The organism is Streptomyces sp. NBC_01198, from assembly GCF_036010485.1.
Classification (GTDB): domain Bacteria; phylum Actinomycetota; class Actinomycetes; order Streptomycetales; family Streptomycetaceae; genus Actinacidiphila.
This window is the reverse complement of record NZ_CP108568.1, coordinates 4,038,531-4,153,873: the sequence shown is the minus strand read 5'-3', so window position 1 is coordinate 4,153,873 and position 115,343 is coordinate 4,038,531. Positions and strand designations below refer to the sequence as shown.

Here is a 115,343-nt window from a genome sequence, read left to right as displayed (position 1 = left end):
TGACCGCGGAGGGAGCGGCCGTGCCGGTGGTCGGTGCGCGTGAGCCCTGCCCGTGCGGCTCGGGCCGCCGCTACAAGGCCTGCCACGGCCGCGAGGCCGCGCACGCGGTCACCGAGCTGATCCGGCGCCCCTTCGAGGGCCTGCCGGGCGAGTGCGACTGGGTGGCGCTGCGCGAGCTGGTACCGGCCGCGACCGTGCCGCTCACCCTCAAGGAGCAGCTGCCCGAGGGCGTGCCGTCGGTCACCCTCGGCACCGTGCTGCCGATGGCGTGGCCCGGGCTGCGCCGCGACACCGGCGCGGTACTGCTCGGCCTGCAGAGCGACACCGCCTCCGGCGACATCAGCCGCGACCTCGCCGACACCCTGGCCCGGGCGCTCACCGCCGAGCCCGGCAACCCGGTGGAGGGCCGCAGGCCCGCGCCCGACGGGCCTCGGCTGCAGGACCTGCTCGACCTGGACGCGGCATTCGTGCCCGAGGTCCACAGCGGCTTCGAATACTGGCTGGAGGACGCCGAGACCGCGTCCGGCGAGGTGGCGGCGTCGCTGGAGCGCGCCAACCAGGCGGCCATCCCGACCGTGCGGCTGACCGGCGTCGACGCGGCCTACTGGTGCGAGACGCCGGAGAAGAACCATCTGCGCTGGGTCATGCCGCACCCCGAGGAGGCGCTGCTCGACGCGATGGCGCGGCTGCACGCGGCGGGTGCGTCCTCGCTCGGCGAGGGGACCCGACTGGTCGGCTCCTTCCGGGCGCACGGGCTGACGGTGCCGGTCTGGGACCTGCCGGTGGGGATGAGCGCGGACGAGGTCGAGAAGCCGGCGGCGGCCTTCGGCGAGCGGCTGGCCGAGACGCTCGGCCGTTCCGGGCCGCTGACCGCGGAGGAGCGGCGGGCCAGGAGCGGCTTCACGAACCGGCAGATCACCCTCAGCTGAGGCCACCCGGGCCGGGCCGCCCCGCCCGGCCGGGGGAATCCGACTGAGCGGTCGGTCAGTGATTCCGGTCACAACTCCCTTGGATTCGCGGCGATTCGGCGCTCACGCCCCACACGGGGAATTTGCGTTCGGACGAAGTCTTGTTACCGTTTATTCAGCCCGGTCGCTGATGCATCCCCCGTCGTCAGCGACCGGGTTTTCGCCTGTCCGGGCACCTACCGGCCGTGGCGTCGGGCGCGGCTCGGTGACCCGACCGCGGCTGGAGCAGCCGCCGCCAGCCCTCGGTTCGGTCACCGTTCAGCCGCCGCCGATCACCGCTTCAGTCACCGTCCGCCGAGCCCGTCGGGCCGGCGTCGGGCGTGCGGTGCGGGGCGCTGTGGCCCGCGTTGCCGCGATGAGTGTCGTCGTGCGGCCCTCCGGTCGCCGCGGCCAGCGGAAGGACCACGGCGAGCGCCGCGACACTGGCGGCGGCGATCAGGCGCAACCTGTCACCCGTTTCCTGCGCCGGCTGGTGTGATGCCATGTGCCGCTCCCCTCCCTGCTCGATGGAATGCCGTGAACCGAACATAGCGGGCCGGACCATGACATCTGATTCAGGACCATGACGTCCGGTCGGCCCGTCGCCGTCACGGCGGCCCCCGAGGGCCACCCGTGGACGACGGCTACCCGAACGAGTGAGTGTGCGAAGCACACCCGTCCGTTCGAGCAGTCCAACGACGGTACGCCGCCCCGTGTGCGTACCCCGTAAACGCGCCCGGACGCGGGCAGGCGGGGTGTCGGCACCCGGATGCCCGCAATGGGCGGCAGGGTCGTACGACGTGGCAATGTCCACGTCGTACGACCCTGCCGTAGCTCAGGCCTTCACCGGGCCGGTCAGAAAGTCAGCCGATCGCCGTCCGGCGCCGTACGCCCCGCCCGGACCAGCGCGTCCACCAGGGTGGCGATGGGCGGCAGATAGGGCGCGGGGCCACCGGTCCGCCCGTCCGGCAGCGGCGGGCGCACCCAGCGCGACTGGCCGGCGCCGCCGCTCGACGGGGGCAGGCCCACGTAGCCGCCGTCCCCGTGATAGCGCAAGGACGTGGGGACCCAGTCGTGGCTGTCGAGCAGTTCGCCCAGGTCGGCGAGCGAATAGGGCGCGACCAGCAGGAGATAGCGGGTGGGGGTGGCGACAACGGGGCCGAGCCGGACGCCGAGCCGCTCCATCGCCTCCACCGCCCGCGCGCCGGCGACCGCGGGCAGGCTCGCCGCGGACACCCGGTCACCGGTGGCCAGCACCACCGGCGCGTCGGGCCTGCGGGTCCACCAGGAGCGCACCATCCGCGGGTCGCGGGTCGCGGCCAGCAGTCCGGGGTCGAGCGGGTGAGCCCCGGGCACCGGGCAGTTGGGGCGCGCGCAGGCGCAGGGCGGCGCGCCGGCCGTCCGCCACCCGCTGCGGTGGTCGAACCCGACGCCAGGTACGACTCGCCATTGCCACTGCTCTGCGTAGGTGAGCGCCGCGTTGAGCAACGCGGTCCGCTCCTTTCGCTGTAGTGAGAGCTTGCGTCGCCTTCCGAGGATCTCGCGCATCAGCGCTCGTTCCTTTCCGTTAACGCCCAGGGATCTGCCCATTACAGAACGTAACTTGTCGAGCACACCGCTTACGAGGCAGCGCATCACGCCGCCAGCCGAGCGTGGAACGTGACGGAGGGTAGCGCGCATATGGCGCTTGTCCGTTCGTGGTGCCCTGATCGTGACCCACTGATCGTGGTGCACGTCGGGCCCAGCACCCCCCGCCACCCGGGGTTGGGTCGGCCGTCAACTGATTACGTACATATGACGCTTGAGCCAGACTTCGGGTTCCTACCCATCGCCCGCAATATGACGCGCTGTTGGCTGGGATCAGTCGACAGCGCGCATAGGACGGGGGTGGCTGTTTTCGGCCAACGTATTGCGTGGAGGGCACCGACCGCAAGCGGTCCGACACCACTCCTTGTACCAGGACAATCCTGGACATGCCCACGATGAGGCGTGTAGAAGTGGGTTCCTTGATAGCGGCGCAGCACACATGGGGGTTTGCGATGCTAATCATGCAGGTGCTCCGCACACTGCGAACGAAAAGCGCTGATTGCCCCACCTGCTGGCCACCGGCCGGAAGTTCCCGGCCATGAACCCGGCCCGTGTCAGAAAAGTGGCCGGAAGCGAGCCACTCAGGCCCGCTGCGGCGCATACTCCCCCTGCGCCTGTCGCCACCACATCCTCCGTAGCGGCCACTCCCTCCCCGGCCGTCCCTGCTGCCCCGCCCGTACCGGCGGCCGAATCGGCCCCCGCGCGGCCGGGGCGCGACTCACCCGAACACGCGACCGCCATACAGGACCGGCTCGCGTCCTGGGTCTGCGACCTGTCCCTGCTGCACGAACTCACCGAACGGCTCGCCCGTACGAGGCTGCTGGACGACACCCTGCGTGAGGTCGTGCAGGCCGGAGCCTCGCTGGTCGGCGCCCGGCGCGGCCTGATCGCGCTCGCGCCCGCCGACGGCCTCGGCCCCGACACCACCGTGGGTTTCGGCCTCGGACACGCCGACCTGGGGGCGCTGGAAACGACGGAATTCGGCCGCGGCCCGGTGGACGCGCACGAGGCCGTGCACGCCGACCTGCGGCACGGCCCGCACCTGGACGCCCGGCAGCGCGACGTCGCCGCGCACCTGGGTCTCGGCGCCGCCTACGGCCTGGCGCTCATCGTGAACGGCACCGGATTCCCACCCCGTACGAGCAGCGCCTCCACAAGCGGCGCGGCTGCCTCCGCAACCACCGGCGACCCCGGCGCGGACCTGAACGGCCGTTCCGCCGACCTGAACGATCTCTCCACAGGCCTGGACGATCTCTCCACAGGATTCGCCGACTCCTCCACGACCGGCGGCGGTTCCTCCGCCACGGGCGCGGGGACGGCCGGCGCGGGTCTGAGCCGGCTCGGCAGCGTCGTCTGGTTCTACGACGAAGCCGCCGAGGCCGGCGACCGGCAGCGCCGGCTGACCGGCCTCTACCTCCGCTTCGCCAGCGAGCACATCGCCCGCGGCCTGGAGCTGGCCCGGGTGCGCCGGGCGAGCGCCGAGCTGGCCGCGGAGACGCTGCCCGCCCGGCTGCCGCGCGTCCCCGGCGTGCGGATGGCCGTACGCCACCGCACCGGGCCACGCGGCGGCGGCGACTGGTACGACGCGTTGCCGCTGCCGGAGGGCGCGCTCGGCCTGGCCGTGGGCGGCGTGACCGGTGCGGGGCCGGGAGCGGTCGCCGCGATGGGCCGGCTGCGGGCATCGCTGCGGGCGTACGCGGTGATAGAGGGCGAGGATCCGGTCGCGGTGCTGTCCGATCTCGAACTGCTGCTCAGGCTGACCGAGCCGGCCCGCTCCGCGACCGCGCTGTTCGGCCATGCCGGCGCGCCGCTGCCAGCCGGCGGACGCAAGGTGACGCTGGCGGGCGCGGGGCACTGCCCGCCGCTGCTGGTCGGCGACCACCGCTGCGAATTCGTCGAGACGTCGCTGTCCGCGCCGCTGAACATGCTCAGTTGCTGGGAGGCGCCCAGCGTCGAGCTGCACGTGCGGTCGGGCGAGAGCCTGGTGCTCTTCACCGACGGGCTGCTGCACCGTACCGGCGAGTCGGCCGACCGGGCCTTCGCGCTGATGCACGCGGCCGCGCAGAGGGCGCCGGGGCCCGTACGCGAGGAGCCGGGGCTGCTGGCCGACCACCTGGTGCACACGGTGCTGCCCGACGGCCTGGACACCACCGGAGGCGAGGAGGACCTGGTGCTGCTGGTGGCCCGTTTCGACTGACACCCCTCCCGCCTACGATGGGCGGACGGGGCCATCAGGAGGAGGCAGGGAAGTGGCGGAGGCCGACCAGCAGCAGGGCGTGACCGGGGACGGGCAGGCGCAGGGCAGTACGGCGCGGGACGCGCAGGGCGCCACCCAGGACAAGCCGATCAAGCAGCGCAAGAACGGCCTCTACCCGGCGGTGTCCGACGAGCTGGCCGCCGCCATGAAGACGGGCTGGGCGGACACCGAGCTGCACGGCCTGGCGCCCATCGCGCAGGCCGGCCACACCGCGGCCCGCCGGGCCGCGGTCTCGGCGCGCTTCCCCGGCGAGCGGATCGTCGTGCCCGCGGGCAAACTGCGGACCCGTTCCAACGACACGGAGTATCCGTTCCGGGCCGCCACCGAATACGTCCACCTCACCGGTGACCAGACGCAGGACGCGGTCCTGGTGCTCGAGCCGCTGGCGGACGGCGGCCACGAGGCGACGGCGTATCTCCTGCCGCGCTCGGACCGGGAGAACGGCGAGTTCTGGCTGGACGGCCAGGGCGAGCTGTGGGTCGGCCGCAGGCACAGCCTGGCCGAGGCCGAGCAGCTGCTCGGCCTGCCGTGCCGCGACGTGCGCAAGGCCGCCGCGGATCTGCGCGGGGCCACCGGTCCTGTGCGGGTGGTCCGCGGCCACGACGCGGGGATCGAGGCGGCGCTCACCGACAAGGTGACGGCCGAGCGGGACGCGGAGCTGACCGTCTTCCTGTCCGAGCTGCGCGCGGTCAAGGACGACTTCGAGATCGCCGAGCTCGAAGCGGCCTGCACCTCGACCGCGCGTGGCTTCGAGGACGTCGTCAAGGTGCTGGACAAGGCGGAGGCCACCTCCGAGCGCTACATCGAGGGCACGTTCTTCCTGCGTGCCCGGGTCGAGGGCAACGACGTCGGTTACGGCTCGATCTGCGCGTCGGGGCCACACGCCACCACCCTGCACTGGGTGCGCAACGACGGCCAGGTGAAGTCCGGCGACCTGCTGCTGCTCGACGCCGGCGTGGAGACCCGCACCCTCTACACCGCGGACGTCACCCGTACGCTGCCGGTCAGCGGGCGCTTCACGCCGATCCAGCGGCAGATCTACGACGCCGTCCACGACGCTCAGCAGGCGGGCATCGACGTGGTCAAGCCGGGAGCCGCCTACCGCGACTTCCACGAGGCCGCGCAGCGTGTGCTGGCCGAACGGCTGGTCGAGTGGGGCCTGCTCGAAGGGCCCGTCCAGCGGGTGCTCGAACTGGGCCTGCAGCGGCGCTGGACGCTGCACGGCACCGGTCACATGCTCGGCCTCGACGTGCACGACTGCGCGCACGCGCGGACCGAGGCGTATGTGGACTGCACCCTGGAGCCCGGCATGGTGCTCACCGTCGAGCCCGGCCTGTACTTCCAGCCCGACGATCTCACGGTGCCGGAGCAGTACCGCGGCATCGGGGTGCGGATCGAGGACGACATCCTGGTGACGCCCAGCGGCAACCGGAACCTGTCGGCGGCCCTCCCGCGCGGCGCGGACGAGGTCGAGTCGTGGATGGCGGAGCTGCGGGGGTAGGCCGCGCCCGGTCGTGACAGCAGGCGTCAGGGCGCCCGGTCGTACGGCCGGGCATCAGGGCGCCCGGCTGTGCTCCAAGGCGTCAGGACGCCTTCAGCAGCGCGTCGTCACGCCACTTCAGCACCTTGTCGAAGGACACGACCGTGCCGTGCCCTGGCCGGTCGTGGAAGCGCACATGGTCCACCAGCGCTTCGATCAGGAACAGTCCCCGCCCGTGCTCGGCGTACTGGCCCCGGTGGGTCAGCGGCCGGGCCGGGTGCAGGACCCAGTCGGGTTTGCGGTCGAGTTCGGGCGTGCGGTCGAACTCGGACGTGCGGTCGCGGGTTGAACCCGGCCCGGAGTCGGCGACCTCGATCCGGCAGCAGTCACCGTCGATCAGGGCGGTGACGCAGTAGCCGGTCGCCGATCCGGCGTGTTCCACGGCGTTGGCGCACGCCTCGGACAATGCCACCGAGAGGTCGAAGGAGATGTCGGGGTCGACCCCGGCGGTCTCCATGGTCCCCAGCAGAAGTCTCCGGGCGAGCGGCACGCTCGCAGCCTCGCGCCGCAAATGGAGGGACCACCAGATGCTCATGCTCCAGCCTCCTGGCTGCGGCTCGACATACGGTTACGTATTGCCGCGAAGAGCACTCCGTAAGCGTGGGGTTGACGTGATCCCGCTCATTCGGCGGATGCGTGCGCCCGGCGTACGGGTGTAGGGAATCAGCCGGACACACCACCGCGAGCCGGGCACCCCCCTGTTCCGCGCCGGGTGCGTGCGGTGAGAGGATGACCGCCGTCATGGCCTCCCCCGCCACCGCCGCGCGCGCAGGCGCCGGCATGCGACTGCTCCGGGCCGCGGTGTTCACCGCGGTCTGCGTCGCGCTGGCCGCAGCCGGGCACACGCTGGCCTCCGGCGCCCCGGTGCCGGCCTGGTCACTGGTGCTGGGGTGGCTGACGGTCTTCGCGGTCGTGGCCCCGCTGGCGGGCCGGGAGCGGACGCTGCCGGGCATCGCGGCGCTCCTCGCCGCCGGGCAGCTCGCCCTGCACACGGTCTTCGGCGCGGGCCAGATGTGCGCCACACAGTCACTCACTCCTTCGAGTGACAGCGACGGCGGACTGTTGTCGCTTGCCGCCCGGCTGGTGTGCGACGACCGGGGGCTGCGGCTCAGCCCGCAGTCGGCCCGGCAGATCGTGCTGAACGCGGGCATCGATCCGAACGGCGCGCACGGTATGCCGGACATGCCCGGTATGGCGTCGCGTCCCGGTGGCAGTCACCTGGTGATGACGGCCCTTCCGATGTGCTCGCTGCCGATGCTGCTCGGCCACCTGCTGGCCGCCGTGGTCGCGGGCTGGCTGCTGCGGCGCGGCGAGGCCGCGCTGTGGCGGCTGGTCAGGCTGTCGGTGCGCGGCGCCGCGGGGCTGGCCGTGCTGAGCCCCGCGGTGCTGCGCCGCGCCCATGCGCTGCTGTCCGCGCTCGCCGCCGGGGTGCCCGCTGCCCGGCAGCACACGCTGCGCCGTACGAGTGAGATCCGCGGCGCCGGCTACCGCACGGTGCTGCTGCGGCACTCCGTGGCCAGGCGCGGCCCACCGGTGTCCCTGGCGGCCTGACGCGGCGTCCGCTCCCCCGTGCACCAAGGGCGAGTCGGCGACGGCGCACGGGTCCGCCCCGGCCGCGGCCGGCACACGAGTGCACCTGTGGCACACCCGTACCCGTACGGAATCCCGTCGCACATCGCTGCGGACGGCGATCACCGCATACGTACGCGTGTGCCGCGACCGCACCCTTGCGCAGGCGGCGCGGCCCGCACCATGCCACCGTCCGCACCTCTCACCGTGGAGAACCCCTGCCATGAGCACTTCCCGCATGTCACGCCTGCGCGGCCGCGCCGCCGCCGTCACCGCGCTCGCCGGTGCCACCGTCCTGCTGGCCGCGGTCCCGGCCTTCGCCCACGTCACCGTGCAGCCGAACACCGCGACCAAGGGCAGCTACAGCACGATCGCCTTCAAGGTGCCCAACGAGCGGGACGGCGCGTCCACCATCAAGATCGAGGTCAACCTGCCGACCGATCACCCGATCGCGTCGGTGTCGCTGCAGCCGGTCCCGGGCTGGACCGGGCAGGTGACGACGTCGAAGCTGGCCACCCCGATCAAGACCGACGACGGCACCGTCGACCAGGCCGTCACGAAGATCACCTGGAGCGGCGGGAAGATCGCGCCCGGGCAGTTCCAGCAGTTCCCGGTGTCCTTCGGGCCGCTGCCCTCGGACGCCGCCGCCCTGTCGTTCAAGACACTGCAGACCTACAGCAACGGCGAAGTCGTGCGCTGGATCGAGATCCCGCAGGCGGGCCAGGCGGAGCCGCAGAATCCCGCGCCGACCCTGACGCTGACCGCACCGGCCGACGAGGGCGCGGCCACCGCCACCGCCACGGGCACGCCCGCTCCCGCCCCCGCCTCGGACAGCAAGGGCACCACGCAGGCCTCCTCCGGCGGCAGCGACAGCGACGGCACCGCGCGCGCCCTGGGCGTCGTGGGCATCGTCATCGGCGCGGCAGGCGTCGGCTTCGGGGTCTTCGCCGGGCGCCGCCGCACCGCCTCGCAGGACGGCCCCGGCGGCGGCAGCGCCGCCTGAGGCACCGGCTCTCCGCCGGGCGGCCGCGGGTCCGCAGGCCCGCGGCCGCCCGGCCCCATCGTCATCGCACTTCTGAGGACCACCTTCATGCGTACCACCGTCAAGACCGGCGCCGTCGCACTGGCTGCCGCCTGCGCTCTCCTGCTCACCGGCTGCGGGGGCTCCTCCGGCAGCTCCGACGCCTCCTCCGGCGCCGGCTCCCTGGCGCAGGTGCAGGGCGGCAGCGACCAGCCGGGCACGCTGCTCGACACGCCCTTCACCAAGCCGCAGTTGCAGCTCACCGACAACCACGGCAAGCCGTTCGACCTCGTCAAGCAGACCGCCGGCCACCCCACCCTGCTCTTCTTCGGCTACACCCACTGCCCGGACGTCTGCCCGACCACCATGAGCGACCTGGCGCTGGCCAAAGCCAAGCTGCCCAGGGCCGACCAGGACAAGCTGCGGGTCGTCTTCGTCAGCTCCGACCCGCAACGCGACACCCCCGCCCGGCTGACCGAGTGGCTCGGCGCGATGGACAAGAGCTTCATCGGCCTGACCGGTGACTTCACCGCCATCCAGAGCGCGGCGCGTTCGGTGGGCGTCGGCATCGAGGCACCGGTCAAGGAGAGCGACGGCAGCATCTCCGTCACCCATGGCGCCGAGGTGCTGGCGTTCTGGCCCAAGGACAACAAGGGGCACGTGCTCTACATGTCCGGGACCACGGCCGAGCAGTTCGCGCACGACCTGCCCAAGATCATCAGGAGTGAGGCGCCGTGAGAAGGCGGCGCGCGCTGCTGGGCGCGCTGGGCGGGGTCGTGGCGGTGGCCGCGGCGAGCGGCGCCGCGGCCGGTCTGGCCGGGCACGGCTCGGGTCCCGGCAGCGGGAGCCCGGCCAGGCTGACGGTGAGCGAGGGATACATACCGCGGCCTTTGCTGACCGACGAAGCCGCCGCCTATGTGACGGTGTCCAACAGCGGAGGCACGGACGCACAATTGACGTCGGTGAGCACCTCGCTCGCCGCGCACGTCACGCTGCACACCACGACCGGCACCACCATGCGCCAGGTGACCGCGCTGACCGTGCCGGCCGGCGGCCGGCTCACCCTCGGCACCGGCGGCGACCACCTGATGCTGGAAACTCTCACCCACATGCCCTCGGTGGGCGAGCGGATCACCCTACGGCTCCACTTCACCCACGCCACGCCCGCGACGGTCACGGTCACCGTGCCCGTGCGGCCGACCACGTATCACCCGAGGGGCTGAGCAAAGGATGAACAGACGGTTGTACGTGCCGGTGAGCGAGCCGGCGTCCGCGGCCGTATCCGCGCCTTCGGTGCGGGGCGGCGCATCACGCGGTGCTGTACGCGGCGCGGGGGGCGGTCCTGTCGGGCGTACGGGCGGCGGTCCTGTCCGGCGTACAGGACGTGGCCCTGGCCGCAGGCTGGCGGCCCTCGTCGCCGCGTGCTGCGCGCTCTTCGCGGTGCTGCTGGCCACGGCCGCGCCCGTGTCCGCGCACGCCGCGCTGATCCGTACCGTCCCGGCGGACGGCTCCGTGGTGCAGACCGCGCCGCAGCAGGTGGTGCTCACCTTCTCCGAGGGTGTGCTGCTGTCCGCCGACTCGCTGCGGGTGCTCGACCCGGCCGGGGCGAACGTGGCCACGGGCGCGCCCGGCCATGCCGCGGGCAAGGGCTCCGGGTCCACCGCCACGGTCGCGCTGCGCAGCGGGCTCGGCAACGGCACGTACACCGTCGCCTGGAAGGCCGTCTCGCAGGACAGCCATCCGGTCGCGGGCGCGTTCACCTTCTCGGTGGGCGCGGCCTCGAAGACCATCGTCGACCTGTCGGACCAGGCCGCACTCGGCGGCGGCGCCGCGGGCACCCTCTACGGCGTCGCCCGCTACTTCGCCTACGGCGGCTTCGCGCTGCTGGTCGGCGGCTGCGTCTTCCTGTCCGTGTGCTGGCCCCGCGGCGCGCTCCTGCGCCCGCTGCAGCGGCTCGTCGCCGGCGGCTGGGCCACCCTGGTCGCGGCCACCATCGCGCTGATCATGCTGCGCGGCCCCTACGTCAACGGCAGCGGGCTGGGCGACGCCTTCGACCTGGGCATCATCCGCGCCCAGTTGGAGACCAGGCCCGGCGCCGCGCTGATCTCCCGGCTGCTGCTGCTCGCCGCCGCCGCGGTCTTCCTCGCCGTGCTCTTCGGGAGCTACGCCAAACGGGAGGACCCGGAGGAACGCGCCGACCTGGCCTGGGGCCTGGGCATCGGCGGCAGCGTCGTCGCCGTCGGCATCGCCGCCACCTGGGCGATGGCCGAGCACGCCTCGGTCGGAATCCAGCGCAAGGTGGCGATGCCGGTCGACGTGGTCCATCTGCTGTCCATGGCGGTCTGGCTCGGCGGACTGATCACCCTGCTGACGGCGCTCAGCGCGCCCTCCACCGCAGGTACGGTCGAACGCGCCGCGGTACGCCGCTTCTCCACCATCGCGCTGACCGCGGTCACCGCGCTGGTGTGCACCGGCACCTACCAGGCGTGGCGGCAGATCGGCACCTGGCGCGCCTTCACCGACACCTCGTACGGGCGGCTGCTGCTGATCAAGATCGGGCTGGTCGGCGCGCTGGTGTGCGTCGCCTGGTTCTCGCGCCGCTGGACGCGTTCGATCGGCGAGCCCGCGGCCATGGCGACGGCGACGGCCGGGAAGGTCGGCCGGCAGACGGCCCGGCAGACCGTGAAGGCGGCCGCCGGCGGGTCGGAGGCCGCCGAGGCGACCGGCGCCCGGGAGCAGGTCAAGGACAAGGCAGGCGACCCCGACGCCGGGGGCCCGGAGCCGGACGCGGGTTCCGCGAGCGGTACGGACGCGGGCAAGGACCGGGCGGCGGGGGATCCGCGGCGTACGGCGCAGCTGCGCAGGCAGCAGGACGCCCGCACGGCCGCCCGGGAGAAGAAGGCCCGCGACGCCGACCCCGCCAGGGTCGCGCTGCGCCGCTCGGTGCTGGCCGAGGTCGGGATCGCCGTGGTCCTGCTGACCGTCACCACGATGCTGACCGGCAGCCAGCCGGGCCGCGCCGCGGAGGAGCAGAAGGCGCTGGCACCCGCGCCCGCCGGCCCCGGCGTGACCGCCCCGGTGACCCGCGTGCCGCAGGACGTCGACCTGCGCATCCCGTTCGACACCGGCGGCCCCCACGGCAAGGGCACCGCGGATCTGGAGCTGTCGCCCGCCAAGGCAGGCGCCGACGCCGTGGTCCACCTGGAGCTGAGCGACGCGGCCGGTCTGCCGGTGACGGCACCGGAGGTGCGGCTGGCCTTCACCCTGCCCGCGCAGAATCTCGGCCCGCTCTCGGCCAAGGTGACCTCCTTCGGGGCCGGCCACTGGATCGCGTCGAACGTGCGGCTGCCGCTGGCCGGCAGCTGGCAGGTCACGCTGACCGTCCGCACCTCCGACATCGACGAGGTGACGGTGACAAGGAACGTGCAGGTCGCGTCGTGAGCGAGCGGGCATGAGCAAGACAGCAAGGACCGGGGCGCGCCGCGGTGACGCCGCGACGCGCGCCCCGGGAACGGAGGCCGCGGCAATGGACTCCGGCGCCGCCAAGGCGGATGACGAGGCCGCGGTACAGGACGAAACCGCGGTACAGGGCGACGCCTTGACGCAGCGGCGGTCCGCGCCGATCAGCCGGAGGCGCCTGCTCGGCACCGCGGGCGCGGCCGGTGCGGCCGGGCTGGTCGCCGGCGGCGCGGCCGGCGCGGGCGTGGCGGTGGCGGTGGACACCGAGCCGACCGCGCTGGCCACGGTCGGCTCGGCGCACATCCCCTTCGAGGGGATCCGGCAGGCCGGCATCGTGCAGCCCGGGCAGGCGTGCGGCCACCTGGTGGCCTTCGACCTTGTGCGGGGCGCCGACCGCCGGGCCGCCGCCGCGCTGATGCGGCGCTGGTCGGACGCGGTGCGCACGATGACGGCGGCGGACCGCCCGTCGGCTCCGGCGGCGTACGACGACCAGGTCGCCTACGACGCCGGTCCCTCCTCGCTGACCGTCACCTTCGGTTTCGGCCGCAGCTTCTTCGGGCGTACCGGTCTCGACGCCGCCCTACCCGAGGCGCTGGCGCCACTGCCGGACTTCGCGGGCGACCGGCTGGACGCCGCCCGCAGCAACGGCGACCTGTGGGTGCAGATCGGCGCGGACGACGCGCTGGTCGCCTTCCACGCGCTGCGGGCGCTGCAGAAGGCGGCCCGCGGCACCGCGGCGGTGCGCTGGCAGATGAACGGCTTCAACCGCACCCCGGGGGCCACCCCGCACCCGATGACCGGCCGCAATCTGATGGGGCAGATCGACGGCACGAACAATCCCAAGCCTTCCGACCCGGACTTCGAACGGCGCGTCTTCGTACCGGCGGCGGGGTCGCCGCGGTGGATGGCGGGCGGCTCCTACGTGGTGGTGCGGCGGATCCGGATGCTGCTCGACGACTGGGACCACCTGAGCGTGGCACGCCAGGAGAAGGTGATCGGGCGGCGCAAGTCGGACGGGGCGCCGCTGTCGGGCGGCACCGAGTTCACCCCGGTCGACCTGGGCAGGATCAACGCCGACGGGGCGTTCGCCGTCGCGGGTGACGCCCACATCCGGGTTGCCGCCGCCGCGTCCAACGGCGGCGCGGCCATGCTGCGGCGGGCGTTCTCCTATCACGACGGCATCGGGACGGACGGCACTCCGGACGCCGGGCTGCTCTTCGTGGCGTGGCAGGCCGACCCGCTGAAGGGCTTCGTCCCCGTGCAGCGCAAACTCGACGGCGGCGACGGCCTGTCGCGCTTCCTGCGCCACGAGTCGAGCGGCCTGTTCGCGGTGCCGGGCGGACCGGGTCGGGGCGAGTACGTGGGGCAGCACCTCCTGGAGGGCTGACGCCCGAGCCCCCGCGGCGGGCGGCCGTGCTGACCCGGACGGCGCAGTCGTACGGCCGTTAGGCTGATGGCATGTCGTCAGCGAGCCGCTATACGTATCTGGGCCCCGAAGGCACCTTCACCGAGGCCGCGTTGCGCTCGCTGCCGGAGGCCGCGACCCGCGAGCTGGTGCCGATGGTCTCGGTGCCCGCCGCGCTGGACGCGGTGCGCGGCGGCGAGGCGGGCGGGGCGCTGGTGCCGATCGAGAACTCGGTGGAGGGCGGCATCACCGCCACCCTGGACGAGCTGGCCTTCGGCGAGCCGCTGATGATCTACCGCGAGGTGCTGCTGCCCATCGCGTTCGCGCTGCTCGTACGCCCCGGCACGGACCTGACCGGGGTGAAGACGGTCACCGGGCATCCGGCCGCGCAGATCCAGGTGCGGCAGTGGCTGGCCGAGCACCTGCCCGACGCGGTGTGGGAGTCGGCGGCGTCCAACGCGGACGGCGCCCGGCTGGTGCAGGAAGGCCGTTTCGACGGCGCCTTCGCGGGGGAGTTCGCCGCGCCGACCTACGGCCTCGAAGCGCTGGCCACCGAGATCCATGACGCGCAGAACGCGACGACGCGCTTCGTGCTGGCCGGCCGCCCGGCCCGGCTGGCGGCGCCGACCGGCGCCGACAAGACCTCCGCGGTCTTCTGGCTGCGCGACGACCATCCCGGTGCGCTGCTTGAAATGCTGCAGGAGTTCGCGATCCGCGGGGTCAACCTGATGCGGATCGAGTCCCGGCCGACCGGCGAGGGCCTGGGGCAGTACTGCTTCTCGGTGGACGCCGAGGGCCACCTGACCGACCGGCGGGTCGGCGAGGCGCTGATGGGGCTGCGGCGGCGCTGCCTGAACGTACGTTTCCTCGGCTCGTACCCGCGCGCCGACAAGGTGTCCGGAACGGTGGCGCGCGGCACCGGGGACGCGGAGTTCACCGACGCCGCGGACTGGCTGAACCGGGCCCTCGACGGGCGCGGCTGAACTGTTCTGCAAGTTCTGCACAGCTACTGATGAGTTATCCACAGGCAGGCACCGCGGCCTGTGGGTAACTGGGGACAAGTCGACACAGGAAGCCGACCTAGTCGACAAATGGGTACACAGACACCAGGACGCCACAGAGTGAGGCAGGACACAACGCGTCATCGCAATTCGGCCAACCCACTCGTCCGAGGGAGTATTTCTCACTCGAAAGTGCGTGTGGACCAGGTTTTGACGGGGAATCCATAGCCGAACATCGGCCCCCCGGAATGATCTCGATCCTCCTCCACAGATCTTCCCCACAACCTGTGGACAAGTCGTGGAGATCCTGGGGGCCCCTGTGGATAACTTGCCTCCGACGCGGTGATCAACTCCAGTTCTCCACAAGCCGGATGCCCCGGCGGAGGGATATCCACATTACGGTTGACAGGTCATTTTTCTGCCCGCTATCGGGATTTCTCCCGCTTATGGTGCGAAGCGCTCATATCGGGCATAAAGCCCCTAACTTGTCGCGTGCGGCGGCCTCGCCCCGGTAGCCTGTAGCCGTGATCGACCTTCGCCTGCTTCGTGAGGACCCCGACCGTGTGCGCGCTTCGCAGCGCGCCCGTGGAGAGGACGTCGCGCTTGTCGACTCCCTGCTCTCCGCCGACGAACGGCGCAGGGCGTCCGGGACCCGCTTCGACGAACTGCGCTCCGAGCAGAAGCGGCTGGGCAAGCTGATCCCCAAGGCGCAGGGCGACGAGAAGGCCGAACTGCTGCGGCGGACCGGCGAGCTGTCGGCCGCGGTCAAGGCCGCCGACGCCGAGCAGCACGAAGCGGCCGAGGAGGCCCAGCGGCTGCTGCTCGAACTGGGCAACCTCGTCCACCCCGACGCCCCGATCGGCGGCGAGGAGGACTTCGTCGTCCTGGAGCAGCACGGGGCCCCGCGCGACTTCGCCGCCGAGGGCTTCACCCCCCGCGACCACCTGGAGCTGGGCGAGATGCTCGGCGCCATCGACACCGAACGCGGCGCCAAGGTGTCGGGCTCGCGCTTCTACTACCTCACCGGCGTCGGCGCCCTGCTGGAACTGGCCCTGGTCAACGCGGCGATCGCGCAGGCCACCACGGCCGGCTTCACCCCGATGCTGACGCCGAACCTGGTCAAGCCCGCGGCCATGGCGGGCACCGGCTACCTCGGCCAGGTCGAGGACGACGTCTACCACCTCGACAAGGACGACCTCTATCTGGTCGGCACCTCCGAGGTCCCGCTGGCCGCCTACCACATGGACGAGATCATCGACGCGTCCCGGCTGCCGCTGCGCTACGCCGGCTTCTCGTCGTGCTATCGGCGCGAGGCCGGCTCGTACGGCAAGGACACCCGCGGCATCTTCCGGGTGCACCAGTTCGACAAGGTCGAGATGTTCGTCTTCACCACTCCCGAGGAGGCCGAGGCCGAGCACCAGCGGCTGCTGGCCTGGGAGAAGCAGTGGCTGACCTCGCTCGAACTGCCCTTCCAGGTCATCGAGCTGGCCTCCGGCGACCTGGGCGCGTCGGCGTCGCGGAAGTTCGACTGCGAGGCGTGGATCCCGACCCAGGGCAAGTACCGCGAGCTGACGTCCACCTCGAACACCCTGGAGTTCCAGGCCAGGCGCCTCGGGGTGCGCATGCGGGACACCGACGGCACCCGGCCGCTGGCCACGCTCAACGGCACGCTGTGCGCGGTCACCCGGACGATCGTGGCGATCCTGGAGAATCACCAGCTGCCGGACGGCTCGGTACGCGTCCCCGAAGTGCTGCGGCCCTATCTGGGCGGACGGGACACCCTGGAACCGGTCGCCTCCGCCACCGCCGCCTTCTCCGCCACCGCCAGGTGAGCGGCTCAGGCGACGGGGCCGAGGCCGTGGCGGGCGCGTTTTCGCACGACGTCCGCGAGCCGCACGGGCTGCCCTACCGGCTGATCGCCACCGACCTGGACGGGACGCTGCTGCGGAGCGACGCCACCGTCTCGCAGGGCTCCCGTGACGTGCTCGCGGCGGTCGCCGCGAAGGGCGCCGCGCACATCGTCGTCACCGGCCGCTCGGTGCCGTGGACCCGGCACGTGCTGGACGACCTGGGCTACGCGGGCCTCGCCGTCTGCGGGCAGGGCGCGCAGGTCTACGACGCTGCGGCGGGCCGGCTGCTGACCTCGGTCACCCTGGACCGGCAGCTCGCCGCGCTGTCGCTGGCCAAGATCGAGGCCGAGGTCGGCCCGCTGGCGGTGGCCGCGAGCCGGGACGGTCTCGGCGGCGAGGTGCTCATCGGCCCGGGCTACGTCCACAACCCCGAGCTGCCGGTCATCCACATCGGCGGCACCGAAGAGCTGTGGGCCGAGCCGATCAACAAGGTCTACATACAGCACCCGGAACTGTCCGACGACGAGCTCACCCGGGTGGCCCAGCACGTTGCCGGTGACCTGGTCAGCGCGACCCTGGCCGGGGCGGGCATCGTCGAGCTGCTGCCGCTCGGGCTCACCAAGGCCACCGGCCTGTCGCTGGCCGCACGACGGCTCGGGGTGACGGCCGCCGAGACCATCGCCTTCGGCGACATGCCCAACGACGTGCCGATGCTCGCCTGGTCCGGCTACGGCGTGGCGATGGCCAACGCGCATCCGGAGCTGAAGCTGGTCGCCGACGAGGTCACCGCCTCGAACGACGAGGACGGCATCGTGCCGGTCCTGACCCGGCTGTTCGGCCCGTTCTGAATCACCGGGCTCCGACCCGCCTGGGATCTGCCCCCCGACTCCTGGCTCGGGCCCTTCCTGGGCCTGGCCGGCCCCTCAGGCTTCGTCGCGCGACCCGTCGTCGCCGCGCGGGGCGGGGGGCGTGACCGGTGTGACGACGTAGCAGCCCAGCCCGATCAGGGCCGCGCTCAGATGCCCCAGGTCGGTGTACGTGGCGTGCCGAAGCACCGGATAACCGAAGAAGCCGAGCACCGCCGCCAGATACGCCCACCGCCAGGGCCGGGGAACGCGATAGGCGAGCACCCCGACGATCCCGGCCAGGCCGTAGCTCACCCCGATGTCCACGGTGTGCGCGAGGGAGTGCGGCAGCTTGTCGTCCTGTATCCCGAAGAAGACAGCCTTCTGGCTGATCAGTGTCGCGCCGACATGAGCGGTGGCCGCGGTGAACAGCCAGCGCCAGGTGCCCAGCCAGCGCTCGGCGGGCGCGTGCACAACCTCGAACAGCACCGCGTAGAAGGCGAAGCCGGACGGCGTCTCGATCCAGAAGGCACTGCCGATCAGTACGCGGATCGGGTGACGGTGCAGCTCGACCAGGTTGGTGCTGAAGCGGTGCAGCAGGTGCGAGCGGACGTCGGGGGGCACGACGGCCATCACCACGCTGGTGACCGCCAGGATCGCCAGCCATATGTGGGTGCCCGGCGACGACCGCACCCAGTGCGCGACGGAACGCCACGCGTCGCGCGGGGTGACGCGGCGGAGCCGGTGCGCCGCGACACGGATCCGGGTGGGTACGGTCCGCGCCGCCTGCGTGGTCTGCTGGGCCATTGCCCTCAGTCTTCACCGGCACGCTGTGCGCTGCCCGCCGACGCCTCGGCCGCTGCCACCCGTCACCGCGCGCGGCTCATCGCCGCCGCATGTCACTCCTCCCCGGCGAGCTTCAGGCTGCGCAGCCTGCTCCCCGCGAACCAGGTGGCCGCCACGGTGACCACGGCCAGCAGCACGATGCCGGTGGTCAGGCCGACGTCGGAGCTGATCACGTCGCCGTGGCCCAGCTTCTGCGCCACCGCCAGCGCCCACTGCTGGACGCTCAGCGTGCGCGCCCCCGGCACCACGTTGCCGATCACGCTCTCCCACACCAGCGCGTAGACCAGGCCGACCACCACGGCATGCCGGGTGAGCACGCCGAGCAGCAGGAAGATCGCAGCGTAGGCGACGGAGGCGATGGCGGCGCCGACGGCGAAGGCCACCGCCAGATTCTGCCCGTTGCCGTTCAGTATGTAGCCGGCCAGCAGTGTCGGGATCGCGGAGAAGGCCATGGTGACGCCTATCGCGACCAGCAGTTTCGTGGTGATGATCGTGCTGCGTCTGATCGGCTTGGCCAGCAGGTAGACGATCGCCCCGTCGTCGATCTCCGGTCCGATCGCACCGGTGCCGGCGATGACACCGACCAGCGGCACCATCGCGCTGAGCGCGAAGCCCTGCAGCACGTCGTTGGTGGTGGAGTCGTCGGCGCCCGCCAGTCCCCGGACCGCGGCGACGATGATCAGCAGGAGCAGCGGGAGGAGGAAGAGCAGCAGGGCGCGGCGGCGGCCGAGCAGTGCGCGGTAGGTGAGCCGGGCCACGGTGGGGTGGTACAGCCTGGGGCCGGTGATCGGCGGCTGCAGGGCGCCGCGGCCGGCCGGGGCGGTGGTGACGGACATGTCGCTCGGCTCCTTACGCCGTGACCAGGTAGGAGAAGACGCTCTCCAGGGACTCGTCGGACGGCGAGACCGTGAAGAGCCGGATGCCGTGGTCGCGGGCGATCCGGGGCAGGAATTCGGTGAAGCCGGCGAAGTCGACCGCCTGGATGCGCAGGGCGTCGTCGCGCACGTCCAGTTCGATCGCGGCGGTGGACGCGTGCGCGATCAGCGCGGACGCCAGCTGCCGGTCGTCGCTCGACCGTACGAGGTAGCGGTGCGGACGGTCGGTCATCAGGCGGCGGATCTTGCGGAAGTCGCCGGACGCGGCGTGCCGGCCGGCCACCACGACCTCGATGTGGTGGGCGAGCTGCTCGACCTCCTCCAGGATGTGCGAGGAGAACAGCACGGTGCGGCCGTCGGCGCCCATCCTGCGCAGCAGAGCCATCAGCTGCAGCCGCTGGCGGGGGTCCATACCGTTGAAGGGCTCGTCGAGGAGCAGCACCGACGGCTCGTGGACCAACGCGGACGCCATCTTCGCGCGCTGCCGCATGCCCTTGCTGTACGTCTCGATCCGCCGGTCCTGCGCGTACTCCATCTCGACGGTGGCCAGCGCCCGCTGGGCGGCGGCCGCCGGGTCGGGCAGGCCGTGCAGCTCGGCGTTGGCGACGACGAACTCCCGGGCGGTCAGGAAGTCGTACATCGACTCGCGCTCGGGCACGATGCCGATCTCGCGGTAGGCCTGCTCGTTGCGCCAGATGACGGCGCCGTCGAGGGTGACGCTGCCGTTGGACGGCGCGAGGAAGCCGGCCATCATGTTGATGAGGGTGGACTTGCCCGCGCCGTTGGGGCCGAGCAGGCCGGTCACGCCGGGGCCGATGGTCATCGTGACGTCGTTGACCGCCACCACGTTGCCGAACCAGCGCGAGACGTTGTCGATGCTGACCGTGGTCACGACAGGCCCACCTTCCGATAGCGGTTCATCAGCAGGCCGAAGGTGCCCGTGACGACCGCCACGAGCACCAGCAGGTAGAGGATGCCGATCCCGGCGTTCGCCGGGCCCGACCCGTGCGGGAAGGCGGAGCTCGCACCGAGGAACCAGGTCTGGAAGCCGTCGACCAGGGTGATCGGCGAGAAGAGCCCGAGCCAGCCGATGACGTCGTACTTCTCCTGCGTCGCGGCGACTCCCTGGACGGCGGAGACGGCCGCGTAGCTGATGACGAACACCGCGATGACCGCTGCCACACCGAATCCGCGGCGCGGCGTGACGGCGGCGATGACCAGGCCGATGCCGGCGAAGAGCAGGGAGAGCAGGAGGACGGACACCAGGCCCTTTCCGAACCCGGCGGTCTGGTGGGCGAAGCTCAGCTTCGCCAGCAGCGCGCCGACGTAGAGGATGACCAGCGGCAGGGCGGTCAGCAGGAAGATCGCCACGGTGAGAGCGGCGAATTTGGCCGCCACGTAGTCGACCCGCTCGATGGGGCGGGAGAAATACAGCGGCGTGGTCTTGAAGCGCAGGTCCCGGCTCACCGCCTGCGGGGCCTGGGCGGCCACGAAAAGGGTGATGACGGCCTGCAGCACGACGGCGTAGCGGGTGTAGGCGACCGGCAGGTCGTTGCGGTCGGCGAAGATCGCCACCGCGACCATGATCAGCGCGGGCGCGCACATCGTGGCGAGCAGGATCATCGGCAGCACCTTGGACTTGGCGCTGCGGCCGAGGCCGTAGGCGCCGCGCAGGCTCTGCGTGAACAGGGCAAGCCGGGCGTACCCGCGGCCGAGCCGGGGGCCGGTGTACTTGCGGTAGCCGATGTTGTGGATGACATCGGGGGGTGAACCGGCGCGGGTGCCCGCGGCGGGGCCCGTGGGGCCGCCGGGGGCGGCGACGTCAGGCTGCGTCACGGCCGTCTCCTTCCTTGCTCGGTGCGTCGTCCCGGGTCGGGGCGGGCTCGTCGTCGATGAACAGCTCGGCTATCCGGTGCCTGCGCTGCTCCATCCGCACCAGGCCGACCCCGAGGCCGGCGACGGCGTCCCGCACGGTGTCGTAGGTCTCGTCGTCGGCGATGTCGACCAGCAGCAGGTGGCCGCTGGCCTGGGCGGTCAGGCCGGCGCCGGTCAGCAGACCGAGCAGCTCGCTCTCCCGGTCGGTGACCTCGACCGCCAGGGACGCGGTGGCCTGGGTGAAGTCACTGGTGGAGGAGGCCCGCAGCAGCTTGCCGCCGTCGATGACGACGACGTGGTCGCTGGTGCGCTCCAGCTCGCCGAGCAGATGGGAGGTGACCAGGACGGAAATGCCGAAGTCGGTGTGCACCCGGCGGATCAGGCCCAGCATCTCGTCCCGCCCTGCGGGGTCCAGACCGTTGGTCGGCTCGTCGAGCAGCACCAGCTTCGGGTCGTGGACCAGCGCCTGGGCGAGCTTGACCCGCTGTTTCATACCGGTCGAGTAGCCGCCCATCGGGCGGTACCGCTCTTCGTAGAGGCCGACGTGCCGCAGGGTGTCCGCGGTCCGCTCGCGCGCGGCCGTGGGAGGCAGTCCGGACATCCTGGCCATGTGCACGACGAACTCGGTCGCCGACACGTCGGGCGGCAGGCAGTCGTGCTCGGGCATGTAGCCGACCAGGCTGCGGATCTGCGGACCCTCGGTGGCCACGTCGAGTCCGAGCACGGCGGCACGACCCTCGGTGGCCGGGGAGAGCCCCAGCAAGATCTTGATCAGGGTCGACTTCCCGGCCCCGTTGGCCCCCACCAGCCCGGTCACACCGGGGATGACGTCCACGGACAGCCGGTCGAGAGCGGTCACCCTCGGGTACCGCTTGCTCAGGCTTTCGGTAGCGATCACAGTCACATGCTGACCGTAGTGGTCCGCACCACGGCCTGACGTCAGTCCGGAGTGCCGGATCCGGGTAGTCCTGGGGGCTGACCACCCGTAGGGGTTCTACGACCACGGACTGCTGTCGAGTGCGGACGGAGAGTTTTCCACAGGGCGTGACCGGGTCTTGACCGTGTCAGCGAGCGATGTCACAGTGATCGATGTCAGCTTCGAGTGGTGGTGCCGGAGTGCGGCGAGTGACGGGGAGGGGCGGGTGAGCGGGATGGACGGGACGAGCGGCGCGGACGAGCGGTCCGTGGCCGGTCCGGACGGGACGGACCAGTGGTCTGCGGCCGGCCCGGACGGGTCGGGCGAGCGGTTCGTGACCGGCGCGGACGGGGTCCGGCTGTGCGTGGCCGAGTCAGGTGACACAGCCCTGCCGACGGTCGTGCTGCTGCACGGCTATCCGGACAGCAAGGAGGTGTGGTCGGACGTCGCCGCGCTGCTCGCCGACCGCTTCCACGTGGTCCGCTACGACGTGCGCGGGCACGGGCGCTCCGGCGTCCCCGATCCGCTCAGGGGCGGCTTCACGCTGGAGAAGCTGACCGAGGACTTCCTCGCCGTCGCCGGCGCGGTCAGTCCGGATCGCCCCGTGCACCTGGTCGGCCACGACTGGGGCTCGGTGCAGGGCTGGGAGTTCGCCACCGTGCCGGGTACCACGGGCCGCCTCGCGTCGTTCACCTCGATCTCCGGGCCGTGCCTGGACCACTTCGGCCACTGGATCAAGCGCCGGGTCCGCCGTCCCACCCCCCGCCGGGCCGCGCAGGTGCTCGGGCAGGTCGTCAAGTCCTGGTATGTGTACGCCCTGCACACCCCGGTGCTCCCCGAGCTGGCCTGGCGCGGTGCGCTCGGCAAGCAGTGGCCCCATCTGCTGGCCCGGGTGGAGAAGCTGCCTTCCGACCGGTATCCGACCGCCTCACTTCGCGAGGACGCCGCGAACGGGACCTGGCTCTACCGGGACAACGTGCGGCAGCGGCTCGGCCGGCCGCGCGCCGACCCCTACGCCCACGTGCCCGTGCAGCTGATCACCCCGACCGCGGACGCCTTCCTGTCCGAGCGCCTCTACGACGACCTGGACCACTGGGTGCCCCGGCTGACCCGGCACTCGCTGCCCGCCAAGCACTGGGTGCCGCGCTCGCGGCCGCAGCAACTGGCCCGCCGGATCGCCGACTTCGTCACCAGGGTGGAGGACACCGGCGCGGCGGTCGCCGGGCTGACGCCGGGGGTGGCGGCCGGGGCGGCGGCCGGCGCGTCCGGACCGGCCGCGGGGGCCGGGGCCGGCCCGGGGGCGGCCCTCGTACGGACAGGGAACGCGGGGAAGCTGCCGCCGTCCGTCCTGGGCAGAGCGCTTCCCGAGGCCAGGGAGCGGTTCGGCGGACAGCTGGTGCTGGTCACCGGGGCGGCCAGCGGGATCGGTAAGGCCACGGCACTGGCGTTCGCCGAGGCGGGCGCCCGGGTGGTGGCCGTGGACCGGGACGCCGGAGGCGTGGCGGAGACCGCCGAGCTGGCCCGGCGGATCGGTGCGCCCGAGGCCTGGCCCGAGACCGTCGACGTGTCCGACGCCGCGGCGATGGAGGAGCTCGCCGCCCGCACCTTCGACGGCTACGGCGTGCCCGACGTGGTGGTCAACAACGCGGGCGTCGGACTGGCCGGCTCCTTCCTCGACACCACACCCGAGGACTGGAAGCACGTGCTGGACGTCAACCTGTGGGGCGTCATCCACGGTTGCCGGCTCTACGGGCGGCAGCTGGTCGAGCGCGGCGAGGGCGGCCATATCGTCAACACCGCCTCGGCGGCGGCCTTCATGCCGTCCCGGGCACTGCCCGCGTACAGCACGTCGAAAGCCGCCGTGCTGATGCTCAGCGAGTGCCTGCGGGCCGAACTGGCGCCGCACGGCATCGGGGTGAGCGCCATATGCCCCGGCCTGGTGAACACCCCGATCACCGCCAGCGCCCGGCACGCCGGGGTCAGCGACACGGAGCAGGCACGCCGCCGCGACCGGAGCGCCCGGCTCTACCGGTTGCGCAACTACCCGCCGGAGAAGGTCGCCAGGGCGGTCGTCAAGGCGGTGCTGCGGGACACCGCCGTCGTCCCGGTCACCCCGGAGGCCCGCGGCGCCCGGCTGCTGTCCAGGCTGTCACCGGGCGCGCTGCGGGCGTTCGCCCGTGTCGACCCGCCGCTGTAGCGGCCCTCGGACACCTTCGCCCTTCAGCCACCGGGAAGGAGGCCACACCCGTGAGTCACCCGATCAAGCCGCGCCGGGTCACGTTCGACTGGAAGCAGACCCCTCTGCACTGGATTCCGGACGAGCCGACCGCGACGCACGTCATCAACGTGCTGCATCTGCTGCTGCCGGCCGGCGAGCGGTGGTTCGTGAAGGTGTTCAAGGAGGCGCTGCCCCTGGTCACCGACGAGCGATTGCTCCAGGACGTCAAGGGCTTCATGGGCCAGGAGGCCACCCACAGCGTGCAGCACGCGTATGTGCTTGAGCACCTGGCCGAGCAGCGTCTGGACACCACCGCCTACACCCGCCAGGTGGAATGGATGTTCGACGTGCTGCTCGGCGAGAAGCCGCCGTGGGGGATGCCGATACCGCGGCGCGAGTGGCTGCGGTTCCGGCTGTCGCTGATCGCGGCGATCGAGCATTTCACCGCGGTGCTCGGCGACTGGATCCTGGACGCGGAGGCGCTGGACGGCGCGGGGACCGACGAGGTCATGCTGGATCTGCTGCGCTGGCACGGCGCGGAGGAGGTCGAGCACCGGGCGGTGGCGTTCGACATGTACCAGCACGCGGGTGGCGGCGGTGCGGCGCGCTATCTGCGGCGGGTGGAGGGGATGGCACTGGCCTGGCCGACACTGTTCTACCTGTGGACGGCGGGCGCCCGGTATCTGCTGCGGCACGACCCGCAACTGGCCGGCGGGAGGTATCGGTTCAGGGACCACCGCAGCGCCGCCCGCCGCGGGCTGCTGCCGTCCTGGGCGTCGCTGCACGCCGCCATGCCACGCTATCTGCGCCGGTCGTACCATCCGTCGCAGGAGGGTTCGCTGAGCAGGGCGGTCGAGTATCTGGCCGTCTCCCCCGCGGCCCGGGCGGCCGCCGGGCCGGCCGGCGGTGCGGCGGCCTCATGACGACCGAAGGATGACGACGAGCGAGTGAGGGCCACCAGGTGAGCACCGCCACCGACGCCGGGCAGGGCGCGTACCGGATCGAGGATCTGTCCCGGCTGAGCGGGACCACGGTCCGCACCATCCGGGCGTACACCGACCGCGGTCTGCTGCCGAAACCGGAGCGGCTCGGCCGGGCCAACGTCTACAACGACGCGCATCTGGAGCGGCTGCGGCAGATCGCCGATCTGCTGGAGCGCGGCTACACCCTGGCCAGCATCAAGGAGTTGCTGGCGGCGTGGGACGCGGGCACCGGGCTCGGCGGGGTGCTCGGCCTGGTGGGCGAGGTGGACCGGCCGTGGTCGGACGAGCAGCCGATACGGATCGGCCTGCCCGAACTGATCGCCGCCTTCGGCGAGGTGGCCGACCTGTCGGCGGTGGAGGAAGCACTGCAACTCGGCGTGCTGGAGGCGGTGGCGGAGCGGGACGACCAGTTCGAGGTGCCCAGCCCCCGAGAGCTGGCGGTCGCGGTGGAGCTGCATGCCTCCGGTGTGCCGCTGGCCGCGATCACCGGCCATCTGCGGGAGCTGCGCGGGCAGGTGGAGCACATCTCGGAGCGCTTCCTCGATTTCACCACCGAACACGTCTTCCAGCGCTTCCTGCAACACCCGCCCGACGACGCGGAGGCGGCCGAGGCGGCGGCCCTGGTCCGCCGGCTGCGGCCGCTGGCCCAGCAGACCGTCGACGCGGAGCTGGCCCGCGCGATGCGGCTGCGGGCCACCGAGCACGTCCGCCGCCACCTCGGTGACGCCCTCCCGCCCACCGCGACAGGTCCGGCCGGACCTGAACCGGCGGCCGGACCCGGGCAGCCCCTGCGGCCCCCCGAGCCCGCAGGGCCGGCCGCGCCGGTCGCACCGCCCCGGCCGCACCAGGCCCCGGTGCAGGTGCCGCTGCCCGCCGCGACGGTGGCCGCCGTCCGGGCGCTGGTCGGCCCGGCCGGCGTCGCGGCCTTCGTGGCCGCCGCAGCCGACCGCGAGGTCGCCGCCCGCCGGATGGACGCCCTCGCCTCCGGCGGCGGCCCGGGCACCGACGGCGGGTGAGCCGGCGGGCTCAGCGCGCGGGGTCCGGCAGACGGGCGAGCAGGTGCTTGTCGGTCACCACGGCCAGCGACAGGGTGCGGTAGCCGACGGAGGCGAACAGCACGGTCAGCTTGCCGTCGCCCTCGCTCATCACCTCGCCCTCACCCCACTGCTCGTGGCGGACGCGCACGCCGGGCTGGTAGGGGTGGGACGGGCTGCCGGCGTCGGCCTGCTCCTTGGCGGGAGCCCCGCCGCCGGACCTGTCGCGCCGGATCCGCATCCGGCGGCCACGCGCGGCCGCCGGCTCCTCGGCGGCCTCCGCCCGGCCGTCCCGCACGCCCGGGCCGTCGAGGGCGCCCGCGGTCCGGCCGGTGCAGTTGTCGCACGCCCCGCAGGGAGCGGTCACGGTCTCGCCGAAGTAGCCGAGCAGGAAGCGGCGCCGGCAGTCGACCGTCTCGGCGTACCCCCGCATCATCTCGACCCTCGACTGCTCCAGCTTGCGGTGCGTGGCGTCGACGGCCAGCGCGGCCTCGACGGCGGAGTCGACCGCGTCCTGGTCGTCGGAGGCGGCCGAACCGGTCCAGCGGCTGCCGTCGCGGGCGGTGTGGACGGCGCCCGCCTCCTCCAGCAGGTTCAGGACCGCGGACAGCCGGGTCGCGGTCATGTCGCACTCGGTCCGCAAAGCGGTCGCGCCCAGCGGGGCACCCTCCTTCCGCAGCCGCTCGGCGACCCGGCCCAGGGCGTCGGCGTCCGGCGCTCCCGCGGCGAAGAAGCGCTGCAGGCCCAGGTCCTTGGACCGGTAGGCCAGGATCGCCCGGGCCGACGCCCCGTCGCGGCCCGCCCGGCCGATCTCCTGGTAGTACGCGTCCAGCGACCCGGGTACTGACGCGTGCAGCACGAACCGCACATCCGCCTTGTCGATGCCCATCCCGAACGCCGAGGTCGCCACGACGACATCCAACTCGCCCGCGAGGAAGCGGTCCTGGACGCCGCTGCGGTCGCCGGCCGTCCGCCCGGCGTGGTAGCTCTCGGCGGCCAGCCCGAGTCCCGACAGTTCCTCGGCGATGGTGTCGGCGGCCCGCCGGGTCGCCGCGTAGACGATGCCCGGCTTCTCCTCGACGGCAGCCCGTTCGACCACGAAGCGGTCCTTGAGTGCCTCGTCCTGGAATGCCGCCACCTCCAGGCTGATGTTGGGCCGGTCGAAGCCGGCCACGATCTCCACCGGGTCGTGCATGCCGAGGCGTTCGGCGACGTCCCTGCGCACGGGGGCCGCCGCGCTCGCGGTCAGCGCAAGCACCGGCGGATTCCCCAGCCGCTCGCGCGCGTGCCGCAACCTCAGGTAGTCCGGGCGGAAGTCGTGGCCCCAGGCGGACACGCAGTGCGCTTCGTCCACCACGAGCAGCCTGGGCTGCGCAGCGGCGAGCCGGTCGAGCACGTCGTCCTTGGCCAGCTGTTCCGGGGCGAGGAAGACGACGTCGATCGAGGAGGCGCTGATCCTGTCCCACGCGGTCTCGTTGTCGCTGCGGCGCTGGGCGGAGTTGACGGCCGCCGCGCGCAGGGCGCCGGAGTCCAGCAGCCCCTGCATCTGGTCGCGCTGGAGGGCGATCAGCGGCGAGACGACGACCACCGGCCCGCCGAGCAGCGCGGCCGGCACTTGGTAGATCGCGGACTTCCCCGCCCCGGTCGGCATCACGGCGATCACGTCGCGGCGCTTCATCACCGCCTTCATCGCCGTCAGTTGGGCCGGACGCAGCCTTTCCCAGCCGAAGACCCGGCGCGCGGTGCCGCGCAGCCGGCGGGACGAGAGTGCGAACATGCTTCTCCTCGGAGGTCCGGGCATCGAACTGCTGTGTGCCTGGCGGCTACCCAGGCACAGCCGGATATCGCCTCACGACCCGCCACTGCCGCCGAGCGGCCGCCGGAGCAGGCCCGCACCGGAAGCCGGAAGCCGGAAGCCGAAAGTCCGAAGCCGGAAGCCGGAAGCCCGGACGTTGGCCCCGGTCGCCCCGGGGAAGGCGGGCGGAATGGGAGAGGTCAAGGTCGGTACGTGCTCGTGGACGGACAAGGCGCTGGTCTCCAGCGGCTGGTATCCGCCGGGCCACCGCGACGCCGAGGGCAGGCTGCGCCACTACGCCACGCAGTTCCCGGTGGTGGAGGTGGACGCCACCTACTACGGGCTGCCCAGCACCCGCAACAGCCTGCTGTGGGCCGAACGCACCCCGCCTGGCTTCCGGTTCAACGTGAAGGCTTTCTCCCTGCTCACCGGGCACCCGACACGCCCGGCCGCGCTGCCCCCCGAACTGCGCCCGGCCCTGGCCCGGCAGCCGGGCCGGGGCGGCACCGACCCCGATCTGCTGGACGAGGTGTGGGACAGGTTCAGCGGCGCCCTCGAACCGCTCCGCCGGGCCGACCGCCTGGGCACGCTGCTCTTCCAGTTCCCGCGGCAGCTCGCGCCTGGCAGGCCGGGGGCGGAGTTCCTGCGCCGGTGCCGCGAGCGCGCCGCGGGGTGGCCGGTGGCCGTGGAGTTCCGGCACCCCGGCTGGTGGCGCGCCGAGCACCTCACCGCGACGGCCGCACTGCTGACCGACCTGGACGTGTCCGCCGTGGCCGTCGACATGGCACAGACGCTGCCCGGCTCCGTTCCCCCGGTCGCCCGGGTCACCGCCCCGGAACTCGCCGTGGTCCGCTTCCACGGCCGCAGCCAGGCCTGGGGAACGGGCACGAAGGAGGACAGGTTCCGCCACTCCTACACGCCCGGGGAACTGTCCGAGTGGACCCCGCGGATCCGCTCCCTCGCCGAGCAGGCCCGCGAGGTGCACGTCCTGTTCAACAACTGCTGCGGCGACGCGGCTGCCCGCGCCGCCCAGTCGATGCGCACCCTCCTCGACCTCCGGGCACCGGTCGCGGGCTGAGCGCGCGCCCTGCCTGCGGCGTCACCACGGGCTGCGGTCCGGGTCGTAGCTGCGGAGAATTCCTACGAACCGCTCCAGCACCGCCAGTTGATCGTCGCGCAGCGAACCGCTGTTGAAGTGCATCACGGTGTTGCGGACGTCTTTCACATGCCGCAGCAGACCGACGAAGTGCGGGCGGTCGACCCCCGGCCAGTTGAGTTTCTTCCACCGCACCTCGTCGTCCAGCAGCCGGATGTACTCCCCGAACATCAACTGGTCGACACTGCGTCGGCGGCGATCCTTGTGCACCTGTCTGACGTCGTCCTCGCCGAATGCGCGACCGAGGCAGCGGCGAAGCCGGCGCTCGATCTCGCCGAGGGTGAAGAAAGGACCCGCGATGGTGACGAACTCGGAAGCGAGGTCCGCGGTGGTGACGACGCCGACCAGTTCGCCCGCGCCACTGCGGACCAGGACGAAGCCGTGAGCCTGGATGAAGGGCAGCGCGGAGAGCAGATGCGCCGTGGCGTCCACGACGTGGTATTCGCTGGTGAGGGCGTTCACCACGCTCGGGGCGCGTCCCGTGGCGTGCATATGGGCGATCGACGCCCAGCTGATCACACCCTGCAGCGTGCCGAGCGAGTCGAGGACGGGCACTTGGGAGTAGCCGCGCTCGGCCATGATTCCCATGGTGCGCGCCAGCGAGTCCTCGGGTACGACGGAGGTCACGCCGTTTCCGGCGCTGGAGATGGCACCGACGCGCAGACCGGTCTGGGGCAACAAGCCGACAGGATCTTCCCCCTGCGTCTCCTCCGCGTGGCCGGACGCGGGGTCGCTCCCGGCGTCGTCCGCGGCGGCACCCGGCGTCGCCGGCGCCTCCTGAGGGGCGCGGCGCGCGTCGGAAGCACCGGGCCTCGCGGTTCCCCCGGGACGCCCGTCCCGTTCCCCTGCCGTCAGCTCGCCCGGATCGCTCGGCGGCGTGGGAGAGCCGCCGTCGAGCGGGAGAACGACGATCTCCTCGTCGAGCGGGCCGACTGAGAAGTCCGGCTCGGTCCGCAGACCGGCGTTGGCCAGATCAAGGGCTATCCGGGAAACCACGGCATGGTTGCGGACTCGGGCGTCCCAGAGCTCGAGCAGGCGACGCCGACTCATCGGGGTGCCCGTGATGATGCCCGCCGGCACGATCAGCTCATCCAACGCCACTGTCCGCTCCCTCGCGGACCACGGCCTTGCCCATCGCCCGCTCGACGAGACCGAGCAAACGCTGGGCCCGGTCGCGGTAGAACGCGTCGAAGTCATCGGCGCGCAGGGCACGGGGGTCGATGTGATGGGTCCCGATCACGTCGTCGAGCCAGTCGCTGCTGGTACCCGTCTCCTTCTCCAGCGCCGACAGGTACACGGACGGCGAGTTGACCCCGATGGTCTGGGAGACCCGGTACGAGAGCGCCGTCTTGTTGACGATGCTCGCCATCCGGACCGGGTCCGGCTCGTTGCGGAGGAACCACGCCCTGGGGAAGATCTGCCGGATGTCGACGGTCCAGCCGGCCAGGTTCTGCTCGCTGATCACCTCCTCCGGGTAGGCCCAGTCGACCGCGCCTTCCTTCATCAGCAGCGCGTGCATGCCCTTGTAGGCGGCGCTGTTGCGTGAGTTGAGCCGGTGGAGTCGCTGCTCCTGGAACGACGCCTCGGAAATGGTGTCGGGTTCGGGACCGCCGTCCGCCAGCCATGCGACGACCTGCTCGACGTCGCGGACGAAGCGGGTGTCCGTCACGCCGCCGTAGAGCTCCCCGAGAACTCCGCACCAGTACCAGCGCGACAGACCCTCCTGTACGGCCGGCTCGTCGCGCCTGTCACCGAGCAGCGCGACGATGGCGGCCAGCGGGACCAGTTGCGAGCCGTACGGCAGATCCCGCTCGCGGAAGACATACTGCGACGCCAGGAAACGGCCGGCCCAGGCGAACGCCTGCGTGACCACGGGAGCGAGCGCCGTGTAGTCGGACAGCGGGAGGTGGAGCAGATCACGGCGTTTGCAGCTGACCGCCGGCGGGCTGGCGGCACCCGGATTCCCGGCCAGGTAGCGCTTCTTGCGCTGCCACGTCTGCGTCAACGCGATCGTCTGCAGGAAGTCGAGGCTGGTGAGCCCGGTCTCCTGCCTGCTGTCCGCGTCGATGGAGCCGAAGACGGGATACGCGCCGCTGAGCGCGGACTTGGTCATCAGCCACTGCTGGCTGAGGCTGAAGTCCCTGCCGTGCTCCCGGGTGTAGCCGGCGTCTCCCGCGTAAGTCGCCGTGAGCAGCTCGAAGACGTTCAGCACGACGCCGCCGGTGTTGACCCGCTCGAAGACCGAGCACACCGCGTCCTTCCTGGTCTCCTTGGGAAGCCGGATCAGCGGCACCTTGAAGCCCTTGACCGTGTCGAGGACCTTCTCCTGGAACGCCGACCATGTGTCCCACCGATCCTCGGCGGCAGTGACGTAGGTGCGCTGCCACTTGCCGGAGCCATCGGCGTCGAAGATCAGGTTCAGCGGAAAGAAGCCCTCCCTGCATTCCGCCTCCCGGCTGGTCAGGTCGAGCAGCAGCCGGCCGAAGGGGCCCCGCACCAGACGATCCTCCGGAATCGACCGGATCGCCTCGTCCCGGTCGGCACCCTCTTCGACCGCCATGGAGATGTCGATGTAGTACCAGCGCCGTACCGGTTTGTTGCGGGCGTCGTTGGTCTCGACGGGCTGGTCGGACCGCAGCGCCTGGAAGAGGGAGGTGAGCCGCTGCTGGCCGTCCAGAAGGAGCTGCTCGGGAATGGTGCCGGGAACGACAGGAGTGCCGTAGAGGGGCCTTGCCTTGAACTGGGACTCGCCGCCCGTATCGAGCGTCATGGCCACGCCGAGCGGGTAGTCGAGCGTCACCGTGGCCAGAAGCGCCCTGATGCGATCGTCGTCCCACTTCCACTGTCGCTGGAAGTCGGGTAACTGGATCTTCCCGACGGCGACGTCCTCCAGCATCCTGCCCAGACTCGGGCCGTCCAGTGCCACCACGCCTGCTCCCGCTCCATGCTTGCCTCGCCCTTGCGTCGTCAGACACGCACACAAGCCGCTGACGGACACCTCATGTGGACGATCCTCCCGAACCGTGACCCCCTTGTGGGGTCCTTTCGTTCAAAAAATCCCCCGCTGACGGCAGCTGCGCCGGGCGGCCGTAGGTCCCGGTCATCGTCCTATGACGGAAAACCGTGTTGCTGCGAGGAGTGCCGTCGCGGTTGGGTTGGGGCTCCAAAGCCGTTACGGCCAAAGGGAGTTACATGTTCCGCATTTCCCGTGCACCAGGTGCTCGGCGTTCGCTCGCTGCGGCGGTCGCCACCGCCGCCGCTCTGGGCGTGGTCGGTCTGACCTCTCCGACGGCGACGGCACTGACGGCCGTCGGTACCAGCGGTCGAGACCTTCCCGGCGATCTGAACGGCGACGGCACGAACGACATCTGGACCACGGACAGCAGCGGCCTGCTGCTGACATACGCGGGACTGGGCGACGGGCGGTTCGCCGCGGCGACGTCGGGCGGCGGGACCTTCACCGACACCTCGGTCACCACTCGCGGCGACTGGGGCCAGGACGGGCACAACGACCTGGTGACCCTCGAACCCGGCCCGCAGGGCGACGGCAAGGTGCTGTGGGTCCGTCCCAACGACGGCACCGGGACGCTCGCGACCGCCGTCGACGGCGGGCCGCAGCGGCTGAGCGTGGAATGCCCGGCGGTGACCGGCCCCTCAGACGAGAACCCCGAAGGCTGCACCGTGGCGGACGACCACTGGCACGACGCGGACCAGGTCGTCGCGCCCGGCGACCTCAACGGGGACGACGCGCCCGACCTCCTGGTCAAGGAGGGCAGCTCGCTGTGGGTGTACTACGGCGACCGCGCCAGCAAGCGACTCGACATGCACGGCGCGCCGGTGCTGGTCGGCGCGAGCGGTTGGAACGGTGAGACCGTCGTCGCGCCCGGCGACCTCAACGGCGACGGGCTGCCCGACCTGCTGCTGCGGGACGACGCCACCGGCGGCCTGTCGCGCGTCTACGGAGCGGCGGGCAGCGTCGCGGGCATCCTCGACCCGACGTCCTGGGGCTCCCCGGGCGCGCGGGTGGCGGTCGGCACCGGGCCGACGGCCGCCGCCTATCCGGTCCTCGCCTCGTCCGGCGACATCACGGGGGACGGCGTCCCGGACCTGTGGGGCCGGGCGGCCAACAACGCCGTGACCGGCTGGCCGGGCAGGGTGAGCAGCGGCGACTGGACGGGGACGGGCAGGGCCTTCTCCATCAGCAGCAGCAAGCACCACCCGCACGACCGGTGACCGCGGACACCACGGCGTCCGTCCGGTGACCGCGGACACCACGGCGTCCGTCCGGTGACACCGGGGCGGTCCCGGGACCCGATTCGGGTACCGGAACCGCCCCGGTGCCGTCACCGGCGTCCGCCGACGAGGCGTCGACGGGGGCCGGTTCACCCGAAGGTGAAGGAGTACGCGCTCAGCCCCGGTGAGAACGTCAGCTTCAGCGTCCCGCTCCGCACGCCGCCGCCACCCACCACCGTGTAGATGTTCGGCGCCCCCGACACCTTGAAGGTCGTGGTCCGCCCCTCGAAGGCAGCGGTGACCGTTCCGGTACCGCCGACGTCCAAGTAGACGTCGTCCGCCGAGAAGTTCAGCTCCATGGCGGCCCGGCCGCCCGAGGTCAGCGCCTGGCTGCCGACCGACCACGTACCGCCGAGGGCGAACTCGTCGGCCGGTACCGACCCCGGCAGTTCGAAGGACTGGGTGCCGGACCGCAGCGGCCCGTTGGCCACGCCCAGGGCGCGATCCGCACCCAGGTACAGCTCCGGGGTCTCGTTGGGATCGGTGGGCGTCCGGTCCGGCACATCGGTCGCCTTGGCCAGCGCGACGCCGGGGTGCGCGGCCGTGAGCAGCTGCCGGATCAGCGACTCGTCACCGCCGTAGTCGCCCTCGCCGATCGACACGTGCCGCACCTCGCCGGTCGCGTCGATCAGGTAGGAGGCCGGCCAGGAGTTGTTGCCGAACGCGTCCCAGGTGCTGTAGCCGTTGTCGAGCGCCACCGGGTACGCGATGTGCAGCCGCGCCGCCCCGGACTCGACATTCGCCGGCACGTGCTCGAAGGCGTACTCCGGGGTGTGCACGCCCACCACCACCAGCCCGTTCTTCTGATACTCCTGATACCAGGCGTTGGTGTGCGCGATGGCCCGCTGGCAGTTGATGCAGGAGTACGCCCAGAAGTCGACCAGCACCACCTTGCCCTTGAGGTCGGCCTGCGTCAGCGGCTTGTCACCGGGGGTGTTGAACCACTGCTGGATGCCGCTGAAGCCGGGGGCCTTCCCGCAGTCGAGCAGTTGGGCGCCCGGGGTGTTCGCGCAGGCCTGGAGCGCCGCGCTCTGCTGCGGTCCCAGCCCCTGGACCGTCCCGGAGTCGTCCAGTGCCTGGTTGATCTTGGCGGTGTAGTCGGGGATCGCCCGCTGGAGCACGTCGGTGACGTTGAAGGTGAGCGCGACGGCCAGCCCGATGACGACCAGCCCGGCGGCGAACCGCACCGAACGCTGCCGCTCGCGGAACGCCCGCACCCGCTCGGCGACCCCCCGGCCGGCCAGCGCGAAGAACAGCAGCGGCGCCGCGGTCCCCACCGCGAAGGCCAGGGTCAGCGCGACCGTCTGCACCCCGATCCGGTGCGTGGCCCCCGCCACCGTGATCGCGGCAAGCACCGGCCCGGCGCACGGCACGTACACCGCTCCGAGCGCCAGCCCGAGCACGAACCCGCCGTGCCCACCGCTGACCTGGCGCCGCCCCACCCAGGAGAACGGCCGTTCCAGCAGATCCTGTATCCGGGGGAACATCATGGCGACGCCGAGCGCGGTCAGCACCACCAGGCCCGCCCAGCGGATGGTGTCCGACGGCAGCGGCAGCGCGCTGAGCACGAGGGTGCCAAGCAGGGTGAACACGCTGAAGCTCACGGAAAGTCCGGCCACCACCAGATACGGCCGCCGTTTGCTGCCCGCCTCGCCGGGCGCCGCCGCCCCCGCGGTCAGGAAGACCACGGGCAACACCGGCAGCACACACGGCGAGATGCCGGTGACGAATCCACCCACCAGCCCGATCAGCACCAGCGTGACCACAGCGACCTCCGAGAGCGACCAGCCGCCACGGTCCGGGTCAAGGGCGCGTCCGGTGCACTTCGGAGGGTAATGCCGACCCCTGTGAACAGCGGCTCCCGGCCCCAGCGGTCACCACTCCGTAAGATCTCGCGGCCCCGCCGCTGCCGCGGGTGGACGTCGGGGTGTCGCCTACACCTACGGTCATCTGTCGTGGCGGACCTTCAGGGACAAGCCGTGGTTCGGGCCGTGCCGACGCTGACGGCCGCGGCGGCCGTCACGGAGCGGATCCGGCTCGGGACGCCGGTGACCTCAGTCAAGCCGCGTTCATGCATCACGAGCTGACTTGCGGTTCTGCGGCTCAGAGGCTGATGAGCCCGATCTGCTTGCCGCACAGGCGGGCCACGCAGTCGATGTCCGACGTCAGGATGACCACCGGGCCGGGCTGCCGCAGGGCCGTCTCGGCGACGGTCGCGTCGATGGCGTACTTGTGACCGTGAAGGCCGGTCGTCTTGAGCAGCCTCGCCGCTTCCTTGGCGGTCTGCTCGGTGACCGGCTCCACCTTGACCCGGGACAGTGCCCACTGAAGCCGGGGCGTGTTCACGCGCGAGTGACTGACCTCCACGATGGTGTTCGCGCTGATGACCAGATCCGCGCCCATCTCGTGAAACACCTTCAGCAGGCCGAGGACTTTCCGTTCTTGGGCGACCCAAGCAGACAGACCCTCGCTGTCCAGGACCACAGATTCGATGTGCTGACTCACGCTGCGCTCGCGCCGCCCGCGATCTCCGTCGCCTCCGCGATACGCGCTCGGGCCTCGGCCAGTTCCTCTTCGCTGAAAGAACCGTGCTCGTCCTCGTAGCTCCGCAGATCGGCCCCGAGCAACTGGTGCCTGATCTGACGGGCGACCGCTTCGGCCACATAGCCGGAGACGTTGTCGGTGAGCTTCCTCAGCTCGGCCACCTGCTCGGTCGGCAGCGTGACCGTGATCCGGGTCGTGTCAGCCATACGGCGAGCATACCGCAGTATGCAGGTAAGCGGGCTTCTTCTCGGTCGCCGGGTGTGCAGCCTGTGAAGCTACCGGCATGCGCTCAGCGCGGCCGGCCGCGGAGCAGCTCACTGAGCCGGTCACCGATCACGGAGACTCCCGGGCGCGGCTCGCTCTCGTAGTACCAGGGTTTGCGTCGGCGCAGCAGGGCGTCGCCGTGCTCGCTCCAGGTGAATCCGGGCTGCCGCAGGAGTCTGCGGAAGACCGTGTCGACGTTCTGCGGGTGTGCGGCGGTCAGGCGGCGGATGGGCAGCGGCGTGATCGTCTCCTCGCGCAAGTACGTGCGGAGCAGATCCTGATGGTGCTTGCGGCCGGCCAGGTCGGGGTTGGCGAAGAGATCCAGCAGCGACCCGTAGTCCGCGTAGAAGTTGAGCCCGTCGACCTGGTCGTAGATGACACCCACGGTGTCCGACTCCGCCAGTTCGGGCGGCAACGTGAAGAGGGGCAGGCCCGGGGCGGGCCGCCGCTTGCCTCGGGTGGGGCCGGGCCGTTGCCCCGCGGCAACCTCCCACCTGTTGCGGTAGTAGGCATTGATGCGGTCCTCGGTCTCTTCGGGCGCGAGGATCAGTTCGTCGCTGCCGAAGAACTCGGCGAACGCGACCCGGTCCTCCCGCATCGAGCGCCATCCCTGCTCCACCTTCTCCGGATTGCGGAAGACCAGGTCGGGTTGGCTGGTGGCCAGATCGAGGGCCGCAGCGGCGATCTCCGGCGCGGCGGCCCGGGGGTAGGAGGACATCACACCGGAGACGAGCCATGCGCCGGGTGCCGTCGGCAGGGCGACCAGCCGGGCGCCCACGAAGCCTCCTTCGGTGACGCTCCGGAAGGCCGATCGACCGGCGTTGGCGTACGTCCGGTACTCCAGGTCGTCCAGCAGGTTGAGCAGGCGCAGGCACTCGCCGTCCTTGCCCCGCACCTCGAAAAGCCCCTCCACCGGATCGCGCCACGCCAGGACCATCCGCCGGTCGGCTTCGGACAGAGCTGTTCGCCGAGTGACGAAGCGGTCGGCGACCGTGCTGCCATCAGGCAGGCGGTACTGCACCAGGAAGTGGTCGATGACGTTGATCGCGGTCGCCTCGTCCAACACGCCTTCAGGGCCGCCGGCCTCCGCCAAGAGCGGGTCGAGGAAACGCTCGAAGGCGTGGCTCTCCCCGAACGCGACGAGCTCTTCCTTCAGCTCGGCGCTGCGCCGCAGGGCGTGGGCGAGATCTGGGAAGGTGTTCATGTCGTGCTCCGATGCGCTTCGGCTCTCGTCCGGGTCCGCTTCCTCAGCATCCGGCCCAGCGCCGGTACGCCTCGACCCAGCCCGCCCCGTCCGGAGCCGGTTCCGGCAGGGGCAGTTCAGCCAAGCCGATGTCCTGCCGGAACTCCTCCCGGACGCAACGAGCAACCATGCGGGAGTCGTTCGTGAGGTCGATCTCGACCACTGTCACCTCGACGCCCAGGACGGTCGTGGTGAAAGGAACCGTCAGGTGCTCATCAATGGCCGCCAGGAATACGTTGACCGCCTCGATCTCGTCGTACGTGTCGACGGTCGCTTCCTCGATCAGCGCGTCCAGTTCGGCGCCGCTCCTTGTGCTCACCTCAGCCACGGTAGCGAGCGGTGCGCGCTCGGTGGGCCGCGTTCCTCAGACGAAGTGGCCGACTGTTCCGTGCGCCGACGCCTTGCGGGCAGGCTGAAGCGCGGCGCGGTGGCGTCCGACACAGGACCGCCGGCACGGCGCAGCCATGCCTCGTCCCTGCTGCGTGGTCCCTTGCTCGTCAGGTCGTGTGCATGCGACTGAGCACTGTGGTTCGCCGATCTACCGCTGGCACGAGCAGGGCCGGGAGGTGTGGCGGCGGGCCGAGGAGCTGGGGTTCCACGCCGCCTACACCTACGACCACCTGTCGTGGCGGACCTTCAGGGACGGGCCGTGGTTCGGGGCCGTCCCGACGCTGACGGCTGCCGCCGCCGTCACCGAGCGGGTGCGGCTCGGCACCCTCGTGACGTCGGTCAAGCCGCGTTAACGCATCACGAGCTGACCTGCGGAATCGCCTCGAGTCTGCGGCTGATCGGAGGCTAAGGCGAGCGGAGGTCGGTGAGGAGCTGATCGATGAGGTGTTCTTCCTCGACCCTGACGCGATGGTGGCTGATGGCCTCGCCGAGGGCCGGGTCCCAGGGCGTGGGAACGGGAGATCCGGTGGTGAGGGGGCTCCCGAGGCTCCGTTCGACGGCGGCCAAGTAGGAGACGGCGTCGTAACGCCATGGCGTGGCGCCGAAGAGACGCAGGACGCCGGTGGCGATGCGGATACCGCCCCAGTCGAAGTCGCCGTGGAAAGCGAGGCGGCACCCCCGGTCTCGGAGGTGTCGCAGCAGGCAGCGGGCGGCAGCTGAGAGAGTGCCCTCCGCGCAGACCAGTGGAGGGCAGCCGGGGCCGAGTTCGTCGGCCGCGGCGGCGAGCACTGCCGGGTTCTCGCAGATCCGCACGACGTGCTCGTCGAGTCCGAGATCGGGTACCTGCCGGACCAACTGGCGCAGCGTCAGGACGCAGGGTTCCCCGCCTTCCCGCGCAGCGGCGAGCACGCGGCCGACCGTGCCACGGGGGGAGCCGGGCAGGCCCAGGACAAGGACCCGGGAGGAGAGCTCGTCCAGGGCGACTCCGACGGCGGCCCATGCGGCTCGGCGGCCTTCGGCGCCGGCGGTCGTCGCGGCGGGTAGTTCGGCGAGATGCCGGACGCCGGACAGGACAAGAGTGGTGAGAGGGCGCCCTTCGTCCAGCGCGTGGGCGTCGCCGAGGGCGCGGGCAGCGAGAACCGGGAGGGCGAGGCCGTCGGACGGCAGCAGGGCCAGCACCCGTACGATGTCGGCGGCGAGTTGCCGTGCGGTCGCGGGGTCGCTGCCGGAGAGCCGCTTGAGCAGTCCTGTCGCCGCCAGCATGGCAGGCCAGGAGGCGAGTTCAGGCCGGTCCGTGACGGCGGGTTGGTCGAGTTCTGCCAGCACCTGCTGCCAGGAGGCGGCGAGCGCGGCGTCCTGGGCCCGCTTGTCGCCTATCGGCCCGGTGAGCGCGACGACCGCTGCGGCCAGGCCGTCCGGGCAGGCCAGGGACTCGCGCAGGACGCGATCGACCTCCGCCAGCGGCACGGTCAAGGAAGCGCCCGCGCGCAGTCGACGCCCGAGCAGCGCCTCGGCCGCGCGGCGCTGCCCGGGGGTGGCGGACCGGAGGGTGGCCGAGGCGTCCAGGGGCCGACCGGCGGCTATGCGGTTGCGGACACGCTCCAGCAGCCAGGCTGTCTCCGGGCCGCCGAGCAGGCGTTGCAAGCGAGGAAGGTCCATGGTCAGGCCGGCAGTGTCTCCTGGCGCTGGCCCGGCAACTCGGGATCGCGGGCACGACTACGCTGCCGGCCATCCCACTCCCAGCGGGTGACCAGGACGGCGGCGACCCCGTCCACGCGGGACAGTTGGGCGATCGCCAGGCCCGGGACCTGGGGGTAGCAGCCCCATTCACGTTCGGACGTCATCACCACGTCCAGGTCGAAGGCGGCGAGGAGGCCGAGGGACTTGGCGCGGGAATCGTCGTCCACGCCGGCGAACGCCTCGTCGAGAGTGACCAGGCGAGGGGCGTGAGGGTTGCCGGCCGAGGCGTAGTGGGAGGACGCGGCGGCGAACAACGGCAGGGAGACGGACAGCACCCGCTCGCCGCCCGAGGCCGGTCCGGCGGCCGACTGCCACCTGCCGTGCTGATGGCGTTCGATACCGAACTCGTGCCAGGCGCGGTAGTCGAGTGCCGCGGTGAGATGTTCCAGCCAGGTGCCCGCGGGGTTGTCGTTGCGGGCACGTTCGATCTGAGCCTGGAGGAACTCGCCGAGTGCGCTGCGGTCAGCGGCCGTCCAGGCGTCCGAGGACTGGCGCAGCAGGCGGCCGCGGGCGGCGGACAGTCCTCCGGGGGCGTTGCGGGCGGGCCGCCAGACGAGGCGCAGCAGCATGCCGGTGCTCGTCGGGCGGTGCCTCAGCTCCTCATTCATCCCCAGCACCTGGTGTTCCGCGGCGCTGACCAGTTCCTGGAGCGTCCCTGCGACCTCGGTGATCAGATGGTTCTCCAGGATCTCCTGCTCACGGGCGGAGAGCAGCTCCCTGCGGTCGCCGACCTCTGTGCCCAGGGCGGCGGCGAGTTCGGGAACGGAACGCTCGCGGCCCTGGAAGACGATGTCGACGACCAGGCCGTCCTCCAGCATCCGGGCGGCGGCGGTGTGGCCGTGACGCGCAAGCGCGTCGGAGAGGTCCTTCAGTTCCTCGGTGATCCTGCGCTGCACCTGGTCCCAGGCCGGGTCGGAGTCATCCACGGCTTCCAACTCGTTTTCCACGGCGCGGGCGAGGCGGACCGCGGGTTCGGGCGCCCAGGAGTCGGTGGTGACCTCCAGGTCGGGCAACGCGACAGCGAGCAGGCCGGTACCTGCGAAACGGCGGAAGGTGTCGATGGCCTCGGCACGGGTCCGTACCGTCTCTTCGATCTCGGTACGGACGCGGGAGCGCACGGCGTCCGCGGCGGCCCGGAAGCCGACGGCGGCGTCCTGCTCACGGCGGAGGGCGCGCTCGCCCTCGTCGCATTCGCGCAGCGCGACGGCCACCTCGGTGAGTTGGCGTTGCAGGTCGGCCACGGCGGCGCCGACCGTCGCGGCCAAGGTCTCGTGGCGCTCCCGTGCGGCGACGGCCTCACGGGCCGCGGCGCGGGAGCGTTCGGCGAGTTCGGCGGTGTGCTCGGCGGCGCGGGCGTGGTCGGCCTGCTCGGCGGCCACGGTCGCACGGGCGGCGCGGGTCTCACGTACGGCGGGCCAGAGCGCGGCCAGGGACTCGCGGTAGCGGGCGAGAGCATCGCGCAGGTCACGCAGACAGCCGCCGGTGCTGGGGAGGTCGAGTTCCTCGGCGAGGGAGTGCAGTTCGGTCATTGCCCGGTCGGCGGCGGCGGTCGCTTCGGCGGCCACGTCATCGGCCGCTTCGCGCCGCTGGGTGGCACGGGTGTACTCACGGTGGGCGGCTGACACGGCGGCGTGGGCGTCGCGCAGAGCGGCGTCGTCAGGCAGCGCGGCCTGTTCAGCCGCCAGGACCCGATAGTCCGCCTCCAGGCTCTCGCCGCGTGCAGCGAGTTCGGTGAACGTGCCCTCGAGTCGGGCGATCTCCGCTTCGACGAGGGCGAGCCGGGCGCGTCTGGCCTGTTCCCGGGCGCCCTCGCCGAGATATTCCGCGGCCGGCTTGGACCAGGCGCCGGTGAGGGCGCCGAGGCGGAACCGGCCGTCGAATGCGAGCCAGGTGCCGGTGCCGGGGAGTTCATCGCCCGGAGCCAGCAGGCCGATGCCCGCCAGCACCCGGGCGATCAGCTCGTCCGGCAACTCCGCCACCGCCGGGTCGGCCCGGTCCGCAGCGGGGCGCAGCAGCACCGCAAGCGACGGGCCGTCCACCGGAGCCCCCGCGGTCGCGAGGGTGTCCCCGACGTCGGCGGAAACCACCGTGCCGTCCGGGCCGACCCAGGCGTCCAGCAGACCGGAAGCTTCCAGCGCCGCTTCCAGACCGGCCCGCTGGGTCGCCGTCAGGGAGTCGTCGGCGAAGTCCACCAGGCGCCACAGCGGCGCCCCCGGGCGGTCCCGCCTGGCCTCGGCGGATCGGGTGTGCGGGGCGAGCGGTCCGCGCTGGCCCCCGGCGCGCAACTCGGCCAGCTCGACCAGCAGCCGGTCGTGGCTCTCCCGCGCCTGCCGCTGCTCGGTCTCCAGCGCCGCGCGGCGCCGGGCGAGTTCCGCGCCGACCTCCGCCGCGGCCTGCTGGGCGGCCACCCGGGACGGGTCGGCGCCGACCAGGGTCTCGACCCATCGGGCCAGCTCGTCGAGCGTGCCCTCCAGGCTTGCCGGGCGAAGCAGGGAGCATCCGGCGAAATGCACGCGGACCGCCGCCAGGTGGTTCTGGCCCGCGCGCGTCGTGCCCTCCTCGGAGTCCGCCCTCATCTCGGCGCGGTGGGCCAGTTCGCCTTCCGCGTCCTCCAGCACGCGCCGCGCCCGGTCGAGATCGTCCGCCGCCACCTGCGCGGTGGCCACCTGCTTCTCGACCAGGGCAACCGACCGCAGCCGGCGATCGGTGAACTCGTCCACGGCGCGTTGTACGGTCTCCGGGGTCTTCTCCTCGGCCAGGGGAAGGACCACCCGGTCGGCGTGCTCGCGCTCCAGCCCAGCCGCCTCCGCCGCCTCGCCGGACAGGGCGAGTACAGTCTCCGAGGCCCGCTCGGCGGCCTCGGTACGCGACCGCGCGGCACCGAGCCGGTCGGCGGATCTGGCCAGGTCGCCCTCCGCCCTGAGAGCGTCGGCCGCGGCGCGGCCGGCGTCCCGCACGGTACGCCCGGCCAGCTCGGCGGCCTGCTCCAGCTCACGGGCGCTGCGCATCTCGGGACCGGCCCGCAGCACCTCGTCCCTGGCCCGCAGACCGGCGCGCTGTTGCCCCAGCTCCTCCGCTCGGGCCTCGGCCCCGGCAAGCGCCTCGACGGCCATCGTGAAGTCGTGCTCAGCGGCGTTCAGCTCGGTGCGCAGGGCTTCGTAACGCGAATGCTGTCCCCGGGGCGCACGGGCTTTGCGGCGGGCGGCGACCCGCGCATACCGACGGTAGTGCTGAAGAAAGGCGTCCGCCGCCCGCTCGGCCGCCACCATGACGGCCAATTGCTCCTTCTCCTCGTCCAGGGAGCGGAACGCCTCGGCGACATCCGCCACCACGGCCTGGTCCATCGGCGGCAGCGACTCGGTGAGCGCCTGGGAAAGCGCCTTCTCGCTGGGCCGCTTGGACAGCTGCGGCTGACGCAACTGGATCAGCAGGTCCACCAGGGCCGCATAGCGCTGCTCGCCGAGCCCGAACAGCGCCTCGTCCACCGCCCGGCGGTAGGAGCGGGCCGAGTCGTACACCAGTCCCCGGCCGTCCGTCGCATCGGCCAGCCGGTCGCGGCTGATCGCGGCGCCGGTGGAGTCCAGCAACCGCAGTTCCCCGCCCACCCGCTGGTCGGTCACGAAGTACCAATGCCGGGCGACACCGCGACCGGCCACGGCTTTCAGGCCACAGCCGAGGGTGGTGTAGCGGGCCGTACCGTCCTCGTCCAGACGGCCGAACTCGACCCAGGTGTACCCGAGCCGTTCGGGATGCGGGTGCTCGCCACCGAGCAGCAGGTTCCACTCCATGCGCTTCTTCGGATCGGCGTCGGGCTCCACCCGGTGCGATGCCAGGTCGCCGTCCAGCAGGAAGGGCAGGGTCAGGGCTAGCACCTTGGATTTGCCCGTGCCGTTGTTGCCCCGCATCAGCAGGCGGCCGTCGCGGAAGTGGAACTCCTCGACGTCGTAATAGAAGAGGTCGACCAGGCCGACCCGCAGCGGCTGCCAGCGGGAGCGGCCAGGGGCCGGCAATGGAGTTCCGGCCACGGTGCTCGTCACGCCCTCGTACCCTTCGTGCTCTTCGTGCCCTTCGCGGGCTTCTGTCGCTTCCTGCTCGGCGTGCTCTGTCCTGGTTCCAGGAGGACGGTCTCGCCGACCCGGTAGCGGTCCAGTGCCGGGCGCCCGCGGACCGCGTCCCCGCCGTCCGCCGCCACCAGGCCCAGCGCGGAAAGCCGTGCCACCGCCTGCTCGACCAGCTCGACCTCGGCGCCGGGGGTACTCGCGCTGCGCCGCCAGAATCCGGCGTGCTCCAGCGCCCAGCCGGCCACCAGCCGGTGCAGCTCGCCCAGTGTCACGCTGCCGCCCCTGCCCGCCAGGTACTCGGCGATCAGCAGGGCGATATGGCCGTCAGTGCCCTGCTCCGGCATCCGCAGATCGGTGAGGTCGTCGTAGGGGTCGACCATGGCGACGCCCTCGGCGCGCACCTCCGGTACGAGCCCGGTCAGCTCGCTGATCCTGCGTGTCAGGGCACCCCGCTGGGTGGTCAGGTACGCCCGCTCGGCATCGGACAGCTCGTCCAGGTACAGCACCGGATCGTCCAGCAGCCGCCGCGTCAGCGTGTGTCGCAACGCCCGGTTGCGCAGCTCGTCGCTGTCCGGCAGCACCTCGGCGTTGAGCTCGGCCAGCCGCTGCTCGAAGTCCACCGCGCGCACCGTGCTCGGGCCGCGCCGGGAGACCAGGAGGCCGGCCAGCACCCGGCGGTCCACGTCGTACAGGGCGTCACCGGCCGACTTGAGGAACGCGTCCTCGTCACCGGCGACCTTGGCCAGCACGCCCCAGTTCAGCAGCAGCCGGACCACCGCCACCAGATCGGTGCGCTGCTCCCGATCGGTCAGCGTGAAGACGACGCCGGCCTCCTCCAGCGCGGGGTCGGCCGCCGAGAGGACGACCTGCTCCGCCAGCCGCCCGAGTGCGATCTGGTGCTCGGCGCGCTCCAGGACCGCCAGGCACAGGCACACCAGCACGTAGCGCCGCCGGGAGAAGGGCAGCCCGGTGCGCTGGTCCCGCGCCGGATGGGTCGAATCGGCGTCCCGGCCCGGGACACGACGCAGCCGGGCCACTTCCGAGTCCACCAGCAGTGCCCAGCCCGTGTTGCGATCGAACCAGGTACGCAGCTCGGCTGCGTGCTGCCGGACCAGCCGGAAGTCGTCGCTGCCCGCACGCAGCAGCGGACGGCGCAACAACGCCCGTGCGCCCCGTCTGACCTCGTCGACGCGTTGCGCCGCCAGGACGTCGCCCAGCCGGTTGTCACTCACCGGCCCGCGCCGACCGCTTGCGCTCCGCCGTGAGGTCGACGATCTCCACCAGGTGCTCCGGCCCCCGAAAGACCCCGTCGAGGGTGCGGATCTCGGCCGTCCCGCCGCCGGGCAGTCTCGTCAACCTGATCTCCATCGTCCCGTCGTTGGTAGTGGTCGAGACCGTCTCCGTGCCGGGCCGCCACGCCGCCAGAGCGTCGCCGAGCAACAGCAGGAACAGCCGGAAGGCGTCCCCGTCCAACTCGTCGAGTTCACTGAGCCGTACGGGTCCCGGGGTGGCCAACCGCGCCCTGGCCGCCGCCGTCTGCTCGGCCTGCTTGCGCGCCAGCTCGCCGAGATACGCCTTGGCTTCCGACCGGTCCTGTACGGACCTGGCCCGCCCGCGCCGCTCGTACGAGCCGGTACGGCGCAGATGCGGGCTGATCCGCACGCCCGGGGCGTCGTACCAGGACGTGGAGGCCGATACCGGCTCCGCCTCCTGCTCGATCAGCGACTCCTGGTCGACCGTCAGGTGCCGGGCGGAGTACAGGCCGAAAGCCGAACGCCACATCCGGTGCCGTGCGGCGTCCTGCGGAGCCTCGGCGAACCAGCGTGCCAGCTCCCGGAAGTCGGCCGAGCGGTCCGAGCGGCCGGCCCGCCGCTCGTTCAGCGCCCTGACGACGGACAGCAGCTGGGGAATCGCCTGGCGTGCGGCCGCCCGGAGCAGCTTCGCCTGGGAGTTGCGGCCCGGCACGCTGACGAACCACGCCCGCAGCCCCTCCCAGCGCCCCTGCCAGCGCTGCCCGGCGGCGGCCAGCGCCTCGACGGCGAGGTCCGGGGCCGCGTCGGAAGCCTCGCGCTCGGCGGCCAGCCGCAGCAGCGGCCCGACCGGTCCGTCCGGCGGCACGCCCAGCTCCCCCAGCAACCCGGCGATCTCCGCACCCCGGGTGACCAGGTCCTCGATGAACCGCTCCAGGTACTCGATCAGCCGCTGCTTGTACGCGAGGAAGACCTCCACCTCCGCCTCGTGCAGGTCGACCGTCCGCTGGAGGGAGTTCATGAACGCCCGCGCGTTCTCCGCGAGACCGGAGAAGCGGTCGACCAGTGCGAGCAGCGACAGGTGCACCACGGCCGGGTCCCGTTCGGACCGCTCGGCCATCACCAGCAGCGCCCGCAGTTGCACCGCGATGTCGGCGAGCGCCACCGCCTGCAGCTCCCCGCGCCGGCCCAATGCCTCGTCGTACGCGGCCAGCGCCTCCTCGGCGGCTTCACCCGCCCGGGTGAGCTGGTAGATGTGCCGGGCCCGGTAGAAGTCCTCCAGCGCCGTGACCCGGCTGGTGTCCGGGTCGGCCCGCAGATTGCCCCACCGGGCGAGCCGTTCCAGCGCCGCCGCCACCGCGTCCGGCGACGGACGGTCCTCCGGCAGCAGTCCCAGATGCACGTCCTCCGGCCGCAGGTGGACGGTGAACTCCTGCTTGGCCCGGATGAAGGCCCCCATTACCTGGCGGTACAGTCCGCAGTGCTCGGTGGAAAGGTGGGCGAACGGCTGGTACGGTCCGTGCTCCCTCTCGGCGCCCACGGCCTGCGAGCCCGCACGAGGGGGTTCTGTGCTGGTCACGCATTCCATTGTGCAGGGTGCCAAGCGCTCCCCCTGCCAGCTTCACCGAACGGGCGATACGACTGCCGCGGACCTCGTACCCTGCCAGGGCCGGGGGCCACAGCCTCTCGTGGCGGATACCGTTCCCGGACGGTCTGATGCTGACGACGGAGACCGCGCGGGCCTTATCGTCGTCCCCATGCTTCTGAGCACCGTGATCCTGCCGATCTACCGCTGGCACGAGCAGGGCCGGGAGGTGTGGCGGCGCGCCGAGGAGTTGGGCTTCCACGCCGCGTACACCTACGACCACCTGTCGTGGCGGACCTTCAGGGACGAGCCGTGGTTCGGGGCGGTGCCGACGCTGACGGCGGCCGCCGCCGTCACGGAGCGGATCCGGCTCGGCACGCTGGTGACCTCGGTCAAGCCTCGTTCATGTATCACGGGCTGACTTGCGGGAATCGCAGCAGGAGCCGTCGCCTGTCCGAAGACCTCAGATCGGCTCGATCGCGATTCGCGGATGGCACAGTCGGCGCAGGTCATCCACGTCACTGGTCACGATGGTCACATCGCCGTGTTCCGCGTGCGCGGTGGCAGCCAGCATCGCGTCGATGGCGTACTTGTGACCATGAAGTCCCTCGGCGGCCAGAAGCTTGCTCGCCGCGCGGGCGGTCTCTTCCGTGATCGGTCGCACCTTTGTGAGGGAGACCGCGAAGTCGAACACCGCTTGTACGACCTTGGGATCGCGCGCCTCGACCAGGGTTGCCGCACTGGTCACGATCAGCAGGTCGAGGCTGCGAGCCACGTCCAGCCAGACCGTCATGTCGCTGTGCCGCCTCGCCAGCTTGGACAGGGCCTCGCTGTCCAGAACGAGGGTGCCGCTCACGCAGCGTCCGCCGGCGTGGCCTCGCCACGGTGAGCCGCGTGGTGGGCCCTGATTCTCTCCGCCCGCGCCGCCACCTCGGCCTGGTCGATGGGACCATGCTCAGCCTCGTACTCCGCGATGTACTCGTCCACAGCCTCACGCTGGAGCTGACGCTGGACAGCTTCCTCGATGTACGAGGACACACCCTGTTTGCCCGCGCGCGAGCGAATCGCCTCCAGGGTCTCCGCACGCAGTGAGACGCTGGTGACCCGGGTTTTGCCGGAGCGGGGAGTATCCATGACATCCAGTGTAGTACATGATGTGTGAACACTTGCTTGAAGGCCAGGCTACCCGCGAGGTGTGCGTCGGGTCCTCACCGGTGTCGTGAGCATCCTCGTACGAACTCTCAGAGTCGCCTCCACCTGATTGCGGTGCGCGCTACCGTTGCCTAGGCAAGGAGTCCGGGACAGCGCCTGGACAACCGCTGATTACTTCAAGGCACGGAGCGTCGGAACACACTCTCGCCACCGCAACCACAGCGTGACCAGTGAGCTGTCATCAGCGCAGTGGTCGAGAGGTGCCGAATGACCATTTACTCTCAGCATGCCAACCGCGGAAAGTCGCAGATTCTGGCGACCTATGACGGACCGGGCGGTGTTGCATCGTCCACCGTGACGAGCCTGAGTACTCCTGCGCTCGCAGCGCCGATTGTCTACGCGCTCAACCGGATCTCCGCCCTCACCACCGTCCCGTTGAGTGTTTTCGATCGCCGTGAGCGCCGCGTCAACAGTTATCCGAGAAGGCACCTGATTGCGCTGACAGATCGGGATGCGCGTGCTGACCTCCTGAGAGGTACGCACAGCCTGTGGTACGAGTACGTCTGCCTAGAGCTTCACCGGGCGCTGAGCGATCTCGACGATGCCATGTCCGTGGTGCCCCCGCCCGTCCTCACTGCGGTCAATGCGGAACTGGAGACGGAGGCGCGCGAACTGCGCGACGCGCTGGCGGAATACTCGGAGGGCGTCCCTGCGCCGGAGACGGAGAACCGGCGGGACTGGGATTTCGGCCGCCCATTCGTGGCGTACGACGGCGGGATGGAGATGCTGGGCATCGAGGTCCGGGAGCAACTGGACCGCCTGGAAGACGGTATCTCCTCCCAAGAGCGCACGCAGGCGGTCAAAAACCTGCGCGAGCTCGCTACTGCGCATGCTCGACGCTCCAGCGAGCAGGCCACGCTGGACTACGCACCCCTCAGTATCTTCCCGGAGCCATACGACTCGGACGGCTACTCCCTCTCGATCCAGGCGCCGAACCTCGGCAAGCGGGACACCGAGGCGTGGGAGATCGATATCTGCCGCTGGGAACCTGATGACCCCGATGAAGAGGAGTGGAGCAGCGCGACGGGCATCGCAGCCGTTCGCTGCGAACTTCCAGCCTCGCCAGGTGCTGACAGACTCACCCGCCTTCTGGACGAGGTGGAGCAGCGGCCGGCCCTCCTCGCCAAGTGGGCCGAAACGCAGATCGGTGCGACGCTCGATGGAACGGAATTCGTGGTCACTCGGGGCCGGGACGACTGAGTAGCGGCGCGTGTGCGCCAGTGGTCGGTTGGCCACTGGCGCCAGCGAGCGAACGCCCCCTGCGTGAGCGGTGACCTACGTCCGAAGGGGCTCGCGTCGTTCCCGGTTAGGCTCGGCCCATGCGACTGAGCACCGTGATCCTGCCGATCTACCGCTGGCACGAGCAGGGACGGGAGGTGTGGCAGCGGGCCGAGGCTCTCGGGTTTCACGCCGCGTACACCTACGACCACCTGTCGTGGCGGACCTTCAGGGACGAGCCGTGGTTCGGGGCGGTGCCGACCCTCACGGCGGCGGCGGCCGCGACCGGGCGGATCAGGCTCGGGACACTGGTGACGTCGCCGAACTTCCGGCATCCGGTCACGCTCGCCAAGGACCTCATGTCGCTCGACGACATCTCCGGCGGGCGGGTCGTGCTGGGCATCGGGGCGGGCGGCACCGGGTTCGACGCCACCGTGCTCGGGCAGGAGGCGTGGACGCCGCGCGAGCGGGCGGAGCGGTTCGCGGAGTTCGTCGCGCTGCTCGACCGGTTGCTGACGCAGGGCGCGGTCAGCGAGCGCGGCACGTACTACGCGGCCGAGGAGGCGCGGAACATCCCCGGGTGCGTGCAGCGGCCGAGGCTGCCCTTCGCCGTGGCGGCGACCGGGCCGCGCGGGCTCGCCCTCGCGGCGCGCTTCGGGCAGGCCTGGGTGACCACCGGGGACCCGGCGCTGTTCGAGAGCGGGACGCCGGCGCAGTCGCGGGCGGCGATCGGCGGGCAGATCGAGCGGCTGGGCGCGGCGTGTGCGGCCGCAGGGCGGGACACGGGCGAGCTGGAGCGCATCCTGCTCACCGGTTTCACGCCCGAGCGGAACGGCCCGCTGGAATCGGTCGACGCCTTCGTGGACTTCGCCGGGCGGCACGCCGAGCTGGGCATCACCGAGATCGTGCTGCACCACCCGATCCCGGACTCGGACTTCGCCACCGACCCGAAGGTCTTCGAGCGCATCGCGACCGAGGGCCTGGCGCAACTGGGCGGCTGAGCCGCCGGGCACCCCGGCGGCCTGGGCCTGAGCGGCTCAGCACGCACTCAACGAGCCGACACCGTAGGCGCGGAATCCCATTACTATCCTCTAGGTACCTACTATCACCACGCTGTTAGCTTCATCGGGTCAACGGGACATCGGACCTGGGAGTGATCATGATCGTGGTGACCGGAGCGACCGGAAACGTCGGACGGCAGATCGTCGGCGCGCTCGCCGCGGCGGGCGAAGAGGTGGTCGCGGTGTCACGGCGTGGGGCGGAGGCGGCAGCCGCCGGCGTCGCCCACCGGCGGGGGGACCTGGCGGCGCCGGACAGCCTGCGGCCCGCCTTCGACGGCGCCGACGCGCTCTTCCTGCTGGTCGCGGGCGACGACCCGCACGCCGTGCTGGACGCGGCGAAGTCCGGCGGGGTGCGCCGGGTGGTGCTGCTCTCCTCACAGGGCGCCGGTACGCGGCCGCAGGCGTACGCGCACGCGGCCGGCTTCGAAGGGGCGGTACGGGACTCCGGTCTGGACTGGACCGTGCTGCGACCGGGTGGTTTCGCCTCCAACGCCTTCGCCTGGGCCGAGACGGTACGCACCCGGCGGACGGTCTTCGCCCCCTTCGGCGACGTGGCGCTGCCCGCGGTCGACCCCGCCGACGTCGCGCAGGTCGCAGCCACCGTGCTGCGCGGGGAGGAGCACGCCGGGCGTACGTACGAGCTCACCGGGCCCGCCGCCCTCTCGCCGCGCGAGCGGGCGGCGGCGATCGGTACGGCCATCGGCGAGCCGGTGGACTTCGTGGAGCAGAGCAGGGCCGAGGCCAGGGAGCAGATGCTGGGCTTCATGCCGGAGCCGGTGGTCGACGCCACCCTCGGCATCCTGGGCGAGCCGCTGCCCGCCGAGCAGGCGGTGGCCTCGGACGTCGAGCGCGTACTGGGCCGCCCCGCGGGGACCTTCGCGGACTGGGCGGCCGGGCACAGCGCCGCTTTCGCGTAAGGGGTCCGGCGGCCACCCTGCCACGGGCGGGTGACGAGTGTGCGGGGATCGCGTGTTCGGGTAGCGGGAGAGCCGGGCGGCGGGGAGGGTGGTCTATCGGGAACATGGCCACCCGGTCGTCCGGCCGGGGTGGCGGCACATTCCGCACCGGGGCCCCCGTGGCACCCCGGAACCACTCATGGAGGCGCCAGATGTCCGAAGTCACCGGCCCCTACGCACCCGGCACACCGTGCTGGATCGACCTCATGGTGCCCGACCAGCAAGCAGGGCTGGACTTCTACCGTGACCTCTTCGGCTGGCAGGGCGAGGTCGGACCCGAGGAGTACGGCGGCTACTCGGTCTGTACGCAGAAGGGCCAGCCGGTCGCCGGCCTGATGAAGGCCATGGCGATGGGCGACCAGCCGGTCCCGCCGGTCGCGTGGACCACGTACTTCGCGGTGGACGACGCCGACGCCACCGAGGCGGCGGTCAAGGCCAACGGCGGCACGGTGATCATGCCGACCTCCGACGTCATGGAGCTGGGGCGGATGTTCGTCGCCGCCGACCCGTTCGGCGCGGTCTTCGGTGCCTGGCAGGCGCGCGAGTTCAAGGGCGCCGGGATCGTCAACGAGCACGGGGCCCTGGTCTGGAGCCAGCTGCACAGCCCCGACCCCGCCGGCGCCGGGGCGTTCTACTCCGCCGTTCTCGGCCTGACCGCGGGCCCGATGCCGGAGATGCCGGAATTCGAGGGCTTCCAGGTCAACGGGCGCAGCATCGGCGGCGTCATGGGCATGGAGAACCTGCCCGAGGGCACCCCGCCGCACTGGCTTGTCAACTTCGCGGTGGACGACACCGACAGCGTCGTCGACGCGCTGGTGCGCCGGAACGGGACGGTGATCGCGCCGCCGTTCGACATGGACAAGGTCGGCCGGCTGGCCGTGGTCCAGGACCCGCAGGGCGGGGTCTTCGCGGTCGTCGCCGAGGAGAAGAGCTGAGCGCAGGCGCTCAGTTGTGGCGGGCCGCGACGATCCGCTCGATCACCCGCGCCACCCCGTCGTCCTCGTTCGCCACCGTCCGGCGGGTGGTGGCGGCCAGGACGTCGGGGTGCGCGTTGGCGACGGCGTAGGACGTACCGGCCCAGCCGAGCATCGCCAGGTCGTTGGGCATGTCGCCGAAAGCGACCACCTCGGCCGCCGTCACCCCGCGCTCGGCGCAGCACCGCGCCAGCGTGGTGGCCTTGCTGACGCCCGCGCCGCTGACCTCGAGCAGGGCGTAGTCACTCGACCGGGTGATCTCGACGCGTCCGCCGGCGATCGAGAGGGCCGTCGCCAGGAAGTCGTCGGGGTCGATCGACGGATGCTTGGCCAGCAGTTTCAGCAGCGGCTGCGCACGGTCCTCGGAGAGCAGCACGTCGATGGCCGCGTGCCGCGCGACGTCGGGCTCGATGGCGCCGTAGTCGGGCTCGCGCCGGAAGCTGCCGGCGCGCTCGACCGCGAAACGCGTGCCGGGCAGCGCGGCACGCAGGGCGTGCGCGACCGCGAGCGCGTCGTCCTCGGGCAGCGGAAAGGCCTCGATCAGCCGGTGCGCACGCAGGTCGTAGACCGCGGCACCGTTGGCGAGGATCGCCATTCCGTGTCCTGCGAGGTGTTCGGCGACCACGCCCATCCACCGGGCGGGGCGTCCGGTGACGAAGAAGACCTCGATACCGGCCGCTTCTGCGGCGGCCAGCGCGGCGATCGTCCGCGGCGACACGGTCCGGTCGTTGCGCAGCAACGTTCCGTCCAGGTCGGTGGCGATCAGCCGTGGCGAGGTGACGGCGAAGTCGTCGTGATCATGAGTCTGGGGGTGCTCGTCGGGCGAACTGGACGGCCCGCCGGGGGCACCGATGGCTGAGGTCACATCTCCCATCCTCCCGTATCCGCCGCGCTTGTCCGCACAAAAGTGCGGATACGTGCTCAGCCGAGCCGGGCGATGCGGGTGTCAGGACCTCGGGAAGGCGTTCAGTGGGACGGTCTGGGTGGCGATCTGCGTGGCGTTCCGGGTGCTGCTCCGGGTGACGCGGGGGTGATCCGGGTCACGTTCCGGGACGGTCGTCGTCGCCGCCCAAGGGCGTCGCGCTGACGCGGTGGCGTCCGCCGACCTGGTGATGCGGTGGTCCGTACGAGAGCGGTGAGCCGGTCCGTACGGCAGGTGAGCTGATCCGTACGGCAGGTGAGCTGACCCGTACGAGCGGTGCGCCGGTCCGTACGAGCTCCGTGCGGGCGCGGAAAGCACGTCCGCCGTCAGCCGCACAGCGCGCGGTCGCGGCGGCGGGTGGCGCGGTCGGCGGCGGCCTTGCCGTCCAGGGCGCTCTCGTCGACGGCGCCGACGGCTGCGGCAGTCGCGGCCGCGGCGTCGCTGAGCCGCTCCGCCGATACGGCGATGCTGCGCGAGCTGGGCGAGGAGCCGTGTGCCTCGGCCCTGATCCGCTGCTTCATCGTCGGCGGCAGCGAACGCCCGCGCTCGGAGGACCGGGGCGCGGGCAGCAGCACCCGCCCGGCCGGCATCGGTGGCGCGGCGGACCCGCCCACCGGCGCGGCGGCCGCGATCGCCCGGGTGGCGACGGCCTGCGCCGGTACGGTGGCCGTGCCGGCGGCCTGCCGGGACGTGGCGGCCTTCATTCGGGCCGGGGTCGCGAAGCCCAGCGCGGCGATGCACTTGATGAGCACGTTCAGGAAAGCGCCCCAGAACGCGGTGACACGGGAAGTGGTAGCAGCCATGACCTCTCTCGTTTCCTTATCGGTCGAAGTGACTAATCCGATGATGAGGAAACGAGCACGGATTGTCCGGAACCGCACCCCGAGTCCGCGGATTTTCAGACCAACGCCACCCGTCCGGCGCAATCCCGCCCCGGGGACGCCCCTTGCAGGGCTCCGGGCAGCTCCCGCGAGCAGGAAATACGAGCAGGTCAGCGCCCGAGGGCGGCCAGCCCGGTCTGCAGGTCGTCCATCGTCATGACCGGCCGCAGATCGACCTTCCCGCCCGCGTGGAAGAACGGTTCGAGCATCGGCGGCATCTGCGCGCTGTCCTTCATGTCGACGACCATGTAGCAGCACCTCTCGCCTTCCGCCGTGGTGAAGTAGGCGGATTCCGGGCGCAGTTCCTCGACCAATTCCTGCATCAGCTTCGACATCGTGCCGTCCGTCACCGACTGGTTCGCCGTCTCGGTGTCCATTCGAGCAGTGAGCAGCATCCGCATGGGTGTCATCCTCTCGGCAGCGCGTGGCCGGCGCTCTGCGCCCTGCACGCGCACGGGGAACCCCGGTCGCGCTCCACCTCCCACCCTCCTCGCGCCCCCACCCGGCCGCAAGCGGGTGCCGCGGCCCGCCGGGTGGCGGACCGCGGTCAGGCCGCGGCGGGCACCGGCGCCGCGGCGCCGGTCCGTGCGAGGGCGTCGGCGAGCTGCTCGCGCTCCAGGGTGCGGCGGAACGGGCCGTCGGACGCGGCCAGTTCGCGGTAGGTGCCGCGCTGGACGACCCGGCCCCCGTCGAGCACGACGATCTCGTCCACCACGTCCCCCGCGAGCCCGGCCAGGCGGTGCGTGATCAGCAGCGTCGCACGGTCGCGGCCGCGGGTGGCCGCCAGCAGGTCGGCGGTCAGAGTGTCGGCGGTGGCGATGTCCAGGTGCTCGGCGGGCTCGTCCAGGATCAGTACGGGGAAGCCGGCCAGCAGGGCGCGGGCGAGCGCGAGCCGCTGCCGCATCCCGCCGGACAGCCGGGCGCCGTGCTCGCCCACCGCCGTGTCGAGGTCGAGGTCCAGCCGGGCGGCGGCCAGTGCGGCCCGCAGGTCGTCGTCGCCCGCGCCGGGCCGGGCGAGCCGCAGATTCTCCCGGACGCTGCTGTCGAAGACGTGGGCGTCCTGCGCGCACAGACCGACCAGCCGGCGTACGTCGTCGCCGTCGCACTCGCCGGCGGGCCGACCACCCAGGGTGTAGGTGCCGGATTCGGCGTCCAGGAAGCGCAGCAGCACGTGGGCCAGCGTCGTCTTGCCGGCGCCGGACGGGCCGACGACCGCCACCCGGCGACCCTGGGTGAGGGTCAGGTCAACGCCGTCGAGGGCGGCGGCGCTCCGGCCCGGGTGGCGGGCGGTCAGGTCGCTGACGACCAGCGGGAACGGCGAGGCGGGAAGCGCCGCCGGACGCGCGGGCTCGCGCACCGGCAGCGGTGCGTCGAGGACGTCGTTCACCCGTTCCGCGGCCCACCGGCTGCGCTGCCGCTGCTGCGCGGCGAGCGGCAGGCCGTTGACGGCCTCGAAGGCCGCGAGCGGGGCGAGCAGCAGCACCGCGAGAGCCACGCCCCGCAGGTCGTGGCCGGCCACCGCCCGCACCCCGACCCATCCGCAGGCCGTCACCGTCAGGCCGCCGACCAGGGTGGTCAGCCCGGCTCCCAGCGCGGTGACCGCGGCGGACCTGGCCGCGACGGCGGTGAGCGTACGGTCGGCGTCCGCGGCCTCGCCGCGCCGGCGGTCAAGCGCACCGGCCACCGTCAGCTCCGCGGTGCCGGTGAACAGGGCGAGCACCCTGGCGGAGAGCTCACCGCGGGCCGGGGCGAGCCGCGCTTCGGTACGGCGGGCGACGGCCGCGGCCAGCAGCGGCACGGCGACCCCGGCGACCAGCAGCCCGGCCCCGAGGACGATCCCCGCCGCGGGCAGCAGCCACCCGGCGAAGGCCGCCGAGGCCAGCACCACCAGCCCGGCGCTGAGCGCGGGCTGCAGCCAGCGCAGATAGTGGTCCTGGACCGCGTCCACGTCCGCGACCAGCCGCGACAGCAGGTCACCGCGCTGCCGCTCGCGCAGGCCGGCCGGCGCCAGGCTTTCCAGCCGCCGGTAGACGGCGACCCGGACGCCGGCCAGGGCGCGGAAGACCGCGTCATGGGCGACCAGCCGCTCGCCGTAGCGGAAGACGGCCCGCCCGATACCGAAGGCCCGGGTCGCGGTGACGGCCACCATCAGATAAAGCACCGGTGGCTGCTGCGAGGCCCGGCTGATCAGCCACCCGGAAGTCCCCATCAGCCCGACCGCGGACAGCAGCGCCAGGGCTCCGAGCCCGCAGGCCGCGGCGAACCGCCCGCGGAAGCCGCGTACCCGGCCCGTGGCGAGCAGGCCCCGCACCCCGGCCCGGCGCGTTCGCCGCTCGGCGATGTCGGCGGTCGGCGTCTGCGGCCCGGCCGGAACGGCGACCGCGGGGACGCCCCGCACGCCGTCGTACGAGGGCGAGCCTTCCGCAGGGGAGTGCGGGGCGGCGGCGGAGGTCAGTGCGAGCACCCGGTCGGCCAGCGACAGCAGGGCCGGCCGATGGGCGACCAGGATCGTGGTCCGGCCCCGGCTCAGCTCCCGCAGGGTCGCGATGAGCGCCCCTTCGGTGTCGCCGTCGAGGTTGGCGGTGGGCTCGTCGAGCAGCAGCAGCGGCCGGTCGGCGAGGAAGGCGCGGGCCAGCGCGATCCGCTGCCGCTGACCGGCGGACAGCCCGGCCCCGTCCTCACCGATGACGTCGTCGGGAGCGGTGAAGCCCAGGGCGCCGGCCGCGGCGAGCGCGGCGTGCAGGTCGGCGTCACCGGCGTCCGGCCGGGACAGCCGGACGTTGTCCGCGATCGTGCCCGCGAAGAGGTGCGGGTGCTGCGGCACCCAGGCGATCTGGCGGTGCCAGGACGCGGGGTCGATCGAGCCGAGGTCGGCGCCGTCGACGAGGATGCGGCCCTGCGCCGCCGGGGCGAAGCCCAGCAGAGCGCTGAGCAGGGTGGTCTTGCCGATCCCGCTCGGGCCGGTCACGGCCAGCGTCTCGCCGGGCGCGAGGGTGAAGGAGGTCGGCGCCAGCGCGCCCTCGCTGCGTACCGCGAGGCCCTCGACCCGGACGGTGGCGGTCCGCAGGTCGGGTGCGGGGGCGCTGCCGGGCACGACGGCGGGCTCGGTCTCCAGTACCCCGAAGACCTGTTCGGCTGCGGCCAGCCCTTCGGCGGCGGCGTGATACTGCGCTCCCACCTGCCGCAGCGGCAGATACGCCTCCGGCGCCAGGACCAGCACCAGCAGCCCGGTGCGCAGCGACAGTTCGCCGTGCACCAGCCGCATGCCGATGTCCACGGCCACCAGGGCCACCGAGATGGTGGCCAGCAGCTCCAGTACGAAGGACGACAGGAAGGCGATCCGCAGCGTCCTGAGCGTGGCCTTGCGGTAGTCGCCGGTGATGGCGCGGATGCTGTCGGCCTGCGCCTTCGCCCGCCCGAAGACCTTGAGCGTCGGAAGGCCGGCGACCACATCGAGGAAGTGCCCGGACAGCCTGCCCAGCAGCTGCCACTGCCGGTCCATCCGCTCCCGGGTCGCCCAGCCGACCAGCACCATGAACAGCGGGATCAGCGGCAGGGTGAGCACGATGGTGAGCGCCGAGATCCAGTCGGCGAACAGCACGCGGGCCAGGACGACCGCGGGCACCACCGCGGCGAGGCCCAGCTGCGGCAGGTAGCGGGCGAAGTAGTCGTCCAGCGCGTCGATGCCGCGGGTCGCCAGCGTGGTCAGCTCGCCGCTGCGGCGGCCGGTCAGCCAGCCGGGGCCGAGTGCGGTCGCCTGCACCAGCAGCCGGTTGCGCAGCTGCGAGGTGACCGCGGCACCGGCCCGGTGCGCGCACAGCTCGGTCAGCCAGGCCACCAGGGCCCGGCCCACCGAGACGGCCGCCAGCCACAGCAGGTCGCCGCCCAGCCGGCCGGATCCCTCCCCGTGCTGGAAGCCTCCGACGACCAGGTCGGCGATCAGCGTCGCCTGCGCGACGATCAGCCCGGCCCCCGCCAGACCGAGCGCCACCGTGCCCGCCAGGAAGACCCGGGTGGTGCGCGCGTACCGCAGCAGTCGCGGATCGACGGGTTTCACGTGGAACATCCCCTTTCGCGGCGAACGTGTTTCACGTGGAACATCAGTGCGCGCCTTCCGCGGGCTGCCCCGCTGCGGTGTCCGACGCCCCGCCCACCGGCTGACCCGGCAGTCCGATTGGCGGCCCGACCGGCGGCTGGCCTGCCGCGATGTGCTGCGTGCCGATCCGCTTGCGGAACACCCAGTAGGTCCACCCCTGGTAGAGCAGCACCAGCGGGGTGGCGACCGCCGCGCACCAGGTCATGATCCGCAGCGTGTAGGGCGTCGCCGAGGCGTTGCTGACCGTCAGACTCCAGGCGCTGTCGAGCGAGGACGGCATCACGTCGGGGAAAAGGCTCAGGAAGAACAGCGCGACCGTCGAGGCGATGGTCATCCCGGAGAAGGCGAACGACCAGCCCTCCCGTCCCGCGGCGTTCGCACCCAGCGCGAGGGCGAGGGCGACGGCGGCGACGATCAGCGCGACCAGGCTGCGGCCGTTGCCGCTGTCCGCCTGGGTCCAGAGCAGGAAGGCCAGCGCCAGCACCGCGGCGACCACGCCGGTCCTGGTGGCGAACGCCCTGGCCCGTTCCCGGATCGGGCCGACCGTCTTGAGCGAGGCGAAGACGGCACCGTGGAAGGTGAACAGCGCCAGCGTCACCAGACCGCCCAGCAGGGCGTAGCCGTGCAGCAGGTCGAACAGCCCGCCCACGTACTCCTTGTGGGCGTCGATCTTCACGCCGTGCACCATGTCGGCGAAGGCGACGCCCCACAGGAAGGCCGGCAGCAGCGAGGTCCAGAAGATCGCGTGCTCCCAGTTGCGCTGCCAGCGCTCGTCGTCCCGCTTGGCGCGGTACTCGAAGGCGACTCCGCGCACGATCAGGCAGACCAGGATCACCAGCAACGGCAGGTAGAAGCCCGAGAAGAGGGTGGCGTACCAGTCGGGGAAGGCGGCGAAGGTCGCGCCGCCCGCGCTGAGCAGCCAGACCTCGTTGCCGTCCCAGACCGGGCCGATGGTGTTGATCAGCACGCGCCGCTCGGTGCGGTCGCGGGCCAGCAGTTTGGTCAGGACGCCGATCCCGAAGTCGAAGCCCTCCAGGAAGAAGTACCCGGTCCACAGAACGGCGATCAGGACGAACCAGACGTCGTGCAGATGCATGATCTCTCCTCCTGCCGCTCAGTACGAGAAGGCCATCGGGCGGTCGTCGGCGTCCGCGCCGCCGCTGTCACCGCCGATACGGGTGGGGGGCCGCCGGTCGGCGTCGGTCAGTTCCGGCGGGCCCGCCTTGGCGTACTTCAGCAGCAGCCGGACCTCGATGACGGCGAGGACGGCGTAGAGGCCGGTGAAGACGATCAGCGAGGTCAGCACCTCCCCGATGGACACCCCGGGGGAGACCGCGTCGCGCGTGCGCAGCACGCCGTAGACCACCCAGGGCTGGCGGCCGGTCTCGGTGAAGATCCAGCCCCAGGAGTTGGCGATCAGCGGGAAGACCATGGTCAGCAGCGCCAGCCGCCAATACCAGCGGGACAGTCCGGGGCCGAAGCGGGTGGCTCTGGTGAGCATCAGCCGCGGCACCTCGTCCTCGCCGGTCCGGTGCTCGGGCGCCACCCACAGCCGGCGCCGGGTCAGCCACAGCCCGGCCGCGCCGACCCCGATCGAGACCACGCCGAAGCCGATCATCCAGCGGAAGCCCCAGTAGGCGACCGGGATGTTCGGCCGGTAGTCGCCGGGGCCGAACTTCTGCTGCTCGGCCTTGTTGACGTCGTTGATGCCGCCGACATAGGAGGTGAAGTTGTCGGTGGCCAGGAAGGACAGCAGGTTGGGGACGTCGATGGCGACCTCGTTGTGGCCCTTGTTGACATCGCCGACGGCGAAGATCGAGAAGGGCGCGCCCTTCTGGCCGTCCCACAGCGCCTCGGCCGCCGCCATCTTCATCGGCTGCTGCTTGAACATCACCTTGCCGAGCGTGTCGCCGCTGATCGCGGTCAGCGCTCCGGCGACGACCGCGACCACCAGGGCAAGCCGCAGCGAGGAGCGCATCACGGCGATGTGCTGCTTGCGGGCCAGATGGTAGGCGGCGATCCCGATCATGAAGGCGGCGCCGGTCAGGAACGCCGCCGACATGGTGTGGAAGAACTGGGCGAGCGCGGTGTTCTGGGTCAGCACCGCCCAGAAGTCGGTGAGCTCGGCCCGCTTGGTCTTCGGGTTGTAGCGGTAGCCGACCGGGTGCTGCATCCAGGAGTTGGCGGCCAGGATGAAGTACGCGGACAGGATCGTCCCGATCGAGACCATCCATATACAGGCCAGATGGATCCGCTTCGGCAGCTTGTCCCAGCCGAAGATCCACAGCCCGACGAAGGTCGACTCGAAGAAGAAGGCGATCAGTGCCTCGAAGGCGAGAGGCGCGCCGAAGATGTCGCCCACGAAGCGCGAGTAGTCCGACCAGTTCATGCCGAACTGGAACTCCTGGACGATGCCCGTGACCACACCCATGGCGATGTTGATCAGGAACAGCTTGCCCCAGAACTTGGTGGCTCTGAGGTATTTGTCCTTGGAGGTACGCACCCAGGCGGTCTGCAGGCCCGCGGTGAGCGCGGAGAGCGAGATCGTCAGGGGGACGAAGAGGAAGTGGTAGACGGTCGTCACGCCGAACTGCCACCTGGCGACGTTCAGTGGCTCCAGTGCGAGTTGCACGATACGTCTCCTTTGCGTCGCGCTTGTGAACGTGAACTCATTCACAAGCAGTATCACGCACATGCGTTCGCCCCCTGCCACCGGGGGGTGGTCAGGGGGCGAATGCGCAGCTCAGAGGCGCTTTCCTGGCGGTCGGGGAGTGCCCGATGGAGCGGGAGCCGGTCACATCTCCTTGCGGAACGTCTGCGCGGTCCGGAGCAGCAGGTCGTTCGCCGCCGTCTCGCCGACCGAGATGCGTACGCCCTCGCCGGGGAACGGCCGGATCATCACGCCCGCCCGCTCGCAGGCCTGGGCGAAGGCCTCGGTGTGCTCCCCCGTCCGCAGCCAGACGAAGTTCGCCTGCGTCTCCGGCACCGTCCAGCCCTGCGCGGTCAGCTCGCCGGACACCCGGGTCCGCTCGACGACCAGCCGCGCGACCCGCTCCAGCAGCTCGGGCTCGGCGTGCAGGCTCGCCACCGCCGCGTCCTGGGCGAGCTGGCTCACCCCGAAGGGCACCGCGGTCTTGCGCAGCGCCTCCGCGACCGGCTCGTGCGCGATGGCGAAACCGATCCGCAGCCCGGCCAGGCCGTACGCCTTGGAGAAGGTCCGCAGCACCGCCACGTTCGGCCGCTCGCGGTAGAGGTCCGTGCCGTCGGGCACGTCGGGGTCGGTGTTGAACTCGCGGTAGGCCTCGTCCAGCACCACCAGCACGTCGTCCGGCACCCGGTCCAGGAAGCGTTCGAGCACCGCCTTGCGCAGCACGGTGCCGGTGGGGTTGTTGGGGTTGCAGACGAAGATCAGCCGGGTCCGCTCGGTGATCGCGTCGGCCATCGCGTCCAGGTCGTGCCGCTCGGCGGCGTCCAGCGGCACCTGAACCGCCCGGGCACCGGTGATCCGGGTGATGATCGGATAGGCCTCGAAGGACCGCCAGGCGTAGATCACCTCGTCGCCGGAACCCGCGGTCGCCTGCAGCAGTTGCTGCGCCACCCCGACCGACCCGGTCCCGGTCGCGACATGCCCGGCCGGCACCCCGAAACGCGCCGCCAGCTCGCCGGTGAGCGCGGAACATGCCAAGTCCGGATAACGATTGAAAGACGCCGCAGCGGCGGCCGCCGCCTCCAGCACACCGGGCAGCGGCGGGTACGGGTTCTCGTTCGAGGACAGCTTGAAGGCCGGCATGCCCTCCTCCACCACCGGGGGCCGGCCCGGCTTGTAGGTGGGGATACCGTCCAGTTCCGGGCGCAGCTTCGGGGTCTCGGGGCTCATGGCCACACCCTACGAGCACCGCGCCGACCTGGGGAGTGCCCTGCACCACAGTGCTCCTGACCGCTCGCCAGGACCGCCGCCGGGCACCTGCCGCGCCACCCCCCGGGGTGGCGTCCGGCGGCCGTAGGCCGGCCTTGCCGCGAGCGCGCGGCCTTGCGCGCGAGCCGTGCCCCGGCCCATGCTCCGGTGGCGCGCGGGGTGGCGCGCGTCCCCCGTAGGAGTGAGTTGGCGTGACGCCTTCCGTTGGGCCAATGGCCGATGGATCGCCGTGCTCGCGCCCGTATCGCCTCAACTCCCGCCCTGCCAACCGCATATTCCACCTTGCATAACGTTTTCGATCATGCAGAAACCTTCCTTCCTGGTGCCCAGCAGGGTGGCGGCCGAGCGGACCAGCGCCGCCCTACTATCGGCAACGCCATGACAGCAGCAGGGAATCACCAGGCGAGCCGGCCCGTCGGACGCCGGCTGGAGCGGGCGGGGATCAGGGATGTCGCCGCTGCCGCCGGCGTCTCGATCACGACTGTCTCCGACGCGCTCAACGGCAAGGGCCGACTGCCCGACGCCACCCGACGCCATGTCCGTGAGGTCGCCGACCGGCTGGGTTACCGCCCCTCCGCCGCCGCCCGCACGCTGCGCACCGGCAGGTCCGGCCTGATCGGCCTGACGGTGACGACATACGGCGAAGAACCGTTCACCTTCACCGAATTCGCGTACTTCGCGGAAATGGCGAGGGCCGCCACCTCCGCCGCGCTGGCCCGCGGGTACGCCCTGGTCATCCTGCCCGCCTCCTCCCGGCACGACGTGTGGGGCAACGTGGCGCTGGACGGCACGGTCGTCGTCGACCCCTCCGACCAGGACCCGGTGGTCACCGAACTCGTCAGGCAGGGCGTGCCGGTGGTCAGCGACGGCCGCCCGGCCGGCAGCCTGCCCGTGCACGCCTGGGTCGACAACGACCACGAGGAGGCCGTACTCGGCATCCTCGACCACCTCGCGGCGGCCGGCGCCCGGCGGATCGGCCTGCTCACCGGCACCAGCACCGACACGTACACCCGGCTGTCGACCACCGCCTACCTGGAGTGGTGCGAACGCATCGGCCAGGAACCGGTCTACGAGGCCTACCCGGCGCACGACCCGTGCGCGGGCGCGGTCGCCGCGGACCGCTTACTCGCCCGGCCCGACCGCCCCGACGCCGTCTACGGCCTCTTCGACCCCAACGGCACCGACCTGCTCGCCGCCGCCCGCCGCTACGGCCTGCGGGTGCCCGACGACCTGCTGCTGGTCTGCTGCAGCGAGAGCACCGGCTACGCCGCCACCGAACCGCCCATCACCACCCTGTCGCTGAAACCCCGCCGGATCGGCACCGCCGTCGTGCAGTTGCTCATCGACGCCATCGAAGGCGTCGGACCCGCGCAGCCCGTGCAGCAGGTGATGCCGACCGAGCTGATCATCCGTACGTCCTCGCAGCGCCGCACCCACCGCACCACCGTCAGCCCACCCCGCGCCCCGGCCCGGGGCGAGGGCTAGCTACCGTCGGACGGCGCCCCAGAACGGCGACGCGCGGCACCGTCCTTCGTCAAGCCTTCGTATTCCGGCGGTGCCTACGGGGTGTTTTGTCTGTACCGTGCGAAATCCAGCTGCCCGGGTATGTCACAACGCGACAGCGTCATTCCTATGATGGGCGGATGGCGGCGCGATCGTGGAGGGGTCGATGACTCAGGGGGCAGGTCAGGGGGCCGAGCCCGGGACCGCGGAGAGCTGGCGTCCCGAGGCGGCTTTTGAGCGCGCGGCAGGTTACGAGCACGCGCTGGGTGTCCCACCCGCGCCCGGGTTCGACCAGGCCGCGGGCACGGCGGAAGCCGTCGGGTACGACACCGGCGCCGCCGCGGCAGCGCAGTACGACACGCCCGGCGGCTACGAACACGAACCGGCCGCCGCGGGCTACGAGCACGTGCGGGAGGCGCCCGGCGGCTACGGCCACGAGCACCAACCCGCCGCGGGCTACGCCCAGGGGCAGCAGAGCGCGGCCGGCGGCTACCCCGCGCCACCGCCCGTCCCCGCCTTCGACAGCGCGCCGCCCGCGCCCCCGCACGCCCCGACGGTGCCCGCACCGCCCCGGCCGTACGACCCCACCGAGCAGGACGGCTCGCTGATCCCCGCCGAGTACACCCCCACCGCCCACGACCTGCCGGTGCTCGCCGACCCCTCGGAGACCGTCGGCGACCGGCCGGAGCGTCCTGGGCCGCTCTACGTCGTCGGCGATGTGCACGGATACCTCGACGAGTTGCTGGCCGCGCTCGCCGAACGCGGACTGGTGGACAGCGAGGGCCACTGGTCGGCGGGCAGCGCCCGGCTGTGGTTCCTCGGCGACTTCACCGACCGCGGCCCCGACGGCATCGGGGTGATCGAGCTGGTCATGCAGCTGTCCGCCGAAGCCGCCGCGGCCGGCGGATACTGCCGCGCCCTGATGGGCAACCACGAACTGCTGCTGCTCGGCGCCCACCGCTTCGGCGACACGCCGGTCAACTCCGTCGGCGGCACCGCCTCCTTCCTCGCCGCCTGGCGGCTCAACGGCGGCCAGCCCTCCGACATGGAGCGGCTCGAGGACCGCCACCTGACCTGGATCTCCCGGCTGGACGCCGCCCACCTCACCGACGGCCACCTGCTGATGCACTCCGACACCACCGCGTATCTGGACTACGGCAGCAGCATCGAAGAGATGAACGACGCCATCACCGGCGTCCTGCAGCGCAACGACGCCGACGAGTGCTGGGACCTGTTCCGCAAACTCACCAAGCGCTTCGCCTTCCGCGGGGACGACGGCCCGGAGGCCGCCCGCGAGATCCTCGGCGTCTACGGAGGTCAGCGGGTCGTGCACGGGCACAGCCCGATCCCCTACCTGCTCGGCGAGGCCGGCGGCGAAGTGCCGCAGGACGGCGAGGAACGGGGCTACGCGGTGAGCGGCCCGATGATCTACGCGGACAGCCTCGCGGTGGCGATGGACGGCGGCGTCACCATGGAAGGACGTCTGCTGGTTGCCCAACTCCCGCTGATTGGCTAGCCTCCACATTTCCTGGTTGCACCCTGTCACGGTCTGACCTCCCCGCTCTACCATCGCTTTATCCGTAGGCACACCGCTCTCCGCGCATCCGGCCGGCCGAGCCCGTTCCTCCCACGGAACACCGGCCTCGCCCGGGGAGTCGGAGCATCGGGGGATGCACATGACCACCGCCCCACACCTGCTCAACGAAGACCGCCCCGATTTCGAGCACGTACTGGACGAGGCACTGCGCATCGTTCTGGACGAGGACGGTGCCGCCGGCCCCGCGGGGCCGACCGGCACCGCAGGCAGCGGCCTGCCGCTGAACTCCGAGCAGTTGCGCACCCTTGCGCTGGCCGCCGCCGAACAGATCAGCGTGCAGGCGGCCGACGAGTACGACGTGTACCGCACCATCCGCGCCGAGACGCGGGAGGCGGTACGTGAGGCGGCGCAGTCCCGCGACAGCCGGGCGTTCGGCTACGCCGCCATGGGCGTCGCGGACGGTGCCGGCTCTGGGGCCGGCCTGGCCGCCGTCATCGCCGTCCTGACGCCGCTGCTCGCCGGAGCCGCGGCGGTCATCTTCCTGCTGATCGGCTACTCCATGGCCGCGGTCCACCCGCAGCCCGCGATCGCCTCGCCGCTGCGCACGGCTGGCTGGTTCTTCGCCGCCGTCACCGCCGCGTCGATCGTCCTGGGCGGCATCGGGCTGCTGCTGACCGCGCTGCGGACCGGCTCCACCGCCATCCACGACTCGGCCGACAGGATGCCGCCAGAGGTCGTACGGGCCCGGGAGGCCTGGCATCAGGCGCTGCTCGACCGCGGGTTGCTGCCCTTCCTCGACGACGCGCTGAACGACACCACGGCCCCCGTCGCGCCGGTCCGGGCGCCCTCCGTGCCGCGGATGCCGCGCCTTGGCTACTCGCGCCCCGACTTCTCCTCCCCGCAGGACCCGCAGCCGCGCGCCGCCGGGCCGCGGTTCAGCAGTCCGGACTTCAGCAGTCCCGACTTCGGCAGCCCGGACTTCGGCGGACCGGACCACGCGCCCGAGTGAGGCCGTCGCGGTGGCGGCACGGTCCCGCCCGCCTGCCGCGCGGCCGGCCGGACGCGGCCCCCTCCGCCCGAGTGACACCGCGCCCCCCGGTTGGCCGACCCCGGTCGCGCCCGGCACCTGGCGTTGTTTGACTCATCCCGTACCTGGTCAGACGGGAGAGGTCCATGCGCGTCCGCCGTACGCTCGCCGCCCTGAGCACGATCGTCCCGCTGGTGTGGGCGGCCACGGGCTGCTCCGACACCTCGGCCGGACAGATCACCGCCACTCGCGGCGCAACCTTCACCCAGACCATCAGCAACCCGATCCACGGCAAGTGCCACGCCTTCGCGCCGCTCGGGGTGGACCGGGTCAGCAACGGCCTCGCCATCGACATCGTCCTGCACAGGGGTGCCTCCTGCACCGACCCGGTCGGCCGCCCCAGCTCCTACCTGGCGACGACCCTCACCACCAGCGCGGTGGTCTCCCTCGGCCTGTGGCACAGCTTCTCCACGGTCGGCTGGGGCCCGCCGGCCGCCCCCAACTGACAGTGATGATGTTCGTGGTGACGCTACGGGTGGGCCTGACTCGCCAACTGACTGACGTCTCGACTGTCCTGTTTGGGATTTGTCGGCCCGCCGGGCGTCACCACGCACGCGGCCGGACGGGCGCTTGTGACTTCATAGGAGCTTGGTCCAGAAGCCCCGTCACTGTCTTGTCCACCCGCCCGACCGGCGCGTGCCGCCCTCGGAACGGACACGCCACAAGGACGGACATGACCAGCATGACGCACGACGGCCCGCAGATCACCGGCGGAGTCGACACCCACGGCCTGACCCACCACGCGGCGGTGATCGACACCATCGGCCGGCACCTGGCTGACCAGGAGTTCCCGGCCACGATCCGCGGCTACCGGGATCTGCTGGCCTGGATGCGTTCACTCGGCGAGCTGGCCGCGGTGGGTGTGGAGGGCACCGGCGCCTACGGGGCCGAACTCGCCCGGGTGCTCACCGCCGCAGGAGTCACAGTCATCGATGTCGACCGTCCGGACCGCAAAACCCGGCGGATGAAGGGCAAGTCCGACCCGATCGACGCCTACGCCGCCGCGACAGCCGTACTGTCCGGGCGGGCCACCGGCACCCCCAAGAGCCGGGACGGCGTGGTCGAGGCCGTGCGCGTGCTGCGGACCGCTCGCCGCAGCGCGGTCAAGGCCCGCACCCAGGCGATGAACCAGATCCGGGGCCTGCTGGTCTCGGCGCCTGCGATGCTGCGCGAGCAGGTCGCGGGAGTGGACCGGGCCACGCTGATACGCACGCTCGCCCGGCTGCGGCCCGGCGACGACCTGTCCCGCCCGCTGACCGCCACCCGGGCAGCCCTGCGCCGCCTGGCCCGCCGCCACCAGGCGATGGACGCCGAGATCGCCGAGCTGGACGCGGAACTCGGTCCGCTGACCCGGCAGGCCGCTCCCGCACTGCTGGAACTGTTCGGCGTCGGCCCCGAAACCGCCGGCCAACTGCTGGTCTCGGCCGGGGACAACCCCGAACGTATGCGTTCGGAGGCCGCCTTCGCGCACCTGGCCGGGGTCGCACCGATCCCGGCATCCTCCGGCCGCACCCACCGCCACCGCCTCAACCGAGGCGGCGACCGGGCCGCGAACAACGCCCTGCACACCATCGTGCTCGTCCGCATGCGCTACGACGAGCGCACCCGCACCTACGTCGAACGCCGCACCAAGGAAGGCCTGTCCAAAAAGGACATCATGCGCTGCCTCAAACGATTCGTCGCCCGCGAGGTCTACCGCGCCCTGACCAGCACACCGACCGAACAAGCCACACAAACCGACCTTGCTCCTGCCGCTTGACATCTATAGGAGCATCCGGCGGCCGCGGCCCCGGCCGCACGCCTCGCGCCCGGGGCCACGGCGCGGCTCACTGAGCGGATTCCGCCAGCGGCAGGTAGACCCGGTTGCCCGCTTCGGCGAACTCGCGGGACTTCGCCGCCATGCCCGCCTCGATCTCGGCCTCGGTACCGCCGTGGGCGCGGCGGATGTCCTGGGAGATCTTCATCGAGCAGAACTTCGGCCCGCACATCGAGCAGAAGTGCGCGGTCTTCGCCGGCTCCGCCGGCAGCGTCTCGTCGTGGAAGGCGCGGGCGGTGTCGGGGTCGAGGGCCAGGTTGAACTGGTCCTCCCAGCGGAATTCGAAGCGGGCGTCGGACAGGGCGTCGTCCCAGGCCTGGGCGTCCTGGTGGCCCTTGGCCAGGTCGGCGGCATGGGCGGCGATCTTGTAGGTGATCACGCCGGTCTTGACGTCGTCCCGGTCGGGCAGGCCCAGGTGTTCCTTGGGGGTGACGTAGCAGAGCATCGCGGTGCCCCACCAGGCGATCATCGCCGCGCCGATGCCGGAGGTGATGTGGTCGTAGGCCGGGGCGATGTCGGTGGTCAGCGGGCCGAGGGTGTAGAACGGCGCCTCCTCGCAGATCTCCTGCTGGAGGTCGATGTTCTCCTTGATCTTGTGCATCGGGACATGGCCCGGGCCCTCGATCATGGTCTGCACCTGGTGGCTCTTGGCGATGGAGTTCAGCTCGCCGAGGGCGCGCAGTTCGGCGAACTGCGCCTCGTCGTTGGCGTCGGCGACCGATCCGGGGCGCAGGCCGTCGCCGAGCGAGTAGGTGACGTCGTAGGCGGCGAGGATGTCGCAGAGCTCGGCGAAGTTCTCGTAGAGGAAGTTCTCCCGGTGGTGGGCCAGGCACCAGGCGGCCATGATCGAGCCGCCGCGGGAGACGATGCCGGTCTTGCGCCGGGCGGTGAGCGGCACGTAGCGCAGCAGCACGCCGGCGTGCACGGTCATGTAGTCGACGCCCTGTTCCGCCTGCTCGATGACGGTGTCCTTGTAGATCTCCCAGGTCAGCTCCTCGGCGCGGCCGTCGACCTTCTCCAGTGCCTGGTAGAGCGGGACGGTGCCGATCGGGACGGGGGAGTTGCGGAGCACCCACTCGCGGGTGGTGTGGATGTTGCGCCCGGTGGACAGGTCCATGACCGTGTCGGCGCCCCAGCGGGTGGCCCAGGTCATCTTCTCCACCTCCTCCTCGATGGAGGAGGTGACCGCGGAGTTGCCGATGTTCGCGTTGACCTTCACCAGGAAGCGCTTGCCGATGATCATCGGCTCGGTCTCCGGGTGGTTGACGTTGGCCGGCAGGACGGCCCGGCCCGCGGCGATCTCGTCGCGTACGGTCCGCGGCGGGACGTTCTCGCGAAGCGCGACGTATTCCATCTCCGGGGTGATCTCGCCGCGCCTGGCGTAGGCGAGCTGGGTGACCGGCTGCCCGTCGCGGGCGCGCCGGGGGAGCCGCGGGCGGCCGGGGAAGACCGCGTCGAGATTCCGCAGGCCGCCGCGGGGTGCGGTGTGCTTGATGCCGTCGTCCTCGGGGCGGACCGGCCGGCCCGCGTACTCCGCGGTGTCGCCGCGGCCGATGATCCAGTTGTCCCGGACCGCGGCGAGGCCCCGCCGGACGTCGGTCCGCACCGACGGGTCGGTGTAGGGGCCTGATGTGTCGTACAGCGTCACATCGCGCCCGTTGGTGAGGTGCACCTGGCGGACCGGGACGGTGATGTCCGGCCGTGACCCGGTGAGATACGCCTTGTGCCAGCCGATTTCGCGCGTGCGTGCGTCCTGCGTGGTCATGAGACCTACTCCCTACGCCGGCATTACCCGGTAACAGGTTCGGCGGTCGGCGCAGCTGTGGCGGCGGCGTGGTAGCCGCTTCCGCTGTCAGCGCCCTCTCAGCCCGGTGCTCCGAGCTCCCGCGTTTGCAAAGGTGCTGCCAACGGTAGCGGTTGGCTGCATACAGGCACCAGGGGACCTTGCGGTGATCGGCCGGTGGACTCCTCGCCCCATGAGCAAGCGCACCGCCCGGCGTCCGGGCCGGCCGTCCCCCACCAGGGCGGCGGGCACGGGCACGGCCATACGCGCGGCCCGGTGCCGCGCGGCGGCTGCGCCGGGTCATCGCCGCGGTGCTGGTGCCGTTCGCCGCGGCCGTGGTGGTCGGCCTGGTGGTGCTGCGGCCGGGCGGGGCGCCGCATCACGCCCGCACCGGCGTCGGCTTCGACCAGCAGACCCGGCAGGGCAGGGTCGTGCAGCTGGTCGCGATCTCCTGCAAGGCCTCGGGGGCGGCACCGGACACCGACGCGGCCGGGACGCCGGCCGGTGACCACGTCGTCGCCGAGGAGATCGTCAGGACCCTGGTCGGCAGTATCGGCCTGGTCGCGTCAGTACCGCTGACGACGGCGCTCGCGGCACTGGTGGTCAGCGCGGACCGCCGGCCTGCGGCGGCCGGCCGGGCCGGGGGACGTACCGACGGGCACGGCGGCGGGGTACGTACGGCCGCCGCCGGTGGCGGGGGCCACCGGCGGCGGGGGCCACCGGCGGCGGGGGAAATGAGGGGCGGGGGGTCGCGGCGGCCGTCACCAATCGCGCTTCGACGACTTCGAGGACCCGCCGGACGTGACGCGTTTCACGACCAGGACCAGTGCCCCGACCAGGATCACGAACACGACCAGCTTGAACAGCAGGCCGATCACGAAGCTCACCAGGGCCGCGACCAGGGAACCGAAGACCACCAGCGCGATCACCGGTACGGCGACCCACTTGACCCACCACGGCAGGCCCTTCAGCAGCTTGTCCATGACGCCTTGACTCTCCTTCGTCCCCGCACCGGGGTCGGTCCGGCGGTTCATCCGCCGATACATCGACTGTAAAGCCACTCGCACCCGATGTGGGGGCCGAGGACGCCGGATACGACCCTGAACGCACCCCTAGGGTTCCGGCGGGGAGAACACCACCATGACCCTGAGATCCTCGGTGATGTGGTGGAAGCGGTGGACGGTGCCGGCCGGTACGTAGATCACGCTGCCGCGTGCGACGGTCGTCGTCTCCTCACCGACGGTGATCGCGCCCCGGCCGCTGACCACCAGGTACACCTCGTCCTGCGCGTGCGGCTGCTGCGGGTCGCTCTCCCCCGCCTTGAGCGCGTAGAGCCCCGCCGACATGTGGGGCTCCTTGAGAAAGCGCAGGTAAGCGCCCTGATTCGCGGCTCGTTCCGCGTCGAGGTCGTCCAGCCGGAACACCTTCATCGCCACTCCTCCGCTGCGGTCGGGCTACGGTTCTGTTCCGTCTCTTGCCCTGCAGATCAGGTCTGCGACGATCACACCATGAAGAATTTCCTCGTCAAAACGCTGGCGAACGCGGGAGCGCTCGGCGTTGCCACCTGGGTGATCAAGGACATCACCCTGACCGGCGACTCGACCTCCCGCGCCGTGCTCAGCCTGATATTGGTCGCGCTGGTCTTCGGCGTGGTGAACTGGCTGGTGAAGCCGGTCGTCAAGGTGCTGTCCTTCCCGCTGTTCATCCTCACCCTGGGGCTGATCACGCTGGTGGTGAACGCCCTGATGCTGCTGCTGACGTCGTGGCTGGCCGGCAAGCTGGATCTGGACTTCCATGTGGACGGCTTCTGGACCGCGGTGGTCGGCGGTCTGATCGTCAGCATCGTGTCCTGGGCCCTGCACGTCGTCCTGCCGGACGACGAGTGAGCGGCGCGCCGGGGGGCACGGACATTCCCGGGGGGCCGGGGGACGGTGAACACGGCGGCGCTCCGGGCGGCGCCGGACACGGCGGTGGTCGCGGCGACAGCACGCGCAGCGTGCACGCGGGCCGGCCGCCATCGACGGCGTACGAACCCTCGCTGCCCGGACCGGTCTTCGTCTCGCACTACCACCTGCCGGGTGAGGCGAGCGGCCCTTACCTCTACGGCCGCGACGACAACCCGACCTGGGAGCGCCTGGAGCAGGCGATCTCCGAGCTGGAGGCGCCGGGCGACCCGGAGGTCGGCACGGCGGTCTTCGCCTCGGGCATGGCGGCCGTCGCGGCGGTCCTGCTCTCGCAGGTGAAGGCGGGGCAGACGGTCCTGCTGCCGTCCGAGAGCTACCAGACGACGCGCGCGCTGCGCGAGCGCCTGGAGTCCTACGGCGTGACCGTGCGGCTCGCGCCGACCGCGGGCGACGCGCAACTGGCCGCGCTGGAGGGCGCTTCGCTGGTGTGGCTGGAGACGCCGTCGAATCCCGGGCTGGACGTGTGCGACATCCGGCGGCTGGCCGACGCGGCCCATGCGGCGGGCGCGCTGGTCGCCGTGGACAACACGCTGGCCACGCCGCTGGGCCAGCGGCCGCTCTCGCTGGGTGCGGACTTCTCGGTGGCCAGCGGCACCAAGGCGCTCAGCGGCCACGGTGACCTGCTGCTCGGCTATGTCAGCACCAGGGACCCCGACCTGGCCGCGGGCGTGCGGTACTGGCGCAAGACGGTCGGCGCGATTCCCGGGCCGATGGAGGCGTGGCTGGCCCACCGCTCCATCGCGACCTTCGCCCTGCGGGTGGACCGGCAGGCCACGAACGCCGTGGCTCTGGCGACGGCGCTGCTCGCCCGCCCCGAGGTGACCGACCTGCGGCACCCGGGCCTGCCGACCGACCCCTCGCACGCGGTGGCGGCCCGGCAGATGCGCCGCTTCGGCAGTGTGGTGTCCTTCACACTGCCCGACCAGGCACACGCCGAACGCTTCCTGGCCGCGCTGCGGATGACGTCGGAGGCCACCAGCTTCGGCAGCATCCAGAGCACCGCGGAGCGGCGTGCCCGTTGGGGCGGCGACGCCGTGCCGCAGGGCTTCGTCCGCTTCTCGGTGGGCATCGAGGACCCGGAGGACATCGTGGCCGACGTGCTGCGCGCGCTGGACGCGGCGGCGACGGCGTGAGGGCCGCGGGCGCGTTACGCGGACCGGCCGGGCCCGCGGTGCGCCAGGGCGCGCGCGGCCCGGCCGAACGCCTCGATTGACGGCCGCGGGCACGTTTGCCCCCGGGCCCGCCGCGGCAGATGTCTGGCATGCCCCCGGACTCGCACCCCAGCCCCGCCACCCGCCCGGTGGTCAAGCGCACTGCCCGTGCCCTGGTCCTCGACGGTGACCAGCTCGTCCTGATCAAACGCACCAAGCCCGGCATGGCGCCGTACTGGGTGACGCCCGGCGGCGGGGTCGAGGATGACGACGCCGGCGTCCTCGCCGCCCTGCACCGCGAGATCGACGAGGAGCTCGGCGCCAAGATCACCGACGTGGTGCCCGCCTTCGTCGACACCGTCGAGCACATCGCGGAGGACGGTTCGCACGGGGTGAAGGTGCAGTTCTTCTTCGCCTGCCGGCTGGAGTCGATGGATCTCGACCGCCGGCACGGCCCCGAGGTGGACAACCCGTGCGGGGAGTACGAGGTGGTGCGGGTGCCGTTCAGCAGGATGGGCATCGCCTCGGTGGGCATCGTGCCGCTGACCCTGCGGCACTACCTCGACGCGAACATCGAGGGCGTGCTCGGGCTGCTCGGCCCCGAGCTGGGCTGAGGCCGTCCGGCCGCCCCACTGATAGGTCCGCTACGGGATCGTCCCGTTGCGGACCTATTTTGCTACCCTCGGTCGCATGACCCAGGACTCCGCCCTCATCCCCGCGGCCGCGCCCCCGCAGGGCGCCCTCGGCTCGGCCGCCGACGTGTCGTTCCTGCTGCAGCACACCGCCCACGTGCTGACCACGCAGATGACCGCCGCCCTCGCCGAGATCGGCATGTCGCCGCGGGCGCACTGCGTGCTGGCGCACGCGGCCCAGACCGAGCGGACCCAGGCGCAGCTCGCGGAGCTGTCCGACCTGGACAAGACCACGATGGTGGTGACCGTCGACCAGCTGGAGCGGGCCGGGCTCGCCGAGCGGGTGCCGTCGGCGACCGACCGCAGGGCGCGGATCATCCGGGTCACGGAGGCGGGCGCGGACGTGGTGGCCGCCGGGCAGCAGATCGTCGACCGGGTGCACGACGACGTGCTGGCCGCGCTGCCGGAGCCGGAGCGCTCCGCCTTCGTCTCGGCGCTGAACCGGCTGGTCACCGGCCATCTGGCGGCGCCGGCGGAGCACCCGGAAGGGGTGCAGGGGGTGCGCCGTCCGCGGCAGGCCCGGGCGTGAGCGGCCGTCGGCGCGACACCTAAGCCCGTAATAGATAGTCTCCAACGAAACCTTCTGCTACGGTCGCTCCTGGCTACCCATCCGCCAGGAGGCGACCCCATGCCACTGTCTTCCCGCTCCCGCAGTGCCGCCCTCGGCGTGCTCAGCGCGGGCACCCTGATGATCATCCTGGACGGCACGATCGTGACCGTCGCGCTGCCGTCCATCCAGCACGACCTGGGCTTCTCCCAGTCCGCGCTGGCCTGGGTGGTGAACGCCTACCTCGTCGCCTTCGGCGGCCTGCTGCTGCTGTCCGGCAGGATCGGCGACCTCATCGGCCGCCGCCGCGTCCTGGTCGGCGGGCTGGCCGCGTTCACCGCCGCCTCCCTGGCCTGCGGCCTGGCCGACTCCGCCGGCCTGCTGATCGCGGCCAGGTTCGTCCAGGGCGCGGCGGGAGCGATGGTCTCCGCGGTCAGCCTGGGCATGGTGATCGCCCTCTACCCGGACCCGAACGGCCGCGGCCGGGCCATGGGCGTCTACAGCTTCGTCCAGTCGGCGGGCGGCGTGCTCGGACTGCTGACCGGCGGTGTCCTCACCCAGGCCGTCAACTGGCACTGGATCTTCTTCGTCAACCTGCCGATCGGCGCGGCGGCCGCCGTGCTCAGCCTGCGCCTGCTGCCGGACGACAGCCCCGCCGCCGGATCCGGCAACCCCGTGCGCGGCGCGGACGCACCCGGCGCGCTGCTGGTCACCGCGGCCCTGATGCTCGGCGTCTACGCCATCGTCGGCACCACCGACCACGGCTGGACGTCCGCGTCCACCGTCAGCTTCAGCGCGGTCTCGCTGGCGCTGCTGGCCGGCTTCCTGGTCCGCCAGGCCACGGCGGCACAGCCGCTGATGCCGCCGCGGCTCTTCCGCTCCCGGCTGGTGACCGGCGCCAACATCGTGCAGGCGCTGATGGTGGCCGGCGCCTTCGGCTTCCAGTTCATGATCAGCCTCTACCTCCAGCGGGTGCTGGGCTACGACCCGCTGCGGATCGGCCTGGCCATCGCGCCCACCGGGCTCGTCATCGGCGTGATGTCGCTGGCGCTCTCCGCCAGGCTCGGCGCCCGCTTCGGCGAGCGGGCAGTGCTGCTGCCGAGCCTGGCCCTCTTCACCGGCGGCTTCCTGCTGCTGGCCCGGGTGCCGGCCGGGCACGCCTCGTACGTCACCGACATCCTGCCGGCGACGCTGGTCTTCGGGACCGCCTTCGGGCTGGCGATGCCGGCCCTGATGTCGCTCGGCATGGCGGACGCCACCCCCGCCGACGCCGGCTTGATCTCCGGCGTCTTCAACACCGCCCAGCAGATCGGTGCCGCCCTGGGCCTGGCCGTGCTGGCCGCGCTGGCCACCGCCCGCACCGACCACCTGACCGCCGCCGACCACCCGCAGGCCGCCGCGCTGACCGGCGGATACCACCTGGCCTTCCTGGTCGCCGCGGGCCTGCTCGCCGCGGCGGCCCTGGCAGCGGCGGTGCTGCTCAGGTCCCCGGGAGGCTTCGGCGCGGCTGCTGCCGTGGCGGACTCGGCGGCGGGGGATCCGGCCGCGGTCAGTGCCAGCCCGGGAAGCCCCCCGGAAGCGGAGCCGACGGATCGTAGGGCGCACGTGTGAAGACGAAGGACCCCAGGTCGAGATGGCTGACCGTACCGTCCGGCCCGCTGACCGCCCGCAGCGTCTCACCTGCGTAATAACCCTCGCGACCGGTCCAGGTCCCGTCATGTTCCACGTGGAACCGGGTGGCGCGGCCCTGGCCGGTCAGCGACGCGAGGCTGGGGCCGCCGTCGGCGTCGATCCGCAGCACGAAGGCCTGGGTGCCCCAGTACCAGGGGCCCGCCAGCTCCAGCAGGTCCGGGCCGAGCGTGTCCGCCGGACGCCAGGCCGCCGGCAGTCCCGGCTCCGCGTCGGCGGTGATCGCCAGCAGGTCAGCGGCGATGGCACCGATCTGCGGGCCCGAGGTCACGTTCGCCAGCGTGATCGCGCCGACACCGTCCTTGGGGCTCAACCAGAGCGACGCCAGGAAGCCGGGCATCGAACCGGTGTGCCCCACCAGCTGGCGGCCGCCACGCCGGGCCAGCTGCAACCCCAGCCCGTAACCGCCCTCCGGGTCGGTGGGCTCGGGCGGCGCGGCGGGCTGCCGCATCTCCTCCAGCGTCGCCGCGCTCAGCACCCCCTCCCGACCCGCCGTCAGGAAGGCAGCCCAGCGGGCCAGATCACCGGCCGTCGACCACAACTGCCCGGCCGGCGCCATCCGCCCGGTCTCCTGTACGGCCTCGGGCCGCATCACATCCGCCCACGGATGGACGGCGAAGCCGCCCGCCGCGGGGGCCTGCGGCAGCAACGTCGTGCGCGCCATGCCCAGCGGATCGAGCACCTCGGCGCGCAGCGCCTCGCCCCAGGAGACCCCGCGCAACTGCTCCACCAGCGCGCCGAGCAGCGCGAAGCCGGGGTTGGAGTAGTGGTAGCGGCGGCCCGCCGGGTGCTTGACCGGGTCGGGCCCGAGCACATCCGCCAGCTCGGGCCGCAGCGCGCCCGGGGTGCGCTCCCACCAGGGGCCCGGGGTCTCAGAGGCCAGTCCCGAGGTGTGGCTGAGCAGCTGGCCCACCGTCAGCTGCCGGGCCGCCGACAGCCCGGCCGCGTCGAGCCCGGCCTGACCGGGATCCGCCCAGGACGCCGCCACCTCCGGCAGATGGCGGCCCAGCGGGTCGGTCAGGTCCAGCCGGCCCTCGTCGCGCAGCCGCATCACCAGCACCGCGACGAAGGACTTGGTGATCGAGCCGATGCGATACTGCGTGTCCGCGTCGGGGGCGTGGCCCTCGATCATGCTGCGAGCACCGCACCAGACCAGCGCGCCGTCCCGTACCACCGCCCCGACCAGCGAGGGGGTGCGCCCGTCGCGCTGCCCCACCGCCACCCGGTGCAGCAACGCCCGCCGGGTGCCGGGCAGCAGTTCGTCCGTGCCGCCCGTGCCGCCGCCACTCCCCGATCCGGTGTCCGCACTCACTCGTAGCCGTCCCTCCGCGCTTGGCTGCCGCGGGGCGTCAGGCCCGCGCGTCATTACGGTAGTCGGCGGGGCCGAAGCGCACCGACACGATCGACATCCGCATCGACCGCACCCCGGGCAGCAGATGGGAGATCGGGGCGACGGCGTAGAGGCCGCGGCCGCGCGGCAGCGGCAGGCTGCGCACCTCGGCGATCCGCGGGGAGGCGGTGGCCACCTTGGGGTACTCCCTGGTGTCCATGCCCCACTGCCAGCGCGGGGCGCGATAGCCGCCTGCGGTGTCCAGGGCGCCGGCCTGGTTGCGGGCCACCATGCCGCGCGGGAGCGCGTCGAAGAGGAACGAGCCACCGGGAAAGCGTTCCGCACAGGCGGCGATGAGCCGCTTGACCTCGCGCGGCGGCAGGTACATCAGTAGGCCCTGGGCGGTCACCAGCACATCCTGCGGCGGCGTGCCGGCGTCGAGTTCGTCCATCCACCGCAGGTCGAGGGCCGAACAGGCGACCGTACGGCGGCGCGGCGGGTCGTCGGGCAGCAGCTTCTCGCGCAGGGCCACCGTTTCTGGCAGGTCCACCGTCAGCCAGTGCGCCCGGCCGTCGTCCACCCGCCAGAACTGCGTCTCCAGGCCTTCGCCGAGCGCGACGACCGTGCCGCCGGGATGTGCGGCGAGGAAGCGGCGCACCTCGGCGTCCAGGCAGGCGATCCGCAGCGCGTGCCACTGGGCCATGCCGTCGCCGGCGAACCGCTCGAAGGGGTAGTCGATCCGCTCGACCAGTTCCACCGAACGCGGGTCGTCCAGCAGGCGGCTGCCGACCCGCGCAGCCTCCACCGACCGCTGGTAGAGATTCCACAGCAGCGTCTCGGGGACGCCCTCCAACCCGGCCGTGATCCGGTCCGCCTGCCTGTCCTCGTCCATCCCTCCAGGCTCCCACCCGGGCGGGCCGCAGCGGGGGCAGGGGCGGCCCCAGGTCAACTCCCCGTCAAGACAGGCGGTTTCCCCGCCCACCCCGTGTCAGAAAGGTTGACACCCCCCAGGGCCGGGCGTAGATATCACCACTGCCAGAGAGCGCTCTCAGCCCGCTGGCGGTTCCTCCTACCACCCCCCACACTCGCGCGTTGCCTTCCGACACGTAGGAGCAGACACATGAGGGTCACCCCACAAGGGCTCTCCATATCCCGTAAACGTTTCCGACAGTCACCGCAGGCCATCGCCCTGCTCATCCTGGTGATGATCGCCTCGGCCTATCTGTCGATCGTGGCGACCTCGTCACGCGCGGCCACGCCGGTGCTGCTCTCGCAGGGCAAGCCCGCCACGGCCTCGTCCGTGCAGGACGCCTTCACCGCCGGCGCGGCGGTCGACGGCAACACCGGCACCCGCTGGTCCAGCGCCGCCTCCGACCCGCAGTGGCTCCAGGTCGACCTGGGGTCAAGCCAGCCGATCACCCAGGTGGTGCTGAACTGGGAGGCCGCCTACGGCAAGTCCTTCCAGATCCAGGTGTCGGACAACGGTTCCACGTGGAACAGCATCTACTCCACGACCACCGGCACCGGCGGCGTCCAGACGCTGAACGTCACCGGCACCGGGCGCTACGTGCGGATGTACGGCACGGCACGCGGCACCCAGTGGGGCTACTCGCTGTGGGAGTTCCAGGTCTACGGCGGCTCCGGCGGCGGTGGCACCCCGCCGGCCACCTGCGGCACGACCACGGTCGCGCTCGGCAAGCCCGCCACCGCTTCCTCGACCGAGAACGCCGGCACCCCGGCGTCCGCCGCCTTCGACGGCAACGCGGGCACCCGCTGGTCCAGCGCCGCCTCCGACCCGCAGTGGGTCCAGGTCGACCTCGGCTCCTCGCAGGCGCTCTGCGGCGCCCAGTTGAGCTGGGAGACCGCCTACGCGAAGGCGTACCAGATCCAGGTCTCGGACAACGGTTCCACGTGGAACACCGTGTACTCCACCACCAACGGCCCGGGCGGGGTGGAGAACCTCTCCTTCAACGCCACCGGCCGCTACGTGCGGATGTACGGCACCGTCCGTGCCACCCAGTACGGCTACTCCCTGTGGGAGTTCACCCTGCTGACCGCCGGTGGCGGCGGCACCACCCCGCCGCCCGGCGGCGGCGACGGCAGCTGCCCCTGGGTGGGGTCCACCGCGCCGGTCTCGACCCGCGTCTCGCAGGTCATGGCGCAGATGACCGCCGCGCAGAAGGTGTCGATCCTGCACGGCAACAACAACGCCTCGCCGTACATCGGCAACATCACCGGCATCCCGTCGCTGTGCATCCCGAACATCGGTCTGCAGGACGGCCCGCACGGCGTCGGCGACGGACTCGGCGGTGTCACCCAGATGCCGTCCGCCAACGCCTCGGCGGCCACCTTCGACAACGCACTGGAACAGCAGTACGGCGCCGCGATCGGCGCGGAGTTCGCCGGCAAGGGCGTGCAGGTGGCGCTCGGCCCGACGCTGAACATCGTCCGCGACCCGCGCTGGGGCCGCTCGTTCGAGACCTTCAGCGAGGACCCGTACCTCAACGGGCAGATGGCCACCGCCGACATCAAGGGCATCCAGAGCCAGGGTGTGATGGCCGAGATGAAGCACGTGGCCGTCTACAACATCGAGAACCCGGCCGGCACGGTCATCGTCGACAAGCGGACCTTGCAGGAGCTGTACCTGCCCGCCTTCCAGGCAGCGGTGCAGCAGGGGTCGCCGGCCGCGGCGATGTGCGCGTACAGCATCGTCAACAACGTGCCGGCCTGCCAGAACCCGGACCTGATGAACACCGCCCTGTACCAGCAGGCGAACTTCGGCGGCTTCATCACCAGTGACTGGGGCGGCACCCACTCCACGGTGGAGTCCGCCAACGCGGGCCTGACCGTGGAGATGCCCAACGGCTACTTCTTCGCCGACTTCCTCGCCCAGGCCGTCGCCAACGGCACGGTCAGCCAGACCACGCTCAACACCATGGTCAGCCGGCTGCTCACGCAGTTCTTCGCCTTCGGGCTGTTCGACAAGGCACCGAGCGGTTCACGGGACGCCACCGTGACCACGCCCGCCCATGTCCAGGTCGCGCTCCAGGGCGCGGAGGAGGGCGCCGTACTCCTCAAGAACAACGGCATCCTTCCGCTGTCCACTGCGACCACCCACTCCATCGCGGTGATCGGCTGGGACGGCGGCGCCGGAGTGCAGTCCATCGGCGGCGGCAGCGCCACGACCACCAGCTCGGGAACGGTCTGGCCGATCACCGGCATCCAGAACCGGGTCGCCGGCACCGGCACCACCGTGCAGTACAACGACGCGACGAATCTGTCCGCGGCCGTCACCCTGGCCCGCAGTTCCGATGTCGCGATCGTCTACGCCAGCGACAACTACGGCAACGAGGAGCACGACACCACCACCTTGGACCTGCCCGACAACGGCGGCAGCCAGGTCAAGCAGAACGACATGATCGCCCAGGTGGCGGCGGCGAACCCGCGCACCATCGTGGTGCTCAACAACAACTCCGCCATCAACATGCCGTGGCTGAACCAGGTCGCGGGCGTCTTCGAGGGCTTCTACCCGGGCCAGCAGATCGGCACGGCCATGGCGGCGCTGATCTTCGGCGACGTCAACCCGTCCGGCAAGCTGCCGGTGACCTTCCCGAAGTCGCTGGCCGACGTGCCCGCCAACACCGCGGCCCAGTGGCCCGGCACCAACGGGCAGGTGCAGTACAGCGAGGGCCTGGACGTCGGCTACCGGTGGTACGACGCCAGGAACATCGAACCGCTCTTCCCGTTCGGCTTCGGCCTGTCGTACACGACCTTCGGCTACAGCAATCTGCAGGTCGGCGCGCTCAGTGGCGGCAACGCCACCGTCCACGTCACGGTGACCAACACCGGGTCGCGGGCCGGCACGGACGTCGCCCAGCTCTACGTCGGCGACCCGGCGTCCACCGGGGAGCCGGTGCACCAGCTGCGCGGCTACCAGCGCGTCACCCTCAACCCGGGCCAGTCGCAGACCCTGACCTTCACCGTCAGCACCCATGACCTGGCCTTCTGGAACACCGGCAGCAACAACTGGACCACGGCAGCGGGCAGCTACCAGATCCTGGTGGGCGACTCCTCCCGCAACCTGCCGCAGACCGGCACGCTCACCGTGCCGGCCACCGTCAACGGCGCCATCGCCGCCGCCCTCGCCCCGAAGGCGGCCGCCGCGGACTCCGCGGCACCCGCCACCGCGGCGCCGCTGTCCGTGCCCAACCCGCACGGCATGAGCAGCCCGGTGCACTCCGCCGTCGACTGGGCCTTCGACCCGGCCGACGCCGCCGCGCACCACACCTACACCGCGTCCGGCCTGCCGCCCGGCATCTCGCTCAGCACCAGCGGGCGCTTCACCGGCACGGCGAGCAGGGCCGGCAGCTACACGGTCACGGTCACCGCGCGGGACCAGGCCGGTGCCACCGGCTCGGCGACCTTCGTCTGGACGACCACCTGACCCTTCCCCTCCCCGGGAAGGACGTGCCCGGAGCCGCTGCGACAACGGCTCCGGGCGCGTGGCGGACCCGCAACGGGCCGGTTGTACCGTGTCGCCATGACCGAGCCGACCGCCGGGCAGCCCGGCCCCGAGATCAAAGCCCTGCTCGACTGCCTGAACGGCCGGCGCAAGCACGTGCTCGGCGCCCTGGACGGCCTCGACGAGGCCGACCTGCGCCGCCCGGTCCTGCCGTCCGGCTGGACCTGTCTGGGACTGGTCCGGCATCTGGCCCTGGACGTCGAGCGCTTCTGGTTCGGCGCGGTCCTGGCCGGCGACCCGGCCGTCATCGCCGCGCTGGGTGACGAGCCCGACGCCTGGCAGGTGGATCCCGGGCTGCCGGCCGCCGCCGTGCTCGACCGCTACCGCCACGAGATATCCCTGGCCGACGCGATCATCACCGCCACCCCGGCGGAGGCCGCCCCCGCCTGGTGGCCGACCGAGCACTTCGGCGACCAGAACATCCACAGCCACCGCGAGATCCTGCTGCACGTCATCGCGGAGACCGCGTGCCACACCGGGCACCTGGACGCGGTCCGCGAACTCATCGACGGTCACCGCTGGCTGGTGATGACCGACTGACCTGCCCGCCTCACAGGCTGCGGGCGGTGATGTCGCCATAGGCGGTGGTCGCGCGGATGGTCAGGTCCGCGGCGCCGTCGGCGTTCTTGAGAGCGTTGTCGATCCGGCCGTAGGAGGTCCCGGCGTCCAGCGTGGCGGACACGCCGCGGGCGGCGCCGACCTGGCCCACCGGGCCACCGAGCACCGCACCCACCGGCGCAGGCCGGCCGCGCCCCGGGGCCCGGAGGCACCCGCGCAGGCCCACCGACGGGACGCGGAGGCCGTGCGCGCGTACGAGGAGACGTTCACCACGCTCCTGATGCAGTCGGGCCTGCCCAAGATGATGGCCCGGGTGCTGGTCTGCCTCTGCACCACCGAAGCGGGCAGCCTCACCGCGTCCGAACTCGTCCGGCACCTCCAGGTCAGCCCGGCCTCGGTCTCCAGGGCGATCACCTTCCTGGAGAGCCAGGGCCTGGTGCGCCGTGACCGGGACGAAGGCCGGCGCGAGCGCTACGTCGTCGACGACGACGTCTGGTACCAGTCGATGATCGCCGGCGCCCGGTCCAACGCGCAGCTCGCCGAGACCGCACGGCAGGGCGTCGGCATCCTCGGTCCCGACACCCCCGCGGCCGCGCGCCTGGAGAACATCGCCCGCTTCATCGACTTCGTCAGCGAGAGCATCTTCCGCGCCGCGGAGCAGGCCCGCGAGATCCTCCACACCAAACCCGGACCGGGCCCGGGGACACCTCCGTAAGTGCCGGGCCGGCTTTCGGGTCAGCCGCTCTGCCCCTGGGGGGAGCCGCCCATGGTCTCCCTCAGACGGCGCCGTGCCGCGTCCAGCCGCTCGGCGTGGCCGTCGGAGAAGATGCCGGGCAGGGTCCTGTCCAGCGACCCCGCGATCTTGTGGATCGGAGCCCAGGTAGCGGCATCGTCGACCAGACGACTGAGATCCGTCGTCTGGATCCGCTCCAGCCAGTCCGAGAGGACGAGCGCCTCGTCGGAAGTGAGCTTGATCGTGATCTGAGAGTTGTCCACCACCTGACGTTAGCCCGTCACCTCGTGGGATCCGGTGGGCCTTGACCGGGCGTCAGGGAGTTTCGACCCGTCAGCAGGTACGTGACGGCGGCGCCCGCACCGGTTCGGTGCGGGCGCCGCCGTCACGCAGGCTTCAGATCTCGGCGGAGGCCCGGAGCCCCGGCGGGCTCAGTAGAGCCGCTTGTAGGCGTTCCAGCCGCCGCCCACGGTCGCACGGGCCTTGAACTGCCCGGTCCCGGTGCTGCTGTAGCGGTAGGCGGTGCCGGCGGAGTTGACCGCGAGCAGGTCCGCGCGGCCGTCGCCGTCCATGTCGCCGGGCGAGGCGAGCTTGGTGTACTGACCCCAGCCGGTGCCGATCTTGATCCGGGAGCCGAACGGCTTCGAGGCGACACCGGTGCCCTTGTACAGGTACAGCGTGCCGTCGCCGGTCCTGGCGACGATGTCGGCGCGGCCGTCGCCGCTGAAGTCGCCGGAGCCGACGATGGCGTTGTACGCGCCCCAGCCGCCGCCGACGAGCTGGCGGCCCGCCAGCCCGAGGCCGCTGCCCGTACCGCGGAAGAGGTAGAGCTTGCCGGAGGTGTCCCGGCCCAGCAGGTCGCCCTTGCCGTCGCCGCTGAGGTCACCGGGGCCGATGATCAGGTTGTAGCTGCTCCATCCGCTGGACATGAGGTTGTAGTCCGCGTAGACGTTGTAAAGGTCGCTCTTGTAGTGGTCGAGCAGCTGCGGCCTGCCGCTGCTGGTCAGCGCGTTGGCGAAGGTCAGGGTGAACTCGCCCGCCCAGCCCCCGTCGTCGCTGAGCTGCTGGCGCGCGAAGAAGCCGCCGGCCTGGTTGGCCTCGTACCAGTACAGGGTGCCGTTCGGGGTGGCCGCGATCATCTGCTTCTTGCCCCAGAACGGGTTGCTGCCCTGGCCGGCGAACATGTCCAGCGTCCAGCCGGTGCCGAACTGGTGCCGCGGGGCGAAGCCCCCGTGCCCGCTGGGCGGGTAGTAGTAGAGCGTGCCGGCGGGCGTCCTTGCCCACAGCACGGCGGCACCGGACGGGTCGTTGCCCAGGCCGATGATCTGGTTGTAGGTGTTCCACCCGCCGCCGATGGCTGTCTTGGCCGCGTACGGCGCGGAGGCCTTGCCGGTGCCCTTGTAGAGGTAGAGCGTGCCGGCGGAGGTGCGGGCGACCAGGTCGCTGATGCCGTCCCCGTCGACATCCCCGGGGCTGGCCAGCTGGTCGTACGCGCCCCAGCCACCACCGATGAGGACCCTTGCCTTGAACGGCGCGGAACCGTTGCCGGTGCCCTGGTACAGGTAGAGCTGACCGTCGAAGGTCCGGGCGATGATGTCGGCCCTGCCGTCACCGGTGACGTCGTCCACCGCGACGAGCTTGTTGTAGGCGTTCCACCCGCCGCCGGTCCATGACGCGTAGCTGGGGAAGTTCCCCGGGGTGAACAGCTCCAGCGAACCGGTGGTGGTGACAGCAAGGACCTCGGGCCCGGTCGAACCGTTCAGGTCACCGGGGGTGAGGATGTCGAGGTACTTCTCCGGGCTGGCGGCCAGCGGCTCCTCGGTGGTCGCCAGTGAGTTGTACAGCGCGCCGTCGTTGCCGCGGTAGAGCTGGTCGCCGTAGCCGTCACCGTCGATGTCGTACCGCTGCGGTGCCGGGGTGGCCACCTTGGCCACGCCGGACGACAGCGTGGACTTCCTGCTCCCGGTCGCCTTCGGCTTGACCAGGTGCGGCTGCTGACCGGAGGAGAGGGCCGGCTGCTTGATGCTGTGGTGCGCGCCGGGCTCCGCGGCCTGCGCGCCCGTCCCCAGCGCGAAGGCGCCGAGGGAAAGAATGCCGGCTGTGCACACCGCGACGAGGCGGCGCCGGCGCTGAGGCCGTACCGGCTGTGTTTCTGACACGAATCCCCCCATGGGATCTCAAGCAATGAATCCCTGAACCAGCGACGATTCGAAGAGTCGTGCGGTTCTGGTGAGCGGAGTGTATCGCCGGGCAGCGACAACCTTGTCCATCTCCAAGGGCCTTGCGGGGCGTTGGCGCGCGACGTGGTCCGCTGCCCCGACGGCACTCGCTTCACTTGGCAGCCGCCCTGTCCGCGACGCGACGTCGGAGACGCACCCTAACGCCAAGGGCGCGAGCAATCGGGCCCCTTTCTTCGGCCGCCTCCGGCGGAGTCGACCAGGTCGTGCGCGATTCAGGTCGAGGCTCGGAAGGCCTTCCGCAGGTGCTCGCCGAACTCTGCGGGGTGCGTGGTCAGTCCGATGTGGCCGCCGGGGAAGTGCTGGAGCTCCGTGCCGAGACGGTCGGCCAGGAAGGCCGCGGAGCGGTAGGGCAGCTCACCGCGCGAGTCCTGGCCGGCGGCGATCACGAGCTGGTCCGACAGGCCCACCAACCGGCGGATGTCCGGCTCGTAGGACATGAAGCCGGGCACGATGCGACCGACGAAGAACGGCAGGTCGGCCATCGTCCGCTCGGCCCGCGCCGCCGCCTCGGGGGGAAGTCTCAGCTCGGCCTTCGGCTCGGTCGTGTCGCCGTCCTTCTGCAGGCCCGCGGCGAACACGGCCATCGCCGGCATGAGCCCTTCGGTACGGAACGTCTCCTGCACGTGTGCGATGAGCGCGCGATGACCCGCCGCGTCCGGCAGCACCTCCACTACTGGCGGCTCGTGCGCCACAATTCGGGCGACGCGTTCGGGGTGGGCGGTGAGAAGGTGCAGGGCGGCGATCGCACCCGAACTGCCGCCGAACACCAGGGCAGGCTCACCGGGCGACAGCAGTTCCAGCATCCGGAACGCGTCATCGGCGTGCTCGGCCACATGCTGCTCGGCGTCGAGGTCGTCCAGCGTGCTGCGGGACATGCCGCGCGGGTCGTAGGTCGCGACCGTGTATTCGGCGGCCAGGTCGCCGGCGATGGCGTCGAAGGATGCCGCGCCGCCCGTCCCGCCGGGGATGAGCAGCAGGAGCGGGCCCTGGCCTCGCACCTCGTAGTGCAGGGTCGCACCGTTCACCCGCAGGCTGCCGATGGTCGGGTCGGTCATGAGGTTTCTCCTTCTCGGGACGGGGGCCAGTTCTCCAGGAGGACGTGCAGCGCGTCGAGGGCGCGCGTCCAGGACCGCTGCGGCGAACGCTCGTGCCCGAAGCCGCCCGCCGCTTCCAGGGCGACGAACCCGTGGAACGTGCTGCGCAGCAACCGGACCGCGTCGGTCAGGTCCGGCTCGGCCAGTCCGTAGCCGCGCAGCATGCCGTACGTCAGCTCGACCGCGCGCCGTGGTCCGGGCGCTTTCGCCACCAGCTCGGGGTCGATCTGCATCGGGGTCTGCGTTGCCATGTAGCGGCCCGGATGCGCGTGGGCGTACTCCCGCCAGGCGTTCGCGAACGCGACGAGCGCGTCCCTGCCCGCCCGCCCCGCGGTCGCCTCCGCGATACGGATGGTCTTCTCGTCCGCCGCCAGCAGGGCGATCCGACCGCGCAGATCCTCCAGGCCGCGGACATGCGTGTAGAGGCTCGCGTCCTTCACACCCAGCCGCCGCGCCACCTGCGACATGGTCACCTGGTCGAGCCCGACGTCGTCCGCCAGCTCCGCGCCCGCGATCGTCACCCGCTCCACCGTCAGCCCCGCCCGCACCATGCACCCTCCCAGGATCCTTGAGGCCCTAGTTTTAACCTAGGTGCCCTAGGAAGGCAAATGAGGGCCGCGCCAGCGAAGGCGTCCGCGGGATCAGAGGCGGCTTGACCGACCCTCGGCCGGTTCAGGGCACCTACTGGGCCCCCAGGCCGCAGCGGCCACGCGTCAGGGCAGCAAAACGACCTTGCCGAGATTGGCACGGGCTTCGATGATCTCGTGCGCTCGTGCCGCGTCCGCCAGCGGAATCCGGGCGTGAACGGCCGGCCGCAGCTGCCCGGACAGGGTCAGCTTCCACAGCTCCTCGCCATGCCGGTCGTAGAGCTCGCGCCGAGTGCCGGCAAACCTGGCCATGGTGAGGCCGGTGATGGTTTTCGATCCTGCCAGGAGGTCGAAGGCGGGGACGGTGCCGCCGCCCGAGTTGAAGAAGACGAGTCGCCCGCCGGGCGCAAGCGCGGAGACGGCGCGTGGGAGCAGATCTCCGCCGACTCCGTCCAGGACGACGTCGGCCGGCTCACCCCACTGCTCGCTGTCGTAGGTCACGACCTCGTCGGCGCCGAGACCGCGGAGGAACTCCGCCTTGGTGTGCGAGCTGACGGCCGCGACGACCCGTTCAACGCCCTGCAGCTTGGCCAGTTGGACCGCGAGATGCCCCACTCCGCTCGCGGCGCCCGTGATGAGGACCGACTCGCTCACAAGAGGCCGGGCCGTGGCCAGGGCGGCGAGGGCGACGTGTCCGCTGCGCACGAGCGCGACGGCCTGAACGGCGCTCGCTCCGTCCGGTATGCGGCTCGCCATGAAGGCGGGGGCGATGGCCAGTTCGGAATACGAGCCGCCGTTGAAAGTGAGCGACGTGATGCGGTCGCCGACCGCGAAATCCGTCACGTCCGAGCCGAGTGCGATCACCGTTCCGGCGACCTCGCCCCCCAGGACTCCCGGTAGCGGCGTCCTGCCGCCCTCGCCGCGAACCTTGCGCACGGAGGGAAGGGTCACACCGATGGCCTCCGTGCGGACCAGCAGTTCCCCCGCGCCGGGCTCCGGGGCGTCCGCGTCCTCGACGCGGAGCACTTCCGGACCGCCGTACTCGTAAAAACGAATCCGCCGCATGCACGCCTCCAAGTCATTGGGAGACCCAACGATAGCGAAAGGTCGTAGGGAACTCCAATAATTTTCTGACTAGTCTGGCGCCATGTCCGAGACCCCCCGCGCTCCCTCCCGTATCCGCTCCCTCCCCAGCTGGCTCCTGGGCCGTGCCGCAGCTCGGGGACACCGGCTCGTCGCCGAAGCCCTCGCCCAGGTGGGCATGCGGATGATGCACCATGCCGTCCTGTCGGCCGTCGCCGAACTGGGCCCCGTGTCCCAGGCCGAGCTGGGCCGCAGCCTGAGCATCGACCCCAAGGACATGGTCGCGATCCTCAACGACCTCCAGAACGATGGCCTCGTGACCCGGACGCCGGACGCCAAGGACCGTCGCAAGAACGCCATCGCCCTCTCGCCTAGCGGGAAACGCCGCCTGCTTCAGACGGAGAAACTGGGCCGTGAGGCGAACGACGAGCTGACCGCTGCCCTGACCCCCGCCGAGCGGACCCAGCTCATGGGTCTCCTCGCCCGCATGGTCCAGGAGGACGAGCCCTGCGCCGAAGTCGGCCCAGGTGGCGGATAGCTGTCCCGCTCGGACGCCTCGGGCCTCGTCCCGGTAGCAGCGCGTCCACGTCGTCACTGGTCGGCCTGCCTCTGTGACAGGGCAATGCGGCGCCGAGGGAGATAGACCCCGATGATCTTCACTGCGAGCACGTCGCCGACCTCAACGTCTTCCGGCGCTTGATCCAGCTCATTGGTGTGCACGAGGCCCTGGAAGCCGTCGTCTCGGTCTTCGATGCGGACGAAGACGCCGAACGGGACGATTTCGGCGACTGGTCCAGTGACCACCTGCCCGAGACGCTGCGCGACCTGCGGCCACGGGTCCTCCTGGACTGCTCGCAGTGACAGCGGCACTCGTTCCCAGACCATGTCGACGTCGGGGACTTCGGCGGTGATCTCCTGGCCGACGCTGACGATGTCGGACGGCTGATTGAAGGGACGACAGGAAAGCTCCGGAACGTTGATCATCCCGGTGAAGCCGCCGATGTCCACGAAGGTGACACCGAAGCCGGCGATGGATGTCACCGTGCCGGTGACGACCTGGCCGCGCCGCAGGGTCTTCAAGAACGCCCAGTCCCGGTCGCTGGGCGTCGGTCCGGTCTGCCAGCGAGCCCGTAGAACACCGTCGCTGTCCGGGAGCACAGCGGTGAACAGCGGGAGATCTTCACCGGCATCCATGGATACGACTCCGGCAGCACGCGCGCTGGCGAGCTGGGCGATCAGTGCCTCGAACTGGGTCACGTCCACGACCGTGCTCGTGATCTGCCCGTCCTCGTCCTCCCAGACGACCTCCACCAGGCCCTCGCCGGGGAGAGCGGCCACGGCCGTGTCGACGGTGAGCAGGTCCGGCCAGACCGTCAACTGGGAGCGTGGGGCCGGCTCGGAGCGCACGGTCTCGATGGTGTCGCGGGTCAAGCGGTGCCACCGGGAGGCGTTGGCGGCGAAGATCTCCTCCAGGAGCGCGGTGCGGTGGGCGCTGACGGTCCAGTGCAGGCGGGCACAGAAGTCGGCGTCGGCCGGACGCTGCACGTACTCAGGATCGTCGGGGGCGAAGTCGTAGGGCGATGCGTCCAGGCGTTCCGGGATCAGGCCGAGCGCGCGGGTGCGGGTCAGCGCACCCTCGCAGGGTCGGGTGCTGGCGAGACAGAGGTGCTGGTCCCGCCGTCGACCGGTGGCTCCAGACCGAAATGCGCGAAGCCTCCGAGCTGCGGCTCGCGAACGGCCAGCTGCTCGACGCCGATGTCCTCGGCGAAGGCGGCGACGGCGTGAAGATAGGCGGCTTCGACCGGCCCGTGGTCGCTCGTCGCGGGCTCAGTGCCGGCGTAGTGCCCGCGCTGGTCACGGTCGGCGGGGTTGTACTTCGTGACCCGGTAGGCGTATGGCAGCACGTCACTGCCCCTCGGAAACCGACGACGCGGATGTCCTGATGGCGTTCGACGGCGCGGTAGACGGCGGCACGACTGGCGGAGCAGAACTCGGTGGGGTCGGCGATGGTCACTTCGACATGATCGCCCAGTTGCGTGTGAGTCGGCTCGGACTTCCGGTATCCGGGCGAGCGTGCCCGTCCGCTGTCTCGGCGGACACCGCACTCCACTCGATCGAGCGGAGGCACCGATCTGCCGTTCCGTGAACTCTGACCCAAGCGCCGATGAGGGGACACGGCGACGCGGAAAGGGACACGCCGGGGCGGAACCGACAAACGGACGGTCAGGTCTGGGCCATGTCCACGAAGCGGGAGTAGTGGCCCTGGAAGGCCACGGTGATGGTGGCCGTGGGGCCGTTGCGGTGCTTGGCGACGATCAGGTCGGCCTCGCCGGCGCGGGGGGACTCCTTCTCGTAGGCGTCCTCGCGGTGGAGGAGGATCACCATGTCGGCGTCCTGCTCGATCGAGCCGGACTCGCGCAGGTCGGAGACCATCGGCTTCTTGTCGGTGCGCTGTTCGGGGCCGCGGTTGAGCTGGGACAGCGCGATGACGGGGACCTCAAGCTCCTTGGCCAGCAGCTTGAGGTTCCGGGACATGTCGGAGACCTCCTGCTGGCGGCTCTCGGGCCGGCGCGAGCCGCCGGACTGCATCAGCTGGAGGTAGTCGATGACGACCAGCCGCAGATCGTTGCGCTGCTTGAGGCGGCGGCACTTGGCGCGGATCTCCATCATCGACAGGTTGGGCGAATCGTCGATGTAGAGGGGTGCCTCGGTGACGTCGGACATGCGGCGGGCGACCTTGGTCCAGTCGTCGTCGGTCATGGTGCCCGAGCGCATGTGGTGCAGCGCCACGCGGGCCTCGGCGGACAGCAGGCGCATGGCGATCTCGTTGCGGCCCATCTCCAGCGAGAAGATCACGCTGGGCATCTTGTTCGCGATGGAGCACGTACGGGCGAAGTCCAGCGCGAGGGTGGACTTGCCCATCGCGGGGCGGGCCGCGATGACGATCATCTGGCCGGGGTGCAGGCCGTTGGTGAGGGAGTCCAGGTCGGTGAAGCCGGTGGGGACGCCGGACATCTGGCCGCTGCGGGAGCCGATCGCCTCGATCTCGTCGAGGGCGCCCTCCATGATGTCGCCGAGCGGCAGGTAGTCCTCGGAGGTGCGCTGCTCGGTGACGGCGTAGATCTCGGCCTGGGCGTTGTTGACGATCTCGTCGACGTCGCCGTCGGCGGCGTATCCCATCTGGGTGATACGAGTGCCGGCCTCGACCAGCCGGCGCAGCACCGCCCGTTCGTGGACGATCTCGGCGTAATACTCGGCGTTGGCCGCGGTGGGGACCGCGTTGACCAGGGTGTGCAGGTAGGGGGCGCCGCCGACCCGGGCGATCTCGCCGCGTTTGGTGAGCTCGGCGGCGGTGGTGATCGGGTCGGCCGGCTCACCGCGGGCGTAGAGGTCGAGGATCGCGGTGTAGATCGTCTCGTGGGCGGGCCGGTAGAAGTCGGCGCCCTTGAGTACCTCGACGACGTCGGCGATGGCGTCCTTGGACAGCAGCATGCCGCCCAGCACGGACTGCTCGGCGTCGAGGTCCTGCGGGGGGACGCGCTCGAAGCCGCCGCCGCCCTCGGAGTAGCGGTTGTCGTCGGAGGAGGACTTCTTGCGGAACGGGCTGACCCCGGGCGGCGGGCCCTGGCGGTCGTCCGGCGGGAGGTCCGGCCACGCGTCGTCGGCGGGTTCGGGCTGGGTCACCCCCGCCACCTCCTCCCGTCCGACCGGTCCGGCCGGACCCCGCGTGCGTGCCACTCTTTCATGGCACCGCTCCGTTCCTCGATCCACCCGGCAGCGCTCGCGGCGCGGCGGCGGGAGGGTCCACGGTAGGGCCAGCGACGGCCTGGACCAAGGCGGTTATCCACAGGGGGTGTGGACGACGGCGGCATACCTGTGGAGAACTGCCCTCAACCTGTGTACAGCCCTTGGGACAGTGCTGTGGACAACCCGGGAGACCCCCGCAAAGATGCGCTCTGACCTGCACCTTCTTCATCCATAGCCTGTGCAGGAGAAAAACTTTTCCACCCGGACCAAGATCGCCACAAACAACGCGGAGGAGATCACTCTACGCAGTCAGCGGTAAGGATCCTTCTGGGCCTTCACCTCTTACTTGTGGACGATTAAGCTGTGCTTGTGAATCCCGTCGTCGAGCCGCCAGAAAAGCAGGAACCCGGGCCCCGCGGCCCGGGGCCCGACAGCGAGCGCCGTCCGTCAGGACGGCGTCGGCATGACCGGGAAATCGTCGCCCTCGCCCTGCCCGCGTTCGGCGCGCTCGTGGCGGAACCGCTCTTCGTGATGGTGGACAGCGCGGTCGTCGGCCACCTGGGCACCGCACAACTCGCCGGGCTCGGCGTGGCCGCCGCGTTGCTCACCACCGCGGTCAACGTCTTCGTCTTCCTGGCCTACGCCACCACAGCCGCGGTCGCCCGCCGGGTCGGTGCGGGCGACCTGCCGGCCGCGCTGCGGCAGGGAGTCGACGGCATCTGGCTGGCTCTGCTGCTCGGCGGCCTGGTGATCGCGGCGGTGCTGCCCGCGGCCCCCGCTCTGGTCGACCTCTTCGAGGCCTCGGGTACCGCGGCCCCTTACGCGGCCGACTACCTCCGGATCAGCTCGCTCGGCATCCCGGCCATGCTGGTGGTGCTGGCCGCCACCGGAGTGCTGCGCGGCCTGCAGGACACCCGCACCCCGCTGGTGGTGGCCATCGGCGGCTTCACCGCCAACGCGGGCCTGAACGCCACCCTCGTCTACGGCGCCGGGCTCGGTATCGCCGGCTCCGCCTGGGGGACCGTCATCGCACAGAACGGCATGGCCGCGGTCTACCTGTGGGTGGTCGTCCGCGGCATCCGGCGGCAGACCGGTGACGGGGCCGGCGGCTGGTGGACGGCGCTGCGCCCGGACACCGCCGGGATCCGCGCCTGCGCCCGGGCGGGACTGCCGCTGCTGGTGCGCACCGTCAGCCTGCGGGCCGTCCTGCTGATCGCCACCGCGGTCGCCGCGCGGCTCGGGGACACCGACATCGCCGCCCACCAGATCATCCTCACCGTGTGGTCGCTGCTCGCCTTCGCCCTGGACGCCATCGCCATCGCCGGCCAGGCGATCATCGGCCGCTACCTGGGCGCCGGGGACGCCGAGGGCGCCCGGGCGGCCTGCCGCCGGATGATCGAGTGGGGGGTGGCCTGCGGTGTCGTCCTGGGGCTGCTGGTGGCTCTGGTCCGGCCGCTGATCGGGCCGCTGTTCAGCTCCGACCCGGCCGTCCAGGACGCGCTGATGTCCGCGCTGCTGGTGGTCGCGGTCTCGCAACCGGTATCGGGCGTGGTCTTCGTCCTGGACGGGGTGCTGATGGGCGCCGGGGACGGGCCGTATCTGGCCTGGTCCATGCTGGCCACGCTGGCGGTCTTCGCCCCTGCCGCCTTCGCGGTGCCGGCGCTCGGGGCGGGTCTGACCGCCCTGTGGTGGGCCATGGCGCTGATGATGCTCACCCGGCTCGCCGCCCTGTGGCTGCGCGCCCGCTCCGGCCGCTGGATCATCACGGGCGCCGCCCGCTGAGCCGCGGCCTCCCGCCGGGGGGCACCCGACCACAGGGCGGAGACACGGCCCGCACGGACATGTGCCAGGGCCGGGCACCCCCTCGCGGGGGCACCCGGCCCTGGTGTTCCACGTGGAACATGCCGAGCAAAGGGGGCGTTACGCCGCCACGACCTCCAGGTCGAGGACAGCCTCGACCTCGGGGTGCAGGCGCACCGACACCTTGTGCGCGCCGAGCGTCTTGATCGGCGCGGCGACCTCGACCCGGCGCTTGTCGACGACCGGACCACCGGCGGTCTTGATCGCCGCAGCGATGTCGGCCGGGGTGATGGAGCCGAAGAGCCGGCCGGTGTCACCGGCGCGGGTGCTCAGCTTGACCTTGACGGCCTGCAGCTGCGCCTTGACCACGTTCGCGTCGTCCAGCGAGTGGATCTCGCGGATGCGACGGGCACGACGGATCTGCTCGACGTCCTTCTCGCCACCCTTGGTCCACGCGATGGCGAAGCCCCGCGGGATCAGGTAGTTGCGGGCGTAGCCCGGCTTGACGTCGACGATGTCGCCGGCGGCACCGAGGCCGCTGACCTCGTTGGTAAGGATGATCTTGGACATTATCTGGTCACCCTTTCCTTATCGAGCGGTCGACGTGTACGGCAGCAGCGCCATCTCACGGCTGTTCTTGACGGCCGTGGCGACGTCGCGCTGGTGCTGCGTGCAGTTGCCGGTGACGCGGCGGGCACGGATCTTGCCGCGGTCGGAAATGAACTTCCGCAGCATGTTCGTGTCCTTGTAGTCCACGTACACGGTCTTGTCCTTGCAGAACGCGCAGACCTTCTTCTTCGGCTTGCGCGGGGGCGGCTTCGCCATGGTGATTCTCCTATGCGATCACGAAGTGTGTGAGGGTCCGCCCTAGAAGGGCGGCTCGTCCGAGTAGCCGCCGCCGGACGAACCGGGGCTTCCGCCCCAGCCGCCGCCACCCTGCCCGCCGCCTGCGGCGCCCGGCTGGCCGCCGCCGGCCGGTGCGCTGGTGGCCCAGGGGTCGTCGGCGGGAGCACCGCCGCCGCCCGGCTGGCCGCCGGAGCCGCCGCCCCAGCTGCCGCCACCCTGGCCGCCGCCCGAGCCGTAACCGCCCTGCTGGCCGCCACGACCGCCACCGCCGCTGGTCTTGGTGACCTTGGCCGTGGCACTCCTGAGGCTGGCGCCGACCTCATCGACGTCCAGCTCGTAGACCGTCCGCTTGACGCCCTCGCGGTCCTCGTAGGACCGCTGCTTCAGCCGGCCCTGCACGATGACGCGCATGCCTCGCTGAAGCGACTCGGCGACGTTCTCCGCCGCCTGCCGCCAGACCGAGCAGGTCAGGAACAGGCTCTCGCCGTCCTTCCACTCGTTGGTCTGCCGGTCGAAGGTGCGGGGAGTGGACGCGACGCGGAACTTCGCGACCGCCGCACCGGACGGGGTGAAGCGCAGCTCGGGGTCGTCGACAAGATTGCCGACGACCGTGATGACGGTCTCGCCTGCCATGGGGTGACCTCTCGACTGGCTTTGGGCAGTGCTGACTGACTGCTACTCGAAGTCCGGACTAGTGCAGTTCCGGACGGAGGACCTTGGTCCGCAGCACCGACTCGTTCAGGTTGAGCTGACGGTCCAGCTCCTTGACGACATCAGGCGAGGCCTTGAGGTCGACGACCGAGTAGATGCCCTCGGGCTTCTTGTTGATCTCATAGGCGAGACGACGACGGCCCCAGGTGTCGACCTTCTCCACGCTGCCGCCGCCATTGCGGACGACGGACAGGAAGGACTCGATCAGCGGGGAGACAGCGCGCTCCTCAAGATCGGGGTCGAGAATGAGCATGAGCTCGTAGTGACGCATAGTGGAACCCGCCTCCTTTGGACTCAGCGGCCACGGCGTTTCCGTGGCAGGAGGGTTTGTATCTGCGTCGCAACGGTAACGCGGGCCACTGACAGCCGAAGGAAAACCTCGGACTGCCCGGTTCAGCCCAGCGCAGACACCGGTGCAGACCGTACAGACTACCCGCCTCGGTCCCCCGGGTTGAAATCCGCCCCCTTATGCCCGCAATCTGTACACATCGGGTGCGCGGGCGCTACAGCCCGCCACTTCTCCGTCACGGAGGTGCCCCATGGCACAGCACGCGGAACGGACCCATCAGCTGACCTTCCACAGCCACCAGCTCACCTTCAACACCGACGGCCGGCCGCATCCGCTGGTCAACACGCTCGCGATCGTCACGCTGATCCTCGGCGCCATCGCCTCCATCTCGTCGATCTTCGACAGCCAGCACCTGCTGAGCTCGTGGAGCGGCCTGGTCGGGATCTTCACCGGGGGCTACGGCCAGTTCATCTCCGCCACCACGACCCAGCGCTTCGTTCTGATCATCGGCCTGGGCGCGGCCGCGGTCGGCTTCTACCTCGGAGTGGCGCACGGCGGCCTGACCGGCGGGCTCTGGTAGCTGCGCCGACCGGACGGCGGGGCCTGTGGAAAGCCGCGCCGTTGTCCACAGGGCTGGTGGGACGGCTCCCCCTGCACAGTAGGCTTCGGGCCAGATAAGCCCGCAGTCGTGAGCATGGGGAGCGCCCCGCATGAGCCTGACCCTGAGGACCATCAGCCGAGAGCAGCACCTGGCCTACATCCAGAGCCTGCCCTCGGCGAGCCACTGCCAGGTCCCGGCATGGGCCGACGTGAAGTCCGAGTGGCGGTCGGAGAGTCTCGGCTGGTTCGACGAGCAGCCCGGCCAGCCGGTCAAGGGCGGCCAGCTCGTCGGCGTGGGCCTGGTCCTCTACCGGCAGCTGCCCAAGGTCAAGCGCTATCTGGCCTATATGCCCGAGGGCCCGGTCATCAACTGGTACGCGCCCAATCTCGACGAGTGGCTGCAGCCGATGCTCCGGCACCTGAAGCAGCAGGGCGCCTTCACCGTCAAGATGGGTCCGCCGGTGATAATCCGCCGGTGGGACGCCAACACGATCAAGGCGGGCATCGCCGACCCCGACATCAAGCGGCTGCGTGACGTCGAGGCCGACTTCATCGAGCCGCGCGCCTTCGAGGTGGCCGAGCGGCTGCGCCGGATGGGCTGGCAGCAGGGCGAGGACGGCGGCGCCGGCTTCGGCGACGTGCAGCCGCGCTACGTCTACCAGGTGCCGCTGGAGAACCGCTCGCTCGACGACATCCTGAAGAACTTCAACCAGCTGTGGCGCCGCAACATCAAGAAGGCCGAGAAGGCCGGGGTCCAGGTCATCCAGGGCGGCTACGACGACCTGCCGGCCTGGCAGCAGCTGTACGAGATCACCGCGGTGCGCGACCAGTTCCGCCCGCGCCCGCTGTCGTACTTCCAGCGCATGTGGACCAAGCTCAATGCCGAGGACGCCAACCGGATGCGGCTCTACCTGGCCGTGCACGAGGGCGAGGCGGTCGCCGCGGCCACCATGCTCACCGTCGGCCGGCACGTCTGGTATTCGTACGGCGCCTCCGCCAACCACAAGCGCGAGGTGCGTCCTTCCAACGCCATGCAATGGCGGATGCTGCGGGACGCGTACGCCATGGGCGCCAGCGTCTACGATCTGCGCGGCATCAGCGACTCGCTCGACGAGACCGACCACCTGTTCGGTCTGATCCAGTTCAAGGTGGGCACCGGCGGGCAGGCTGCCGAATACTTGGGCGAGTGGGATTTCCCGCTCAACAAGCTGCTCCACAAGGCACTCGACATCTACATGTCGCGCCGCTGACCGGCCGACTCTCCCTCGGGACCGAAGTCCGGGGGGCAACCCGATAGGAAGGTCCTGATCAGGCCATGGCGCTCACCCTGTATGTCGACACCGCACGCTGGCGTGCCCACCAGCACCAGGTGGCCGACCAGTTCCCCGGTCTCGTCCCGGTCTGCAAGGGGAACGGCTACGGCTTCGGCCACGAACGGCTCGCCGACGAGGCGACCCGGCTGCGGTCCGACATGCTCGCGGTGGGCACCACCTACGAAGCGGCCAGGATCAAGGACTACTTCGGCGGCGACATCCTCGTCCTGACCCCCTACCGGCTCGGCGAGGAGCCGGTGCCGCTGCCGGACCGGGCGATCCGCTCGGTCTCCTCGGTGGAGGGCGTGCGCGGGCTGGTCGGCGCCCGGGTCGTCATCGAGGTGATGAGCTCGATGCGGCGGCACGGGGTGGCCGAGGAGGACCTGGGCAAGCTGCACACCGCGATCGACGACGTCCGCCTGGAGGGCTTCGCGATCCACCTGCCGCTGGACCGCACCGACGGCAGCGACGCGGTGGAGGAGGTCTTCGCCTGGATGGAGCGGCTGCGGGCGGCCAGGCTGCCGCTGCACACGATGTTCGTCAGCCATCTCAAGGCGACCGAGCAGGCCGCTCTCCAGCAGCAGTTCCCGCAGACCCGCTTCCGGGCCAGGATCGGCACCCGGATGTGGCTCGGCGACCACGACGCGACCGAGTACCGCGGCGCCGTGCTCGACGTGACCCGGATCGCCAAGGGCGAGCGGTACGGCTACCGGCAGGAGAAGGCCACGGACAACGGCCACCTGGTGGTCGTGGCCGGCGGCACCTCGCACGGTGTGGGCCTGGAGGCGCCCAAGGCGCTGCACGGCCTGATGCCGCGGGCCAAGGGGGTGGCCAGGGCGGGCCTGGCCACCGTCAACCGCAACCTGTCGCCGTTCGTGTGGGCCGGCAAGCAGCGCTGGTTCGCCGAGCCGCCGCACATGCAGGTCTCGATCCTCTTCCTGCCGGGCGATGTGGCACCGCCCGCCGTCGGTGACGAGCTGGTGGCGCACCTGCGGCACACCACGACCCAGTTCGACCGGATCGTGGACCGTCAGGCGTCGTAGCTGCCGGTCCCGCTGCCGCTCCCGACACCGCTCGCGGCCGGCTCCTGCGGGTACGGATGCCGCCCCTCCTCGGGGACGAAGCCCAGGACGAAGGCGTCCTCGGCTCCGTCGAGCACCCCGCCTGAAGGATCGTCCTCACCGTCCTGCCGCAGGACGTCGTGCTGCGGCAGCAGGATGTCCCTGACCACCACCCCGGACAGGTAGAGCACGCCCAGCAGGTGCAGGGCGATCGCCAGGTGGTAGCCGTCGGCCGACAGGCCGTGGTGCTTGGTGCCACCGGTGACATAGGCCAGCTGCATCCAGATCGCGACGTAGTACAGCACCTCGGCGCCCTGCCAGATCAGCAGGTCGCGCCAGCGCGGCCGGGCGAGCACCGCCAGCGGCAGCAGCCACAGCACGTACTGCGGCGAGTAGACCTTGTTGCTGACGATGAGCGCGGCCACCACCAGGAAGGCGATCTGGCCCAGCCGTGGCCGCCGGGGCGCGTAGAAGGTCAGGGCGGCGATCCCGGCGCACAGCAGGATCAGCAGCGCGGCGACGTACGCGCTGACGCCGCTGAGCGGGTTGCCGGTGCGCTGCATGATGATCAGCCACACCGAGCCGTAGTCGACGCCTCTGCTACGGCTGTAGTCGTAGAACTCCGCCCAGCCGGACCTGGCCAGCAGCATCACCGGCAGGTTGACCACCAGCCAGGCGCCCACCGCGCCCGCCAGCGCCGTGCCGAAGGCCCGCATCCTGCCCGCGCGCAGGCAGAGCAGGCCGATCGCGAGCAGCAGCAGGACCGGGTAGAGCTTGGCGGCGGTGGCCAGGCCGATCAGCACACCGGCGGCCAGTGGCCGGCTGCGGGCCCACAGCAGCAGGCCCACCGACGCCAGCGCCACCGCGAACAGGTCCCAGTTGATCGTCGCGGACAGCGCCAGCGCGGGGGACAGGGCGATGAACAGGCCATCCCACGGGCGCCGCCGGTTGGTGCGGGAGACCACCACCACCAGCGCGATCGCGCAGAGCAGCAGCATGCCGGAGTTCACGATCCAGTAGATCTGGGACCGGTGCTCCATACTGCCGCCGTGCGGAGTCAGCCAGGAGGCGACCTCCATGAAGAGCCCGGTGAGGACCGGGTATTCCAGGTGGTGGAAACCGCTGCCGGAGATGGACCCGGGAATGCTGTCGAAGTACGGCACCACGTCGGCGGCGAAACCGCGGTCGTGGTAGAGGTGCGGGATGTCGGAGTAGCAGGCGTGGATGTACTGCGGGTCCCCGCCCTGGAACCAGCCGCCGTCGTAGCAGGGCACCTTCTGCACCATGCCCAGCGCGAACATGCCGATGACGATCAGCACCATCACGCGCAGGGCGTTCCACCAGCGGTGGCCGCCGGTCCCGGCGTGTTTGCCGGCCGGCCCGCCGATGAGTTCACTGGCCGTGGCGGCCAGCGGGTCCTCGTCGGTGGGACGCACCGGAAGCTCCGGGAGGCCGTCCTCTTCGCGATCGCGCACGCTCGTCATGCCGACATCCTGCCGTACCGGACTGTGGACGCAGCAGACCCCGTGGCGGTCGACATGTCAGCTGCCGACTGCCACGGGGTCCGGTGCGGCTCACTCGCCGGTGTCAGGTCCCTTCGTGTGATGCCCCGGTGGGCCGCTCGTCGGTGGGCTGGACGGCGACGTCGGCGGGGTCGTGTCGTGACAGTTGGGGTTGAAGATGTTGCAGTCCGGCGGTGTGGGCGGCTGCGAGGTGTTCGTCGGCGGCGTCCAGGTCGGCGAGCTCGTGGGCGGCGCCGTCGTGGGCGGGGTGTCGGTGGGCGGCGGCGGGGTGGTCGTCGGCGGCTGCGTCATGGACGGGGTCGGCGTCGGGGCGCCGGCCTCGTTGATCGTCTTGCCGTCGCCGATCTTGCCCGGCTCCGGGAAGCCCGGGTCGCGCTGGTTGCCGAGGGCCGCCTTCATGTAGTCGGTCCACATGGTCGCCGGGATGTCACCACCGTGGGTGGTGGAGTCCGGACCGCCGGTGCCGCTCATCGGCAGCAGCATCTTCTCCTTGGTGTTCTGCCGGAACATCACCACCGAGGTGGACAGCTGCTGGGTGTAGCCGACGAACCACGCCGAGCGGGTACCGCCCGGGGTGTCGGTGGTACCGGTCTTGCCGGCCGCGGTACGTCCCAGGGCCAGCGCATTCATACCCGTACCCTTCTTCACCACGTTCTGCAGCACCTTGGTCACGGTGTTGGCGACGTCAGGTCTCAGCGCCGGCGACTTCGTCCGCTCCGGCTTCTGGAAGTCGTGGTCGTCGTCGCCGTCGTGGAGCAGCTTGGTCACCGAGTACGGCTCGACCGCCGCACCGGAGTCGGCGAAGGTGCCGTACGCGTTCGCCATCCGGATCGCGCTGGGGGTCGCGGTGCCGATGGAGTAGGAGGCGACCAGGTCCCCCATGTAGTCCTTGAGCAGTCCGGCCCTGATGGCCGTTTCCTCGACCTTGTCCAGGCCGACGTCCTCACCGAGCTGGACGAACGGGCTGTTGATGGACTGCTCCATCGCCTTGTTCAGGGTGATGTAGCCCCATTTCTTGCCCGACTCGTTCTTCTGCTTGAAGACGGTGTTTTCCTTGGTGAGGACCGGCTTGCCGTTGTGATCCATGATCGGGATCAGGTCGTTGCCGTTGTACTTGCTGTCCGGCGTCAGCGGTTTGTTGTCGCTGTAGTTGGTGCCGTAGGTCATCGCCGCGGCGAGCACGAACGGCTTGAACGTCGACCCGACCGGGACACCCTTGGTGTCGGCGTTGTTGGTGAACTCGCCCTTGTCGTAGCCCGCGCCGCCGTAGATCGCCACGATCTTGCCGTCGCCGGGGACGACGGAGGCCGCACCGAACTGGACGTTGGTGTCGGCGTCACCGTCGAAGGTGTGGTCACTGCCGGTGTACTTGTGCCCGGCGCCCGGTTTGATCTTCTGCGCACGCACCTTCTCGACAGAGGTCTTGAGCTCGTTGACCTTGTCCTTCTGGAAGGTGGTGTAGATCTGGAAGCCACCCTTGTCGAGCTGGGCCTGGGTGATCTTGGGTTTCGAGTGCGTGGTGACGTAGTTGTTCGCAGTGTCGACGAGATAGCCGATCTGGCCGTTCATCCCGGCCTGCGCCTTGAGGCCCTGCGGCATCGGGAACTTCGTGTACTGCGCGCGGTCGGCCGCGGTCATGTGATCGAAGCGCACCTCGTTGTTGAGGATCGACTCCCACCGGTCCTTGGCCCGAGCGGTGTTCGCGTCGGCGTTCGCGGCCGGGTCGATGCCCGGGTTGCCGTTGGGGTCGTAGTACGTCGGCCCCTTGAGCAGCGCGGCGAGCATCGCGCACTGGCTCGGGTTCAGGTCCTCCGCGTCGATGCCGTAGTACGTCTGCGAGGCTGCCTGGATGCCGTAGGCACCGCGGCCGAAGTATGAGGTGTTCAGGTAGCCGGTGATGATGTCGTTCTTTTTGAGCTTCGCACCGACCTTTATGGAGATGAACAGCTCTTTGAACTTGCGGCTGATCGTCTGCGACTGGTCGAGCATCGTGTTCTTGACGTACTGCTGGGTGATCGTCGAGCCGCCCTGCGTCTCGCCGCCCTTGGCCATGTTGAACAGTGCGCGGGCGATACCCGTCGGGTCGACACCCGAATCGGTCTCGAAGGTCTTGTTCTCCGCCGAGATCACCGCGTAGCGCATCGCCCTGGGGATCTTCTCGTACGGGATGTTCTGCCGGTTGACGCCGCCGCTGGTCACCATGCGGCTGCCATCGGCCCAGTAGTAGACGTTGTTCTGGGCGATGGCCGCCTTGTTCTCGTTCGGGACGTCGACCATGGCGTAGGCGATGCCGACGATGCCGACCAGGGTGCCGACGCAGCCGACGAAGATCGCCGTGACCTGGCGCCAGGACGGCATCCAGTGACGCCAGCCCTCCTTGCCGAACCGCGGGTAGTCGATGAAGCGCTTCTTGGCCGGCCGCCGTCCGGGACCGCGGCCGCCGCGGCCCGCGGGGCCGCCCGTGCCGGGCCCTCCCGGGCCGCCGGGACCCCCGGGGCCGCCACCCGCGCCCCTGCGCCGGCCACCGCTACGGCCCTGGGTGGCACGGCGTGCCGCGGCCCTGCCCTGGTAGGGCTCGCCACCGCCCCCGGAACCGGGGGGTGTTGCGGACGGCCCGCTGTGGGCACCGCTCGGCGAACCGGTCGGCGTCCCGCGTCCGCCACGGGCGTCCGCGGGGGGGCCGCCGGCAGCCGGGCGGCCGCCGGAGGACGGGGGCGTCGGCTGCGGTCCCCCTCGCCGGGCGGCAGCACGGCCGCCGGCAGGCGACTGCGGCGGCTTGCGACGGTGCTCGCTCATGAACAGCTACTCCTCGACAGGCGGGATCGCCTGAAGGCATCGGTGACAATCCGGTCGGTCCCCCTGCGTGCGGCTGTGTCGGGCCGCACGGCACCAAGGATCAAGACGCGCGCCGACGGCGCGGGGTTCCCGGTGCTCTGCATGGCGAACAGAGTACGCACGACCAAAAGACACGTGATGCGAACGTTCATCACATAAAGGGCGGTTGACAGCTCACAGGTTTGCCGATGTGACGCCGGTCACCACCAGCCGCCTTGCGTGATGTCTCGCGCCGTTCTATCGTCGCGATGTATCGACTCGATACATCGGATCGAAAGAAGCGTGAACGAGGGGACGAGGGATTGAGCAAGCGCTCCGGAATCCTCGAATTCGCGGTTCTCGGTCTGCTGCGCGAGTCTCCGATGCATGGGTACGAGCTGCGCAAGCGGCTCAACACCTCCCTCGGGGTGTTCCGCGCCTTCAGCTACGGGAGTCTGTACCCCTGCTTGAAGACGCTGGTCACCCTGGGGTGGCTGATCGAGGAACCGGCGGTGGACATCGGTCCGCCCGCCGCGCCCCTCGCCGGCCGCCGGGCGAAGATCGTCTATCGGCTGACCGCCGCGGGCAAGGAGCACTTCGAGGAGCTGCTGGCGCACTCGGGCCCCGACGCCTGGGAGGACGAGCACTTCGCCGCTCGTTTCGCCTTCTTCGGCCAGACGTCCAAGGACGTCAGGATGCGGGTGCTCGAAGGGCGGCGCAGCCGCCTGGAGGAGCGCCTGGAAAAGATGCGGGCCTCGCTGGCCCGCACCCGCGAAAGGCTCGACGACTACACGCTTGAGCTGCAACGGCACGGCATGGAGTCGGTGGAGCGCGAGGTCCGCTGGCTCAATGAGCTGATCGAGACCGAGCGGGCCGGACGCGTCGAGCGTCCGGTCGACGAGCGGGACGACAACGACAACACCAACCAAGAGAACGGCGGCCGACCCGAAGCCCGGGGAACCGCGTGACGATTACACAGGGAGCAACGGGTATGGGTTCGGTTCGCGTAGCCATCGTCGGTGTGGGCAACTGCGCCACGTCGCTGGTACAGGGTGTCGAGTATTACAAGGACGCCGACCCGGATTCCCGGGTGCCCGGTCTGATGCACGTCCAGTTCGGCGAATACCACGTTCGTGACGTCGAGTTCGTGGCTGCCTTCGATGTTGACGCGAAGAAGGTCGGCCTCGATGTCGCGGACGCCATCGGCGCCAGCGAGAACAACACCATCAAGATCTGCGACGTGCCGCAGACCGGTGTGACCGTCCAGCGTGGCCACACCCTCGACGGCCTCGGCAAGTACTACCGGGAGACCATCGAGGAGTCCGACGAGACCCCGGTCGACATCGTCCAGGTGCTCAAGGACCGCAAGGTCGACGTGCTGGTCTGCTACCTGCCGGTCGGTTCCGAGGACGCGGCGAAGTTCTACGCCCAGTGCGCCATCGACGCCAAGGTCGCCTTCGTCAACGCCCTGCCGGTCTTCATCGCCGGCACCAAGGAGTGGGCCGACAAGTTCACCGAGGCCGGTGTGCCGATCATCGGCGACGACATCAAGTCCCAGGTGGGCGCCACCATCACGCACCGCGTGATGGCCAAGCTCTTCGAGGACCGCGGTGTGGTGCTGGAGCGCACCATGCAGCTGAACGTCGGCGGCAACATGGACTTCAAGAACATGCTCGAGCGCGAGCGCCTGGAGTCCAAGAAGATCTCCAAGACGCAGGCCGTCACCTCGCAGATCCCGGACCGCGACCTGGGCGCGAAGAACGTCCACATCGGCCCGTCCGACTACGTCCAGTGGCTCGACGACCGCAAGTGGGCCTATGTCCGCCTCGAAGGGCGCGCCTTCGGTGACGTCCCGCTGAACCTGGAGTACAAGCTGGAGGTCTGGGACTCCCCGAACTCCGCCGGCGTCATCATCGACGCGGTGCGTGCTGCGAAGATCGCCAAGGACCGCGGTATCGGCGGCCCGATCCTGTCGGCGTCCTCGTACTTCATGAAGTCCCCGCCGGTGCAGTACTTCGACGACCAGGCCCGCGAGAACGTGGAGAAGTTCATCCGCGGCGAGGTCGAGCGCTGAACAGCCCCCTGCCGGTGCGGCGCTGACGCGGGGACACCCTGACGCGCTGACCGACGGATTACCGAGAAGGCCCCGGGTCGCATGCCCGGGGCCTTCTCGGTCGTGTGAGGCTGTGCGCATGGGCCTTCTGCGCGATCTTCGGGACCTGTTGCGGCTGCCGGACTTCCGCCGGCTGCTGGGCGTACGCCTGCTCTCGCAGCTCTCCGACGGCGTCTTCCAGGTCGCGCTGGCCGCCTACGTGGTCTTCTCGCCGGAGAAGCAGGCCTCGCCGGGGGCGGTCGCCTCCGCGATGGCCGTCCTGCTGCTCCCCTACTCGCTCATCGGCCCCTTCACCGGCGTGCTGCTCGACCGCTGGCGGCGCCGCCAGGTCCTGCTGTACTGCAATCTGCTGCGTGCGGTGCTGTGCTGCGGCACCGCGGGGCTGATCCTGCTCCGGGTGCCGGACTGGCTGTTCTATCTGTCCGCCCTGTCGGTGACCGCGGTCAACCGCTTCGTCCTGGCGGGGCTGTCCGCCGCGCTGCCGCGGGTGGTCGACCCGGACCGGCTGGTGACCGCCAACGCGCTCTCACCGACGGCGGGCACCCTCGCGGCGACCGTGGGCGGCGGCGTCGCCTTCGTCGTGCATCTCTTCGCCGCCGAGGGCGACGGGGCCAACGCCGCCACCGTACTGCTCGGCTCGGTGCTCTACCTGTGCGCGGGGCTGTCCGCGCTGTCCCTGGGCCGTGATCTGCTCGGCCCGGAGCCGGACCAGGTCCGCCCGCAGTTCACGGCCGCGCTGACCGGCACTGCACAGGGCCTGACGGCCGGACTGCGTCACCTCCGCCGCCGTCCTGCGGCCGCCCGTGCGATGACCGCGATGACCGCGATGCGCTTCTGCTTCGGTGCGCTCACCGTGATGCTGCTGATGCTCTGCCGCTACGCGTGGTCCGACCCGTCCGACACCGACGCGGGCCTGCGCCTGCTGGGGGTGGCGGTCGGGCTGTCCGCGGCCGGCTTCTTCGTCGCCGCACTCGTCACCCCCTGGGCCACCGCCCGGGTGGGGACCTCCGGCTGGATCATCGCCTGCTCGGCCGCCTCGGCGCTGCTGCTGCCTCCGCTGGCGCTGTCCTTCAGTGTCGCTCCGCTGATGCTGGCGGCCTTCGCGCTCGGGATCGCCACGCAGGGCGCCAAGATCGCCACCGACACGGTCGTCCAGGCGCAGGTCGACGACGCCTACCGCGGCCGGGTCTTCTCGCTCTACGACGTCGTCTTCAACGTGGCGTTCGTCGGCGCCGCAGCGATCGCGGCCCTGGTGCTGCCCGCCGACGTGCGCTCGGCGGGGCTGGTCGTGGCGCTGGCGCTGGTCTATGCCGCCACCGCGGCCGCGATGCTGCGGGAGCGCGATGTTTCACGTGGAACATCGCGAGCAGGCACGCCGACCCGATGAGATCGGAGCGGCCGGCGGTCGCGATGTTCCACGTGAAACATCACTCGGCGGACCGGGCGGTCCACCACTCGCGCAGCGCCGCGGCCGCCGCTTCCTCGCCCAGCGGACCGTTCTCCAGCCGCAGCTCCAGCAGGTACTGATACGCCTGGCCCACCACCGGTCCCGGGGCGATCCCGAGCACGGTCATGATCTGGTTGCCGTCCAGGTCGGGCCGGATCGCGTCGAGCTCCTCCCGCTCCTGCAGCTCCGCGATCCGCTGCTCCAGGCCGTCGTAGGTCCGCGACAGCGCCGCCGCCTTGCGCTTGTTGCGGGTCGTGCAGTCCGAACGGGTGAGCTTGTGCAGCCGCTCCAGCAGCGGGCCGGCGTCCCGTACGTAGCGGCGCACGGCCGAGTCGGTCCACTCGCCGCTGCCGTAGCCGTGGAAGCGCAGGTGCAGCTCGACCAGCCGGGAGACGTCCTTCACCAGCTCATTGGGGTATTTGAGCTGCAGCATCCGCGCCTTGCTGAGCTTGGCGCCGACGATCTCGTGGTGGTGGAAGGAGACCCGGCCGTCCGGCTCGAAGCGCCGGGTCTTCGGCTTGCCGATGTCGTGCAGCAGCGCGGCCAGCCGCAGCACCAGATCCGGCCCCTCGGCCTCCAGGTCGATGGCCTGCTCCAGCACCGTCAGGGAGTGCTCGTAGACGTCCTTGTGCCGGAAGTGCTCGTCCCGCTCCAGCCGCAGCGCCGACAGCTCGGGCAGCACCCGGTCGGCGAGGCCGGTCTCGACCAGCAGCCGCAGGCCCTTGCGGGGGTGGTCGGACAGGATCAGCTTGTTCAGCTCGTCCCGCACCCGCTCGGCGGAGACGATGTCGATCCGGTCGGCCATCGCGGTCATCGCCGCGACCACCTCAGGGGCGACCTCGAAGTCCAGCTGGGCGGCGAAGCGGGCGGCACGCAGCATCCGCAGCGGGTCGTCGGAGAAGGACGCCTCGGGGGAGGCCGGCGTGCGCAGCACCCGGGCCGCCAGATCGTCGAGGCCGCCGTAGGGGTCGATGAAGTCGTTCCCTGGCAGACCGACCGCCATCGAGTTCACCGTGAAGTCCCGGCGGACCAGATCCTCCTGGATGGTGTCACCGTAGGAGACCTCCGGCTTGCGCGAGGTCCGGTCGTACGCCTCGCTGCGGTAGGTGGTCACCTCGATCTGGAAGCTACGGGTCGCACCCTCGGTATCCTGGGCCTTCTTCATGCCCCCGACCGTGCCGAAGGCGATGCCGACCTCCCACACCGAGTCCGCCCAGGGCCGCAGGAGTTTCAGCACCTGCTCGGGACGGGCGTCGGTGGTGAAGTCCAGGTCGTTGCCGAGCCGGCCGAGCAAGGTGTCCCGGACCGAACCGCCGACCAGGGCGAGAGCGAATCCGGCGGCACGGAAACGGTGGCCCAGCTCCTCGGCGACCGGCTCGACCCGGTGAGGGGCCTGCCCGGCTCGCGGGGGCTGCGGGCTCTGAGCGGCATTGTTGGCATTCGGCACAACGTAAAAGGGTACGGGTCCGCGGGCATCGCCCGCGCACGGGTTTTGCGGCTGGTACCAAGGAGCAGTCCGCAGCACTTCGACACAGCGCGGATCGTTAACATGCCAGCACGCACATCCGATGGACCACGGCGACAGACGATCAGCAACACAGATGACGAGGACGGGCGAACGCGTGGGCGAGGCGGCACAGTCACCCGGGAAACCCCCGTCCTCGGCGCGCCGCCGGGCGGCACGGATCGTCGCGCTGGTGGCGGGTGCGACGCTGCTCACCGGGCTGCTGCAGGCCACCGGGGCGTCCCCCTCGCAGGCGGCGGCCGGCAGCGGCTCCCGTACCGCCTCGGTGTCCGTGGACTCCCTCACCCCGCGCATCCCGGTCAAGGGCGACTCGGTGGTCATCTCCGGGAAGCTCACCAACGACGGCAAGTCCGCCATCAGCCACGCCCATGTCGGCATCCGGATGCCGTGGGGCGGCGCGCTGACCACCCGTAGCTCGATCAAGAGTGCCGCCTCGCGCACCGGCTACAGCAACGCCGAGGACGGGCCCGAGGTGCCCGACCAGACCAGCGCCGTCTCCGACATCCCGGCCGGCAGCCACGTGTCCTTCAGCATCACCGTCCCGGTCTCCGCTCTCGGCCTGGACGACGCCGGGGTCTACCAGCTGGGCGTGACGCTGGACGGCCGGACGAAGGCCGAACCCACCACGCATGTGCTCGGCATCAAGCGGACCTTCCTGCCCTGGTACGGCGACGCCGTCACCAGCGGCAGCAAGCAGACCAGGATCAGCTATCTGTGGCCGCTCACCGACCGGTCGCACGTCGCACCGCGCGGCGACACCGATTCCCAGGTGAGCCCTATCTTCATGGACGACGAGCTGGCCACGGAGCTCGGACCGGGCGGCCGGCTGCGACAGATGATCGACCTGGCCAGGAACCTCCCGGTGACCTGGGTCGTCGACCCCGACCTGCTCGCCAGCGTCGAATTCATGACCAAGGGCTACCGGGTCGCCGGGCCCGGCGGTGACGTCACCAAGACCACGGCGGGCACCGGTGGCGCGGTCGCCAAGCAGTGGCTGAACGACCTCAAGATCGCGGTGGCCGGCGAGCAGGTGATCGCGCTGCCCTTCGGCGACACCGACATCGCCTCGCTCGCCCACCACGGCCGGAAAATCCCCGGCGCCGTCGGCCACCTCAAGACCGCCACCGCTCTCGGGCTGGCCACCACCCAGACCATCTTCGGCGGCAGCCAGACCGCCGACGTCGCCTGGCCGGTGGACGGCGCCATCGACCCGTCCATCGTCTCGGTGGCGCGCGCGGGGGGAGCCAAGCGGATCATCGCCCGCAGCGACACCTTCGGCGACGGCGACCTCAGTTACACCCCGAACGCCGCCCGGCCGATCGGCGGCGGCACCACCGCGGTGGTCTCCGACGCGATCCTTTCCACCGCCTTCACCGGCGACATGGACGACCCGCAGAAGGTCGACCTCGCCGTGCAGAGCTTCATCGCGCAGACGCTGATGATCACCATGGAGGCGCCGGAGAAGCAGCGCACTGTCGTGGTGGCCCCGCAGCGGATGCCCACCGCCGCGCAGGCGCAGGCCATGGCCCAGGCGATCCACTACAGCACCACCGCGCCCTGGGTCTCGCCCGTCTCCTTCGACGACGCGGCGAAGGCGCATCCTGACGCGCACGCCAACCGCAAGGTGCCGTCGAGCAAGGCCTACCCGAGCAGCCTGCGCAAGCAGGAGCTGCCGGCGGAGGCCTTCACCTGGATCGAGTCGATCCAGGAGCACCTGAACGACTTCGTGGTGATCCTCACCTCACCGGACCACGTCACCGTGCCGTTCCGCAACGCGGTGCTGCGCTCGATGTCCGACAGCTGGCGTGCTGTCCCGTCGGGCTCGGAGGACTACCGAAACGCGATCGGCGACTACCTGACCGGCCTGATCAACGCCGTGCACATCATCCCGAAGACCACGCTGACGCTGTCGGGACGCAGCGGCACCATCCCGGTCACGGTGAAGAACGAGCTCGGCCAGCCGGTGAAGGGCCTGACACTGCGGCTCACATCGGGCACGAACATCCGGTTGAAGATCAAGAACGCCGAGCAGCCGATCGCCATCGAGGGCGGCCACACCCGTACCCTGAAGTTCCAGACCACCGCGAACGCGAACGGTACGGTCAAGGTCTCCGCAGCCCTCTTCACTGCCAAGGGCGTGTACGCCAGCACGGGCGTCGGATTCGAGGTCCACATCAACAAGGTCACCGACCTGGTGATGCTGATCATCGGAGCCGGACTTCTCCTGCTGGTGCTCGCGGGCGTACGGATCTACCGTCAGCGTAAGCGGCGCACCGACGTGGACGGCACAGACGACGACGGCGGCGAGAACGAAGAGGCGAACGGCACGGACCCCGGGCAGCCGGGTGACCCTGCCACTGACACCGGGCAGGAAAGCCCGGAGCCCTCACCGACAGGTGAGAAGGTGGACGGGTAGCCGGCGGACAATAAGGTGGGGCACTGATGAACGCGCCGTATGACGGTGATCGCGACTCTGCGGGCCAGATGCCTCCCTCGCCCGAGCAGCGTCCGGCGCCTGCCGACCCCTATCTGCAGAACACGTATGCCTACGATCCGTATCAGCAGCCGGATCCGGCACAGCAGTGGCAGGAGCAGTCCGGCCACCAGCAGCAGCCCTACCCGGACAACGCGGCAACCCAGTACATGGGCACGGGCGCTTCGGCAGGCGGACCGGAACAGCAGCAGCAGGGCGAGGAGTACGACGCCTTCGCGCACCTCTTCCGCGACCAGCAGCCGCCGCAGGACGGCTACCAGCAGCAGGACGGCCAGCAGCCCGGCGGCTACCCGCAGCAGTACCCCCAGCAGCAGCCCGGCGGCTACCAGCAGCCGTATCCGCAGCAGGGCGGCTACGGCCCGCAGGACGGGTACCAGCAGCAGGGCTACCCGCAACAAGGCGGCTACCCGCAGCACGGGGGCGGCCACCAGGGCGGCCACCAGGCTCAGGGCGGCTACCCCGCGTCCTACTCGCACACGCCGTCGGCCAACGAGACCACGGGCTTCTCGATCCCGATATACCAGGACCCGGGGTACGGCCAGGACTTCTACCAGGGCGAGCCGTACGCGGACCCGCACTACGCCGACTCGCAGTACGTCGACCCCCGCTACGCCGACCCGCGCTACGGCTACCCGTACCAGCAGCCGTACCAGGAGCAGTACCAGCAACCGCAGCAGCAGCCCTACCAGGAGCCGTACGCGCCGCAGGGTTACCAGCAGCCCGGGCAGCCGCCGCAAGGCGTCCAGCGGCCAGGTACGGCCGCCACGGGCACCACCGGGCAGGTAGCCGCCGCCACCGGCACCACCACAGCGGTGCCGGCCGCCGGCGGGGCGGCGACCGCCACCCGGTCCGGCGGCATCCTGAAGTCCAGCGCCCTGATGGCGGCCGGCACGCTGGTCTCTCGCGTCACCGGCTTCGTGCGCACCCTGGTGGTCGCCGCGGCGATCGGCGCCGCCACCCTGAGCGACTCCTACCAGGTCGCGAACGTGCTGCCGACGATGATCTACATCCTCACCATCGGCGGCGGCCTCAACTCGGTGTTCGTACCGCAGCTGGTCCGCGCGATGAAGGACGACGACGACGGCGGCTCCGCCTATGCCAACCGGCTGCTGACCGTCGTCATGGTCGCGCTCGGCGGCATCGTCACCGTCACCGTGCTCGGCGCGCCGCTGCTGGTCAAGCTGATGTCCGCGAAGATCGCCGACAACCCGGACACGTACAACGTGGCCATCGCCTTCGCCCGCTACTGCATGCCCACGATCTTCTTCATGGGCGTCCACGTGGTGATGGGCCAGGTGCTCAACGCCCGCGGCAGGTTCGGCGCGATGATGTGGACCCCGGTCCTCAACAACATCGTGGTGATCTTCACCTTCGGCATGTTCATCTGGGTCTACGGCTCCTACGGCTCGACCCGGCTGGACGCCACGACGATCTCGCCCGACGGTGTCCGGCTGCTGGGCATCGGCACGCTGCTCGGCCTGGTCGTCCAGTCACTGGCGATGCTGCCCTACCTGCGGGACGCCGGGTTCAAGTTCCGGCCACGCTTCGACTGGCGCGGCCACGGCCTCGGCAAGGCCGCCAAGCTCGCCAAGTGGACGTTCTTCTTCGTGCTGGCCAACCAGGCCGGCCTGGTCGTGGTCACCCAGCTCGCCACCTGGGCCGGCGCCAACGCCGACAAGAGCGGCTACCCGGGCACCGGCATCACCGGCTACAACTACGCGCTGCTGCTCTGGCAGATGCCGCAGGCCATCATCACCGTCTCGGTGATGGCCGCGGTGCTGCCGCGCATCTCCCGGGCCGCGGCCGACGGCGACGTCACCGCGGTCCGCGACGACATCTCCTACGGTCTGCGCACCTCGGCGGTCGCGATCGTGCCGGCCGCCTTCGCCTTCCTGGCCCTCGGCGTCCCGATCTGCGGCGTCCTCTACGCCAGCACCAACGAGGCCTCCGCCCGCAACATCGGCTTCATCCTGATGGCCTTCGGCGCCGGACTGATCCCCTACTCGGTGCAGTACGTCGTCCTGCGCGGCTTCTACGCCTTCGAGGACACCCGCACCCCCTTCTACAACACGGTGATCGTGGCCGCCGTCAACGCGGCGGCCTCCGCCCTCTGCTTCGTCGCGCTGCCCGCCCGCTGGGCCGTGGTGGGCATGGCCTTCTCCTACGGCCTGGCCTACGCGGTCGGCGTCGGGGTGGCCGTCAAGCGGCTCCGGGCCCGCCTCGGCGGCGACCTGGACGGCCGCAGGGTGGTCCGCACCTACGCCCGGCTGATCGGCGCCTGCATCCCGGCGGCGGGACTGGCCGGGATCGCGGCCTATGTCATCAGCGGGAGGCTGGGCGGCGGGGTGACCGGGTCGCTGGCGTCACTGGTGGTCGGCGGCATCCTGCTGGGCGGGATCTTCCTGGTCATCGCGAAGCGGATGCGGATCCAGGAGCTGAACGGCATGATCGGCATGGTCCGGGGTCGGCTCGGCCGCTGATTCGACGTCAGCCCACGGGCGTTGCCGAGGTCGCGCAACCATCACGGCCTGCCGTGTGTCGTGCATAGAGCCGGACTGTGGGCACAATTGTCATCGGCTCGACGTGGGGTCGCGCAATGGATGGGGAGGCAGGAACGACGGTGGCGGATCGGAGCACGGCGGCCGTCGGAGTGGCCGATGAGGGCGGCGAGGCGCCGCCCGCAGCCCAGCAGGACGGCGCCACACCCGGCGGTACGACGACGGACGACCAGGACAGCGGCACCGCCGGCGACGGCACCCCAGCCAAGGACGCAGCGGACCGGACCGAGAACACCGAAGACGACGCGGAGCAGACCGCGCACGCCCCCCTGATCACCGCCGAGCCCATGCCGGCCGAGCCCGAGGCCGAGACCGCCGTGCTGGAAGCCGCCGAGCCCGCCACCGAGACCGAAGCCGAGACCGCCGTGCTGAGCGCTGCGGAGCCCGCCACCGAGACCGCCGTGCTGGTCGCCGCCGCCCAGGCCGAGCCGGACCCCGAGCCCGAGCCCCGGCCTGGAGCCGCTGAGCAGGAGCCCGCCGGGCCGAAAGCCGCGCAGGGCGACAAGGCCGCGCCCGAAGCCACGCCTGAAGGCACGCCCGAAGCCGAACCTGAAGCCGCTGCGCCCGAACCCGACCGGCCGCAACCCACCAAGCCCCGCCCCCAGGCCAAGCCGAAGCCCACCGCGCCCGAGCTGCACAGCGGCCACCGGCTGGCCCGCCGCTACCAGCTCGCGGAGTGCGTCACGCGGGTGGACGGATTCAGCAGCTGGCGTGCAGTGGACGAGAAACTGCGGCGGGCCGTCGGTATCCATCTGCTCCCCGCCGCCCACCCGCGGTCCCGCCAGGTGCTGGCCGCCGCGAGGTCGGCGGCCCTGCTCGGCGATCCCCGCTTCGTCCAGGTCCTCGACGCGGTCGAGGAGGACGAGCTGGTCTACGTGATCCACGAGTGGCTGCCGGACGCCGGATCCCTCGCCGACCTGCTCGCAGCCGGCCCGCTGGAGCCGCACGAGGCCTACCAGATGGCCAGCCAGGTCTCCCAGGGCATGGCCGCCGCACACCGCGAGGGGCTGGCCCATCTGCGGCTCGACCCGGGAGCCGTGCTGCGGACCAGCTCCGGGCAGTACCGCATCCGCGGGCTGGCCGTCGCCGCCGCGCTGCGCGGGCTGAACTCCGAGCGGCCGCAGCGGCAGGACACCGAGGCGATCGGCGCGCTGCTCTACGCCTCCCTGACCCAGCGCTGGCCCTACGAGGAGGACGCGCACGGCCTGGCCGGACTGCCCAAGGGCGTCGGCCTGGTGGCTCCGGACCAGCTGCGTGCGGGCGTCCACCGCGGCATGTCGGACGTGGCGATGCGCGCGCTGGTCAATGACGGCGCGACCGCGTCCCGCGAGGAGCCGCCGTGCACCACCCCGGAGGAGCTGGCCAAGGCCATCGCTCGCATTCCGCGGATCCGGCCGCCCGAGCACCCTGCCCCGATCTACCGGCAGCCCGCCTTCCAGCAGCCGCCGCAGCCGCCTGCCGGGGCGACTCGCTACGCCGCCGGCGGGCCGGTCAGCACTCCCTCCGCTCCGCCGCCCGCCCTGCCCGGACGTACCGGCAGTGCGCTGAAGTGGGCGGTCTCCGCGCTGCTGATCGTGGCCATCGGGCTCGGCAGCTGGCAGCTCGCCGACGCCATGAAGTCCCGCGAGAACCATGCCCCGCGCAACCCGACCACCTCGCCGAAGGCGGACCACAACCCGGCGCCGCCGCCCGCCGGGCCCCTGACGATCGTCGGCGCCAAGGACTTCGACCCGCTGCCGCAGGGCAACGGCACCGAGAACCCGGGCGAGGTGGGCAACCTCACCGACCACGACCCGGCGACCTCCTGGACGACGCTGAGCTACGCGACGGCCAACCTCGGCGGACTCAAGGACGGCGTCGGGGTGATCCTGGACCTCGGCAGCTCGCACCACGTCAGCAGCGTGAAGCTGAACCTGCTGGGCGCCGGGACGGACGTGGAGCTGTGGGCGGCGCCCGGCGCCAGCGCTCAGCCCACCCGGCTCGACGGCTTCCGGAAGGTGGCCGCCGGCTCCGGCACGCAGCAGGTGACGCTCAAGCCCGGCGGGCAGGTCAGCAGCCGCTATCTGCTGGTCTGGCTGACCAAGCTCCCGAAGGACTCGGACGGCCGGTTCCGTGGCAAGATCTCGGAGATCAGCGTGACCGGCTGAACCGGCGACGGACGCGGACGGGGGAGTCTGGCCATGGAGCCCATACCGCTCGGCGAAGCCGATGACACCGCCCTGCTCGCCCGCCATGTGGCGGGCGAGCCCGACGCCTTCGGTGAACTCGTCCGCAGGCATCGCGACCGGCTCTGGGCGGTCGCCCTGCGGACGCTGGGCGACCGCGAGGAGGCCGCTGACGCGGTGCAGGACGCGCTGGTGTCGGCCTTCCGGGCCGCCCATACCTTCCGCGGCCAGTCGGCCGTCACGACCTGGCTGCACAGGATCACGGTGAACGCCTGCCTGGACCGGGCCCGCAGAGCCGCCACCCGTCGCACCGCACCGGTCGCCGACGAGGAGAACTTCGAATCGCTCCTCGAACCCCACGAGTCCGCCGAGGCGCCGGCGGTACGCGACGAGCTGCACCGCGAACTCCTCGCCGCGCTGGCGACGCTGCCCGCCGAGCAGCGGGCGGCTCTCGTTCTGGTCGACATGCAGGGCTACCCGGTCGCGGAGGCCGCCGCAGTGCTCGCCGTACCGGAGGGCACGGTCAAGAGCCGGTGCGCCCGCGGCCGCGCGCGGCTGCTGCCCCTGCTCAGCCATCTGCGGGCGAGCGGCGGCGACCGGGCCGGCCCGGTCGGCGAAAGGAACCGGACGGAGGGG

At 71.4% G+C, this 115,343-nt stretch carries 95 protein-coding genes and 4 pseudogenes (2 of these 99 cut by a window edge); 49 read left to right on the top strand and 50 right to left on the bottom strand.

The annotated features are described in order from the left end of the window. On the top strand, window positions 1-929 hold the 3' portion of the coding sequence (locus OG702_RS18610; protein WP_327290017.1) for a DUF5926 family protein. The gene continues 55 nt to the left of window position 1, outside the view; 929 of the gene's 984 nt are visible here — the last part of the coding sequence; its start codon lies beyond the left edge, outside the window; its stop codon occupies window positions 927-929. A gap of 319 nt (window positions 930-1,248) precedes the next feature. Here OG702_RS18610 and OG702_RS18605 read toward each other — a convergent pair whose 3' ends face one another. Next, window positions 1,249-1,452: a hypothetical protein gene (locus OG702_RS18605; protein ID WP_327290016.1), complete on the bottom strand. Its 204-nt coding sequence runs from the start codon at window positions 1,450-1,452 to the stop codon at window positions 1,249-1,251. Window positions 1,453-1,802: 350 nt separating this feature from the next. Next, window positions 1,803-2,495 (bottom strand): bifunctional DNA primase/polymerase, encoded by a 693-nt coding sequence (locus tag OG702_RS18600; RefSeq protein WP_327290015.1) that lies wholly within the window; start codon window positions 2,493-2,495, stop codon window positions 1,803-1,805. Window positions 2,496-3,072: 577 nt separating this feature from the next. Between OG702_RS18600 and OG702_RS18595 the strand changes: the two genes are divergently transcribed. Further along, window positions 3,073-4,731: a PP2C family protein-serine/threonine phosphatase gene (locus OG702_RS18595; protein WP_327290014.1), complete on the top strand. Its 1,659-nt coding sequence runs from the start codon at window positions 3,073-3,075 to the stop codon at window positions 4,729-4,731. Window positions 4,732-4,879: 148 nt separating this feature from the next. Beyond that, window positions 4,880-6,292, top strand: a complete 1,413-nt coding sequence (locus tag OG702_RS18590) for an aminopeptidase P family protein (protein WP_442814720.1) — start codon at window positions 4,880-4,882, stop codon at window positions 6,290-6,292. Window positions 6,293-6,374: 82 nt separating this feature from the next. Here OG702_RS18590 and OG702_RS18585 read toward each other — a convergent pair whose 3' ends face one another. Further along, window positions 6,375-6,866, bottom strand: a complete 492-nt coding sequence (locus OG702_RS18585) for an ATP-binding protein (RefSeq protein WP_327290013.1) — start codon at window positions 6,864-6,866, stop codon at window positions 6,375-6,377. Between the two features lie 194 nt (window positions 6,867-7,060). On the opposite strand from OG702_RS18585, the gene OG702_RS18580 reads away from it, so the two are divergent. From OG702_RS18580 to OG702_RS18540, 9 genes are all read left to right on the top strand, one after another. Then, window positions 7,061-7,882 (top strand): hypothetical protein, encoded by an 822-nt coding sequence (locus OG702_RS18580; protein WP_327290012.1) that lies wholly within the window; start codon window positions 7,061-7,063, stop codon window positions 7,880-7,882. A 241-nt stretch (window positions 7,883-8,123) separates the two neighbouring features. Beyond that, the gene (locus OG702_RS18575) at window positions 8,124-8,903 is read left to right on the top strand and encodes a YcnI family copper-binding membrane protein (protein WP_327290011.1); all 780 of its coding nucleotides are present in this window, start codon (window positions 8,124-8,126) and stop codon (window positions 8,901-8,903) included. Window positions 8,904-8,990: 87 nt separating this feature from the next. After that, window positions 8,991-9,659 carry an SCO family protein gene (locus OG702_RS18570; RefSeq protein ID WP_327290010.1) on the top strand — a complete coding sequence of 223 codons (669 nt, stop codon included), beginning with the start codon at window positions 8,991-8,993 and terminating at the stop codon, window positions 9,657-9,659. Then, window positions 9,656-10,144, top strand: a complete 489-nt coding sequence (locus OG702_RS18565) for a copper chaperone PCu(A)C (protein ID WP_327290009.1) — start codon at window positions 9,656-9,658, stop codon at window positions 10,142-10,144. The genes OG702_RS18570 and OG702_RS18565 overlap by 4 nt, the downstream gene beginning before the upstream one ends. A gap of 217 nt (window positions 10,145-10,361) precedes the next feature. Continuing rightward, window positions 10,362-12,362 (top strand): copper resistance CopC/CopD family protein, encoded by a 2,001-nt coding sequence (locus OG702_RS18560; protein ID WP_327290008.1) that lies wholly within the window; start codon window positions 10,362-10,364, stop codon window positions 12,360-12,362. A gap of 10 nt (window positions 12,363-12,372) precedes the next feature. Further along, window positions 12,373-13,767, top strand: coding sequence for an iron uptake transporter deferrochelatase/peroxidase subunit (efeB, locus tag OG702_RS18555; RefSeq protein ID WP_327290007.1), 1,395 nt, complete (start codon window positions 12,373-12,375; stop codon window positions 13,765-13,767). Between the two features lie 71 nt (window positions 13,768-13,838). Further along, window positions 13,839-14,768, top strand: coding sequence for a prephenate dehydratase (pheA, locus tag OG702_RS18550; RefSeq protein WP_327290006.1), 930 nt, complete (start codon window positions 13,839-13,841; stop codon window positions 14,766-14,768). Window positions 14,769-15,310: 542 nt separating this feature from the next. Next, a complete protein-coding gene (gene serS / locus OG702_RS18545; protein ID WP_327290005.1) occupies window positions 15,311-16,618 on the top strand; it encodes a serine--tRNA ligase in 1,308 nt (435 codons plus the stop codon). Between the two features lie 26 nt (window positions 16,619-16,644). Continuing rightward, window positions 16,645-17,484: an HAD family hydrolase gene (locus OG702_RS18540; protein ID WP_327290004.1), complete on the top strand. Its 840-nt coding sequence runs from the start codon at window positions 16,645-16,647 to the stop codon at window positions 17,482-17,484. 75 nt (window positions 17,485-17,559) lie between these two features. Here the strand turns inward: OG702_RS18540 and OG702_RS18535 are convergent, their stop codons facing one another. The 5 genes from OG702_RS18535 to OG702_RS18515 form a co-directional block, all read right to left on the bottom strand. Continuing rightward, window positions 17,560-18,288, bottom strand: coding sequence for a rhomboid-like protein (locus OG702_RS18535; RefSeq protein WP_327290003.1), 729 nt, complete (start codon window positions 18,286-18,288; stop codon window positions 17,560-17,562). A gap of 92 nt (window positions 18,289-18,380) precedes the next feature. After that, entirely contained in the window at window positions 18,381-19,100 is a 720-nt protein-coding gene (locus tag OG702_RS18530; protein ID WP_327293279.1) for an ABC transporter permease subunit, read from the bottom strand. A 76-nt stretch (window positions 19,101-19,176) separates the two neighbouring features. Then, a complete protein-coding gene (locus OG702_RS18525) occupies window positions 19,177-20,094 on the bottom strand; it encodes an ABC transporter ATP-binding protein (RefSeq protein ID WP_327290002.1) in 918 nt (305 codons plus the stop codon). After that, on the bottom strand, window positions 20,091-21,038 hold the full coding sequence (locus tag OG702_RS18520; RefSeq protein ID WP_442814464.1) for an ABC transporter permease: 948 nt from the start codon (window positions 21,036-21,038) through the stop codon (window positions 20,091-20,093). The genes OG702_RS18525 and OG702_RS18520 overlap by 4 nt, the downstream gene beginning before the upstream one ends. Continuing rightward, window positions 21,025-21,981, bottom strand: coding sequence for an ABC transporter ATP-binding protein (locus OG702_RS18515; protein ID WP_327290001.1), 957 nt, complete (start codon window positions 21,979-21,981; stop codon window positions 21,025-21,027). The genes OG702_RS18520 and OG702_RS18515 overlap by 14 nt, the downstream gene beginning before the upstream one ends. Window positions 21,982-22,228: 247 nt before the next feature. Between OG702_RS18515 and OG702_RS18510 the strand changes: the two genes are divergently transcribed. The 3 genes from OG702_RS18510 to OG702_RS18500 are packed head-to-tail and all read left to right on the top strand — an operon-like array spanning window position 22,229 to window position 26,210. After that, window positions 22,229-24,190: an SDR family oxidoreductase gene (locus OG702_RS18510; RefSeq protein WP_327290000.1), complete on the top strand. Its 1,962-nt coding sequence runs from the start codon at window positions 22,229-22,231 to the stop codon at window positions 24,188-24,190. A 50-nt stretch (window positions 24,191-24,240) separates the two neighbouring features. Beyond that, on the top strand, window positions 24,241-25,134 hold the full coding sequence (locus OG702_RS18505; protein WP_327289999.1) for a metal-dependent hydrolase: 894 nt from the start codon (window positions 24,241-24,243) through the stop codon (window positions 25,132-25,134). Window positions 25,135-25,172: 38 nt separating this feature from the next. Beyond that, the gene (locus tag OG702_RS18500) at window positions 25,173-26,210 is read left to right on the top strand and encodes a MerR family transcriptional regulator (protein WP_327289998.1); all 1,038 of its coding nucleotides are present in this window, start codon (window positions 25,173-25,175) and stop codon (window positions 26,208-26,210) included. A gap of 10 nt (window positions 26,211-26,220) precedes the next feature. Here OG702_RS18500 and OG702_RS18495 read toward each other — a convergent pair whose 3' ends face one another. After that, the gene (locus OG702_RS18495) at window positions 26,221-28,005 is read right to left on the bottom strand and encodes a RecQ family ATP-dependent DNA helicase (RefSeq protein ID WP_327289996.1); all 1,785 of its coding nucleotides are present in this window, start codon (window positions 28,003-28,005) and stop codon (window positions 26,221-26,223) included. A gap of 208 nt (window positions 28,006-28,213) precedes the next feature. On the opposite strand from OG702_RS18495, the gene OG702_RS18490 reads away from it, so the two are divergent. Further along, window positions 28,214-29,101: a DUF72 domain-containing protein gene (locus tag OG702_RS18490; RefSeq protein ID WP_327289995.1), complete on the top strand. Its 888-nt coding sequence runs from the start codon at window positions 28,214-28,216 to the stop codon at window positions 29,099-29,101. Between the two features lie 21 nt (window positions 29,102-29,122). Here the strand turns inward: OG702_RS18490 and OG702_RS18485 are convergent, their stop codons facing one another. Both OG702_RS18485 and OG702_RS18480 read right to left on the bottom strand, forming a co-directional pair. After that, window positions 29,123-30,280 carry a CBS domain-containing protein gene (locus OG702_RS18485; RefSeq protein WP_327289994.1) on the bottom strand — a complete coding sequence of 386 codons (1,158 nt, stop codon included), beginning with the start codon at window positions 30,278-30,280 and terminating at the stop codon, window positions 29,123-29,125. Beyond that, complete coding sequence (locus tag OG702_RS18480; RefSeq protein ID WP_327289993.1) at window positions 30,267-32,108, bottom strand: GmrSD restriction endonuclease domain-containing protein; 1,842 nt, start codon at window positions 32,106-32,108, stop codon at window positions 30,267-30,269. The genes OG702_RS18485 and OG702_RS18480 overlap by 14 nt, the downstream gene beginning before the upstream one ends. A 263-nt stretch (window positions 32,109-32,371) precedes the next feature. Here OG702_RS18480 and OG702_RS18475 point away from each other — a divergent pair, with 263 nt between their 5' ends. Continuing rightward, the gene (locus OG702_RS18475) at window positions 32,372-33,412 is read left to right on the top strand and encodes an FG-GAP repeat domain-containing protein (RefSeq protein ID WP_327289992.1); all 1,041 of its coding nucleotides are present in this window, start codon (window positions 32,372-32,374) and stop codon (window positions 33,410-33,412) included. A gap of 149 nt (window positions 33,413-33,561) precedes the next feature. On the opposite strand, the gene OG702_RS18470 is transcribed toward OG702_RS18475, so the two are convergent. Then, window positions 33,562-35,238: a cytochrome c biogenesis protein DipZ gene (locus OG702_RS18470; RefSeq protein ID WP_327289991.1), complete on the bottom strand. Its 1,677-nt coding sequence runs from the start codon at window positions 35,236-35,238 to the stop codon at window positions 33,562-33,564. 184 nt (window positions 35,239-35,422) lie between these two features. On the opposite strand from OG702_RS18470, the pseudogene OG702_RS18465 reads away from it, so the two are divergent. Continuing rightward, window positions 35,423-35,553 (top strand): annotated as a pseudogene (locus tag OG702_RS18465) (LLM class flavin-dependent oxidoreductase); the annotation flags it as partial. Between the two features lie 22 nt (window positions 35,554-35,575). On the opposite strand, the gene OG702_RS18460 reads toward OG702_RS18465, so the two are convergent. From OG702_RS18460 to OG702_RS18445, 4 genes are all read right to left on the bottom strand, one after another. Beyond that, complete coding sequence (locus OG702_RS18460; RefSeq protein WP_327289990.1) at window positions 35,576-35,977, bottom strand: PIN domain-containing protein; 402 nt, start codon at window positions 35,975-35,977, stop codon at window positions 35,576-35,578. Then, window positions 35,974-36,222: a hypothetical protein gene (locus OG702_RS18455; protein ID WP_327289989.1), complete on the bottom strand. Its 249-nt coding sequence runs from the start codon at window positions 36,220-36,222 to the stop codon at window positions 35,974-35,976. Before OG702_RS18455 ends, OG702_RS18460 begins: the two co-directional genes overlap by 4 nt. Before the next feature lie 83 nt (window positions 36,223-36,305). After that, entirely contained in the window at window positions 36,306-37,484 is a 1,179-nt protein-coding gene (locus OG702_RS18450; protein ID WP_327289988.1) for a hypothetical protein, read from the bottom strand. Between the two features lie 43 nt (window positions 37,485-37,527). Beyond that, window positions 37,528-37,842: a hypothetical protein gene (locus OG702_RS18445; RefSeq protein ID WP_327289987.1), complete on the bottom strand. Its 315-nt coding sequence runs from the start codon at window positions 37,840-37,842 to the stop codon at window positions 37,528-37,530. Between the two features lie 191 nt (window positions 37,843-38,033). On the opposite strand from OG702_RS18445, the pseudogene OG702_RS18440 reads away from it, so the two are divergent. Then, window positions 38,034-38,251, top strand: a pseudogene (locus OG702_RS18440) (LLM class flavin-dependent oxidoreductase); the annotation flags it as partial. A gap of 67 nt (window positions 38,252-38,318) precedes the next feature. On the opposite strand, the gene OG702_RS18435 reads toward OG702_RS18440, so the two are convergent. From OG702_RS18435 to OG702_RS18420, 4 genes are read right to left on the bottom strand one after another with little or no spacing between them, the layout of a single operon-like run. Beyond that, the gene (locus OG702_RS18435) at window positions 38,319-39,572 is read right to left on the bottom strand and encodes a TIGR02679 family protein (protein WP_327289986.1); all 1,254 of its coding nucleotides are present in this window, start codon (window positions 39,570-39,572) and stop codon (window positions 38,319-38,321) included. Window positions 39,573-39,574: 2 nt separating this feature from the next. Next, on the bottom strand, window positions 39,575-43,690 hold the full coding sequence (locus tag OG702_RS18430; protein ID WP_327289985.1) for a TIGR02680 family protein: 4,116 nt from the start codon (window positions 43,688-43,690) through the stop codon (window positions 39,575-39,577). After that, the gene (locus tag OG702_RS18425; RefSeq protein ID WP_327289984.1) at window positions 43,687-44,946 is read right to left on the bottom strand and encodes a TIGR02678 family protein; all 1,260 of its coding nucleotides are present in this window, start codon (window positions 44,944-44,946) and stop codon (window positions 43,687-43,689) included. The genes OG702_RS18430 and OG702_RS18425 overlap by 4 nt, the downstream gene beginning before the upstream one ends. Further along, the gene (locus tag OG702_RS18420; protein ID WP_327289983.1) at window positions 44,939-46,543 is read right to left on the bottom strand and encodes a TIGR02677 family protein; all 1,605 of its coding nucleotides are present in this window, start codon (window positions 46,541-46,543) and stop codon (window positions 44,939-44,941) included. Before OG702_RS18420 ends, OG702_RS18425 begins: the two co-directional genes overlap by 8 nt. Window positions 46,544-46,721: 178 nt before the next feature. Between OG702_RS18420 and OG702_RS18415 the strand changes: the two are divergent. Next, a pseudogene (locus OG702_RS18415) lies at window positions 46,722-46,964 on the top strand (LLM class flavin-dependent oxidoreductase); the annotation flags it as partial. A 48-nt stretch (window positions 46,965-47,012) separates the two neighbouring features. Here OG702_RS18415 and OG702_RS18410 read toward each other — a convergent pair. Together OG702_RS18410 and OG702_RS18405 are read right to left on the bottom strand one after the other, a co-directional pair. Next, window positions 47,013-47,405, bottom strand: coding sequence for a type II toxin-antitoxin system VapC family toxin (locus OG702_RS18410; protein WP_327289982.1), 393 nt, complete (start codon window positions 47,403-47,405; stop codon window positions 47,013-47,015). Continuing rightward, window positions 47,402-47,683: a hypothetical protein gene (locus tag OG702_RS18405; protein ID WP_327289981.1), complete on the bottom strand. Its 282-nt coding sequence runs from the start codon at window positions 47,681-47,683 to the stop codon at window positions 47,402-47,404. Before OG702_RS18405 ends, OG702_RS18410 begins: the two co-directional genes overlap by 4 nt. Before the next feature lie 285 nt (window positions 47,684-47,968). On the opposite strand from OG702_RS18405, the gene OG702_RS18400 reads away from it, so the two are divergent. The 4 genes from OG702_RS18400 to OG702_RS18385 all read left to right on the top strand — a co-directional run bounded on the left by OG702_RS18400 (window position 47,969) and on the right by OG702_RS18385 (window position 51,931). Continuing rightward, window positions 47,969-48,961 (top strand): hypothetical protein, encoded by a 993-nt coding sequence (locus OG702_RS18400; RefSeq protein WP_327289980.1) that lies wholly within the window; start codon window positions 47,969-47,971, stop codon window positions 48,959-48,961. A gap of 119 nt (window positions 48,962-49,080) precedes the next feature. Continuing rightward, entirely contained in the window at window positions 49,081-49,980 is a 900-nt protein-coding gene (locus OG702_RS18395) for an LLM class flavin-dependent oxidoreductase (protein WP_327289979.1), read from the top strand. A gap of 158 nt (window positions 49,981-50,138) precedes the next feature. Continuing rightward, window positions 50,139-50,957, top strand: a complete 819-nt coding sequence (locus tag OG702_RS18390; protein ID WP_327289978.1) for an NAD(P)H-binding protein — start codon at window positions 50,139-50,141, stop codon at window positions 50,955-50,957. A 191-nt stretch (window positions 50,958-51,148) separates the two neighbouring features. After that, entirely contained in the window at window positions 51,149-51,931 is a 783-nt protein-coding gene (locus tag OG702_RS18385; protein ID WP_327289977.1) for a VOC family protein, read from the top strand. Between the two features lie 10 nt (window positions 51,932-51,941). Here OG702_RS18385 and OG702_RS18380 read toward each other — a convergent pair whose 3' ends face one another. From OG702_RS18380 to hisC, 7 genes are all read right to left on the bottom strand, one after another. Beyond that, the gene (locus tag OG702_RS18380; RefSeq protein WP_327289976.1) at window positions 51,942-52,844 is read right to left on the bottom strand and encodes an HAD family hydrolase; all 903 of its coding nucleotides are present in this window, start codon (window positions 52,842-52,844) and stop codon (window positions 51,942-51,944) included. A 374-nt stretch (window positions 52,845-53,218) separates the two neighbouring features. After that, complete coding sequence (locus OG702_RS18375) at window positions 53,219-53,695, bottom strand: DUF6344 domain-containing protein (RefSeq protein ID WP_327289975.1); 477 nt, start codon at window positions 53,693-53,695, stop codon at window positions 53,219-53,221. A 188-nt stretch (window positions 53,696-53,883) separates the two neighbouring features. After that, entirely contained in the window at window positions 53,884-54,174 is a 291-nt protein-coding gene (locus OG702_RS18370; protein ID WP_327289974.1) for a DUF3303 family protein, read from the bottom strand. A gap of 146 nt (window positions 54,175-54,320) precedes the next feature. Continuing rightward, the gene (gene cydD / locus OG702_RS18365; protein ID WP_327289973.1) at window positions 54,321-57,839 is read right to left on the bottom strand and encodes a thiol reductant ABC exporter subunit CydD; all 3,519 of its coding nucleotides are present in this window, start codon (window positions 57,837-57,839) and stop codon (window positions 54,321-54,323) included. A 34-nt stretch (window positions 57,840-57,873) separates the two neighbouring features. Next, a complete protein-coding gene (gene cydB, locus OG702_RS18360) occupies window positions 57,874-58,965 on the bottom strand; it encodes a cytochrome d ubiquinol oxidase subunit II (protein ID WP_327289972.1) in 1,092 nt (363 codons plus the stop codon). A gap of 18 nt (window positions 58,966-58,983) precedes the next feature. After that, complete coding sequence (locus OG702_RS18355; protein ID WP_327289971.1) at window positions 58,984-60,501, bottom strand: cytochrome ubiquinol oxidase subunit I; 1,518 nt, start codon at window positions 60,499-60,501, stop codon at window positions 58,984-58,986. Between the two features lie 162 nt (window positions 60,502-60,663). Further along, window positions 60,664-61,746 (bottom strand): histidinol-phosphate transaminase, encoded by a 1,083-nt coding sequence (gene hisC / locus OG702_RS18350; RefSeq protein ID WP_327289970.1) that lies wholly within the window; start codon window positions 61,744-61,746, stop codon window positions 60,664-60,666. Between the two features lie 417 nt (window positions 61,747-62,163). On the opposite strand from hisC, the gene OG702_RS18345 reads away from it, so the two are divergent. From OG702_RS18345 to OG702_RS18325, 5 genes are all read left to right on the top strand, one after another. Further along, window positions 62,164-63,270, top strand: coding sequence for a LacI family DNA-binding transcriptional regulator (locus OG702_RS18345; RefSeq protein ID WP_327289969.1), 1,107 nt, complete (start codon window positions 62,164-62,166; stop codon window positions 63,268-63,270). 184 nt (window positions 63,271-63,454) lie between these two features. Continuing rightward, window positions 63,455-64,804 (top strand): metallophosphoesterase, encoded by a 1,350-nt coding sequence (locus OG702_RS18340; RefSeq protein ID WP_327289968.1) that lies wholly within the window; start codon window positions 63,455-63,457, stop codon window positions 64,802-64,804. A gap of 154 nt (window positions 64,805-64,958) precedes the next feature. Then, on the top strand, window positions 64,959-65,834 hold the full coding sequence (locus OG702_RS18335) for a hypothetical protein (RefSeq protein ID WP_327289967.1): 876 nt from the start codon (window positions 64,959-64,961) through the stop codon (window positions 65,832-65,834). Window positions 65,835-65,998: 164 nt separating this feature from the next. Then, on the top strand, window positions 65,999-66,358 hold the full coding sequence (locus OG702_RS18330; RefSeq protein WP_327289966.1) for a hypothetical protein: 360 nt from the start codon (window positions 65,999-66,001) through the stop codon (window positions 66,356-66,358). A gap of 227 nt (window positions 66,359-66,585) precedes the next feature. Beyond that, entirely contained in the window at window positions 66,586-67,671 is a 1,086-nt protein-coding gene (locus tag OG702_RS18325) for an IS110 family transposase (protein ID WP_442814307.1), read from the top strand. Between the two features lie 67 nt (window positions 67,672-67,738). Here the strand turns inward: OG702_RS18325 and thiC are convergent, their stop codons facing one another. The 3 genes from thiC to OG702_RS18305 form a co-directional block, all read right to left on the bottom strand. Beyond that, on the bottom strand, window positions 67,739-69,493 hold the full coding sequence (gene thiC / locus OG702_RS18320) for a phosphomethylpyrimidine synthase ThiC (protein WP_327289965.1): 1,755 nt from the start codon (window positions 69,491-69,493) through the stop codon (window positions 67,739-67,741). 779 nt (window positions 69,494-70,272) lie between these two features. Beyond that, the gene (locus OG702_RS18310) at window positions 70,273-70,494 is read right to left on the bottom strand and encodes a DUF5326 family protein (RefSeq protein WP_327289964.1); all 222 of its coding nucleotides are present in this window, start codon (window positions 70,492-70,494) and stop codon (window positions 70,273-70,275) included. A gap of 129 nt (window positions 70,495-70,623) precedes the next feature. After that, window positions 70,624-70,941: a cupin domain-containing protein gene (locus tag OG702_RS18305; protein WP_327289963.1), complete on the bottom strand. Its 318-nt coding sequence runs from the start codon at window positions 70,939-70,941 to the stop codon at window positions 70,624-70,626. A gap of 78 nt (window positions 70,942-71,019) precedes the next feature. Here OG702_RS18305 and OG702_RS18300 point away from each other — a divergent pair, with 78 nt between their 5' ends. The 5 genes from OG702_RS18300 to OG702_RS18280 all read left to right on the top strand — a co-directional run bounded on the left by OG702_RS18300 (window position 71,020) and on the right by OG702_RS18280 (window position 75,476). Beyond that, window positions 71,020-71,397 carry a phage holin family protein gene (locus tag OG702_RS18300; RefSeq protein WP_327289962.1) on the top strand — a complete coding sequence of 126 codons (378 nt, stop codon included), beginning with the start codon at window positions 71,020-71,022 and terminating at the stop codon, window positions 71,395-71,397. Continuing rightward, window positions 71,394-72,608 carry a cystathionine gamma-lyase gene (locus tag OG702_RS18295; protein ID WP_442814463.1) on the top strand — a complete coding sequence of 405 codons (1,215 nt, stop codon included), beginning with the start codon at window positions 71,394-71,396 and terminating at the stop codon, window positions 72,606-72,608. The genes OG702_RS18300 and OG702_RS18295 overlap by 4 nt, the downstream gene beginning before the upstream one ends. Window positions 72,609-72,736: 128 nt before the next feature. Then, entirely contained in the window at window positions 72,737-73,240 is a 504-nt protein-coding gene (locus OG702_RS18290) for an NUDIX hydrolase (protein ID WP_327289961.1), read from the top strand. Window positions 73,241-73,316: 76 nt separating this feature from the next. Then, on the top strand, window positions 73,317-73,847 hold the full coding sequence (locus tag OG702_RS18285) for a MarR family winged helix-turn-helix transcriptional regulator (RefSeq protein ID WP_327289960.1): 531 nt from the start codon (window positions 73,317-73,319) through the stop codon (window positions 73,845-73,847). Window positions 73,848-73,946: 99 nt separating this feature from the next. Next, window positions 73,947-75,476 (top strand): DHA2 family efflux MFS transporter permease subunit, encoded by a 1,530-nt coding sequence (locus OG702_RS18280; RefSeq protein WP_327289959.1) that lies wholly within the window; start codon window positions 73,947-73,949, stop codon window positions 75,474-75,476. Here the strand turns inward: OG702_RS18280 and OG702_RS18275 are convergent. Further along, window positions 75,415-76,812: a serine hydrolase domain-containing protein gene (locus tag OG702_RS18275; protein WP_442814719.1), complete on the bottom strand. Its 1,398-nt coding sequence runs from the start codon at window positions 76,810-76,812 to the stop codon at window positions 75,415-75,417. The two genes, OG702_RS18280 and OG702_RS18275, sit on opposite strands and share 62 nt — an antisense overlap. 91 nt (window positions 76,813-76,903) lie before the next feature. Further along, window positions 76,904-77,776 (bottom strand): class I SAM-dependent methyltransferase, encoded by an 873-nt coding sequence (locus tag OG702_RS18270; RefSeq protein WP_327289957.1) that lies wholly within the window; start codon window positions 77,774-77,776, stop codon window positions 76,904-76,906. A 312-nt stretch (window positions 77,777-78,088) separates the two neighbouring features. Here OG702_RS18270 and OG702_RS18265 point away from each other — a divergent pair, with 312 nt between their 5' ends. Beyond that, window positions 78,089-81,328 (top strand): discoidin domain-containing protein, encoded by a 3,240-nt coding sequence (locus tag OG702_RS18265; RefSeq protein WP_327293277.1) that lies wholly within the window; start codon window positions 78,089-78,091, stop codon window positions 81,326-81,328. A 96-nt stretch (window positions 81,329-81,424) separates the two neighbouring features. Further along, complete coding sequence (locus OG702_RS18260; protein WP_327289956.1) at window positions 81,425-81,946, top strand: mycothiol transferase; 522 nt, start codon at window positions 81,425-81,427, stop codon at window positions 81,944-81,946. A 10-nt stretch (window positions 81,947-81,956) separates the two neighbouring features. Here the strand turns inward: OG702_RS18260 and OG702_RS18255 are convergent, their stop codons facing one another. Then, window positions 81,957-82,130: a hypothetical protein gene (locus OG702_RS18255; protein ID WP_327293493.1), complete on the bottom strand. Its 174-nt coding sequence runs from the start codon at window positions 82,128-82,130 to the stop codon at window positions 81,957-81,959. On the opposite strand from OG702_RS18255, the pseudogene OG702_RS18250 reads away from it, so the two are divergent. After that, window positions 82,080-82,679, top strand: a pseudogene (locus OG702_RS18250) (MarR family transcriptional regulator); the annotation flags it as partial. The gene OG702_RS18255 and the pseudogene OG702_RS18250 overlap by 51 nt on opposite strands. Window positions 82,680-82,699: 20 nt before the next feature. On the opposite strand, the gene OG702_RS18245 reads toward OG702_RS18250, so the two are convergent. The 5 genes from OG702_RS18245 to OG702_RS18225 all read right to left on the bottom strand — a co-directional run bounded on the left by OG702_RS18245 (window position 82,700) and on the right by OG702_RS18225 (window position 87,683). Next, complete coding sequence (locus OG702_RS18245) at window positions 82,700-82,960, bottom strand: hypothetical protein (protein ID WP_327289955.1); 261 nt, start codon at window positions 82,958-82,960, stop codon at window positions 82,700-82,702. 168 nt (window positions 82,961-83,128) lie between these two features. Further along, a complete protein-coding gene (locus OG702_RS18240; protein WP_327289954.1) occupies window positions 83,129-84,856 on the bottom strand; it encodes an FG-GAP repeat domain-containing protein in 1,728 nt (575 codons plus the stop codon). A gap of 293 nt (window positions 84,857-85,149) precedes the next feature. Then, window positions 85,150-85,992: an alpha/beta fold hydrolase gene (locus tag OG702_RS18235; RefSeq protein WP_327289953.1), complete on the bottom strand. Its 843-nt coding sequence runs from the start codon at window positions 85,990-85,992 to the stop codon at window positions 85,150-85,152. Further along, window positions 85,989-86,582 carry a TetR/AcrR family transcriptional regulator gene (locus OG702_RS18230; protein WP_327289952.1) on the bottom strand — a complete coding sequence of 198 codons (594 nt, stop codon included), beginning with the start codon at window positions 86,580-86,582 and terminating at the stop codon, window positions 85,989-85,991. Before OG702_RS18230 ends, OG702_RS18235 begins: the two co-directional genes overlap by 4 nt. Before the next feature lie 162 nt (window positions 86,583-86,744). Beyond that, a complete protein-coding gene (locus OG702_RS18225) occupies window positions 86,745-87,683 on the bottom strand; it encodes a quinone oxidoreductase family protein (protein WP_327289951.1) in 939 nt (312 codons plus the stop codon). Window positions 87,684-87,765: 82 nt separating this feature from the next. On the opposite strand from OG702_RS18225, the gene OG702_RS18220 reads away from it, so the two are divergent. Beyond that, window positions 87,766-88,239, top strand: coding sequence for a MarR family winged helix-turn-helix transcriptional regulator (locus OG702_RS18220; protein ID WP_327289950.1), 474 nt, complete (start codon window positions 87,766-87,768; stop codon window positions 88,237-88,239). 53 nt (window positions 88,240-88,292) lie between these two features. On the opposite strand, the gene OG702_RS18215 is transcribed toward OG702_RS18220, so the two are convergent. The 3 genes from OG702_RS18215 to dnaB all read right to left on the bottom strand — a co-directional run bounded on the left by OG702_RS18215 (window position 88,293) and on the right by dnaB (window position 91,385). Next, on the bottom strand, window positions 88,293-89,246 hold the full coding sequence (locus OG702_RS18215) for a S1 RNA-binding domain-containing protein (RefSeq protein ID WP_327289949.1): 954 nt from the start codon (window positions 89,244-89,246) through the stop codon (window positions 88,293-88,295). 80 nt (window positions 89,247-89,326) lie between these two features. After that, window positions 89,327-89,605, bottom strand: coding sequence for a hypothetical protein (locus tag OG702_RS18210; protein WP_327289948.1), 279 nt, complete (start codon window positions 89,603-89,605; stop codon window positions 89,327-89,329). A gap of 319 nt (window positions 89,606-89,924) precedes the next feature. Continuing rightward, window positions 89,925-91,385 carry a replicative DNA helicase gene (gene dnaB, locus OG702_RS18205; RefSeq protein ID WP_327289947.1) on the bottom strand — a complete coding sequence of 487 codons (1,461 nt, stop codon included), beginning with the start codon at window positions 91,383-91,385 and terminating at the stop codon, window positions 89,925-89,927. A 537-nt stretch (window positions 91,386-91,922) separates the two neighbouring features. On the opposite strand from dnaB, the gene OG702_RS18200 reads away from it, so the two are divergent. Next, window positions 91,923-93,230: an MATE family efflux transporter gene (locus tag OG702_RS18200; protein ID WP_327293276.1), complete on the top strand. Its 1,308-nt coding sequence runs from the start codon at window positions 91,923-91,925 to the stop codon at window positions 93,228-93,230. A gap of 138 nt (window positions 93,231-93,368) precedes the next feature. Here OG702_RS18200 and rplI read toward each other — a convergent pair whose 3' ends face one another. The 4 genes from rplI to rpsF are packed head-to-tail and all read right to left on the bottom strand — an operon-like array spanning window position 93,369 to window position 95,076. Further along, window positions 93,369-93,818 carry a 50S ribosomal protein L9 gene (rplI, locus tag OG702_RS18195; RefSeq protein ID WP_327289946.1) on the bottom strand — a complete coding sequence of 150 codons (450 nt, stop codon included), beginning with the start codon at window positions 93,816-93,818 and terminating at the stop codon, window positions 93,369-93,371. 18 nt (window positions 93,819-93,836) lie between these two features. Further along, window positions 93,837-94,073 carry a 30S ribosomal protein S18 gene (gene rpsR, locus OG702_RS18190; RefSeq protein WP_031512678.1) on the bottom strand — a complete coding sequence of 79 codons (237 nt, stop codon included), beginning with the start codon at window positions 94,071-94,073 and terminating at the stop codon, window positions 93,837-93,839. 42 nt (window positions 94,074-94,115) lie between these two features. After that, window positions 94,116-94,727: a single-stranded DNA-binding protein gene (locus tag OG702_RS18185; RefSeq protein WP_327289945.1), complete on the bottom strand. Its 612-nt coding sequence runs from the start codon at window positions 94,725-94,727 to the stop codon at window positions 94,116-94,118. Between the two features lie 58 nt (window positions 94,728-94,785). After that, entirely contained in the window at window positions 94,786-95,076 is a 291-nt protein-coding gene (rpsF, locus tag OG702_RS18180; RefSeq protein WP_327289944.1) for a 30S ribosomal protein S6, read from the bottom strand. Window positions 95,077-95,344: 268 nt separating this feature from the next. Between rpsF and OG702_RS18175 the strand changes: the two genes are divergently transcribed. From OG702_RS18175 to OG702_RS18165, 3 genes are all read left to right on the top strand, one after another. Beyond that, entirely contained in the window at window positions 95,345-95,674 is a 330-nt protein-coding gene (locus tag OG702_RS18175) for a hypothetical protein (RefSeq protein WP_327289943.1), read from the top strand. A 130-nt stretch (window positions 95,675-95,804) separates the two neighbouring features. Further along, window positions 95,805-96,944: a lipid II:glycine glycyltransferase FemX gene (locus tag OG702_RS18170; RefSeq protein ID WP_327289942.1), complete on the top strand. Its 1,140-nt coding sequence runs from the start codon at window positions 95,805-95,807 to the stop codon at window positions 96,942-96,944. A gap of 65 nt (window positions 96,945-97,009) precedes the next feature. Continuing rightward, entirely contained in the window at window positions 97,010-98,050 is a 1,041-nt protein-coding gene (locus tag OG702_RS18165; RefSeq protein WP_327289941.1) for an alanine racemase, read from the top strand. On the opposite strand, the gene OG702_RS18160 is transcribed toward OG702_RS18165, so the two are convergent. Together OG702_RS18160 and OG702_RS18155 are read right to left on the bottom strand one after the other, a co-directional pair. After that, the gene (locus OG702_RS18160) at window positions 98,038-99,552 is read right to left on the bottom strand and encodes a glycosyltransferase family 87 protein (RefSeq protein ID WP_327289940.1); all 1,515 of its coding nucleotides are present in this window, start codon (window positions 99,550-99,552) and stop codon (window positions 98,038-98,040) included. The genes OG702_RS18165 and OG702_RS18160 overlap by 13 nt on opposite strands. Window positions 99,553-99,642: 90 nt before the next feature. Continuing rightward, entirely contained in the window at window positions 99,643-102,387 is a 2,745-nt protein-coding gene (locus tag OG702_RS18155) for a transglycosylase domain-containing protein (RefSeq protein WP_442814461.1), read from the bottom strand. Window positions 102,388-102,728: 341 nt separating this feature from the next. Here OG702_RS18155 and OG702_RS18150 point away from each other — a divergent pair, with 341 nt between their 5' ends. From OG702_RS18150 to OG702_RS18140, 3 genes are all read left to right on the top strand, one after another. Beyond that, window positions 102,729-103,373: a PadR family transcriptional regulator gene (locus OG702_RS18150; protein ID WP_327289938.1), complete on the top strand. Its 645-nt coding sequence runs from the start codon at window positions 102,729-102,731 to the stop codon at window positions 103,371-103,373. A 23-nt stretch (window positions 103,374-103,396) separates the two neighbouring features. Next, a complete protein-coding gene (locus OG702_RS18145; protein ID WP_327289937.1) occupies window positions 103,397-104,479 on the top strand; it encodes an inositol-3-phosphate synthase in 1,083 nt (360 codons plus the stop codon). A gap of 118 nt (window positions 104,480-104,597) precedes the next feature. Next, window positions 104,598-105,905, top strand: coding sequence for an MFS transporter (locus OG702_RS18140; protein ID WP_327289936.1), 1,308 nt, complete (start codon window positions 104,598-104,600; stop codon window positions 105,903-105,905). A 40-nt stretch (window positions 105,906-105,945) separates the two neighbouring features. Here OG702_RS18140 and OG702_RS18135 read toward each other — a convergent pair whose 3' ends face one another. Then, window positions 105,946-107,412, bottom strand: coding sequence for a CCA tRNA nucleotidyltransferase (locus OG702_RS18135; RefSeq protein WP_327289935.1), 1,467 nt, complete (start codon window positions 107,410-107,412; stop codon window positions 105,946-105,948). A 175-nt stretch (window positions 107,413-107,587) separates the two neighbouring features. Between OG702_RS18135 and OG702_RS18130 the strand changes: the two genes are divergently transcribed. The 4 genes from OG702_RS18130 to sigM form a co-directional block, all read left to right on the top strand. Further along, window positions 107,588-109,906: a DUF6049 family protein gene (locus OG702_RS18130; RefSeq protein ID WP_327289934.1), complete on the top strand. Its 2,319-nt coding sequence runs from the start codon at window positions 107,588-107,590 to the stop codon at window positions 109,904-109,906. A gap of 26 nt (window positions 109,907-109,932) precedes the next feature. Beyond that, window positions 109,933-112,464, top strand: a complete 2,532-nt coding sequence (murJ, locus tag OG702_RS18125) for a murein biosynthesis integral membrane protein MurJ (protein ID WP_327289933.1) — start codon at window positions 109,933-109,935, stop codon at window positions 112,462-112,464. Window positions 112,465-112,604: 140 nt separating this feature from the next. After that, window positions 112,605-114,689, top strand: coding sequence for a serine/threonine protein kinase (locus tag OG702_RS18120; protein ID WP_327289932.1), 2,085 nt, complete (start codon window positions 112,605-112,607; stop codon window positions 114,687-114,689). Between the two features lie 33 nt (window positions 114,690-114,722). Next, window positions 114,723-115,343 carry the 5' portion of an RNA polymerase sigma factor SigM gene (gene sigM, locus OG702_RS18115; RefSeq protein ID WP_327289931.1) on the top strand. It continues 51 nt past the right edge of the window, so the window shows 621 of its 672 coding nt (coding positions 1-621); it begins with the start codon at window positions 114,723-114,725; its stop codon lies off the right edge, out of view.

Coding starts and splice junctions, on each gene's coding strand:
- OG702_RS18605 (WP_327290016.1), bottom strand. CDS start 1,452: ATGGCATCACACCAGCCGGCGCAGGAAACGGGTGACAGGTTGCGCCTG.
- OG702_RS18600 (WP_327290015.1), bottom strand. CDS start 2,495: ATGCGCGAGATCCTCGGAAGGCGACGCAAGCTCTCACTACAGCGAAAG.
- OG702_RS18595 (WP_327290014.1), top strand. CDS start 3,073: ATGAACCCGGCCCGTGTCAGAAAAGTGGCCGGAAGCGAGCCACTCAGG.
- OG702_RS18585 (WP_327290013.1), bottom strand. CDS start 6,866: ATGAGCATCTGGTGGTCCCTCCATTTGCGGCGCGAGGCTGCGAGCGTG.
- OG702_RS18580 (WP_327290012.1), top strand. CDS start 7,061: ATGACCGCCGTCATGGCCTCCCCCGCCACCGCCGCGCGCGCAGGCGCC.
- OG702_RS18575 (WP_327290011.1), top strand. CDS start 8,124: ATGAGCACTTCCCGCATGTCACGCCTGCGCGGCCGCGCCGCCGCCGTC.
- OG702_RS18570 (WP_327290010.1), top strand. CDS start 8,991: ATGCGTACCACCGTCAAGACCGGCGCCGTCGCACTGGCTGCCGCCTGC.
- efeB (WP_327290007.1), top strand. CDS start 12,373: ATGAGCAAGACAGCAAGGACCGGGGCGCGCCGCGGTGACGCCGCGACG.
- pheA (WP_327290006.1), top strand. CDS start 13,839: ATGTCGTCAGCGAGCCGCTATACGTATCTGGGCCCCGAAGGCACCTTC.
- OG702_RS18535 (WP_327290003.1), bottom strand. CDS start 18,288: ATGGCCCAGCAGACCACGCAGGCGGCGCGGACCGTACCCACCCGGATC.
- OG702_RS18510 (WP_327290000.1), top strand. CDS start 22,229: ATGGACGGGACGAGCGGCGCGGACGAGCGGTCCGTGGCCGGTCCGGAC.
- OG702_RS18495 (WP_327289996.1), bottom strand. CDS start 28,005: ATGTTCGCACTCTCGTCCCGCCGGCTGCGCGGCACCGCGCGCCGGGTC.
- OG702_RS18490 (WP_327289995.1), top strand. CDS start 28,214: ATGGGAGAGGTCAAGGTCGGTACGTGCTCGTGGACGGACAAGGCGCTG.
- OG702_RS18475 (WP_327289992.1), top strand. CDS start 32,372: ATGTTCCGCATTTCCCGTGCACCAGGTGCTCGGCGTTCGCTCGCTGCG.
- OG702_RS18455 (WP_327289989.1), bottom strand. CDS start 36,222: ATGGCTGACACGACCCGGATCACGGTCACGCTGCCGACCGAGCAGGTG.
- OG702_RS18450 (WP_327289988.1), bottom strand. CDS start 37,484: ATGAACACCTTCCCAGATCTCGCCCACGCCCTGCGGCGCAGCGCCGAG.
- OG702_RS18435 (WP_327289986.1), bottom strand. CDS start 39,572: ATGGACCTTCCTCGCTTGCAACGCCTGCTCGGCGGCCCGGAGACAGCC.
- OG702_RS18405 (WP_327289981.1), bottom strand. CDS start 47,683: ATGGATACTCCCCGCTCCGGCAAAACCCGGGTCACCAGCGTCTCACTG.
- OG702_RS18400 (WP_327289980.1), top strand. CDS start 47,969: ATGACCATTTACTCTCAGCATGCCAACCGCGGAAAGTCGCAGATTCTG.
- OG702_RS18395 (WP_327289979.1), top strand. CDS start 49,081: ATGCGACTGAGCACCGTGATCCTGCCGATCTACCGCTGGCACGAGCAG.
- OG702_RS18390 (WP_327289978.1), top strand. CDS start 50,139: ATGATCGTGGTGACCGGAGCGACCGGAAACGTCGGACGGCAGATCGTC.
- OG702_RS18385 (WP_327289977.1), top strand. CDS start 51,149: ATGTCCGAAGTCACCGGCCCCTACGCACCCGGCACACCGTGCTGGATC.
- OG702_RS18380 (WP_327289976.1), bottom strand. CDS start 52,844: ATGGGAGATGTGACCTCAGCCATCGGTGCCCCCGGCGGGCCGTCCAGT.
- OG702_RS18375 (WP_327289975.1), bottom strand. CDS start 53,695: ATGGCTGCTACCACTTCCCGTGTCACCGCGTTCTGGGGCGCTTTCCTG.
- OG702_RS18370 (WP_327289974.1), bottom strand. CDS start 54,174: ATGCGGATGCTGCTCACTGCTCGAATGGACACCGAGACGGCGAACCAG.
- cydD (WP_327289973.1), bottom strand. CDS start 57,839: ATGTTCCACGTGAAACCCGTCGATCCGCGACTGCTGCGGTACGCGCGC.
- cydB (WP_327289972.1), bottom strand. CDS start 58,965: ATGCATCTGCACGACGTCTGGTTCGTCCTGATCGCCGTTCTGTGGACC.
- hisC (WP_327289970.1), bottom strand. CDS start 61,746: ATGAGCCCCGAGACCCCGAAGCTGCGCCCGGAACTGGACGGTATCCCC.
- OG702_RS18345 (WP_327289969.1), top strand. CDS start 62,164: ATGACAGCAGCAGGGAATCACCAGGCGAGCCGGCCCGTCGGACGCCGG.
- OG702_RS18340 (WP_327289968.1), top strand. CDS start 63,455: ATGACTCAGGGGGCAGGTCAGGGGGCCGAGCCCGGGACCGCGGAGAGC.
- OG702_RS18335 (WP_327289967.1), top strand. CDS start 64,959: ATGCACATGACCACCGCCCCACACCTGCTCAACGAAGACCGCCCCGAT.
- OG702_RS18330 (WP_327289966.1), top strand. CDS start 65,999: ATGCGCGTCCGCCGTACGCTCGCCGCCCTGAGCACGATCGTCCCGCTG.
- OG702_RS18325 (WP_442814307.1), top strand. CDS start 66,586: ATGACCAGCATGACGCACGACGGCCCGCAGATCACCGGCGGAGTCGAC.
- thiC (WP_327289965.1), bottom strand. CDS start 69,493: ATGACCACGCAGGACGCACGCACGCGCGAAATCGGCTGGCACAAGGCG.
- OG702_RS18310 (WP_327289964.1), bottom strand. CDS start 70,494: ATGGACAAGCTGCTGAAGGGCCTGCCGTGGTGGGTCAAGTGGGTCGCC.
- OG702_RS18305 (WP_327289963.1), bottom strand. CDS start 70,941: ATGAAGGTGTTCCGGCTGGACGACCTCGACGCGGAACGAGCCGCGAAT.
- OG702_RS18300 (WP_327289962.1), top strand. CDS start 71,020: ATGAAGAATTTCCTCGTCAAAACGCTGGCGAACGCGGGAGCGCTCGGC.
- OG702_RS18290 (WP_327289961.1), top strand. CDS start 72,737: ATGCCCCCGGACTCGCACCCCAGCCCCGCCACCCGCCCGGTGGTCAAG.
- OG702_RS18285 (WP_327289960.1), top strand. CDS start 73,317: ATGACCCAGGACTCCGCCCTCATCCCCGCGGCCGCGCCCCCGCAGGGC.
- OG702_RS18280 (WP_327289959.1), top strand. CDS start 73,947: ATGCCACTGTCTTCCCGCTCCCGCAGTGCCGCCCTCGGCGTGCTCAGC.
- OG702_RS18270 (WP_327289957.1), bottom strand. CDS start 77,776: ATGGACGAGGACAGGCAGGCGGACCGGATCACGGCCGGGTTGGAGGGC.
- OG702_RS18265 (WP_327293277.1), top strand. CDS start 78,089: ATGATCGCCTCGGCCTATCTGTCGATCGTGGCGACCTCGTCACGCGCG.
- OG702_RS18260 (WP_327289956.1), top strand. CDS start 81,425: ATGACCGAGCCGACCGCCGGGCAGCCCGGCCCCGAGATCAAAGCCCTG.
- OG702_RS18235 (WP_327289953.1), bottom strand. CDS start 85,992: ATGACCGACCCGACCATCGGCAGCCTGCGGGTGAACGGTGCGACCCTG.
- OG702_RS18230 (WP_327289952.1), bottom strand. CDS start 86,582: ATGGTGCGGGCGGGGCTGACGGTGGAGCGGGTGACGATCGCGGGCGCG.
- OG702_RS18225 (WP_327289951.1), bottom strand. CDS start 87,683: ATGCGGCGGATTCGTTTTTACGAGTACGGCGGTCCGGAAGTGCTCCGC.
- OG702_RS18220 (WP_327289950.1), top strand. CDS start 87,766: ATGTCCGAGACCCCCCGCGCTCCCTCCCGTATCCGCTCCCTCCCCAGC.
- rplI (WP_327289946.1), bottom strand. CDS start 93,818: ATGTCCAAGATCATCCTTACCAACGAGGTCAGCGGCCTCGGTGCCGCC.
- rpsR (WP_031512678.1), bottom strand. CDS start 94,073: ATGGCGAAGCCGCCCCCGCGCAAGCCGAAGAAGAAGGTCTGCGCGTTC.
- OG702_RS18185 (WP_327289945.1), bottom strand. CDS start 94,727: ATGGCAGGCGAGACCGTCATCACGGTCGTCGGCAATCTTGTCGACGAC.
- rpsF (WP_327289944.1), bottom strand. CDS start 95,076: ATGCGTCACTACGAGCTCATGCTCATTCTCGACCCCGATCTTGAGGAG.
- OG702_RS18175 (WP_327289943.1), top strand. CDS start 95,345: ATGGCACAGCACGCGGAACGGACCCATCAGCTGACCTTCCACAGCCAC.
- OG702_RS18170 (WP_327289942.1), top strand. CDS start 95,805: ATGAGCCTGACCCTGAGGACCATCAGCCGAGAGCAGCACCTGGCCTAC.
- OG702_RS18165 (WP_327289941.1), top strand. CDS start 97,010: ATGGCGCTCACCCTGTATGTCGACACCGCACGCTGGCGTGCCCACCAG.
- OG702_RS18160 (WP_327289940.1), bottom strand. CDS start 99,552: ATGACGAGCGTGCGCGATCGCGAAGAGGACGGCCTCCCGGAGCTTCCG.
- OG702_RS18155 (WP_442814461.1), bottom strand. CDS start 102,387: ATGAGCGAGCACCGTCGCAAGCCGCCGCAGTCGCCTGCCGGCGGCCGT.
- OG702_RS18145 (WP_327289937.1), top strand. CDS start 103,397: ATGGGTTCGGTTCGCGTAGCCATCGTCGGTGTGGGCAACTGCGCCACG.
- OG702_RS18140 (WP_327289936.1), top strand. CDS start 104,598: ATGGGCCTTCTGCGCGATCTTCGGGACCTGTTGCGGCTGCCGGACTTC.
- murJ (WP_327289933.1), top strand. CDS start 109,933: ATGAACGCGCCGTATGACGGTGATCGCGACTCTGCGGGCCAGATGCCT.